Source organism: Streptomyces sp. DvalAA-43, from assembly GCF_900091725.1.
In the GTDB taxonomy this organism is placed as follows: Bacteria; Actinomycetota; Actinomycetes; order Streptomycetales; family Streptomycetaceae; genus Streptomyces; species Streptomyces pulveraceus.
In genome coordinates this window covers 227989-343331 of record NZ_FMBW01000040.1, presented here as the reverse complement: position 1 = coordinate 343331, position 115343 = coordinate 227989, and the positions used below count along the sequence as shown (strand labels likewise).

The following is a 115343-nucleotide window of genomic DNA, read 5'->3' as shown; positions in this document are numbered from 1 at the left end:
GCACCGCCACACCTGGGTGCCCCGGCTGATGTCGCCCGTGTACGGCTTCAGCCCGAACGCCCTGCGGTACCTGGAGTACACGCTCAGCTGTCTGGACGGGGTCGACGCGCGGTTCGGCGAGAAGATGGAACTGATCGCGATGGTCAACGGTGTGATCACCACCTATGTGGCCAACGAGATCGCCACGGCGGAGCGAAGCCGGTCACTGCCCTGGTCCGAGGAACAGGAGCATGCGGCCCGCACCGGCTATCTGATCAGCCAGATCGCGACCGGGAAGTATCCCCGGATGGCGGCGGGGTTCGCCGAGGACCCCAGTCCGATCGATCTGGAAGGGGTCTTCGACCGGGCGCTCCACCGGGTGATGGACTCCTTCGACCGGTAGCGGGCGGGCCCGGCCGTTCCGTCACAGCAGTGCGAACTGCCCGTCCGGGCCCTCCTCCTGATGGCCGAGCACCGACGCGGGCCGCCGGGCCGTGGCCGGAACGGGCAGGACGCCCGCCGCGCGGAGATCGGCGGCCGTGATCCACGGACCGTCGGCCGGCGCCTCCTGCCGGGGCCGGACCCCGTCCAGCAGAGCGAGCAGAGTGATCAGTTCCAGCAGCTCCGAGGTCCACTCCTGGGGCCAGCTCCGGGGCCGGACCGCCTCCAGACCGTCCAGGCCCTCCGCACCGGCCGTCGACCGCCGCGCGAACCAGAGCTCCAGCATCCGCACCCCGCCCACCCGGAAATCCCACGCCCCGGCCGGAACCGGTGAGATCCGGCCCGTCCCCAGCATGAGCGTCTCGTCGTCCGGGTCGTACGCCAGACCGTCCGGCACGGGCGGAACCGCGGCCCGCACATAGGGCCGCCGCCCGCCGGGCAGCCGTGGACGCTCCCCGCCGCGGGCGCCCCGCAGCTGCAGCCGCAGCAGCTCCTGCCCCAGCTCCACCCCGGCCGACCAGCGCCCGGTGTCGGCGGGCAGCGGGACCACGCATCCTGCGGGGGAGCGGCGGGCCGCCGCCAGCACCCAGGCCAGCACCGAACGGGCGGTCACCGACTCCCCGTGGCGGGCGCGCAGCAGGGCGAGCAGCCCGGGGGCCAGATTGGGCTCGTGGCCCCCGGGGCGCCGGAACAGCGGCCGGATCCGGCCGGGCCGGCCCGCGGGGGAGTGGCCGTCCGGCAGCAGTGCCGTCACGGACAGGGCGGGCCCGGTGTCCTGGGGCACGTACCCGTGCTCCACGGCGAAGAGCTGGTGCCCGTCGGCGACCCGCCACAGCTCGGGGCGGGCGGCGTCGATCAGCCGGTGGTCGGGGAGCAGCCACTGTTCGTCGAACGGGCCGTGCGCGATCCGTACCGGCTCGGGGCAGGGACCCTCCTCGCGGGCGAACCGGCCGGTGCCGGTGGCCTGTCCGGGCAGCGCCGCCACCGGGGTCCGCGGGGTACGGGCCCGGGTCGACCGGAACAGCCGCTCGCGTTCGTCGGCCGGGGCCCGCACCAGCCGGTCCCAACGGGCCCTGAGCGAGGCGGCGTCCGGGGCGATCACCCAGGGGCGGCCGGTGCGCAGCGGCCGTACGGACCAGGGCATCAGGTCGTCGAGGAGCGGGGCGCCCGCGTCCTGGCCGTCACCGGAGCCGCCCGCCGCCCGTGCTGCCACCGTGTCGTCCTCCCCGTCGCCACGTCCGCCCGCCTTCCCGGGCATCGTAGCCGCGCCCGTACGGCGGACGGCAGTGCGTCATGTGCCCTGCCCGGGGCGGTCAGTGAGCCTCCACGGTGACCGAGAAGGAGAACCGGTCGCCCCGGTAGCGGATCTGCGCCACGTCGACCACCTGGCCGCTCTCGTCGTACGTGACACCCGTGTAGAAGAGGATCGGGCTCAGCAGCGGGACCTGGAGGAGCCCGGCGGTGGCCGGGTCGGCCAGGCGCGCCTCGACCGTGTCGGTGATGCGCGCGATACGGACCCCGACCCGGTCGCGCAGCACCTTGGTCATCGGCCAGCGTTCGAGATCGGCGACGTCGAGACGGGCCGCGATCTCGGGACGCACCACGTTCTCCGCCCAGTTGGTGGGCTCGTCGCTGTCCCCGTCGCGGCGCAGCCTGCGGTAGCTGACCACGTCCGCGCAGTCGGGGAAGTGCTCGGTGAGATCCCCCGGTACGGCGACCGGACCGTGGCCGAGCACCGAGGTCCGCTCGCCCGACTGCTGGGCCACGATCGCGTCGATCGAACCCAGCAGCCGGACCGGTGACACCCGGCGGGCGCGCGGCTCGATGAAGGTGCCGCGCCGCCGGTGCCTGCTGATCAGCCCCTCGCTCTCCAGCTCCTTGAGCGCCTGGCGCATCGTCAGGACGCTGACGCCGTAGTGCGCGGCGAGCTGCTCCTCGGTCGGCAGCCGCGCCGAGGCGTCCTTGGCGCGGCCCAGTATCGAGGCGCGCAACGACTGCGAGACCTGGTACCACAGCGGCAGCTTGCGGTTCAGGACCAGCGAGTCGGGGGCGAAGGCGGGCCCCGGGGAGATCTTGGACGTCTGAGGCACCTGGGGCCTTTCGTTCGGACCGGGCCGGGGAGGGGGCGTCGTCGCCTACGGCCTGAAGTTGCGGCTCAGACCCTGCCACACGTCGTCGTAGCCGCGCTGCAGATGGCCGGCGGACGCCGCCTGCCCCGTCGCCGTCACCGGCCAGCGGGTCTCGAACATGAAGGCGAGGCCGTCGTCGATCTTCTGCGGCCTCAGCTCCGCCTCGCTCGCCCGGTCGAAGGTCTCCCGGTCCGGGCCGTGCGCCGACATCATGTTGTGCAGCGAACCGCCGCCCGGGACGAACCCGCCCTTCCCGGCCGTCTTCGCGTCGTACGCGCCCTCGATCAGGCCCATGTACTCGCTCATCACATTGCGGTGGAAGTACGGCGGCCGGAAGGTGTCCTCGCCGACCAGCCAACGCGGTGCGAAGACGACGAAGTCGACCCCGGCCAGACCGGGGGTGTCGGACGGGGACGTCAGCACCGTGAAGATCGACGGGTCGGGGTGGTCGTAGCTGATCGAGCCGATCACGTTGAAGCGGTGCAGGTCGTAGACGTACGGGGTGTGGTTGCCGTGCCAGGCGACCACATCGAGCGGCGAGTGGTCGTAGGTCGCCGACCAGAGGTTCCCGCAGAACTTGTTGACCACCTCCACCGGGCGGTCGTCGTCCTCGTACGCGGCGACGGGGGCGAGGAAGTCCCGGGCGTTCGCCAGGCCGTTGGCGCCGATCGGGCCGAGGTCGGGCAGGGCGAACGGCTGGCCGTAGTTCTCGCAGACATAGCCGCGGGCGGTGGCGTCCAGCAGCTCCACCCGGAAACGGACGCCGCGCGGGATCAGCGCGATGTGCCCCGGCTCGGCGCGCAGCAGGCCCAGTTCGGTACGGAGCAGCAGGCCGCCGCGCTCCGGGACGATCAGCAGCTCGCCGTCCGAGTCGCTGAACACCCGGTCCGTCATGGACGCGTCGGCGTGGTAGAGGTGCACGGCCATGCCGGTGCGCTGCGTCGCGTCGCCGTTGCCGCCGAGGGTCCACAGGCCCGCCAGGAAGTCCGTCCCGGGCGCGGGTTCGGGAAGCGGATCCCAGCGCAGCCGGTTGGGATCGGGCACGGATTCGGTGAACGGGGCGGTCCGGATCGCCCCGTTGTCGATCCGGACGAACGGCGGATGGGCGGCCGAGGGACGGATCCGGTAGAGCCAGGAGCGGCGGTTGTGGGCGCGCGGTTCGGTGAAGGCCGAGCCGCTCAGCTGCTCCGCGTAGAGCCCGAGAGGGGCGCGCTGGGGGGAGTTGCGGCCGTGCGGCAAGGCCCCCGAAACCGCCTCCGAGCTGTGCTGATTGCCGAAACCGGCGGAATGCTCCAGCGCTTCCGCCGTCTTCCTCGCCTGCTCGATGCCGCCCATGTGCGCTCCCGGTGCCGAAGGAATCCTATGGGTAACCGTAGGAATCGGATCGAGGTGAGTCAACGGCATTCGTGACGCAGGCGAGTTCCCCGGGGTTCCCGGGGTTGAATCCGGGTGATGCGTGGAGGGTTCCACCTGGGTGGTGCACGGGGGGTTCAAAAAGTTGAACAATGCTCTACTCTCCCGGACATGTCGTGGACACGAAGACTTCTGGTGGTTCTGGCGGCGCTCGTCGCCGCACTGCTCGCGGCCCCGGCCGCCCAGGCGCACGAGGAACGTCCGGTCACCCTGCCCGACGGAACCGGCAGCGTCCCCGTGTACCGCACCGGCGAACCCGACCTCCTGGTCTGCAAGAGCGACCGGGCGGACTTCGAGCGCCGGGTCTCCGGCTTCCCGGAGGGGCTGCGGACCCGGAACCTGAAGTTGTTCGACCGGTGCCGGAAGTCCGGCTACCGCCATCTGCAACAGGCCGTCGACGCGGTGGACCGGCCCGGCATGAACATCGCCGTCCTGCCCGGCCTGTACGAGGAGGAACCCTCGCTGCCCAAGCCGACGGGGGAGTGCGCCCGGCTCAAGGCTCCCAACTCCCAGCTCGGCTACCAGATCCTGTCGTACGCGCAGCAGGCACGGTGCCCGCACAACCAGAACCTGGTGGCGATCCTCGGCAAGAAGGACCTCCAGATCGAGGGCACCGGCGCCGAGCGCACCGATGTGGTCGTCGACGCCAAGTACCAGAAGCTCAACGCGATCCGCGCGGACGGCTCCGACGGCATCTACTTCCGGAACTTCACCGCCCAGCGCACCACCTTCAACTCCCTGTACGTCCTGGCCCAGGACGGCTTCGTCATCGACTCCGTCCTCACCCGGTGGAACGACGAGTACGGCTTCCTGACCTTCGCGAGCGACCACGGGCTGTACAAGAACTGCGAGTCGTACGGGAACGGCGACTCCGGCATCTACCCCGGCAGCGCGTCGAACATCAACGACACGTACGGCTACGACGTGCCGCGCTACTCCATCGAGATCACCGGCTGCCGCAGCCACCACAACATGGTCGGCTACTCCGGCACCGCGGGCGACTCCGTCTATGTCCACGACAACGAGTTCGACCACAACATGGGCGGCGCCTCGATGGACAGCGCCTTCCCCGGCCACCCCGGACTGCCGCAGAACCACGCCCGCTTCGAACGCAACCTGATCCACGACAACAACGCCGACTACTACCCCAACGTGGCCGACGGAACCTGCGCCAAGCCGCCCGTGGACCGAGGCTACGAGAAGGGCGTCGTCTGCCCGCAGATCTCCATGCCGCCCGGCTCCGGCATCATCACCGCGGGCGGCAACTGGAACCTGTACGAGAACAACTGGATCTACGGACAGCGGCGCGCCGCCTTCGTCCTGACCGCCGTCCCCGCCTTCATCCGGGGCGAGGGCGCACTGTCCAAGCAGGCCGACACCTCGCACCACAACCGGTACGCGGGCAACCACCTCGGCGAGGACAAGGCGGGCAACTCCCGGCCCAACCGCACCGATGTGTGGTGGGACGGCCAGGGCGAGGACAACTGCTGGCAGGCGGACGCCGGGCCGTCCTCCCCGCGCGCCCTGCCCACCTGCGGCGCCGAACGCGGCGCCGTGTCCGGACGCACCGACCGGCTCGTCGGCGAACCGGTCAAGCTGGCCCAGCTGCTGGTCTGCGCCGACTACAACGTGCAGGCGCGTCGGCTGCCGGCCGGCTGCGACTGGTACGGGGCGCGCGGCATCGAGCGCATCGAGGTGCAGGTGGCGCTGGCCGTGGCGGTGGTGCTCGTGCTGGTCGGCGGGGTGCTGTGGAGGCGCAGACTGCGCGGCAGCCGACTCGCCGCGGTGGCCACGGTGCTCGGTGTGATCGGCCTCGGTCTCGATGTGGCCGGATCGACCATGGGGCTGGCCGCCACCTATGTGCCCGCGCTGGCACTGCTGCTGACCGGGTTGTGGTGGACCGGAATCGGTCTGGTGCTCCGGAGGGAGCGGCCCCGGCTGGGCTGGACCACGGTGGTGCTGGGTGCGCTCACGCTCCTCGACGCCGTGGACAAGGCCGTGTTCATGATCCCGTGGATCCCGCTCAGTCCGGCCTGGGTACGTGGACTGCTCGGCGTGGTCTGGGTGGTGTGGGCCGTGATCGCCGCCGCCCGCCACGGCGAACGGGAAGCCCAGGCTTCGGACCCGGCCCCGGATTCCGTCCCGGCCTCCGCTCCCGCCCCCGTTCACGAAGGAGACGCATCGTGAAGCGTTCCCCCATGCGGCCGCGGGCCGCCCGGCCGCTGCGGACCAACCGGCCCCCGCGGGCCGCCCGGCCGGTCGCGGCCGTCGTCGCCGTGCTCACCGTCGGCGCCCTCGTCCTCGGCGCGAGCGCCTGCGGCGGACGGGCCACCACCCATCACAAGCCCGGTACCAGTCATGAGCAGGCCGGCGGCAGCGTCGGCCGGCTGCTCGCCGCCGACGACGGTGCGGGCAACCGGCTGCGCCAGGTCGACGCCGAGGGCGCCCCCGGGGTGACGGTCACCGTACGGCCGGACTCCGAGGACGGGTGGAACGTCCATCTCTCGGTCCGGAACTTCACGTTCACCCCGGACAGCGTGGGCGGCGCCGCCCTCCTCGGGCGCGGCCACGCCCGGCTGTTCCTCGACGGCCACCCCCTCGCCCGCGTCTACGGCTCTTGGTTCCACCTGCCCGCCTCCCTCGTCCGCACCGCGGGCGGCGGCACCGGCCTCACCGCACGGCTCTACGCCGACGACCACACCGCCTGGGCCGTGAACTCCGCACCCGTCCAGGCCACCGCCTCCCTCGCCGCTCCCTCCACGGCGGCCACCGCCCCCGGGGAGGCCCGGCCCGACACGACGGTCGAGATCGTCGTCTCCCACGGCAGGGTCAGCCCCGACCCCGGCCGCACCGAGATCAGGAAGGGCCGGACCGTCCGGCTCCGGGTCCGCAGCGACCGCGCCGACACCCTCCATGTCCACGGCTACGACAAGGAGGCCCGGCTGCCCGCAGGCAAGACCGTCACTCTCACCTTCACCGCCGACCGCAGCGGGCTCTTCGAGGTCGAGACCCATGAGTCCGACCTGCTCCTGACCCAACTCGTCGTACGGTGAACGTCCTCGCCCACGGCATCGGCGCCCAGCACGACCTGCCGCTGTCCCCGTTCTACGCCTTCGCCGGGGCCTTCACCGCGCTCTTCGTCTCCTTCCTCGCGCTCGGCCTGCTCTGGTCCACCTCGCGGTTCCGCGGCGACCGGGCGGGCCGCCCGGTCCCGTCCGCCCTCCAGCGCCTCGCCGACGCCCGCGCCACGCGTGTCGCGGCGCGCGCCCTCGGCCTCGCCGTCGCCCTCTACGTCACGCTCCAGCTCCTCCTCGGCCCGGACGACCCGGACCGCAACCCGGGGCCCGGTGCCGTCTACGTACTCCTCTGGGTCGGGCTCGTCCCCGCTTCGCTGCTCCTCGGCCCCGTCTGGCGGCTGCTCAACCCGCTGCGCACCGTCCACCTCCTCGTCTGCCGCGCGCTGGGTCGCGACCCCGCCGCGGGCCGCCCCCTGCCCGTACGGCTCGGTCTGTGGCCCGCCGCTGCCGGGCTCCTCGCCTTCACCTGGCTCGAACTCGTCGCCCCCGACCCCGCGTCGGCCACCGCCCTCCTGCTCTTCCTCGCCCTCTACACCGCCGTCCACCTCGCGGGCGCCGCCCGCCACGGCGCCGGGTGGTTCGACCGGGCGGACGCCTTCGAGGTCTACTCGGGGCTGCTCGCCCGGCTCTCCCCGCTCGGCCGCCGCCCCGCCGACCGCCGCCTCGTGCTCCGCTCCCCGTTCAACGGACTCGACGCCACCCCGCAGCTCACCGGACTCGTCGCCACCGTCTGCGTCATGCTCGGTTCCACCGCCTACGACGGCTTCTCCGACTCCCCGTCCTGGATCACCACCGTCCAGACCTCACCCCTGGGCCGCACCACCGCGGCCACCCTCGGACTGCTCGGCGCCGTCGCCCTCGTCGCCGCCCTCTACGCGCTCTGTGCCGGTGCCGTCCGGCTGATCTCCGGTCAACTGCGCCACCCCCTCACCGCCTTCGCCCACTCGCTCGTCCCGATCGCCCTCGGCTATCTGATCGCCCACTACTTCACGCTCTTCGTCACCGAAGGTCCACGCACGGTCATGGTGGCACTAGGCACCGACAATCCGGTCCCGCCCGAGCCGCTCCTGGGCCCCGGCGGTGTCGCGACGCTCCAGGTCGCCGCGATCGTCCTCGGCCACGTCCTCGGCGTCGTCGCCGCCCACGACCGGTCCGTGCGCCTCTTCCCGCCCGGCCGCGCCGTCGCGGGACAACTCCCGCTGCTGGTCCTCATGATCACGTACACCATCGGCGGGCTGTCGCTGCTCATCGCGTGAGAACCACGCGCCGGGGCCACCGGTTGCGTGAGAACCACGCGCCGGGCCACCGGCCGCCCGCCGCAGAGGAGACCCACGGCATCATGGATCCCGTGCCCCATGCGAACACGAACCTCCGCCGAGCCCCCGTGCAGCAGCGCAGCGCCGAGCGCCTCGCCCGGATACTCGACGCCTGCGCCGAACTCCTCGACGAGACCGGCTACGAGCAGTTGTCCACCCGGGCCGTGGCCCTCCGTGCCGAGGTCCCCATCGGCTCCGTCTACCGGTTCTTCTCCAACAAGCGCGCGCTGGCCGACGCGCTGGCCCGGCGCAATCTGGACAGCTACGCCGAACGCATCACCGCCCGCCTGGCCACCATCCCGACCGCGGACTGGCGCGGCGCCATCGATGCCGTTCTGGACGAATACCTGGCGATGAAACGCTCCGTCGCCGGATTCGCCCTCGTCGACTTCGGCGCTCCGGCCCCCGAGGACGACCCGGCCGGCGACGCCAACCAGCGGGTCGCCGGGAGGCTCGCCGAACTGCTCTCCGGGCATCTCGGCCGCACCCCCGACGAGGATCTGCTGCGCACCGTCCTGGTCTGCGTCGAGGCCGCCGACGCCCTCCTCCGACTCGCCTTCCGTACCGACCCGTCGGGCGACGGAGCCATCGTCGCCGAGACCCGCGTCCTGATCCGGGCCTACCTGGCGAGCGTCCTGGACTGACCACACGGCGGCGGACGGCGGCTCCGCCCGGCAATCGCGTCCCGGCAACACCTCCCCACCGTGCGTACCGGTCGGTATGCTCGCGGTGCTTGCCCACGTACGCGCGCCATCGCTGTCGCCGCCCCGGGGAGGGCCCATGTCGCACGACCCCAGCACCCCCCGTACCGCCCTGCGTATCTGCCCTCTCTGCGAGGCCACCTGCGGGCTCAGCCTCACCATCGAGGGGACCAGGGTCACCGGCGCCCGGGGCGACCGGGCGGACGTCTTCAGTCGTGGCTTCATCTGCCCCAAGGGCGCATCCATCGGCGGGCTCGACGCCGACCCCGACAGGCTGCGCACCCCGCTCGTCCGCAGGGACGGCGTCCTGACGGAGGCGACCTGGGACGAGGCGTTCGAGACGATCGTCCGCGCCCTGCCCGCTCTGACCGAGGCGCACGGTCCGCAGGCCGTCGGGGTCGTCCTCGGCAACCCGAACGTGCACACCGTCGCCGGCGCGCTCTACCCGTCCGCGCTGCTCGCCGCCCTGCGCACCCGGGCCCTGTTCACCGCGAGCACCCTCGACCAGATGCCCAAGCACGTCTCCAGCGGACTGCTCTTCGGCGACCCGAACGCCATCCCGGTGCCCGATCTCGACCGCACCGGCCATCTGCTGCTCCTGGGCGCCAACCCCCTCGAATCCAACGGCAGCCTCTGCACCGCCCCCGACTTCCCCGGCAGGCTCAAGGCGCTGCGCCGCCGAGGCGGCACCCTCACCGTCGTCGACCCGCGCCGCACCCGCACCGCCCGCCTCGCCGACCGGCACATCGCCATCCGCCCCGGCACCGACGCCCTTCTCCTCGCCGCGCTCGCCCACGTCCTGTTCGAGGAGAAGCTCACCGCCACCGGCGCGCTCGCCGCCCATCTCGACGGGCTCGACGAAGTGGCCGACGCCATGGCGGAGTTCACACCCGAGGCGGTCGCCGAGGTCTGCGACGTGGACGCCGCCACCATCCGTACGCTCGCCCGTGAACTGGCCGCCGCCCCCACCGCCGCCGTCTACGGACGCATCGGGAGCTGCACCGTCGAGCACGGCACCCTCGCCAGCTGGCTCATCGACGTCCTCAACGTCCTCACCGGCAATCTCGACCGTCCGGGCGGCGCGCTCTTCCCGCTCTCCGCCACGGCCCGCGCGCCCCGGCCCGCCGCACCCGGCAAGGGCTTCGCCCTCGGGCGCTGGACGAGCCGGGTCTCCGGCCACCCCGAGGTCAAGGGCGAACTGCCCGTCGCCGCGCTCGCCGAGGAGATCGAGACACCGGGCGCGGGCCGGATCCGCGCCCTGGTCGTCCTCGCCGCCAACCCCGTGCTCTCCGCGCCCGACGGCGACCGGCTCGACCGGGCGCTCGGCGGGCTCGACCTCATGATCAGCGTCGACCCGTACCTCAACGAGACCTCACGCCACGCGGACGTGGTGCTGCCCCCGCCGCCGCCCTCGCGCAGCGCCCACTTCGACTTCGCGTTCAACGCCCTCGCCGTGCGCAACCAGGCCCGCTACACCCGGCCCGCCGTCCCCCTGGAGGACGGACTGCCCGACGAGAGCGAGATCCTGGCCCGGCTCGTCCTCGCCGTCTCCGGGACGCACGGGGCCGACCCGGCCGCGGTGGACGCCCTGGCCATCGACCGGACGCTGGCCAGGGCCGTGGCCGACCCGCACTCGCCGGTGCACGGCCGGAACCCCGCCCCGCTCGCCGCCGCCCTCACCGGCCGCACCGGACCCGAACGCCGCCTCGACCTGATGCTCCGCCTCGGCCCGTACGGCGACGGCTTCGGCGCCGACCCCGGCGGCCTCACCCTGGAGCGGCTGCTCGACCATCCGCACGGCATCGACCTCGGCCCGCTCCGGCCCCGGCTCCCGGAGGTCCTGGCCACCCGCAGCGGGCGCATCGAACTCCTCCCCGCGCCGATCGCCGCCGATCTGCCGAGGCTCCGCCGCGCCCTGGCCGAGCGGGGCGGAGCCGACACCCTCGTCCTCGTCGGCCGTCGGCATCTGCGCTCCAACAACAGCTGGATGCACAACATCGCCGCACTGAACGGCGGCTCGAACGTCTGCACCGTGCAGGTGCACCCCATCGACGCGGCCCGGCTGGGACTGGTGGACGGCGGCCCGGCCACCGTCGCCTCGGACGGCGGCGCGGTGACCGCCCCGGTCGAGATCACCGACGAGGTACGGCCCGGCGTGGTGAGCCTCCCGCACGGGTGGGGCCACCACCGCCCCGGCACCCGGCTCTCCGTCGCGGCGGCCCGCCCCGGTGTCAACGTCAATCAACTGCTGGACGGCACCCGGCTCGACCCGCTCTCCGGCACCGCCGTGCTCAACGGATTCCCGGTGACGGTCGTGCCGGGCACGGAATCTCGGGCGCCGGTTGCGCCCACGCCGTGATCCCCGCGTTGACCTGGGGTTTTGCTCGTATTGCTCGCATGTCAACATCTTGTTAACGCTGGGAACCGCGTCCTAACGTCATCCGCACCGCCGAGTCCGGTGGGAGTTCAAGGGTGAGCGATAGGTATCCATATGCTGACAATCCTCGGCTTCGCCATGATCGCGACCTTCCTGGTCCTGATCATGCTGAAGAAGATGTCGCCGATCGCGGCGCTGGTCCTGATCCCCGCGCTGTTCTGCGTCGCCGTCGGGCAGGGCGCGAAGCTCGGCGACTACGTCATCGACGGTGTCGGCAACCTCGCCCCGACCGCCGCGATGCTGATGTTCGCCATCGTCTACTTCGGCGTGATGATCGACGTCGGCCTCTTCGACCCGATCGTGCGGGGCATCCTGCGCTTCTGCAAGGCCGACCCGATGCGGATCGTCGTCGGTACGGCCGTGCTCGCCGCCATCGTCTCCCTCGACGGTGACGGCTCCACCACCTTCATGATCACCGTCTCGGCGATGTATCCGCTCTACAAGCGCCTCAAGATGAGCCTGGTCGTGATGACCGGTGTCGCCGCCACGGCGAACGGCGTCATGAACACCCTTCCCTGGGGCGGTCCCACCGCCCGCGCCGCCACCGCGCTCAAGCTGGACGCGGGCGACATCTTCGTCCCGATGATCCCGGCGCTCGGCATCGGACTGGTCGCGGTCCTGCTCCTCGCGGTCGTCCTCGGCCGCCGTGAGCGCAAGCGACTCGGCGTGCTCACCCTGGACGAGGCGCTGGCCGCCAGGACGGCCACGGAGTCCGAGACCGTGCTCGTCCCGGCGGGCGGCGGCGACCGTACCCGCAAGAACTCCGGCGGAGCCGGTACGGGTACGGACGCGGGCACGCACAGCGGCGCCGAGGAGAACGCGGACGGGGATGCGGACGAGGACGGGGACGAGGGCTTCAAGGGTCTGGACCCGAACCGGGCCACCCTGCGCCCCAGGCTCTACTGGTTCAACGCGGGCCTCACCGTCGCCCTGCTCACCGCGATGATCATGGAACTGATGCCGATCCCGGTGCTCTTCCTGCTCGGCGCCGCCCTCGCCCTCACCGTCAACTTCCCCCACATGCCCGACCAGCGGGCCCGGATCGCCGCCCACGCCGACAACGTCCTCAACGTCTCCGGCATGGTCTTCGCGGCCGCCGTCTTCACCGGCGTCCTCTCCGGCACGGGCATGGTCCAGCACATGGCCGACTGGCTCGTCGGCGCGATCCCCGACGGCATGGGCCCGCACATGGCGATCGTCACCGGCATCCTCAGCATCCCGCTGACGTACTTCATGTCCAACGACGGCTTCTACTTCGGGGTCGTCCCGGTGCTCGCCGAGGCAGGTGCCGCCCACGGCGTCTCCCCGCTGGAGATCGCCCGCGCCTCCCTGGTCGGCCAGCCCCTGCACATGTCGTCCCCGCTGGTCCCGGCCGTCTACGTACTCGTCGGCATGGCGAAGGTCGAATTCGGCGACCACACCCGGTTCACCGTCAAATGGGCCGCGCTCACCTCGCTGGTGGTCCTGTGCGCCGGACTCCTGTTCGGCATCATCTGACCGTGCGCACCGTCCAAGAGCCCGGCAGGAGCTGGCTGCCGCGCCTCGTCATCGCCTTCGCCCTCGCGCAGGGGGCGGTGTCGATGGCCCGGCCCGCCGTCTCCTACCGGGCTCTCGCGCTCGGTGCGGACGCGCGCGCCATCGGTGTGATCGCCGGGGTGTACGCGCTCCTCCCGCTCTTCGCCGCCGTCCCGCTCGGGCGCAGGACCGACCACGGCCGCTGCGCGCCCCTGCTGCTCCTCGGCGTCGTCCTGATCGCGGGCGGCTGCGCCTTCAGCGGCCGGGCGGGCACGCTGACGGCGATGGCGGCCTGGAGCGGTGTGATGGGGCTCGGCCACCTCTGCTTCGTCATCGGCGCCCAGTCGATCGTCGCCCGCCAGTCCTCCCCGGCCGAACAGGACCGCGACTTCGGGCACTTCACCATCGGCGCCTCCCTCGGCCAGCTCATCGGCCCGATCGCCGCGGGGTATCTGATCTCCGAGCGTGACGGTGCGATGGCCCGTACGAGCGCACTCGCCCTGCTCGTCTCGGCGGCCGTCGCCGCCGTCTCCCTCGGCTCGCTCCGGCGCATCGAGCACCGGTCCGCGCCCGCCGCCCACCGGGCGGACCAGGCCGCGAAGGTCCCCGTCGGCCGCATCCTGCGCGCCCGCGGCGTCCCCGCCGGGATCTTCATCAGCCTCGCCGTGCTCTCCGCCACCGACATCCTCACCGCGTACCTGCCCGTCGTCGGCGAACACCGGGGCATCGCCCCCGCCACCATCGGACTGCTGCTCAGCCTGCGCGCCGCCGCCACCATCGCCTGCCGTCTGGTGATGACCCCGATGCTCCGGGTGCTCGGCCGCACGGCGCTCCTCACCACCACCTGCCTGCTGGCCGGGGTGCTCTGCGCGGGCATCGCCCTGCCCGTCCCGGTGGCCGTGCTGGCCGTGCTGCTCGCCGCGCTCGGCTTCTGCCTCGGCGTCGGGCAGCCGCTCTCGATGACCACCGTCGTCCAGGCCGCCCCGCCGGAGGCCCGGTCCACCGCGCTCGCCCTCCGGCTGACCGGCAACCGCCTGGGGCAGGTCGCCGCCCCCGCGTCCGCCGGTCTGATCGCCGGAGTGGCGGGCACCGCCGCGCCGTTCGTCATGCTCGGTGCCCTGCTGCTCGCGGCGGCGGGGCTGGGCCTACGCGGCGGGCGGAAGGTCCAAGCCGGTACCGCCCCGGACGTACCGGAGCCCCGGCCCGGCCGGCGCGCCGCCGACCGCGACCGTACCTGACCTCCACGCCGGACGGCGGCCGTTGACCTCAAGTCCACTGGAGGTCGTACGTTCCTCGCATGAGCATGGAAACCACGGCGTGGACGCAGCTCCACAACGTCATGAACGCGCAAGCGGACCGACGCCCCTTCGACCGGACCACCCTGCGGCGCATCGCCGCGTTCGCCCGCCCGCACCGGCGCCGGGTCGCGCTGTTCCTGGTCCTGAGCGTGGCGACGGCGCTGCTCGCGGTCGCCACCCCCGTACTCGCAGGCCGGGTCGTGAACGCGATCGTCTCCGGCAAGGAGTCGGACACCGTCACCCGGCTGTCCCTCCTCATCGCCGTGATCGCCGTCGCGGAGGCCGCACTCGGCCTGGTCAGCCGCTGGCTCTCGGCCAATCTCGGCGAGGGCCTGATCCTCGATCTGCGCACCGCCGTCTTCGACCATGTGCAGCGCATGCCGGTCGCGTTCTTCACCCGGACCCGCACCGGTGCGCTCGTCAGCCGCCTCAACAACGACGTCATCGGAGCCCAGCGCGCCTTCAGCAACACCCTGTCCGGCGTCGTCAGCAATCTCGTGACGCTGCTGCTCACCCTCGGTGTCATGCTCTCCATCTCCTGGCAGATCACCGTGCTCGCGCTGGTGCTGCTGCCGGTGTTCGTGCTGCCGGCCCGGCGGATGGGCACCCGGATGGCCAGGCTCCAGCGGGAGGCCGCCGCCCACAACGCCGCGATGGGGACCCGGATGACCGAGCGCTTCTCCGCACCCGGCGCCACCCTGATCAAGCTCTTCGGCCGCCCCGCCGACGAGTCCGCCGAGTTCGCCGTCAGGGCCGGGCGGGTGCGCGACATCGGCGTCCGCACGGCCATGGCCCAGTCCGCCTTCATCACCGCCCTCACCCTCGTCTCCGCGCTGGCCCTCGCCCTGGTCTACGGGCTCGGCGGCCACTACGCGCTGCGCGGACAGCTCGACGCGGGCGCGGTGGTCGCCCTCGCCCTCCTGCTGACCCGGCTGTACGCACCGCTCACCGCACTCGCCGGGGCACGCGTCGAGGTGATGAGCGCGCTGGTCAGCTTCGAACGGGTCTTCGAGGTCCTCGACCTCAAGCCGCTCATCGACCAGAAGCCGGACGCGCGGGCGGTCCCGGAGGGCCCGGTGTCCGTCGAGTTCGACCGGGTGCGGTTCGGCTATCCGTCCGCCGACAAGGTCTCGCTCGCCTCGCTGGAGGACGTCGCGAGCCTCGACACCCGAGGCGGCGACGAGGTACTGCGCGGGATCTCCTTCCGCGCCGAGCCCGGACAGACGGTGGCGCTCGTCGGCTCGTCCGGCGCGGGCAAGTCGACCATCGCCCAACTGCTGCCCCGGCTCTACGACACGGACGAGGGCGCGGTCCGCATCGGCGGCGTCGACGTACGCGATCTGACCGCCGACACCCTGCGCGACACCCTCGGCATGGTCACCCAGGACGGCCACCTCTTCCACGAGTCGGTGCGCGCCAATCTGCTGCTCGCCCGCCCCGGAGCCACCGAGGAGGACCTCTGGGACGCGCTGCGCCGGGCACGGCTGGAGGGCCTCGTCGCCTCACTGCCCGACGGGCTCGACACCGTCGTCGGCGAACGCGGTTACCGGCTCTCCGGCGGCGAACGCCAGCGGCTGACCATCGCCCGCCTGCTGCTGGCGCGCCAGCGCGTCGTCATCCTCGACGAGGCCACCGCCCACCTCGACAACACCTCCGAGGCGGCCGTCCAGGAGGCCCTCGCCGAGGCGCTCGCCGGACGCACCGCGGTCGTGATCGCCCACCGGCTCTCCACGGTCCGGACGGCCGACCTCATCCTGGTGGTGGAGGACGGGCGGATCGTGCAGCGCGGCACGCACGACGAACTGCTCGCGGCGGGCGGCCGGTACGAGGAGCTGTACCGCACCCAGTTCGAGAACCCGGGGGCGGAGCACGGGGAACTCGACCGGCAGCCCCTGGCGTGACGGGCGTCTCTGGCGCCCGAAAACTAACAGCGCTAGTTTGGGTTGCGGACGACCCCGTCCGCAACGGTGACCGGGAGGAACAGCGATGAAGGCCCACGACGGCATGTACATCGACGGGGCCTGGCGGCCCGCCGCGGGACGGGACACGATCGCGGTGGTGAACCCGGTGGACGAGCAGGTCATCGCCCAGGTCCCGGCGGGCACCGCCGAGGACGTCGACGCCGCGGTACGGGCCGCCCGCGCCGCGCTCCCCGGCTGGGCGGCCACCGCGCCCGCCGAGCGCGCCGCGCGGATCGCCGCCCTGCGCGATGTGCTCGTCGCCCGCAAGGACGAGATCGCCGCGACCGTCACCGCCGAACTCGGCGCACCGCTGCCCTTCTCGCAGCTGGTCCACGCGGGCGTCCCGGTCCTGGTGGCCGGTTCGTACGCCGAGCTCGCCGCCTCGTACGCCTTCGAGGAGAAGGTCGGCAACTCCACCGTGTACGCCGAGCCGGTCGGCGTCGTCGGGGCGATCACCCCGTGGAACTACCCGCTGCACCAGATCGTCGCCAAGGTCGCCCCCGCGCTCGCGGCGGGCTGCACGGTCGTCCTCAAGCCCGCCGAGGACACCCCGCTGACCGCCCAGCTCTTCGCCGAGGCCGTCGACGAAGCGGGCGTCCCCGCGGGCGTGTTCAACCTGGTCACCGGCCTCGGCCCGGTCGCTGGTCAGGCCCTGGCCGAGCACGACGGCGTCGACCTGGTCTCGTTCACCGGCTCCACCGCCGTCGGCCGGCGGATCGGCGCCACGGCCGGTGCGGCCGTCAAGCGCGTCGCCCTCGAACTGGGCGGCAAGTCCGCCAACGTCATCCTGCCGAGCGCCGACCTCGCCAAGGCGGTCGGCGTCGGCGTCGCGAACGTGATGGGCAACTCCGGCCAGACGTGCAGCGCCTGGACCAGGATGCTGGTGCACACCTCGCGGTACGACGAGGCGGTCGCGCTCGCCGCGGAGGCGGCCGCCAAGTACGGCGACCGCATCGGGCCGCTCGTCAACGCCAAGCAGCACGCGCGGGTGCGCGGCTACATCGAGAAGGGTGTGGCGGAGGGCGCCCGCCTGGTCGCGGGCGGCGCCGAAGCCCCGCGCGAGCAGGGTTACTTCGTCAGCCCCACGGTCTTCGCCGACGTCACCCCGGAGATGACCATCGCCCAGGAGGAGATCTTCGGCCCGGTCGTCTCGCTCATCCGGTACGAGGACGAGGACGACGCCCTGCGCATCGCCAACGGCACCGTGTACGGCCTGGCGGGCGCGGTCTGGGCGGGTGACGACGCGGAGGCGGTGGCGTTCGCCCGGCGGATGGACACCGGTCAGGTCGACATCAACGGCGGCCGGTTCAACCCGCTCGCCCCGTTCGGCGGCTACAAGCAGTCCGGCGTCGGCCGCGAACTCGGCTCCCACGGGCTCGCGGAATACCTCCAGACCAAGTCCCTCCAGTTCTGACCGCCCTTCCGGTCTCCAGTTCCGAGCGTCCCTCCAACTCCCCTTTGCCGACCGTCAAGGAGCCTGTTCGTGGTCCGCGCCGCCGTACTGCCCGCCGTCGGAGCTCCCCTGGAGATCACCGGCATCGAACTCCCGGAGCCCGGCCCCGGCCGGGTGAGGGTCGCCCTCGCCGCCGCCGGGGTCTGCCACTCCGACCTCTCGCTCTCCGACGGCACCATGCGGGTGCCCGTCCCCGCCGTCCTCGGCCACGAGGGCGCGGGCACCGTCGTCGCGGTCGGCGAGGGCGTCACCCATGTGGCGCCGGGCGATGGCGTCGTGCTCAACTGGGCACCCTCCTGCGGCAGTTGTCATGCCTGCGTGCGGGGCGAGGTCTGGCTCTGCGTCAACGCGCTGAACGGCGCGGGCGAGGTGCACGCCCGGCGCGCGGACGATGGCAGCGAACTGCACCCCGGTCTCAACGTCGCCGCGTTCGCCGAGGAGACGGTGGTCCCCGCGGGCTGCGTCCTGCCCGCCCCGGCCGGTGTCCCGCTCACCGACGCGGCCCTCCTGGGCTGCGCGGTCCTCACCGGATACGGCGCCGTGCACCACGCGGCGCGGGTGCGCGAGGGCGAGAGCGTGGCCGTGTTCGGTGCCGGGGGAGTGGGGCTGGCCGCGCTCCAGGCCGCCCGGATCGCCGGTGCCTCGCGCATCGTCGCGGTCGACGTCTCCCCACGCAAGGAGGAGCTGGCCCGCCGGGCGGGCGCCACCGACTACGTGGTGGCCTCGGAGAACACCGCCCGCGAGATCAGGGCCCTCACGGACAAGCAGGGGGTGGACGTCGCCATCGAGTGCGTGGGCCGCGCCACCACCATCCGTACCGCCTGGGAGTCGACCCGCCGCGGCGGCCGGACCACGGTCGTCGGCATCGGCGGCAAGGACCAGCAGGTCACCTTCAACGCCCTGGAGCTCTTCCACTGGGGACGCACCCTCTCCGGCTGCGTCTACGGGAACTCCGACCCCGCGCGGGACCTGCCCGTGCTGGCCGCCCATGTCCGCGAGGGGCGGCTCGACCTGGGCGCCCTGGTGACCGAGCGCATCACCCTGGACGGCATCCCGGCCGCGTTCGACAACGTGATCGCCGGCAGGGGCGGACGAGCCCTGGTGGTGTTCTAGCCCGCATCCGGCGAGGACCCCGGGGCGAGGGCCCCGTGCGGGGTGAGCAGCCGGGTGTCCATCTCGCCCTGCTCGAAGAGCCGGGAGGCCGGACCCACGATCAGGGGGTCCGGCTCATGGGCCACCGACGTGTCCTTGCCCGGATAGTCGAAGCGGTGCAGCACGTGCCGCATCGCCTCCAGCCTGGCCCGCTTCTTGTCGTTGCTCTTCACCACGGTCCAGGGCGCGTCCGCGGTGTCCGTGTGGAACAGCATCAGCTCCTTGGCCTCCGTGTACGCGTCCCACTTGTCCAGCGAGGCGAGATCGACCGGGCTCAGCTTCCACCGCCGTACCGGATCGATCTGCCGGATCATGAACCGGTTGCGCTGCTCGTTGCGGGAGACGGAGAACCAGAACTTCACCAGGTGGATGCCGTCCCGGGCGAGCATCCGCTCGAAGCCCGGTGCCTGGTGCATGAATTCGAGGTACTCCCGGGTCGTGCAGAACCCCATCACCCGCTCCACACCAGCCCGGTTGTACCAGGACCGGTCGAAGAGCACGATCTCCCCGGCGCTCGGCAGATGGGCCGTGTACCGCTGGAAGTACCACTGGGTGCGTTCGCGTTCGGTGGGCTTCTCCAGCGCCACGACCCGTGCGCCGCGGGGGTTGAGGTGCTCGGTGAAGCGGTTGATCGTGCCGCCCTTGCCGGCCGCGTCCCGCCCCTCGAAGAGGATGACGAGGCGCTCGTCGCGCTCCTTCACCCAGTGCTGGAGCTTGAGCAGTTCGATCTGCAGGGCACGCTTGGACTTCTCGTACGCCTTCCGGCCGAGCTTGTGGTCGTACGGGTAGTCCTCGCGCCAGGCGTCCCGGGCTCGGCCCTCCGGCGTCACCAGGACCGGATCGTCGTCACCGCTCTCCGCCACCCGGAAGCCGTCGAGGCCGGGGCCCCCGTAGCGGGCCGCCTCGGTGAGCGTGTCCAGCATGGCTTCCCGGGCCCCGGCCGAGTCCTTCTTCCGCTTCCGCTTCCCCGTCCGCTCAGCGGCGGCCGCTTTCCCGGTGCTCCGCGTCATGTCGGCGTCCCTCCACCGGCCGTGCCGGATTCTTCCGCGTCAGGCCAGTCTGCGGACGCATCCGGGAGACCGCCACCCCGGCCAGGCAGAGCAGCCCGCCGACGACGGCGAGCGGCGCGGGCACCTCGTCCAGCAGCAGCCAGGACATCAGCACCACCAGCGCCGGTACCGCGTACGTGGTGGCGCCCATCCGTCCGGCCGTGGTCCTGGCGAGCGCGTAGGCCCAGGTCGTGAAGGCCAGCGCGGTCGGGAAGAGGCCGAGATAGACCATGTTCAGGGTGGCGGACAGCGGCGCGTCGGCGGCCTCGGAGACCAGCGCACCGGAGAACGGCAGACAGGCGACGGTGCCGACCAGACAGCCGAAGGTGGTGATCTGGAGCGCGGAGCCGTGCCGGAGGGCGGGCTTCTGGCGCACCACCCCGGTCGCGTACGCCACGGCGGCCAGCAGACACAGCAGCACGCCGAGCACCGACGCGCCACCCTGCCCCGACATCGAGAGCCCCACCACCGCGGCGCCCGCGAACGAGACGGCCATGCCCGCCAGCAGTCTGCGCGGCAGCCCCTCGCCCAGCATGCGGGCGCCGAGCAGCGCGATCAGCAGGGGGCCGATGTTCACCACCATCGCGGCCGTGCCCGCGTCCACCTGCTGCTCGCCCCAGTTGAGGACCACCATGTACAGGCCGAACCAGAGCAGCCCGGACCAGACGATCCCCGGCCAGGCGGCCCGCGGCGGCAGCCCCTCGCGCCGCACCAGCAGCAGCGTGCCCAGCGCCAGGGAGCCCGCGAGCAGCCGGCCGAGGGCGAGCGCGCCGGGCGAGTAGGCGTCACCGGCGCTGCGGATCGAGACGAAGGCGGAGGCCCACAGCAGCACGGTGGTGGTGGCCGCGGCGGTGGCCCGCCAGTCGCGCGGCGGGGCGGGGGAGGAGAGCGGGGATGTCGTCATGGCCACGACCGTACGGCCGTGACCGTTCGGCCCCTACCGAAGAGTCGCCGCCTCGATGCCGAGGTGCTCGTACAGCGCCCGCTCCCCGTCCGGGGTGGCCTTCACCGCCCGCCCGGACCCGATCCGTACGCACCACCCGGTGTCCAGCGCGTGGCGGCAGAGCGCGGCGCCCGCGACCCCGGCCAGGTGCGGCCTGCGCTCCGTCCAGTCCAGACAGCTCCGTACGAGGGGGCGCCGCGAAGCCGTCTCCAGGCCGATGCCCAGCCCGCCGAACCAGCGCAGGCCCTCGCCGGTGAGTGCGAAGCCGGTGTCCTGCTCCAGCAGTCCGCGTACGGTCATGGCGTCGGCGATCGCGATGCCGATCCGCCCCGCGAGATGGTCGTAGCAGGTGCGCCCGCGGGCCAGTGCGCTGCCCGCGCTCACCGCGCCCAGGGTGCGTGGCCGCTCGGGTACGGAGCCGGGGACGACCTGGGCCGCGAGGTCCTCGACGAGATGCGCGGTCCGTTCGTCGGCCAGCCGCAGATAGCGGTGGCGGCCCTGCCGCTCCTCGGCCAGCAGCCCGCCCGCGACGAGCTTCCCGAGGTGTTCGCTGGCGGTCGACGGTGCCACGGAGGCGTGCCGGGCCAGCTCGCCGGCGGTCCAGGCGCGGCCGTCGAGCAGGGCCAGGCAGAAGGCCGCGCGGGTCTCGTCGGCGAGGAGCGCGGCCAGGGCGGCGAGCCGGGGCGCGGCCGGGTCGGAGTGTGCCTTGCGTGCCATGGTTCCAGGATGCGTCAGGAACGCTTCGGTGGCTGCCGAACCGTGCCGGCCGGGGCCAGCAGTGCGTACTGGACCGAGAGGCCGTCGACCAGGGCCCGCAGCCCGGTCTCGAAGGCGCCCTCGTCGACCTTCTGGCGGTGCTCGGCCAGCAGGTGGGCCTGGCCGAGATGCGGGTAGTCGGCGGGGTCGTACGCCGTCTCGTCGTCGACGAAGCCGCGGGCGAAGGAGCCGAGGGCCGAGCCGGTGATGAAGTAGCGCATCAGGGCCCCGATGTACGTCGCCTGGGCGGGTGGCCAGCCCGCCCTGACCATCGCGCCGAACACCGCGTCGGCGACCCGGAGACCGGCCGGCCGGCGGCCCGGCCCCTGGGCGAGCACCGGGACGATGTGCGGGTGCTCGGTGAGCGCCGCACGGTAGGAGACGGCCCAGTCGTGCAGGGCCGCCCGCCAGTCGCGGGTGTCCGACGCGTCGAACATCGACAGATCGACCTGTGCGGAGACGGTGTCCGCGACCGCGTCGAGGATCTCGTCCTTGTTGCGGAAGTGGTTGTAGAGCGAGGGCCCGCTGACCCCGAGTTCGGCCGCGAGCCGCCGGGTGGACACGGCGTCGAGCCCCTCGGAGTCCACGAGTGCGCCCGCCGCCTCGACGATGCGGTCTCTGCTGAGGAGGGGCTTGCGCGGTCGGGCCATGCGGCACATAGTAGGGCCTGCGCCCATAAAACTAGCAGTGCTAATTGAGAGCGTCCGGAAGCGGAGGGTCGAAGGATGAACCTGGAGCTCAGCGAGGAGCAGGAAGACGTCCGTCGGCTCGCCGAGGACTTCGTCGCCCGGGAGGTCGCCCCGCACGTCGTGGCGTGGGACCGGGCCGAGAACGTCGACAGGTCGATCGTGAAGAAGCTGGGCTCCGTCGGCTTCCTCGGGCTGACCGTCCCCGAGGAGTACGGCGGTTCGGGCGGTGACCACCTCACGTACTGCCTGGTCACCGAGGAGCTGGGCCGCGGCGACTCCTCGGTCCGCGGCATCGTCTCCGTCTCCCTCGGCCTCGTCGCCAAGACCATCGCCGCCTGGGGCGACGAGGCGCAGAAGCGGCACTGGCTGCCCGGCCTCACCGCGGGCGAGGCGATCGGCTGCTTCGGCCTCACCGAGCCCGGCACCGGCTCGGACGCCGGGAACCTCGCGACGAAGGCGGTCCGCGACGGCGGGGACTACGTCATCAACGGCAGCAAGATGTTCATCACCAACGGCACCTGGGCGGACGTGGTGCTGCTCTTCGCCCGCACCAATGACACCCCGGGCCACAAGGGCATATCCGCCTTTCTGGTCCCCACCGACGCCCCCGGCCTCGGCCGCCGCACCATCCACGGCAAGCTCGGCCTGCGCGGCCAGGCCACCGCCGAAGTGGTCCTGGAGGATGTCCGGGTGCCCGCGTCGGCGCTCATGGGCCCGGAGGGCAAGGGCTTCTCCATCGCCATGTCCGCCCTGGCCAAGGGGCGGATGTCGGTCGCGGCCGGCTGCGTCGGCATCGCACAGGCCGCCCTCGACGCCGCCGTGGGCTACGCGGGCGAGCGCGAGCAGTTCGGCAGGCCCATCGCGGGCCATCAGCTCGTCCAGGAGCTCATCAGCGACATCGCCGTGGACGTCGACGCCGCCCGGCTGCTGACCTGGCGGGTGGCGGATCTCGTCGACCGCCGCGAGGAGTTCGCCACCGCCGCCTCCAAGGCCAAGCTCTTCGCCTCCGAGGCCGCCGTCCGCGCCGCCAACAACGCGCTCCAGGTCTTCGGCGGCTACGGCTACATCGACGAGTACCCGGTCGGCAAGCTGCTGCGCGACGCCCGGGTGATGACGCTCTACGAGGGCACCAGCCAGATCCAGAAGCTGATCATCGGCCGCGCGTTGACGGGCGTCTCCGCCTTCTGACCCCGCCCTCCGACCCCGCACCGTCGCTCGAACGGACGTCTGAGTACCGGCTGAGTACCCGAACGGATGTGGCGCACGCCACGTCGGCCGATGCTGGGCCCCATGAGTGAGACAGCATCGGTCAAGCAGCAGAGCACCGCGGCCTTCTACGGCCAGGCCGTCGCCTCCTTCGGGGTGGCGATCGCCGCGGTGGCTCTCGGCATCTACTTCCTGGACGCCGACGCCTGGGTCCGCGGATTCCTCGCGATCGGCGTCCTCTACCTCGTCACCTCCTGCTTCACCCTGGCCAAGGTCATCCGGGACCGCCAGGAGGCGGGGCAGCTCGTCAGCCGGGTCGACCAGGCCAGGCTGGAGAAGATCCTCGCCGAGCACGACCCCTTCCAGAAGCTCTGACGATCGCACCGGACGGACCCTAAGCGCTTGCTCAGGTTCGGGGTATGGTGTTCGTCCTGGTGACGAGAGGGGCGAGTGACGATGAGCACGGCGGAGGAGACCGACGGCGACAGCGCGCCGTGGGCCGAGGTGACGCCCGAGGCGGCCAGGCGGCTGCTCGTCGCCGCCGTCGACGCCTTCGCCGAGCGCGGGTACCACGCCACCACCACCCGCGACATCGCGGGCCGGGCGGGGATGAGTCCCGCCGCGCTCTACATCCACTACAAGACGAAGGAAGAGCTGCTCCACCGGATCAGCAGGATCGGCCACGACCGCGCCCTGTTCGTTCTGGAGGCCGCCGCCGACGGCGGGGGCACGGCGGCCGAGCGGCTGGCCGAAGCCGTACGGTCCTTCGTCCGCTGGCACGCCGAGCGGCACACCACCGCCCGCGTGGTCCAGTACGAGCTCGACGCCCTCGGGGAGGAGCACCGCACCGAGATCGTCGAGCTGCGCCGCAGGAGCGACGCGGTGGTGCGCCGGATCATCAGCGAGGGCGTGCGGGCGGGGGAGTTCGACGTCCCCGACATCCCGGGGACCACGCTCGCGGTGCTCTCGCTCTGCATCGACGTGGCGCGCTGGTTCAACGCGCAGGGCAGCCGGACGCCGGACGAGGTCGGCGAGCTCTACGCCGACCTCGTGCTGCGCATGGTCGCGGCGGAACGCCAGAAGTAGCAGCGGCCCCGGGGAGCGGCGGCGGCCCCGGAGGCGGGGCGCGGCTCAGAAGTAGTAGCGCGACACCGACTCGGCCACGCACACCGGCTTGTCGCCGCCCTCGCGCTCGACCGTGACGACGGCGGTGACCTGCACCCCGCCCCCGGCCTCCTCGACGCTCCTCAGGACGGCCGAGGCGCGCAGCCGCGAGCCCACGGGCACGGTGGACGGGAAACGGACCTTGTTCGTCCCGTAGTTGATGCCCATCTTCATGCCCTCGACCCGCATGATCTGCGGTACGAGCGTCGGCAGCAGCGAGAGCGTGAGATAGCCGTGCGCGATGGTCGTGCCGAACGGCCCCGTGGCAGCCCGCTCCGGATCCACATGGATCCACTGGTGGTCACCGGTGGCGTCGGCGAAGAGGTCGATCCGCTTCTGTTCGATCTCCAGCCAGTCGCTGTGTCCCAGCTGCTCGCCCACTCCGTCGCGCAGCTCCTGCGCGGACGTGAAGATCCTCGGCTCTGCCATGTCCCTGGTCCCTGCCCTTCCCGCTCCGGTTCGTTCCCCAGCGCACTGTCTAAGCGCTTGCTCAGCATGGTTGGCGGGTGCGTTCCTGTCAACGACGGACCGGCCGGGGTCGGCCACGTAGGGTTGGAGGGGTGCCCCAGATCCCACAGACGCTCCATGAACTCACGGTCGGACAGCTCTCCGCGCGCAGCGGCGCCGCGGTTTCGGCCCTGCACTTCTACGAGGCCAAGGGCCTGATCAGCAGTCGCCGCACCAGCGGCAACCAGCGCCGCTACAGCAGGGACGCGCTGCGCAGGGTCGCGTTCGTCCGCGCGGCCCAGCGGGTCGGCATCCCGCTCGCCACCATCCGGGACGCGCTCGCCGAGCTGCCCGAGGAGCGCACCCCGAACCGCGAGGACTGGGCGCGGCTCTCCGCCGCCTGGCGCTCCGAACTGGACGAGCGCATCGAGCAGTTGGGGCGGCTGCGGGACCATCTCACCGACTGCATCGGCTGCGGCTGCCTGTCGCTGGAGAACTGCGTGCTCTCCAACCCGAACGATGTCTCCGGTCAGCGGATCAGCGGCTCGCGTCTGATGCCGGAGCGCCCGTCGGCCGGGTGCGGCTAGCCGAAGCGCGGCCGTGACGGCCCCTGTGCTGCTCGGGCAGGGGGTCGAGGAGGCGGCGTCGGTACGGACGCACGGCGGGAGGCCCCGCGTACGCCCGGGGCCGCCACCGCTCAGGCCACCGACGCGAGATCCCGCCGCCGTGTGCCCCGGGCCTTCGCCAGCGCCCCCGGGGTGAGCACCGGCTGGGGCACCACGATCCCGCACCCCGTGCAGACCGGCCCCGACCACGGCGCGCACTCCAGATCCTGCCGCCAGCGGATCTCGGCTCCCGCGCACACCGGGCAGACCGTGCCGGGCTCCGCCTCCAGCGCCGTGATCAGCCGGCGCAGGACCTCGGCGAGCGGCTCCGACGGATGCACCGCCGGGTCCTCGCACCGCGCGACCCCGTGGCCGCCCCAGGTGCGCCGGTGCCAGTCGTCGAACGTGCCGGGCCGCCGCAGCCCGTCGTACTTCTCCCGTCGGCGGCGTTCGGCGAACCCCGCCTCGTAACCGAGCCAGACCGCCCGCGCCGCCTCCAGCTCGTCCAGCGCGCGCATCAGCCGCGCCGGATCGGGGGACCGGTCCTCCGGCCCGATACCGTGCCGGACGCACAGATGGTCCCAGGTCGCCCGATGTCCATAAGGGGCGAACCTCTCCAGGCACTTGCGCAGCGAATACCGCCGCAGTGCCAGGTCGCTCCGCGGATCGCGCACCTGTCTCGCAAGACTCCGGAATCCCGCCACCGCTCCGTCACCTCCGTCGCTCGTACTTCGGCGTCAGGGAATGGACGTACGGCTGCCCGTTCCGGATCCCTCCAAGCGTGACGTTGTCCGGAATTCGACAGGCCCCGGGGCCGCGACGCACCGGCGCGGACGGCCGCATGTGACGATTCGGAAAAGGTGACGGTTGCTCACCTTACCGGCGAGTCATACCGCCAGTAACCTCCGGCGCATCGGCCTCTCGGAGGAGCACGCATGCCCCCACGCACCGTCACGTTCAGAGCCGCCACCGCCGCGGCGGTCATCGCGCTCGGCGCCACCCTGCTGGCGGCCTCGCCGCAGGCCGGCGCCGCGGCGGCGGAACCCGCGCCCGTCACCGACTACTGCCAGGGCCAGTGCGACGACATCCTGCCGCCCGGCGAGAACGGCAACGCCACCCTCGTCGAGATCCTCGGCAACAAGGCGTTCGGTACGCACCCCGCCCACAGCGACGACCAACTCGACCGTTACAACGGCCTGGTGGCCGGACACACGGGTCTCACCGACCAGAAGCTGACCGAATTCTTCAACGACGCCTCGTTCGGTGTGCCCAAGGACCAGGTGGAGTCCGTCACCTCGCCGCGCGACGACGTCACCATCACCCGTGACAAGGCGTCCGGCGTCCCGCACATCAAGGGCACCACCCGCTACGGCACCGAGTTCGGCGCGGGCTTCGCCGCCGGCCAGGACCGGCTCTGGCTGATGGACCTCTTCCGGCACATCGGACGCGGCGAACTGACCTCGTTCGCCGGGGGCGCGCTGGCCAACCAGGGCCTGGAGCAGCAGTTCTGGCCGCAGGCCCCGTACACCGAGGCGGATCTCGAAGCCCAGGTCGAGTACATCAGGACCCATGAGGGCGCCCGCGGCGAGCAGGCCATGGCGGACGCGCAGGCGTATGTCGACGGCATCAACGCCTACCGCGACAAGTCCAAGAACGGCCGCTACTTCCCGGGCGAGTACGTCCTCACCGGCAAGATCGACGCCATCACCAACGTCGGCGAGATACAGCCGTTCAAGCTGACCGACCTGATCTCCATCGCCTCGGTCGTCGGCGGCCAGTTCGGCGGCGGCGGTGGCGGCGAGGTGACGGCGGCGCTCTCGCTGCTGGCCGCCCAGCAGAAGTACGGCGTCGCCGAGGGCACCAAGGTCTGGGAGTCGTTCCGCCAGCGCGAGGACCCCGAGGCCGTGCTGACGGTCCACGACGGCACCTCGTTCCCGTACGCGGGCAAGCCCGACAAGGCCCGCGGCACCGCGCTGCCCGACAGCGGCTCCGTCACGGCCGAACCCCTCATCCACGACCGCACCGGCTCCGCGGGCACCGACCGGAAGACCCCCGTCAAGGCCCCGGCCGCGCTCAAGAAGGCCCAGGGCATTTACGACGACGGCGTCATCCCCGAGGGATCGCTGCCCGGCTCCGGCTCCGGCGCCCAGAGGCGCGGCATGTCCAACGCCCTGCTGGTCTCCGGCGAGCACACCGCGAGCGGCAACCCCATCGCCGTGTTCGGGCCGCAGACCGGCTACTTCGCCCCGCAGCTGATGATGCTCCAGGAACTCCAGGGGCCGGGCATCAGCGCCCGCGGTGTCTCCTTCGCCGGTGTCGGGATGTACATCCAGATGGGCCGCGGCCAGGACTACGCCTGGAGCGCCACCTCGGCAGCCCAGGACATCACCGACACCTACGCCGTCGACCTGTGCGAGCCCGACGGCTCCACGCCCACCAAGGACTCCACGCACTACCTCTACCGCGGCACCTGCACCGCCATGGAGACACTGGAGCGCACCAACTCCTGGACGCCGACCGTCGCCGACTCCACGGCGAAGGGCTCCTACCGGATGCAGGTCCGGCGCACCAACTACGGCATCGTCACCCACCGTGCCACCGTGGGCGGCAAGCCCGTCGCGTACACCTCGCTGCGCTCCACCTACCGCCACGAGGCCGACTCCATCATCGGCTTCCAGATGCTCAACGATCCTTCGTACGTCACGGACGCCGCCTCCTTCCAGCAGGCGGCGAGCCATATCGACTACGCCTTCAACTGGTTCTACGCCGACTCCCGCACCGCCGCCTTCTACAACAGCGGCATGAACCCGGTGCGCGCGGCGGACGTCGACCCGGCACTGCCGGTGCGGGCCGAGCGGGCCTACGAGTGGCAGGGGTACGACCCGGCCGCCAACACCGCCGCGTACACCCCGTTCGCCGAGCACCCGCACTCCAGCGGGCAGGACTACTACATCTCCTGGAACAACAAGCAGGCCAAGGGGTACGCCGCCGCGGGCTTCGGTCTCAGCGCCGTGCACCGGGGCGATCTGCTGGACCAGCGGGTGTCGAAGCTGGTCGAGCAGGGCGGCGTGACCCGGGCGTCCCTCACCCGGGCCATGGCCGAGGCCGCGGTCACCGATCTGCGCGGCGAGCAGCTGCTTCCCGAACTGCTGAAGGTGATCCGCTCCCGGCCGGTGACCGACCCCGAACTGAACGCCGCAGTCCAGCAGTTGGAGTCCTGGCGGGCGGCGGGCTCGCAGCGCAGGGAGAGCAGCCCCGGTTCGCACGCGTACACCCATGCCGACGCGGTGCGGATCATGGACGCGTGGTGGCCGAAGCTGGTCGAGGCCGAGTTCCGGCCGGGGCTCGGTGACGATCTGTACGGAGCGCTGACCGCGGGCCTCGCCACCGACGAGTCCCCGGCGGCCAGTCACGGGCCGAGCGGGGCGCACAGCGGATCCGCGTTCCAGTACGGCTGGTGGGGTTTCGTGGACAAGGACCTGCGCCAGGTCCTGGGCCGGCCGGTCAAGGGGCCGCTGGCCAGGACGTACTGCGGCGGCGGCGATGCGAGCGGCTGCCGTGACGCACTGCTCGCGTCCCTGAAGCAGGCCGTGGCCGAGCCGGCGACGGCGGTCTACCCCGGGGACGACAACTGCAAGGCGGGCGAGCAGTGGTGCACCGACTCGATCATCCACCGGCCGCTGGGCGGGATCGCCCAGAAGGCCATCCACTGGCAGAACCGTCCGACGTACCAGCAGGTGGTGGAGTTCCCCGCCCACCGGTAGGGGCTCCCGTCCCCTGAGGGCGCGCATGAGCCGTCTGCCGGGCGGACCCGGATCCCCCGGGTCCGCCCGGCACCTCTCACCGGTGTCTCACCGGTACTGGAGATACCGTTTGCGCACCGCCCGGAAGGCGGCGAGCTCCTTCGACCAGGCCCCCACCACCTCGTCCGTGTCCGCCCCCGCGTCGATCATGGTGCGGACCCGGGTGTTGCCGGTGAGCTTGTCGATCCAGTTGTCCGAGCGCCACTCGAACCCGCTCCAGGTCCGCTTCGCCGTCACCAGCAGCGCGATGCCGGTGCGTACCGGATCGAAGACCTCGCGGTCGTGGACGTGCAGTTGCACACCGCCGACCGTCTTCCCCTGGAACTTGGAGAACGTCGGCGCGAAATACGCCTCGCGGAAGGCGACCCCGGGCAGCCCGAGTGCGTTGACGGCCGCCGCCCAGCGGTGGTCGATGCCCTCCGCGCCCAGCAGCTCGAACGGCCGGGTGGTGCCGCGCCCCTCGGAGAGGTTGGTGCCCTCGAACAGGCAGGTCCCCGAGTAGACCAGGGCCGTGTCGGGCGTCGGCATGTTGGGGCTCGGCGGCACCCACGGCAGCCCGGTCGCGTCGAAGAAGTCCGAGCGCTTCCACCCGGACATCTTCACGATGCGCAGGTCCACCGGCCGCTCGGCCAGGAAGCGGGCGTTGAACAGGAGCGCCAGCTCGGTGACCGTCATGCCGTGCGCCTGCGAGATCTCCCGGCGGCCCACGAACGTGGAGAACGCAGGGTCGAGCACCGGGCCGAGCGCCGCCCGCCCGGTCACCGGGTTCGGGCGGTCCAGGACGACGAACCGCTTGCCCGCGAGGGCCGCCGCCTCCATGCAGTCGTAGAGCGTCCAGATGTACGTGTAGAAGCGGGCGCCCGCGTCCTGGATGTCGAAGACGACCGTGTCCACACCGGACGCGGTGAAGACATCGGCGAGCGCCTGCCCGCTCTTCAGGTACGTGTCGTAGACGGGGAGTCCGGTCGCCGGGTCGTCGTAGCGCCCCTCCGAGCCGCCCGCCTGCGCGGTGCCGCGGAAGCCGTGCTCCGGGCCGAAGACGGCGATCAGGTCAACCCGCTCGTCCGGGTGCATCACATCGACGATGTGACGCACGTCGGAGGTGATCCCGGTGGGGTTGGTGACGATCCCGACCCTCTCGCCCTTCAGCAGCGCGTAGCCGTCCGCCGCCAGCCGGTCGAAGCCGGTGCGGACCCGGCCGGGCCCCTTGCCCCGGGCGGGGGCGGCGGTCGCGGACCCGGCCCCGGCGGCCGTCGCCGCGAGGGCCCCCACCGCACCGCCGGCGGTCAGCAAACCACGTCTGGACAGGCTCATTCGGGTACCTCCATGATCGCGACGCATGTCATGGTCACGCACGCTAGCGCGCGTTCAGGCCCTACGGAACGAGCCGGACGGGACGGGTGTGACAGGAGCGCTTCCCGGGCGGTGTCCGCCTCTTCCGCTCCGGCATACCGACTGGTTAGTCTGCCAGTGCAGTCGGCCGAGAGCCTCTCGGAGATCACCCGACAGGCTCCGAGAGAGGCGGGACCCGATGAGTGCGGTGCAGGGCGCGGGCGTGGTGGTCACAGGGGCCGGAGGCGGCATCGGAGCCGCGCTGGCCCGCCGGTTCGCCGCGGAGGGCGCGCGGGTCGTGGTCAACGACCTCGACGAGGCGCGGATCAAGCCGCTCGCCGAGGAGATCGGCGGCACCGCCGTCGCCGGGGACGCCTCGCTGATCGTGGACGCCGCCCGGGACGCGCTCGACGGCACCGTCGATGTCTACTGCGCCAACGCGGGCCTCGCCTCGCCCGGCGACGCCTTCGCGGACGAGGAGGTCTGGGCCGCGGCCTGGGACGTCAATGTGATGGCCCATGTCCGCGCTGCCAGGGCGCTGCTGCCCGACTGGCTGGAGCGCGGCAGCGGCCGCTTCGTCTCGACCGCCTCCGCCGCCGGACTGCTGACGATGATCGGCGCCGCGCCGTACAGCGTCACCAAGCACGGCGTCGTCGCCTTCGCCGAATGGCTCTCGCTCACCTACCGCCACCGCGGCATCAAGGTTCACGCGATCTGCCCGCAGGGCGTGCGTACGGACATGCTCACCGCCGCCGGATCGGCCGGGGAGCTGGTCCTCGCCCCCAGCGCCATCGAGCCCGAGGCGGTCGCCGACGCGCTCTTCGACGCCATGGCCGAGGACCGCTTCCTGGTCCTGCCGCACCCCGAGGTCGGCGGCTACTACCGGGCCCGAGCCCAGGACACCGACCACTGGCTCGGCAGCATGAACCACCTCCAGCGGAAGTGGGAGGAGACCGGCGCATGACCGAGTCGATCTACGCGGCCAGGCCATGGGTCTCCCTGCTCAGCGACGCCCAGCGGGCCCCCGTCAGCCCCGCCGCCACGCTCGTCCACGCCTTCCGGGAGTCCGCCGCCCGCAGCCCCGGACACCCCGCGCTCGCCTACTTCGACGGACGCCTGAGCTACCGCGAGACCGACGCGCTCTCCGACTCGGTGGCCGGCCATCTCGCCGCCGCGGGCCTGGAGCGCGGCGACCGGGTCGCGATCATGCTGCAGAACACCCCGCAGTTCGTCCTCGCGCTGCTCGGCGCCTGGAAGGCCGGCGCCACGGTCGTCCCGCTCAACCCGATGTACAAGTCCGGTGAGGTCGGCCATGTACTGAAGGACGCCGAGGTCACCGCGCTGATCTGCGCGGACCGGGCCTGGGAGGCGTATCTGCGGGACACCGCGGCCGGTGCCCCGACGGTACGGATCGCCCTGACCACCAGCGAGCTCGACCTCCAGACGCGGAACGACGAGCGGGTGCTGGGCTTCGACCGGCTGCCCGTGCCCGAGGACGCCGAGGATCTGGTCGCCGTCGCCCGGCGGGGCATCAAGGCCCCCGAGGGGCGCGAACCCGCCTCCGCCGACGTGGCGTTGATCAGCTACACCTCCGGGACCAGCGGCACTCCCAAGGGCGCCATGAACTCCCACGCCAACATCATGGTCAACGCCGAGCGCCAGCGGACCGGGCACCCCGTCGCCGAGGGCTCCTCCTACTTCGCGCTCGCCCCGCTCTTCCACATCACCGGCATGGTGTGCCAGCTGGCCGCCTGCCTCACCAACGCGGGCACCCTCGTCCTCGCCTACCGCTTCCACCCGGCCGTCGTCCTGGAAGCCTTCGCCGCACACCGCCCCGCCTACACCGTGGGCCCGTCCACCGCCTTCATGGCGCTGGCCGCCCACCCCGACGCCACCCCCGATCACTTCGCCTCCTTCCGGGTGATCTCCTCGGGCGGGGCACCGCTGCCGCCCGCACTGGTCGAGAAGTTCCGCGCGGGCTTCGGCCCGTACATCCGCAACGGCTACGGCCTCACCGAGTGCACCGCCCCCTGCGCCTCCGTACCGCCGGAGCGCGAAGCCCCCGTCGACCCGGTCTCCGGGACCCTCTCCGTCGGCGTCCCCGGCCCCGACACGGTGGTCAGGATCCTGGACGAGAACGGCGCGGAGGTGCCCTTCGGGGAGCAGGGCGAGATCGCGGTCCGCGGCCCGCAGGTCGTCTCCGGCTACTGGCGGCTCCCCGAGGCCACCGCCGCCGCCTTCCCGGACGGCGAGCTGCGCACCGGTGACATCGGCTTCATGGACGGCGCGGGCTGGCTCTATGTCGTCGACCGCAAGAAGGACATGATCAGCGCCTCCGGCTTCAAGGTCTGGCCGCGCGAGGTGGAGGACGTCCTCTACACCCACCCGGCGGTCCGGGAGGCGGCCGTCGTCGGTGTCCCCGACGCCTACCGCGGCGAGACCGTCCGTGCCTACGTCAGCCTCCGGCCCGGCGCCTCCGCCGAGCCCGGAGAGCTGAGCGCGTACTGCGAGGAGCGGCTCGCCGCGTACAAGTACCCGCGCGAGGTCGAGATCCTGGCCGAACTGCCGAAGACGGCGAGTGGGAAGATCCTCAGGCGGGAACTGCGTTCCCCCCGATGACGGACTCACGCGGAAGGAAGGTGGCGGCAATGGCCAAGGCGACGGACGGGGACACGGCTCCCGTCCCTCAGCGGCTGCTGGCCGCCGCCACCCGGCTCTTCGCCGAGCAGGGCTACGACCGCACCTCGGTCCAGGAGATCGTCGAGGCCGCAGGCGTCACCAAGGGCGCGCTCTACCACTACTTCGGCTCCAAGGAGGACCTCCTCCAAGAGGTCTACGCCCGGGTCCTCCGCCTCCAGCAGGAACGCCTCGACGCCTTCGCCGACGCCGACGCCCCCGTCGAACAGCGGCTGCGCGACGCCGCGGCGGACGTGGTCGTCACGACGATCGAGAACCTCGACGACGCCTCGATCTTCTTCCGCTCCATGCACCACCTGAGCCCGGAGAAGAACAAGCAGGTCCGGGTGGAGCGGCGCCGCTACCACGAGCGCTTCCGGGCCCTGGTGGAGGAGGGCCAGCGCAGCGGGGTGTTCTCCACGGCCACCCCGGCCGACCTGATCGTCGACTACCACTTCGGTTCGGTCCACCACCTGTCCACCTGGTACCGGCCCGACGGCCCGCTCAGCCAGCAGGAGGTCGCCGACCACCTGGCCGACCTGCTGCTGCGCGCGCTGCGCCCCTAGGCCGTGCCTGCCCTTCCTGAGGTTCCCGCCGGATCCGCCGTACCTCCGGTCAGCCGGTCGAGGAGGGCCTCCGCCGCCGGGTTGCGGGGCCGGGGCGCCCGGCCGGCGAGGACCACGGTGCGGCCGGGTTCCGGCTGGCGGATGCTCACGCACGGCAGCCCCGCGTCCTGACCGATCCGGCGCGGCACGATCGCCACGCCGATCCCGGCCCGTACGAGATCGACGAGCAGCCGGATCTGGGTGACGTCGCAGGTGATCCGGCGCTCCAGACCGCAGTGCGCGGCCAGCCTCCGCACCGCGGTCTCCAGGCCGGTGCCCGCGCGGAAGTCCACGAACGGCTCGTCGGCGAGATCCTTGAGCAGGGCGCTCCCGGCACTCGCCAGCCGATGGCCCGGCGCGGTGATCAGCACCAGGTCCTCGTGCCAGGTCGCGAACCCCACGATGCCGTCGGGGAGTTCGGCGGCGTCCGGTGCGAGATAGGCGAGGTCCAGCTCACCGGCCCGCAGCCCCGATACCAGCTCCGGCGTCGTCGCCTCGCGCAGCGAGATCTGCACCCCCGGCCACAACCGGTGGTACGAGGCCAGCTCGGCCGCCAGGTCCACGCAGGTCAGCGTCTGGATCGTGCCGACCCTGACCCGGCCGGTGACCAGCCCCGTCACGGCCGCCACCGCGTGCCGCGCCGCCTCCGTCCCGGCGAGCACCGACCGGGCCGACGGCAGCAGCGCCCGGCCCGCCTCGGTGAGGGCCACCCGCCGTCCGGTCCGGTCGAACAGCTCGGCGCCCAGCTCGCGTTCGAGGTTGCGCACGGAGGTGCTCAGCGCTGACTGCACGATCAACTCGGCACGGGCGGCGGCGGTGAAACCGCCGTGCGTGACCACTGCCATGAAGTGGCGGAGCTGGCGTAGTTCCATCCATCCACGCTATCGATCGCAGCCAGCTGAACCATCTGTTGGACCGATCACGGATGCGGGTCGAAGCTGGATGTATGACTCACATCCAGCCGTCCGCGCGTGTTCCCGCACTCTGGACGGCGGCCTACGGCCCGCACCACGCACCGGCCGTACGCTTCGCCGCCCGGTGCCTGCTGCGGGTGCGGGCCTTCGCCCGTGACCTGGCACTGGCCGATCACGTGGGATCCGGCGGCTACTGAGCGACGGACGGGCGGGGCCGAAACCGTTGGTGGCGCCGGAGCACACCCGGTTAGCATCCGACGATGCGGACGGCGGCCGAAGAAGAGTTCCACGAGGTCACGGGGAGGGCCACGACGGCCCGGCCCGACGGGCTCCCGGACGCACGGGACTGCTCACCGCAGGACCTGGGGCGGCTGATCCGGCAGGAGGACCCCGGGCTGTGCCATCTGGGCCTGGTCCTGCTCACCGAGCGCGTCACCCGGTGCCCCCCGTCCGACGACCGGGAGGTGGCCGAACTCGCCGGGCTGCTGCCCGCATCGCTGACGGGACTCCCGGAGCCGGATCTCCTCCTGGCCGGGCTCTACGAGCGACTCGGCCACCGTCTGAGGGGCCGCCCCCGGCCGCCGTGGCGCACGGCCCGGCAGCTGCCGACGGCCGTACGGATCGCCTGGCTGCGGGCCGATCTGCTCCACGATCCCGCCATGCTCCGCGAGGAGGAACCGGGCGAGCTCCTCTACCAGGCGGTGCGGGGGGCGGACATCACCGGAACGCACCGGCCGGCGCGGCTCGTGGACGAGTTGGTGGCCAGCGGCGATCCGGTGCTCCAGGCCGAGGCGGTACGGCTGGCCCGGCAGGGGCTGCACAGCGGACTGCTGGCCCCGGCGCTGGTCCGGGAGGACCTGATCGGGCTGCTGGGAGCCGACAGCGCCCGGGTCGTAGCCGGTGCGCTGGGCGAACTCGCCGAGCCGTGGGCGGCGACGGACCCGCTGCCGCCCGGCCTCCTCGTACGGTTCCTCTCGGGCGGTCCTGCCGTCTCTGCTCCGTCCGGTCCCGCCGCTTGTGATGTGCCCTCCGTTCCCGCCGTCCCGGTGCGGGAGTGGCCCGAGGTGGCCGACGCCGCCCTCGCGGCCGCCGCGCGCCACGGCCACCGGGACCTGCTGCGCGGGGCCGTCGAGGACCCCGGCCTCCCGCCGGGGCTTCGCAGGCGCGGGCTGGAACTCCTCGGTGATCTGGCGGACCGCGACGACATCGGCGCGCTGACGGCCGCCGCCGCGCGCGACCCCCTGCTGCTCGGCGGCCCGGCCGTGGCCTGCCTGCGCGGTCTCCACCGGCGCGGGCATTTCCCGGACGGCCCGGACGTCCCCGCCGTCATCGGCCTGGCCCTGTCCGACCACTCGATTCCGCCCCGCGACGTGGCGACGATCCTCTTCACCTCCCGCAGGGAGACGCTCCGGGTACTCGCCGACGCACCGGCCGACGATCCCGGCTGGCCACGACGGCTCGCCCTGCTGGTCGCCCTGGCCGGACAGGGGCCCGGCGACCTCCCGATCGGGGACGCGATCGCACGGCTGCTTCCTTCCGCCCCCGCACCCGGGCCGTTCCTCGAAGCGATCCGCGAACTGCGCCACGAGGACGCCGAAGAGGCCGTGATCGCCCTGCTGCCCTCGGCACCGGCCGAGGCCCTGGACACCCTGGAGGCGATCGGCGGCGAACGGACGGTACGGGCCCTGCGCGAAGGGCTGGGCCTCACCACCGGACCGGGCGCCACCACGGAGGGGACGGCGCCCCATCTGCGCGCCGTACGGCACCGCGCCCTCGAACTGCTCTGGCAGCTGAACCGCGATCCGGAGCAGCGCCGCGCCCTTCTCGTACGGCTCGACCCCGTCGACCTGCCGCCGCGCATCGCGGCCGACCTCGGCGGCCCGGACGAGCGGGAACTGGCCCTGCTCCGTTCCCATCTGGACCCGGACGAGCCGGTGGCGGCGCTGTGCCGGCTGGCGGCCCACGGCAACGCCGGCACCCTCCCGGCCATCGCCGATCTGCTGCTGCGCGTCGTGGCCGGGCAGGCCGCGCCGAGGGAGCCGGGCGCGGCCCCCCGGACGGGGGAGCACGGACAGCCGACCGGCGAACCCGTGGTGCCGCAGGAGGTCCTGGACGCCGTGGCCGCCCTGGGCCGCCGGCTCCACGCGCGGGGCGCGATACGGCCGGTCTGCCTGCTCGGCACCGGGGACGCCGGGGAGGCCGGGCACGCGCTGGTCGCGACCCTGGCACTGGATCTGCTGGACCGCCCGGGGCTGTCCGACGACGAGCAGGTGATCCTGCTCGAACTGCTGCTCAGGGCCCCCTGGGCGGGCACCCGTGCGCGGGTGCACCGGCTGCTGCGCCACCGGAACCGGCACGTACGCAAGCACGCCATCGCCCTGCTCGCCCGCGATGCCACGGGCGAGGACGCCCAGGCGCTGTCGGCGACGCTGATCACGCTGACCCGGGCGCAGGACGTCCAGACCGTCCGGCAGGCACTGCTGGCACTGGGCCATGCCCGCGCCCACTGGGCGAGTGCCGCGATCGCCGCATGCCTCGGCCATCCGAACATGAACATCAAGAAGACGGCCGCCGATGCGCTGGCCCGCGCGGGCACCCCGGCCGCGCTCCCCGCGCTCCTCCTCCGGCTCGGACAGGACGGCAACCCGGCTCTCCGCGAGAAGATCGGCACGGCCCTGCGCGCCGTCCTCGGCGACGCCTACGCGGCCACCCTCGTCGCCGCCGCCGAGCACAGCCGGGACGAGGACACCCGCATACGGCTGCTCCTGGGCCTCCACGGGGTCCTCGCCGCACGCTCGGTCCTGGCGCTGGACGAACAGGCGTCACCGGTGGCGGCCACCCTGCTCTCGCTGGTGGCTTCCGGCCTGGTCAAACCGGCCTCCGGCGACGTGGCCGATCTGGCGGTTCCCCTGGCCAGGCACGGGATCACCGCACGGGCCGCCGGAGAGCCGTCGTCGACGGCGGGCGAGGCGGACCGCGACATCGAGGCTCTGGTGGCCCGGGGGTGGAACCCCGAGGTCGCGCTGCGGGTCGTCGAACGGGACGAGCCGCTCGGCCCCGGCCGGGCGGAACAGCTGCGCCCGATGCTGGCCGACTGGCTCCGCCTCGCCGACACCGGTCCGGCGACCCGCGACAAGGCACTCCGCGACAAGGCACTCCGCGACAAGGTGCCCCGCGACACGGCATTCCGTCGCAAGGTGGTGCGGTTCGCGCTACGGATCTGCCCCGGGCCCCGGGACGACGCGGAGCTCACGGCATTCGCCCGGTCCGCCCCGCTCCTGCTGGACGCGCTCGGCGACGCCCGGGACAACGACCGGCACGATCTGATCGCCGTACTCGAAGCCGTCGCACCGTTGCTGACGGCCACCGCGCGACCGGCCGCCGTCGCGGCCGTACGGGCGCTGCGCCCCGCACCGGCCACGCCGAGCCGGTCCACGCTGACGCTGCTCCGCCGCCTCGGCGCGGTCCTGGTCCGCGCCGACCTCGACCGGGCCCTCGCGGGCGCCCGGCTCGGCGCCGACCCCTGGCGGGCCGAGACCGCCGTGCTCCGGGAGGCCTTCGCCGTGCCGGAGAACGCCGCCGCCCCCGTTTCCGCCGGGACCCGGGCCTGGCGGGCCGCGCTGGACGACACGGTCCGCGCACCGGGCACCTGGGAGGAGTTCCGCGCACGGGACGACGGATGGATATCGATGCCCTCGCGGGACCGGCTGGCCGCGCTGATCGAGGCCCACCGCGGCGCCGACCCCCGGGTCCGGCCCGCGCTGCTCGACCGGATGACGCTGCTCCAGCCCCTCGACGCGCCGCCCTGGACCGTCGCCGAGACCGCCCACGCGACGACGGCGCCACCACGGCAGGTACGCGACGACGATCTCGACCAGCCCCGTTCGGCGGCCCTGCGGGAGCGGCTGCTGACCATGCTGGGGTCGGCCGCCGAGGACCGCAGGCGGACCGCCGCCCCGGTGCTGGCGCGCTGGCCCGAACCGGAGACCCGGCAGGCGGTGCTGCGCGCGTACCTGCGCGGCCGGGTCGACCTGCGCGTCGACGCCGATCTGGCCCGCGCACTGGGCGCGTTCGACGAGGCGGAGCTGCGAGGCGACGGCATCCTGCGTGACAGGGTCGCGCTGGTGGCCGGTCGGCTCGACCCGGGGGCGCTGCGACGGCTGGTCCCTTTGCTGCTGGAGTGGTGGGAACACGCCTCTCCGGCCGTGGGCCCGGCGATCCGTGACGCGCTGCGCGCGTACCCCGCCGACGCGCTGGCCGGGGCCCTGGGCGACCGCCTCGACGCCGGAGCCTGGGGCTTCCTTGACCTGCTCGTCGGCCGCCCGCTCCTGCGTACCCCCGCGCTGACGCGGAGCTGCCGACGCCTGCGGGCGGAAGGGCACGACGGACTCGCGGACCGGCTCCTGCTCGTCGAGGGCCCGCTGCGCGGCCCGGACGCCGTACGGCAGGACGAGCGGGCGCTGGCAGCGCTCCGCGAGCGCGGGGCGGCCGTACCCGCCGGGACCGGGCACCGCCCGACCCGGCGGGACCTGCTGGAGCCGGCCAGGACCGGCACACCGGAGCAGATCTGCCGGGCACTCACGGAACTGGCCGGCGCACACACCGGCCCGGAACCGGATCGCGATCCACAACTCCGCGGCCTGCTGCGCGAGTTGCTCGCCCACCCCCGGGCCAAGGTCCGCCTGAGCGCCCACCGCACCTCACGCACGATGCTCGACCGCCGGACCCATCTGAGCCATACCGAACTCCTGCTGGACGACCCCCGGCCGGACGTGGTGCGCATGGCGGTCCACACGCTCTGCCGGGCGGGCTGGCAGCCCGCGATCCCCGCCGTGACCGGGCTGCTCGGGCACCCGCACGCCGTCGTGCGCGAGGCGGCCGCCGAGGGGCTCGTCACCCTGGCCGGGGTGGCGGTCCCCGCCCTCCGCAACGCCGCCGCCCACGCCCGCCCCGACCGGCGCTCCCGGTACACGGACGTACTGGACCGGATCAGGGCCGGTGAGGACAGGGCGTGTACCGGAGAAGGCTGATCCCCGGAACTCCCGGCCACCGGACCGTGGGGCGTCATCGGCAGGTCCAAAGCCCTCATGACGGCAGACCTGTTCGCGTCTCTCCCCGCGGAAAAGCACGGGCGCGCGTCGGCGGCAGGCGGGATCATGAGGCATGAGTCCGGATGACTGGCACCTCACCGAAGACCTCGACGACTTTCTCACTCGCGCCGGAGACTTCCTGCACTCGCGTCCCGCCCTCACACCGTCCCGCTGACGGTGACCGAGGCGCTGCGTACGCGTGGGGCGGACGCGTACGGCGTCGGCGCCCCCGTCTTCGGCCTGCTGGAGCGGGCGGGCGAGGTCCGCGCGGCCTTCTTCCGTACCCCGCCCCGCCGTCTGGCCCCGACCGCCCTCACCCCCGAAGAGGCCGACAGCCTCGCCGCCCGGCTGGCCGGCCTCGGCCACATCCTCCCCGGCGTCAACGCGGACCATGACACCGCCACCTCCTTCGCCGAGGCCTGGCGGCGGCACACGGGCGCGGTACCGACACCGCGCGAGCGGGAGCGCCTGTACCGCCTGGGCACCCTCACACCACCGGAGCCGTTCCCCGAGGGCCGGGGGCGAGTCGTGGGTGAGGAGGACCGTGAACGGCTCATGCTCTGGCATCGCGAGTTCGTCACCGACATCGGAGGAACCCCCGCCGCGGACAACAGCGCATGGGCGGACACACGCATCGCCCACGGACACGTCACGCTCTGGGAAACCCCGGACGGCGCCCCCGTCTCCATGGCGGGCAGGACCCCCGTGGTCGCGGGCCAGAGCCGGGTGACTCCTGTCTACACCCCGGCCCACCTGCGCGGGCGCGGCTACGCGGGCGCCGCGACAGTCGAGGTGAGCCGGGCCGCGCCGGCCGCGGGCGCGGCGGAGGTCCTGCTGTTCGCGGACCTCGCCAACCCCACCAGCAACGGCCTCTACCAGCGGATCGGGTACCGCCCGATGGCCGACTTCGCGGTGTACGACTTCGGTGCCGTGTCAGGCAACGTCCGTCCCCTCCACGACGGCGCGTAGGCGCCGGCCGTCGGTCGTCGGCGTGGGGGCCCGTCCGATGGGGTGGCCACGGATCATGCTTCCCGGGCGCGCCGCCGCGCCGAGCTCCTCCACAGGTACCGCACGTTCGCAGGAGCCGCCCGCCCACCGGTACCGCTCGTCTACAGGTACTGCTTGATCTCCCGCCGCGCCAGCGACCGCTGGTGCACCTCGTCCGGGCCGTCCGCCAGTCGCAACGTCCTTGCCGCCGCCCACAGTTCGGCCAGCGGGAAGTCCTGGCCGACGCCGCCCGCGCCGTGCAGCTGCACCGCCTGGTCGAGGATGCCGACCACCGCGCGCGGGGTGGCGATCTTGATGGACTGGATCTCCGTGTGCGCCCCCCGGTTGCCCACCGTGTCCATCAGCCACGCCGTCTTCAGCACCAGCAGCCGCAGTTGCTCCACCGTGACCCGGGCGTCCGCGATCCAGTTCTGCACGACGCCCTGCTGGGCGAGCGGCTTGCCGAAGGCCGTACGGGACACCGCCCGCCTGCACATCAGCTCGATCGCCCGCTCGGCCATGCCGATCAGCCGCATGCAGTGGTGGATCCGGCCCGGCCCCAGCCGTGCCTGGGCGATGGCGAAGCCGCCGCCCTCCTCGCCGATCAGATTCTCGGCCGGCACCCGCACATCGGTGAGCACCACCTCCGCGTGACCGCCGTGGTAGTGGTCCTCGTACCCGTACACCCGCATGGCGCGGCGCACTTCGAGGCCGGGGGTGTCGCGGGGGACCAGGATCATCGACTGCTGGCGGCGGATGTCCGTGCCGTCGGGGTCGGTCTTGCCCATCACGATGAAGACCTCGCAGTCCGGGTTCATCGCCCCGGAGATGTACCACTTGCGGCCGTTGATGACGTAGTCACCGCCGTCACGCACGATCCGCGTCTCGATGTTCGTCGCGTCCGACGAGGCCACGTCGGGTTCCGTCATCGCGAAGGCCGAGCGGATCGTACCGGCGAGCAGCGGCTCCAGCCACCGCTTCTTCTGCTCGTCGGTGCCGAACTGGTGCAGCACCTCCATGTTCCCGGTGTCCGGGGCCGCGCAGTTGAGTGCGGTCGGGGCCAACTGCGGGGAACGGCCGGTGATCTCGGCGAGCGGGGCGTACTGGAGGTTGGTCAGCCCGGCCCCGTACTCCGCATCGGGCAGGAAGAGATTCCACAGGCCCTGCCTGCGCGCCTCCGCCTTCAGGTCCTCGACGATCCCCGGGGTGTCCCACGGGGAGGCCAGCAGCGCGCGCTGCTCGTCCGCGATCCTCTCGGCCGGGTGGACGTGCTCGTCCATGAAGGCGAGCAGCTTGGCGCGCAGCTCCTCGGTGCGGGCGTCGAATGCGAAGTCCATGGGGGTGATCAGCCTTCCTGGAGGGTGGTGAGGCCGTGCTCGATGAAGACGGGGACGAGATCGCCGATGCGGTCGAAGCCGGCGCCGACGGTCTGGCCCAGGGTGTAGCGGTAGTGGATGCCCTCCAGGATCACGGCGAGCTTGAACCAGGCGAACGCCGTGTACCAGGAGAGGGCGGAGGTGTCCCGGCCCGAGCGGGCGGCGTAGCGCTCGATCAGTTCGGCGGGGGAGGGGTGGCCCGCAGCGCCGCTGGTGGTGGAGACCGGCGAATCGGCCAGGCCGAGGTCGGAGCTGTACATCACCAGCAGGCCGAGGTCGGTCAGCGGATCGCCGAGCGTCGACATCTCCCAGTCGAGGACGGCCTTGATCCGGTCGTCGGTGCCGATCAGGACGTTGTCCAGCCGGTAGTCGCCGTGCACCACGGTGGGCGCGGGCGAGACGGGCAGCTCCCGCCCGAGTGCGGCGTGCAGTGCGTCGATGCCGGGCAGTTCGCGGTTGCGCGACGCGTCCAGCTGCTTGCCCCAACGGCGCAGCTGCCGGTCGAGGAAGCCCTCGGGGTGCCCGAAGTCGCCGAGCCCGACGGCCGCCGGATCCACGGCGTGCAGGGCGACGAGGGTGTCGACGAGCCCGAGGACCGCCTCCCGGGTGCGCTCGGCGCCCAGCGGGGTGAGCTGTTCGGCGGTGCGGTACGGGGTGCCCTCGACGTACTCCATGACGTAGAAGGACGAGCCGATCACCGAGTCGTCCTCGCAGAGCAGCACCGGTTCGGGCACCGGAACGGCCGTCGGGTGCAGGGCGCTGATCACCCGGTGCTCGCGCCCCATGTCGTGCGCGGTGGCCAGCACATGGCCCAGCGGCGGCCTGCGGACCACCCAGCGGCCGGCGCCGTCCGTGACGATGTACGTCAGGTTCGACCGGCCGCCCTCGATCAGCCGGGCTTCGAGCGGTCCGCTCACCAGCCCCGGCCGCTCGCGGTCGAGGTGCCCGCGCAGCCGGTCGAGGTCAAGGCCTGGCGGGGGGACGGGGCTCATCGTGCGCACCTCCGGGGGTGACGTGAGAGACGGTCGGGAACCATCATGCCGACCAGTCGGTATGTCGTCCAGTACGTGTCCCGGATCCATCGGGTGGGCGCGGGGCCGGATTCTTCGGGCGGGCTCGGCCGGGGATCGCCCCGGACTCGCCTGTCGACCCGTCTGTCGAGTCGTCTGTCGAGTCACCTCGGACTCACCTTCGAGTTGGCCCGGAGTCTGGCATTCAGTCGTATCCCTGAATAGGGTTCACGTATGAATACAGAGCTGCTGATCGACGAAGTCCGGTTGACCCCGATCCTGATAGCCGACCCGCCCCTGCTCAACACCCAGGGCGTCCACCAGCCCTACACCCCCCGGCTGATCGTGGAGGTCGTCACCCGGGGTGGAGTCACCGGAATCGGCGAGACGTACGGGGACGGCAAGTACCTCGAACTCGCCCGGCAGCTCGCCACCGCACTCATCGGACGCCCGGTCAGCGATCTGAACGGCCTGTTCACCCTGGCCGACGAGGTGTGCGGTGATTCACGCGCGGCCGACGACCGGGTCGACGCGGGCGGACTGCGCGGCGTCCAGACCGCCGACAAGCTCCGGCTCTCCGTCGTCTCCGGCTTCGAGGTCGCCTGCCTGGACGCGCTGGGCAAGGCCCTCGGCCTCCCCGTGCACGCCCTGCTGGGCGGCAAGGTCCGCGACAGCGTCGAGTACAGCGCCTACCTCTTCTACCGTTGGGCCGCCCACCCCGAGGGTGGCGAGCAGGACGACTGGGACGCCGCTCTCGACCCGGCCGGCGTCGTCGCCCAGGCGCGCCGCTTCGCCCGCGCGTACGGCTTCTCCTCCTTCAAGCTCAAGGGCGGCGTCTTCGAGCCCGACCGGGAGATCGCCGCGATCCGCGCCCTGGCCGAGGAGTTCCCCGGACAGCCCCTGCGCCTGGACCCCAACGGGGCCTGGTCCGTCGAGACCTCGCTGTACGTCGCCGAGCAGCTGAAGGACGTACTCGAATACCTGGAGGACCCGGCGAGCGGCACGGACCTGATGGCCTCCGTCGCCGCGGGCACCGATGTGCCGCTGGCCACCAACATGTGCGTGACCACCCTCGCCGAGGTGCCGGAGGCCTTCGCCCGCGGCGCCGTGCAGGTCGTCCTCTCCGACCACCACTACTGGGGCGGACTGCACCGCACCCGTGAGCTGGCCGGGATCTGCCGCACCTTCGGTGTCGGGCTCTCCATGCACTCCAACACCCACCTCGGCATCAGCCTCGCCGCGATGACCCATGTGGCGGCCACCGTTCCCAACCTCGACTACGCCTGCGACAGCCACTACCCCTGGCAGACCGAGGACGTCATCACCGCCCGCCATGTCTTCGAGGACGGCCGGCTCGCCGTCTCCGACGCACCCGGGCTCGGTGTCGAACTCGACCGCGAGCGCCTGGCCGCGCTGCACCGGCGCTGGCTCGACGACGACGGCACCATGCGCGAGCGCGACGACGCGGCCGCGATGCGCAAGGCCGAGCCGGGGTGGGAGACGCCGACGATCCCGCGCTGGTGACGGGCCCGCCGCCCGGGACGCACCGGCCTGAGTTGCGGGGACCCGGACCCGCACAGATGGTCGGTGCATGAAGGCGATCAGTTACAGCGCGTACGGCGGGGCCGACGTCCTGGAGTACGGCGAGCGGCCCGACCCCAAGGTCGGCCCGGACACCGTCCTGGTGAAGGTGCGGGCGGCGGCCGTCAACCCGGTCGACTGGAAGGCCCGCGAGGGCTACCTCGACGCCGCCCTGGACGCCGTGTTCCCGGTGATCCCCGGCTGGGACGTGTCCGGAGTCGTCGTGCAGCCCGGCGCGGCCGTCGACGAGTTCGCGGTCGGGGACGAGGTCATCGGCTACGTACGGGAGGACTTCCTCAGCCGCGGCACCTTCGCCGAGTACGTCGCCGCACCCGTGCGCACCCTCGCCCGCAAGCCGCTGAGCCTGAGCTTCGAGGAGGCGGCGGGCCTCCCGCTGGCCGGTCTCACCGCCTACCAGGTCCTGCACCGCACCCTGAGGATCCGCGAGGGCGAGACGGTCCTCGTCCACGCGGCGGCCGGCGGGGTGGGCTCGTTCGCCGTCCAGCTCGCCCGGCACACCGGCGCCCGCGTCATCGGCACCGCGAGCGAGCACAACCACGACCATGTCCGGCAGCTCGGCGGGGAACCGGTGGCCTACGGGGACGGCCTCGCCGACCGGCTGCGGGCCCTGGCCCCGGACGGCTTCGACGCCGCGTTCGACACCGTCGGCGGGGAGGCGCTCCGGGTCTCCGCCGACGTGCTGAAGCCCGGGGGCCGCCTGGCCTCCATCGCGGACGGCGAGGTCCTCGCGTACGGCGGCCACTACGCCTATGTACGCCCGGACGCGACCGACCTCACCCGGCTGGCCGAACTGGCCGAGCAGGGCATCGTCTCGGTCCATGTGGAAGAGGTCTTCCCGCTGGAGCGGGCGGCGGACGCCTACCGGCTGAACGAGCAGGGGCGCACCCGCGGAAAGATCGTCGTCACCGTCCCGTGGGAGGTCCCGGACGTCCGGACGGATCTCTGACGCCCCGCAACCCGCCCTGATACCGGATCGGATCGGGGCGGCCCGGAAGGGCCCGCCCGACGACCCGGAGCCGCGCGAGCTGCTCGCGAACGGCACGGCGAACGGCTCGGTCCGAACAGCTCCGATCCGCTCGGTCCGAACAGCGCGGCACGGCTCAGAACAGCATGGCCGCGGCGCACACCGCGAGCGCGACCGTGCACGCCGCCGCGGTCAGCGCGCCGCGCGGAGACAGCGGCTGCGGCCGCGCGGTCCCCACCCCGAGCATCCGCAGATGCGCCACCCGCAGAAAGCCGAGCCAGGCCAGCGCGCTCAGCGACGCCGCCACGATCGCGGCCGGGCCCGCCCCGCCGTACAGCGCCTGCCGCACCGCCAGCAGCGCCACCACCGTGCACGACAGCGTCGTACGCCGCCAGGCCAGCCGGGTCCGCTCGGGCTGCAGCCCGGGGTCGCGCTCCGTGGTGGTCACCGGCCCTCCCAGCCGAAGAGGACCACCACCACCATCGCCACGGCGACGACCCCGACGGCCAGACCGAGCAGCGTCGGGAACCGCGAGACCGGCAGATCCTCGCCGCGCCGCATCGCCCGTTCGCACCGCACCCAGTGGTTGACCGCCCGCAGCGCGCACAGCACACCGGCCGCAAGCAGCGCGAGCGCCAGCCCGGCCCGGATGCCCCAGGCCAGCTCCGGCAGGAACTGGTCGACCGCGAAGCCGCCGCCGATCAGCGCCAGGGCCGTCCGGATCCAGGCGAGGAAGGTGCGCTCGTTGGCGAGCGAGAACCGGTAGTCGGGGGTGTCGCCCTCGTCGCGGATGCGCTGCGGCGCGAACCACAGCCGCAGGCTCTGTACGAATTCGTTCACGTGTGAACCTTATCTTCGGCTTCGCGGGTGACCGCCGTCCGGACTCAGGAGGCCGTTCCGGCCGCCCGGAAGGCCCGCAGCCGGTGGTACGCCTCCAGGCCGTCCGGCACCCACTCCCACTCGCCGATCCGCTGGGCCAGCTCGTCATCGGTGAGGAAGGTGTGCCAGGCGACCTCCTCCACCTGCGGGTTCACCGGCAGCTCGCACCGTACCTGGTAGACGTACGACCACCAGGAGTGCCCGGCGTTCTCGTAGAGGAACTTGAAGAGCGGTTCCGGCCGGGGGAGCCCGGACACCCCGAGCTCCTCCCCGGCCTCCCGCAGCGCCGCCTCGTCGTACGACTCACCGGCGCCGACCACCCCGCCGACGAACATGTCGTAGTGGGACGGGAAGACCAGCTTGCCCGGGGTCCTGCGGTGCACGAAGAGCCGCCCCTCCGCATCCCGGACCTCGATGAAGGCACAGCGATGGCGAAGGCCCCGCGCGGTCGCCTCACCGCGCGGGGCCTGCCCCACGACCACGTCGTTCTCGTCGACGATGTCCAGGATCTCGTCAGAAGGAGTCATGCTCCTCATCCAACATCAGACCATCACGGGACGATCACCGACCCAGGACGGTGACGTGACGTGGACGGTCACTGCTCCAAGACGGATACGTGACGTGGACGGTCACTGACCCATGACGTACTTGACGGTCGGGCCCGTGGTCCAGCCGCCGTCCACGGCCAGCTCGGCACCGGTGATGTACGAGGCGGCGTCCGAGAGCAGGAAGGCGACCGCCTCCGCGATCTCCGGGGCCTCGCCGACCCGGCCCATCGGGGTGTTCGGGTAGTTGCCCTCGCCCTGCTGGATGCCGACGGACGCGGTCATCGGCGTGTAGACCATGCCCGGGTGCACCGAGTTCACCCGGATCCTCGCCGTGCCGAGCTCCACCGCGCCGACCTTGGTCAGCCCGCGTACGCCCCACTTCGAGGCGCCGTAGCTGGAGGTCAGGGCGAGGCCCATCAGACCGGCGGCCGAGGAGATGTTGACGATCGAACCGCCGCCGTTCTCCTTCATCACCGGGATCACCGTCTTCATGCCGATGAAGACGGCTGTCAGGTTGATGTCGATGACCTTGCGGAAGTGCTCGACCGTCTCGGTCTCCAGCGGCTGACCGGTCGACACCCCGGCGTTGTTGACCAGCCCGTCTATCCGTCCGAACTCGGCGAGGGCGAACTCCGCGACGCGCTGCCAGTCCTCCTCGGAGGTCACGTCGTGGTGCACGAAGCGGGCGTTGGCCCCCAGCTCCGCGGCGGTGGCGGCGCCCTCCTCGTCGAGCACGTCGGTGATCACCACACGGGCGCCGCCCGCCACCGCGAGGCGGGCGGCCTCGGCGCCCAGGCCCCGGGCGCCGCCGGTGATGATGACGGTCTTGTCGCTGAGGTTGCTCTTGTCGGTCATGTCGCTTCCTTCATGTGGTGCAGGTGGCAAGTGGTGCCGGTGGTGAATGGTGCGAGTGGTGCGATGGCCGGGGGGACGCGCGTGGTCACGCGCCGCCCGGCACGGGGGCGTGCAGGAACGCGGTGGTGGTCTCGACGAGATCGGCGAGGAAGAGCTCGTCGCCGGTCAGCGGTTCGGTGCCGTCGAGACGCTGGCGGGCGCGGTCGGCCAGCGCCGCGCCGATCAGGGTGAGCGCCAGGTCCAGGCGCTCCAGGCGCACCGGACCGGGCAGGCCGCCCAGGCAGTCGCCGACCCGGGCGATCAGGCGCCCGTAGTGGGTACCGTCCAGGACCGGGTGCAGCCGGCCGGTGCGCAGCCCGGTCTCATGGCTGAGCCTGGCCGAGATCCGCAGACAGCGGCGGCCGCGGTCGTCGGCGAGCAGGCTCGCCTCGGCCGTCACCAGCGCGGTGAGCAGCTCCCGTACGCCGCAGTCCGCGCCCAGCGCGTCGAGCAGGGGGGCTATCACCCGTTCCGTACGGGCCTGGCGGCCCGCCATCACGGCGTCGAGCAGCCCGGCCCGGGAGCCGAAGTGGTACTGGACCGCGGAGGGGTTGCTCTGCCCGGCCAGCCGGACGATGTCGCGCAGCTGGGCGCCGTCCGGGCCCTGCGCGGCGAAGACCTCCTCGGCCGCGCGGATCAGCTTGTCCCTGGTTTCCTGTCCGGACGTTCGCGCCATGGGGCCACTGTAATGCTGGCCATTATTAAAAACCAGTGCGGGCGGCCTCCCCGCAACCAGTGCGGGCGGCCTCCCCGGACCGGACGGCCCGCTCAGTTCGGCTGGAGGCTCTTCTCGCGGCGCCCGCCCACCGGCCCCTCCGGCATCGCCGGATGCAGCCCGAGCAGCACGATCCCGATGACGATCGCCGCGAGACCGGCGGCCTGCCAGGCCAGCGCGCCGGTGTCGGTGCGCAGCCGGTCGCCGAGGAAGCCGACGCCGCAGGCGATCCCGGCCAGTGGCTGGGAGGCGGTCAGCGGGGGCAGCGAGACCCGGAGCGGGCCCGTCTCGAAAGCGCTCTGCACCAGCAGCAGCCCCGTCACCCCCAGCACCACCACCGCGTACGGCTGCCACCCCGTCACCAGCGCCGTCCACCCGCCGCCGGACAGCCGCTGGCCGCTGACCCGGGTGAGCGCGTCCTGGAGTCCGTACAGCAGCCCGGCCGCCACCGCGAGCAGCGCGGGGGCGGCCGTCGAACGGGAGCGTTTGGCGACGGCGGTCAGCAGCAGTGCGGTGCCCACGACCACGCCGATCACCAGCCAGTGCCGCAGCGGACTGGTCACCGCCGCGCCGCCCTGCGGCTGGCCCGCCAGCAGAAAGGCGGCGACCCCGCCGGCCAGCAGCCAGAGCCCGGCCCAGCCCTGACGGCCGAGCCGCTGGCCGGTGCGATGGCGTGACAGGGCCATCGCGAAGAGCAGATTGGTCGCGAGGAGGGGTTCGACGACGGACACCTCGCCCTTGCCCAGGGCCAGGGCGCCCAGCACCATGCCGCAGACCATCAGCCCGATCCCGGCCAGCCAGCTCGGCACCCGCATCAGGTCCAGCAGCAGCCGGGGCGAGAGATAGTCGCTCCTCGGGGCGTGCGAGGCGGCGGCCTGCTGCAGGACGAAACCGAAGCCCAGGCAGCAGGCGGCACTCACGGCGAGCACGAGGACCAGCACCGACACGCTTCTACCTCAAGTCAGGCCAGAAGTGGGTGATTTGTATCGACGATAGCGCCTGTGTCCCACGGGTGCGGCCGGAGCGCGGCCGACCGGGCGGTTGACGCCGCAGCGGCCGGTGCAGAAGATCTGACGCACGAGTAACTTCCGGCTCCGGGGACGTCTCCGGGGACGTCTCCGGCACAGCGCCGGAGAGGGACCGCGGCCGTGACCGGATCGCCCCGACAAGGATGGAACCCATGGCGTACGACGCTGATGTGATCGTGATCGGGGCCGGGCTCGCCGGTCTGGTGGCCACCGCCGAGCTGGTGGACGCGGGCCGCTCGGTGATCCTGCTCGACCAGGAGCCCGAGCAGTCCCTCGGCGGCCAGGCGCACTGGTCCTTCGGCGGCCTCTTCCTCGTCGACTCGCCCGAGCAGCGCCGCATGCGGGTGAAGGACAGCCATGAGCTGGCCCTCCAGGACTGGCTCGGCACGGCGGGCTTCGACCGCGAGGAGGACCACTGGCCGCGGAAGTGGGCCGAGGCGTACGTCGACTTCGCGGCCGGTGAGAAGCGCTCCTGGCTGCACGCCCAGGGGGTGCGGATCTTCCCCGTCGTCGGCTGGGCCGAGCGCGGCGGCTACGACGCGACCGGCCACGGCAACTCCGTACCCCGCTTCCACATCACCTGGGGCACCGGCCCCGGCATCGTCGCCCCCTTCGAGCGCCGGGTCCGCGCGGGCGTCGCCAAGGGGCTCGTGACGTTCGCGTTCCGCCACCGGGTCACCGGCCTGGGCCGCACCGCGGGCGTCGTCGACACGGTCACCGGCGAGGTGCTGGAACCGAGCGCCGCCGCCCGGGGCACCGCGAGCAGCCGCCGGGCGACCGGCACCTTCGAGCTGAGGGCCCAGGCGGTGATCGTCACCTCCGGCGGCATCGGCGGCAACCACGACCTGGTGCGCAAGCAGTGGCCCGCCCGGCTCGGCACCCCGCCCGCGAAGATGCTCTCCGGCGTACCCGCCCATGTCGACGGGCTCATGCTCGGCATCGCCGAGGAGGCGGGCGCCCACCACATCAACCGCGACCGGATGTGGCACTACACCGAGGGCATCGAGAACTGGAACCCGATCTGGGCCAAGCACGGCATCCGGATCCTGCCCGGACCGTCCTCGCTCTGGTTCGACGCCCGCGGCAAGCGGCTGCCGGTCCCGCTCTTCCCGGGCTTCGACACCCTCGGCACCCTCGAACACATCATGAGGTCCGGCCACGACCACACCTGGTTCGTCCTCGACCGGAGGATCATCGGCAAGGAGTTCGCGCTCTCCGGCTCCGAGCAGAACCCGGATCTGACCGGAAAGTCGATCCGCGACGTGATCGGCCGGGCGCGGGCCGACGTACCGGCCCCGGTGAAGGCGTTCATGGACAACGGAGTGGACTTCGTCGTCGAGAAGGACCTCGCCGCGCTCGTCCGGGGCATGAACGCGCTCACCGGGGAGGCGCTGATCGACGAGGCCGAACTGCGCCGCGAGATCACCGCACGCGACCGCGAGATCGCCAACCCGTTCACCAAGGACCTCCAGATCACCGCGATCCACGGGGCCCGCGCCTACCTCGGCGACAAGCTGATCCGCACGGCCGCGCCGCACCGCATCCTCGACCCCAAGGCCGGCCCGCTGATCGCCGTACGGCTGAACATCCTGACCCGCAAGTCGCTCGGCGGGCTGGAGACCGACCTGTCCTCCCGGGTACTGACCGCGGACGGCACCCCCCTGGCCGGTGTGTACGCGGCGGGGGAGGCGGCCGGGTTCGGCGGCGGCGGGGTGCACGGCTACCGCTCGCTGGAAGGGACCTTCCTCGGCGGCTGCATATTCTCCGGCCGCGCGGCGGGGCGGGCGGCGGCGAAGGCGGTCGGATAGGACGGTCGGCCGGGGCGGGCAGAACGGGCACCGGTACCGGCCCGCCGCCCGTCCATGGGCACTGGTACAGGCCCGCCGCCCGTCCATGGGCACTGGTACCGGCCCGCCGCCCGTCGACGGGCAGCGCGATACGGGCCCGCTGCCCGTTCCGTACGGTCCAGGGTCGCCCGCCCCGTCCCCGGCGGACGTGGATAGGGTCGTGACGTGAAGATCCCGCGTCTCCTCGACGGCCGGCTGAAGCTCCGCCACCTGGTCCTCGTCGACGCGCTCTCCCGGCAGGGAAGTGTCGTCGGCGCCGCCGCGGAGCTCCATGTGACCCAGCCCGCCGCCACCCGCAGTCTGCACGAGCTGGAGGACATCCTCGGCGTCCCGCTCTACGAACGCGGACCCCGGGGCGTCACCGCCACCGTGTTCGGAGAGGCCTTCACCGAGCACGCCCGGTCCGTGCTCGCCCAGCTCGCGCAGGCGGGCCGCCATGTGGTGGAGCTGGCCGACGCCGACCGCGGCACGGTCATCGTCGGCACCCATCTGGCCGGTTCCAATGTGCTCCTGCCGCGGGCCATCGCCGACATCAAGAAGAAGCGCCCCTATCTGACGGTGATCGTCCGGGAGGCGTCGCCGGAGGCTCTGCTCCTGGAGCTGGAGGCCGGCCGGATCGACTTCGTCGTCGGCCGGCTCACCGTCCCCTCCGACGAGCGGACGGTACGCCGCAAGCTCTACGACGAGTCGGTCGAACTCGTGGTCAGGGCCTCGCACCCGCTGGCCGGGCAGAGCGCGGTGGAGCTCGCGGACCTGCCGGACTATCCCTGGATCCTGCCGGGCGCGGAGACCGCGTTGCGACGGGAGATCGAGGAGTTCTTCGCCCGGCACGGCATGCCGCTGCCGATGAACCGGGTCGAGACGACCTCATTCCTGACGGTCCGTCAACTCCTTTTGGAGACCGACGTCGTGGCGGCGCTGCCCAGCCTGATCACCCGGGATGACACCCGGATCGTCAGGCTGGCGGTACCGCTGGACCCGATCGGCCACAGCGTCGGGCTGACCCTGTCGGCCGCCCGCGCGCTGGGCCCCTCCGCGCAGGCGCTGATCCGGAGCCTGGAGGACATCGCCGCCGGAATGGCCCCGCAGGGCACGGACGGCGACGACTCCCTCCCGCGCTGACGGACCGGGCGGCCACTGCGTTTTGGCCCCCCGCACATTCCCTGCACCGAGCAGGACTGCCGGTGCCTCGGGGCGGGCATGTACCGCCCTTTCCATGATCTCAATCGTGTTGATCATCACGCCGTGCTCACCGAACGTATGAGCTAGCGTTCCGAAGCGTGATCAACACCTCTCTCCCCTCTGACCAGGCGACTTCAACCGTTGCCGCGCTGACGCGGGCGCTCTTCGGCGAACAACTGGCGCAGCTCCACGAGCCCTGGCGCAAGCTGTTCAGCACCGAGCCGTTCCGCTTCCGGGAAGGGCTGTCACCCGATGAACGCGCCGCGCTGTCCTACGAGCGTTTACACCTGATCAACGAGGCGCTCGAAGAACCGGAGGACTTCGTGGCCGACGTGGAACGACTCGCGGCACTCCACGAATGGGTCGGCCCGGTGGACGCGGGCCTGGGAACCGTGGCGAGCATCCACTACAACCTCTTCCTCGGCAGCCTCGTCGACCACGCATCGGGTCCGAAGCGCGACCTGGGGGAGTTCGCCCGTCTGCGGCGTACGGGAACGTTCCTGTGCACGGAGGCCGGGCACGGCAACAGCGCCTCGCAGCTGGAGACCACCGCCACGTACGACCGCACCACGGGCGAGTTCGTGCTGCACACTCCCCGTGCGGCCGCGGCCAAGTTCATGCCGAACACCAGCTCCACCGGCGGTCCCAAGTCCGCTGTCGTCGCCGCCCGGCTGATCACGGACGGCAAGGACCGGGGCGTCTTCCTGTTCCTCACCCGGCTCAGCGACGACGCCGGGCTCCCCATGCCCGGAGTCGGGATACGCAGGCTGCCGCAGACGGCCACCGCCCCTGTCGACCACTCCGTCACCTCCTTCGACCACGTCCGGCTGCCGTACGACGCACTCCTGCAGTCCGACCACGGGCGCCTCACGCCGGAAGGCGACTTCACCAGCTCGATCGGCAGCCCCCGCAAGCGTTTTCTGCACTCCATCGGCCGCGTCACCGCCGGCAAGCTCTGCATGAGCGGCTACAGCCTCGGTGTCATGCGCCACGCGCTCGCCGTGGCCGTACGGCATGCCCATACACGGCAGACCTCCGGTGTGTCGGCCCGCGGCAGCGTCCCGTTGTTCGCTCACCGCAGCCACCACGCCCCGCTCGTCGACGCCCTCGCCACCGGCTACGCCGCGACCCTTCTGCACCGGGCCGCGGTACGGCGGTGGGCGCAGGCACCGGAGTCGGAGCGGGAGAGCGGCGAGCGGTTCGCCGCCATAGCCAAGGGCTGGATCACCTGGCGGGCCCGCGCCGTCATGACCGAGTGCCGCGAACGCTGCGGCGCGCAGGGGCTCTTTCTGGCCAACGGAATCGCGGGCCAGCTGGCAGCCAACGAGGGGACCATCACGGCGGAAGGCGACAACCTTGTCATCTGGGTCAAGGCCGCCGGCGAGATGCTCCTCGGACACTTCACCCCGAAGGAGCCCCATGAGGCGGCGCCCGGGGACCGCGACCTCGGCGACCCGGACTTCCTCCAGGACCTGTTGGCGGGCATCGAGCGCATCTGGCACCAGCGCGCACGTACCCGCCTGCGCAGCGGAAAGGCCGGCGATCCCCTCAACCGATGGAACGCCACCGTCACACCGGCTCTGGAACTGGTCGACGCCTACGCCCACGCCCAGGCCGCCCAAGCTCTTCTGGACGCGGCCGCCCAGGCTCCGGACCCCGAGGCGCGGCGCCAGTTGCTTCTGCTGCACCGCCTGTTCGCCCTGCGCCGTGTCGCGGCGCACAGCGGAGACCTGCTCGCGGAGGGATATCTGACCAATGATCAGGTGAGGCGGCTTCCCGACGCGGCCGAGAGCGCCGTCGAGGACCTCGCACCCCACGCCATGACCCTCACGAACGGATTCGCCATCGCGGACGAGGTTCTCCTCGACCATCCCATCAACCGCCCCGGGGGCTTCGACGACGCCCTGCTGCCCGGGTGAGCCCCCGGGCAGGGAGGAACGGGCCGCACCCGGGGGACGGGTGCGGCCCGCTCCACGCCGTGGACGCGGACACGGCGCATGGGACGAGAACCGCGCACAAGAGGTGCGGAGGAGAAGAGGTGCGCGCGAGAACGGCCGCCGACACCTCGAACGCCGCGTCGGCCGCATGAACACGATTCCCGGCCCGGAACAGCCTCAGGCCGTGTCCGCCCCCGTCAGCCCCAGGAAGCGTTCCGCGTTGCCGTGCGTGATCAGCTCCCGGCTGCGGTCGTCGAGGAAGGCGCTCTTGCGGACCACCTGGCCGACCGGCCGTTCCCCCAGCGGGTACGGATAGTCGCTGCCCACCATCACCCGGTCCGCACCGACCGTGTCGACCAGCAGCCGCAGGGCCCGGTCGTCGAAGACGACCGAATCGACGTAGAACCGGCCCAGATAGTGCGAGGGCGGGCGCTCCGAGGTGCCGATGACATCGTTCCTGCCGTGCCAGGCGTTCTCCATCCGGCCGAGCCAGAACGCGAACGAGCCGCCGCCGTGCGCGAAACAGATCTTCAGCCGGTCGTCGATCCGGTCGAAGACCCCGCCCAGGATCAGCGCGAGGATCGACAGGTGGGTCTCGGCGGGCATGGCCGTGAGCCACTGCGCCATCCACCGGTCCAGTCGCGGCGAACTCGCCATGTCCCAGGGGTGCACGAACACCGGCACATCGAGCGAGGCGCAGTGCTGGAGGAAGGTGACGACCCCTTCGCTGTCCAGGTCGCGATCCCCGACATGGTTGCCGATCTCCACCCCCCGGTGCCCGTTGGCGATGCTCCGCTCCAGCTCGCGGCAGGCCGCGTCGGGATCCTGCAACGGCACCTGGCAGAACGGGATCAGCCGGTCCGGTGCCGGAGCGGTGATCTCCAGCGCGAGATCGTTGAAGATCCGCGAGACCTTGGCGGCCTCGGCCCCGCTGCGCCCGTAGGTGAAGAACGCCGGTGTGGGGGAGACCACTTGACGGTGCACTCCGTCCGCGTCCATGTCCCGCAGCCGGGTCCCGGCGTCCCAGGCATCGGCCTGGATCCGCCGGAACTCCTTGGAACCCATCATGATCATGGCGTCGGACTCGGACTCGATCCGCAGCCAGGGAGCGTCCGGACCGGCCTCCGCCGTCAGATCCGGCCAGCCGCGCGGAACGTAATGCGTGTGTACGTCGATCGTGCGGTCCACGCTCAGCCCTTCCCGGGATGCAGAGCACCGCACTCGGGGCACGTGCGCGCCGTCTCGTCGCCGTAGAACTCGGCGAAGACCGGCGGCAGATCCGCGACGATGTCCCGCACCTGGAGTTCGACCTCATGGATCTTCGTGGCGCACTCGGGGCAGTACCACTGGAACTTCTCCAGGGTGCCCTCCTCCCGGACCCGCTCGATGACCAGCCCGATCGAACCGGCGTCCGGCCGCTGCGGGGAGTGCGGCACATTGCCGGGCAGCAGCCAGACCTCGCCCTGCCGGATGTGTACGGTCCGCGGTCCGTCCTCGGTCATGAGGTTGACGTGCATATCGCCCTTGACCTGGTAGAACCACTCCTCGTACGGGTCGAGGTGGAAATCGGTCCGCTGGTTGGGCCCGCCGACGACCTGGACGATGAAGTCCTGGCCCAGGGACATGGTGCGGTTGTTCACCGGCGGCTTGAGCAGGTGCTCGTGCTCGGTGATCCAGCCCTGGAAATCGATGACCGGGGGAATGGCGGTCATGACGGCACCTCCGTGCTGTGGTCTGTGTGTGACGGGCGGGGCCGCGGCAGATGGGCGACGGCCTGGATCTCGATCAGCAGATGGGGATGCGGCAGCTGGTGCACCGCGACGGTCGTCCGGGTCGGTCCCCGCTCGTCGAAGAACTCGCCGTAGACCTCGTTGTATCCGCCGAAGTCGTTCATGGACACCAGATAGGTGGTGATCTGGGCGATGTCGGAGAGCTCGGCGCCCACCTCGGCGAGGATGTCCCGGATGTTCTCGATCACCGCCCGGGTCTGGGCCCGGATGTCCAGCTCCGTGGTGCCGAACTCATCGGCCTCGACCCCCACGAACGTGTTGTCGGGCCGGCGCGAACTGGTCCCGGAGACGAACACCAGGTCCCCGACGACCTTCACATGGGGGAAGCGCCCGCGCGGAGTGGCCTTGCCCTCGATCACCCGTGAGCCGCTCATCAGAACCCCTTCACTGCGACGGATCCCAGCCCCGCCACCTCGCACTCGGTGACGCCGGGCACCAGCCGCACGGCCGCCGTGGCCGCCCCCGCGAGTACCACCTGACCGGCCTTCAGCGGAATGCGGCGGCGTCGGCACATGTCCAGCAGCGCGTGGAGCGCGCGCACCGGGTCGCCGAGGATCGCGGCGGTCGAACCGACCGAGTCCGCCGTCGCGGTACGCAGCCGGACCGCCCGGTTGGCGACGCTCTCCAGGGGCCGCCACGGGCCGATCGCGTAACCGGCCGCGGAGGTGTTGTCCGCGACGACATCGGTGTACGTGAACCGGAAGTCCCGGTAACGCGAGTCGATGATCTCGATGGCCGGGGCCACCGCGTCCACACAGGACTCGATGCTCGTCAGCGGATCGTCCAGGTCCACGTCCCGGCCGAGCCGGTACGCGACCTCAGGCTCGGCCTTCGGGTGGATGAAGCGCGACAGATCGACCTCATCGCCGTCCGCGATCCTCATCGCGTCCGTCAGCCGGCCCACGATCACGTCGGAGACACCCATCTGGGCCATCTTCGCCTTGCTGGTGAACCCCAGCTTCACGCCCACGATCCGCTCGCCGCGCGCCACCCGCAGCGCCAGCAGCGCCGCCTGCACGGCGTACGCGTCGTCGATGTCGAACTCATGGCTGTCGGCGAGGCTCGGGGTGTCCCTGCGGGACGTCTGCGCCGTGTCGAGCCGTTGAGCCAATATGCCGGTCAGTTCCGCCGGAATCACTTGCTGCTCCCTTCCTTCAGGGCCTCGCGCCGCGCGGCCAGGTCCAGTGCGATGTCCACGATCAGGTCCTCCTGGCCGCCCACCATCTGCCTCCGTCCGACCTCCAGGAGGATCTCCCGGGTGTCGACCCCGTAGCGCCGCCCCGCACGTTCGGCGTGCAGCAGGAAGCTGGAGTAGACACCGGCGTAGCCGAGCGTCAGGGTCTCCCGGTCCACCTGGACCGGCCGGTCGCGCAGCGGGCGGATGATGTCGTCGGCGGCGTCCTGGAGCGCGAACAGATCGCAACCGTGCTCCCAGCCCAGCAGGTCCGCGACGGCGACGAACGGCTCCGCCGGGCAGTTCCCGGCCCCGGCGCCCTGCCCGGCCAGTGCCACGTCGACGCGGTACGCGCCGTGCTCCACGGCGGTCACGCTGTTCGCGACCGACAGCGAGAGGTTCTCGTGGGCATGGATACCGATCTCGGTCGCCTCGTCGAGCACCTCGCGGTACGCGTCGACCCGGTCGGCGACCTCACGCATCGTCAGACGCCCGCCGGAGTCGGTGACATAGACGCAGTGCGCGCCGTACGACTCCATCAGCGCGGCCTGACGGGCCAGGCCCCCGGGGGAGTTGAGATGGCTCATCATCAGGAACCCGGACACATCCATCCCGTTCTCCCGGGCCCAGGAGATGTGCTGCGCGCTGACGTCGGCCTCGGTGCAGTGCGTCGCGACGCGCACGCTGCGCACCCCGAGCGCGTGGGCCCGGCGCAGATGGTCGATCGTGCCGATGCCGGGCAGCAGCAGGGTGGTCAGCTTCGCGTGTTCGAGGACGTCCGCCGCGGCTTCGATCCACTCCTCGTCGCTGTGCGCGCCGAACCCGTAGTTCGCGCTCGAACCGCCGAGACCGTCACCGTGCGCGACCTCGATGGCCGCGACCCCGGACCGGTCGAGCGCGGCGACGATCCGGCGCACCTGGTCGACGGTGTACATGTGCCCCATGGCGTGCATGCCGTCGCGCAGGGTCACGTCCTGGACGTACAGCTTCATGAGGTCACCCATCCTCGGAGTGCGGCGATCTTCTCCGCGGTGCGGACCGCGGCGGAGGTCATGATGTCGAGATTGCCCGCGTAGTCGGGCAGGTAGTGGCCGGCGCCCAGCACCTCCAGGAACACCGAGACCCTGACCCCGGTGACCCGTCGGCCCAGGGCCGGGACGACGGTGTCCTCGACCGCGTCGAACTGGACGTCCTGCTTGAGCCGGTAGCCGGGCACGTACTCCCGTACCGACTGCGCCATCTGCTCGACGGAGGCCACGATCCGGTCCCGGTCGGCGTCGGACAGCTCGCCCTCGACGAGGCAGAAGACCGTGTCGCGCATGGCGAGCGGGGGCTCGGCCGGGTTGAGCACGATGATGGCCTTGCCCACCTCGGCGCCGCCGACCAGGCGGATCGCCGCACCGGTGGTCTCGGTGAACTCGTCGATATTGGCCCGGGTCCCGGGACCGGCCGACTTCGAGGCGATGGAGGCGACGATCTCCCCGTACGCGACCGGCGCGATCCGGGAGATCGCGGCGACGACCGGAATGGTCGCCTGACCGCCGCAGGTGACCATGTTGACGTCCCCGGCGGCGAGGTGCTCGTCGAGATTGACCGACGGCACCACGAACGGCCCGAGGGCCGCCGGAGTGAGGTCGATCATCAGCTTCCCGTGCTCCGCGGCGATCCGGGCGTTGCGCACATGGGCCTTGGCCGAGGTGGCGTCGAAGATGACCTTGATGTCGGCGAAGCCGGGCAGCTCCACCAGCCCGTCGATACCGCGGTGCGTGGTGGCCACCTTGAGCCGGGCGGCGCGGGCCAGGCCGTCGGAGTCAGGGTCGATGCCCACCATCGCGCCCATGCGCAGCGTCTTCGAGAGCCGCAGCACCTTGATCATGAGGTCGGTTCCGATGTTGCCGGACCCGATGACGGCGACCGGGACGGTGCCGGAAGCATGGCCGGCCGCTGTGCCGCCCGCGTGGGAACTCACTTGGTCTCCTCCTCGATGACTGCCTCGACCTCGCCGAGCCCGTCCAGTGCCAGCCGGTACCGGCCGGGACCGCCGATCGGCACCATCGGGCCCAGCGCCCCCGACATGACGACGTCTCCGGCGCGCAACGGCTGCTCTCGGGCGGCCAGTTCGCGTGCCAGCCAGGCCACGGCGACGACCGGGGAGCCCAGGCAGGCGTGTCCCGCGCCGAAGGAGACCGGCTCGCCGTCCCGCTGGAGCACCATGCCGACCCGGGACAGGTCGAGCCCGCTCAGCGGATACGGAGTGGTGCCGAGCACGAACGCCCCGCTGGAGGCGTTGTCGGCGACCGTGTCGGTGATGGCCAGGTCCCAGCCGGTGATCCGGGAATCGACGATCTCGATGGCGGGCAGCACGAACTCGGTGGCTCGCAGCACATCGGCGACGCCCGCCCCGGGCCGGTCGATGTCCTGGCCGAGCACGAAAGCGATCTCGCCCTCCGCACGCGGCTGGAGGAAGCGGTTCAGCGGCAGCGGTTCGGTGTGGGCGTACATCATGTCGTCGAAGAGCACCCCGAAGTCGGGGCGGAACACACCGAACTGCTGCTGTACGGAAGGCGCGGTGAGGCCGATCTTGGCGCCCACCACCCGGGCTCCGGCGGCGATCCGGCCGGCCGCGACCCGGCGTTGCACCTCATAGGCGGCGTCGATGTCCGCGCGGCCCAGGAACTCCCGGACGGGAGCGCACGGGGTGCGCGAGCCGGCGGCGGCGGTCAGCCGTGCCGCGGCCGACTCGATCCGTGCGGGCAGATCGGGGGAGTCGTGATCGGTCACAGCTGTACGCACACATTCGTCGGCTCGGTGTAGAAGTGCAGGGAGGACTCGCCGCCCTCGCGGCCGATGCCGGAGAGCCCGACACCGCCGAAGGGGGAGCGCAGATCGCGCAGGAACCAGGTGTTGACCCAGGCCATGCCGACGTTCATGGACTGCGCCACCCGGTGGCCGCGGCGCAGGTCGTTGGTCCACACGGAAGCCGCGAGACCGTACTCGGTGTCATTGGCCAGGGCGATGGCCTCCGCCTCGGTGTCGAAGGGGATCAGGGCGGCCACCGGGCCGAAGATCTCCTCGCGCACGGGCCGGTCGGCGTTGGTCAGGCCCGTCCACAGCGTCGGCTCGATCCACGAGCCGCCCGCGAGGCCGGGGCCGAGCTGCGGCACCCCGCCGCCGGTGAGCACCTTCGCCCCGGCCCGCTCGGCCAGGTCGAAGTAGCTCAGCACCTTGTCCCGGTGGGTCGGGGAGATCAGCGGTCCGGTGGTGGTCCGCTCGTCCAGTGGGTCGCCCAGCCGCAGGCTCCGGGCCCGCTCGGCGAGCCCCTCGGCGATATCGGCGAAGACCGAGCGCTGTACGTAGACCCGCTCGGTGCACAGGCAGACCTGGCCGGTGTTGGTGAAGACGGACTTGGTCAGCCCGGTCAGCGCCTCGTCGAGGTCGACGTCGTCGAAGACGACGGCGGCGTTCTTGCCGCCGAGTTCGAAGGAGACCGGACGGACGCGGGGCGCGACGGTCTTCATGACGTGCGAGCCGGTGGCCGACGAGCCGGTGAAGGTCACCCCGTCGATCCCCGGGTGCGAGGTCACGTACTCACCGGCGGAGTCGCCGCCGAAGCCGTGGACGACGTTGTACACCCCGGCGGGCAGCCCGACCTCGGCGAGTACCTCGGCCAGCAGCGTGGCGGTGGCCGGGGTCTCCTCACTGGGCTTGACGACCAGGGCGTTGCCGCAGGCCAGTGCGGGGGCGACCTTCCAGGTCAGCAGCAGGAGGGGCAGATTCCAGGGGACGACGACCGCGACGACGCCGAGCGGCTTGCGCACCGCGTAGTTGAGCGCCTGCCGGCCGCCCGCGAGGTCGGTGAGGAAGGACTCCTGGCCGGCGGCGGCCACCACGTCGGCGAAGGTGCGGAAGTTCGCCAGCGCGCGTGCGACATCCAGCTCCCGGGCCTGGGTGACCGGCTTGCCGGTGTCGGCGACCTCCGCCGCGACGAACTCCTCGAAGCGCTCCTCGATCCGGTCCGCGGCCCGGCGCAGCAGCGCGGCCCGCTCCCGTACCGGTGTCGTCGCCCACCCGTCGTGCAGGGCGCGCCGGGCCGCGTTCACCGCGCGGTCCACCAGCTCCCTGTCCGCCTCGTGCACCCGGGCGAACACCCGGCCGGTGGCGGGGTCGGTCTTGTCGAAGCTGCGGTTCTCGTCGGGCTCCACGAACTGCCCGGCCACGAAGTTGCGGATCCACCGCCCAGTCTCTGCCGTCATGCGTCCCACTGTGATCGGCACAGCCATGCCGGACAAATGCGATTCTCGTGCGGAGCCATAACTGAAATGGCATACCCAGGGTCCCGCGCATTGCGGATATCAGGTCTCCGCTATACCCGAACGGGTATGACTGGTCCCCGATTCGGCATTTGTGTGTCATGTCTCAGGGCATCAGGATCCACGGTTGACGACGGGTGAAGCCCGGCCGTCGTAGCGGCTGTCCGGGGCGAACCGCCCACAGCCCGCCATCCAAGTGATAGGTCACCCCGTGAACACTTCACCTCACGAAGAACACTCGGGCGGCGCCCGAGCCACTGCCGGCAGAACCGCCCTGGCCACGCTCGCGGGCACCACGCTGGAGTGGTACGACTTCTTCCTCTACGGAACAGCCGCGGCGCTCATCTTCAACCAGCAGTTCTTCCCCTCGCTCAGCCCCGCCGCCGGCACCCTGGCCGCCTTCAGCACCTTCGCCGTCGGCTTCATCGCCCGCCCCCTCGGCGGCCTGGTCTTCGGCCACTACGGCGACCGCATCGGCCGCAAGGCGACGCTGGTGGTCTCCCTCGTCCTGATGGGGATCGGCTCCACCCTCATCGGCGCCATCCCGAGCTACGACACCATCGGATTCTGGGCACCCGTCCTCCTGGTCACGCTGCGCGTCATCCAGGGCATCGGACTCGGCGGCGAGGGCGCCGGAGCGACCCTCATGTCGATGGAACACGCGCCACCGGGCAAGAAGAACCTCTACGCGGGCTTCCCGCAGATGGGCACACCGGGCGGCCTGGTGCTGGCCAATGTGATCTTCCTGGTCACCAACGCGGTCATGGGCGACCACGCGTTCACCTCGTGGGGCTGGCGCATCCCGTTCCTGCTCAGTTTCGTCCTGGTGGCCGTGGGGCTGGTGATCCGGCTACGGGTGACCGAGTCACCGTCCTTCGACCGCGTCCGGGCCCAGGACCAAGTGGTCAGGTTCCCGCTGGCCGAATCGATGAAGGTCGGCTTCCCCCGGCTCGCGCTGACCCTGCTCGCCGTCGTGGCCAACTCGGCCGTCGCCTATGTGTTCATGGTCTTCACGCTGTCCTACGGCTCCCAGCACCTCGGCTACGACAAGCAGTTCCTCATCGTGAGCGTCACGGTCGCTGCGGCCCTGTGGTTCGTGACCATTCCGGTGTGGACGAAGATCGCCGACCGGCACGGCCGCCGGACCATGTTCATCGCCGGATCCGCCGCCATCCTTCTCTGGTGCGTCGCCTTCTTCCCACTGCTCGATACCGGCAACTCCGCCCTCGCGGTCGTCGCGCTGCTCGGCATGGGACTCATCATCCCGGTCACCCACTGCGTGCAGGGCAGCATCATCGTCGACACCTTCCCCGTCAACGTCCGCTACTCGGGCTCCTCGGTGATCCTTCAGGGCGGCGCCATCCTCGGCGGTGGTCTGGCCCCCATGATCTCCACGGCGCTGCTCAACTCCGGCGGGTCGTCGACCGGGGTGACGTGGTACCTCGTCGGGATCTGCGGCGTCAGCCTCGCCGGGGCCGTCGCGCTGTTCCGCCTGGTGCCCGAGGGCGCGCCCGAGCCGGTCCCGGCGCCGATGGAATCGCTCTCCGGAGGCACCGCGTGACCGGCCCCGCCGTGGTCCGGTCCGGCCCGGTCCGTTACGCCGTCGCCGAGCGCTTCGCGCGGCCCCGCCCGGTGCGTGACGGCGACCGCCCGCCCACCGGCGAGATCTGTCCGCAACTGCCGTCCAGGCTTGACGCGGTGATGGGACCTCCGCTCGACCGGCACCCGCAGGGCGAGGACTGTCTGAACCTGACCGTCACCACACCCGGCCGCGACAGCGCGGCGCGGCCGGTGATGGTCTGGTTCCACGGCGGCGGGTACAGCAGCGGCGCGGGCCTCATGGACTGGTACGACGGCGGGGCACTCGCCACCGAGGGCGATGTCGTCGTGGTGGCCGTCAACTACCGCGTCGGCGCACTCGGATACCTCTGCCTCGACGGGGTGTCCGAGGGCAATCTCGGCCTGTACGACCAGCTCGAAGCGCTCCGCTGGGTGCGGAGGCACATCGCCGCGTACGGCGGCGACCCCGCCGATGTCACGGTCTTCGGGCAGTCCGCCGGGGCGCTCTCCATCCGGCTGCTGATGGAGCTGCCCGAGGCCCGGGGGCTGTTCCGCCGCGCGATCCTGCAGAGCGCGCCGCTGGCGATCGCCACCCGGCCCCGGGCCGATGCCGAAGCCCTCGGCCGGATCTTCGGCGAGCGGCTCGCGGTGCACGCCCCCGGCGACGGCCCGCGTACCGCCGGCCAGGCAGCCGTGCTCGCGGCGCAACGGGACACCGGGCTCGCCCACCGGGAACGTTCCGGCTCCACCCTGGAGCCGCCGTTCGGCCCCGTCGGCACGGCCGTCGCCGCCCCCGGACCGCACGTCCGCGGCCTGGACATCATGTACGGCTGGAACGCGGACGACATGTCGGCCTTCCCCGGAGAGAAGAGCGGGAACGGCGACCCGGCGGAGCCGACCCGGCGGATGTACGCCGAACCGCTGACCGCCCTCGGGCAACAGCTCGTCCGGGCCGGGGCCCGGGTGCACGCCTACCGGCTGGACTGGCGCCCGGCCGGATCGGAGTACGGCGCCACCCACTGCGTGGAACTGCCGCTGCTCCTCGGCTCCCGGGCCGCCTGGCGGGACTCCCCGATGCTGGGCGACACCACCTGGGAGGAGGTGGACGAGCTGGGCAGGGCCGTGCGCGCCACCTGGATCGCCTTTGTCCGCACCGGCCGTCCCGGTGCCGTCGCGCCCCCGCTGACCTGCCGGGAGATCCTCGCCCCACGGCCGTAGCGCCGCGTGGCCCGCCCGGTCTACTGGCTGTCCGCCCCCTCGCTGTCCGCCCCCTCGACGGGGGTCAGCAGCTCGACGACCCGGAACCGCTCGACGACGACCATGGTGTCGTCGTCCACGGTGAATTCCGGGTCGCCGAGCGCCTCCCGCATCTCCTCGCTGTGCCAGAACCTCTCGTGGTCCGCGCGCCACTCGGCGACCGAGGCGTGACCCTCGCCCTCGTCGATCGCGTGCTGGAGGTCCACATCGCCGAGGCGCAGCACCCGCACCTCCGTCACCTCCAGCACCGCGGTCTCCCGGCCGTCCGAGTCGATCAGCGCGGACCGTTCGCCCACCGGAGGCAGCTCCTCCTTCTCCGCCTCGTACTCCGCGAGCAGCCCGGTCGTCGACACCTTCGTACCGGCGAGCACCGCCCCCACCAACCGGTCGCGCACGGGTCCGGGGAAGGCGAGCAGAAAGGCCTTGAGGGGTTCATGGTTCGACATGGCGCCAAGTCTGACATGCCCGCCGGGGCGCGGAGCCGGGCCGAAAGCCCGGCCGGTGTCGTCAACTGGGCTGCGGGTCAGCGGCGTTGGCGGCGGTGCTCGCCGCGGGGATCGCGACGGCCGGGCATATGGCGAGGGCGCCCGCCGACCCGGGGGCATGCCGTGGCATGCGCTCCGGGGCGGTCGGGCGCCCTCGGGCACGGTCACAGCATCGCGCTGTGGGGGGAGGACCGTGCGGGCGGCCGGTCGTCGGGACAGGCCCTAGACGACCAGCGAAAGCAGCAGGATGAAGGCCAGCGAGACCACGGAGATGATGGTCTCCATCACCGACCAGGTCTTGATCGTCTGACCGACGTTCATGCCGAAGTACTCCTTCACCAGCCAGAACCCGGCGTCGTTGACATGGCTGAAGAAGAGCGAGCCCGCGCCGACGGCGAGGACCAGCAGGGCGGCGTGGGACGTCGACATGTCGGCGGCCAGCGGGGCGACCAGACCGGCCGCCGAGATGGTGGCCACGGTCGCCGAACCGGTCGCGAGCCGGATCGCCACGGCGATCAGCCAGCCCAGCAGCAGCGCCGGGATCGACCAGTCCTTGGAGAAGTCCAGGATCATCTGGCCCACACCGGCGTCGATGAGGGTCTGCTTGAAACCGCCGCCCGCGCCCACGATCAGCAGCACACCGGCGATCGGGGCAAGGGACTTCTCGACGGTGGTGGAGAGCCGGCCCTTGGAGAAACCGGCGGCCCGGCCCAGCGTGAACATGCCGACTATCACGGCCGCGAGGAGCGCGATCAGCGGCGAGCCGATCACATCGGTGACCTTCTGGAGGCTCTGCTCAGGATCGTCCACGACGATGTCGACCAGCGCCTTGATCAGCATCAGCACGACCGGCAGCAGAATCGTCGCCAGAGTGGCGCCGAAGCTGGGGCGGCGGTCGAGGTCCTCCGAGGGACGCTGCGGAATCATCTTCTCCGGAGCCTTGATGTCCACCCAGCGCGCGGCGTAGCGGGAGAAGACCGGCCCCGCGATGATCACGGTCGGGATCGCGACCAGCACACCCAGAGCCAGCGTGACACCGAGGTTGGCGCCGAGGGCGTCGATCGCCACCAGCGGGCCGGGGTGCGGCGGGATCAGACCGTGCATCACGGAGAGACCGGCCAGCGCCGGGATTCCGATCCGCATCAGCGAGAAGTTGCCACGCTTGGCGACCAGCAGCACCACCGGGATCAGCAGCACGATGCCGACCTCGAAGAAGAGCGGCAGACCGATGATCGAGGCGATCAGGACCATCGCCCACGGCATCGAGCGCCTGCTCGCCTTCGCGAGGATGGTGTCGACGATCTGGTCCGCGCCACCGGAGTCGGCGAGCAGCTTGCCCAGGATCGCGCCGAGCGCGATGAGCACGCCGACACCCGCGACGGTCGAGCCGAGGCCGGCGGTGAAGCTGGCGATCGTCTTGGCCGGGGCGGCGCCCGCGAACGAGCCGAGCGCCAGCGAGCCGATGGTCAGCGCGAGGAACGCGTGCATCTTGAACTTGGTGATGAGCAGAACGATGACGGCGATGCCCGCCAGAACGGCGATACCCAACTGCGCGTTGCCTGCCGAAGTGATCGGTTCGACGGCGTCCGCTGCCAACATCTCGACGCTGAGACTGGTCACGGTGGTGATCCTTAGTTTCCGAGCCGGCGCAACGCGGCGACGGCTCGCTGGGTGATTTCTTCGGGGGTGCCGGACACGTCGACCGAGACACCGGCCTCGTCCTCCTGCAGCGGCTGCAGGGTGGCGAACTGCGAGTCGAGCAGCGCGGTGGGCATGAAGTGCCCCTTGCGCTCCGCCATGCGCGTCTCGATCAACGCCCGGTCGCCGGTCAGATGGAGGAAGACCGCGCCGGGTGCCTCGGCGCGCAGCCGGTCCCGGTAGACCCGCTTGAGCGCAGAGCTGCTCACCACTCCGCCGAGCCCCGCCCGGCCGTGCGCCCACTGGCCGATCGCGTCGAGCCAGGGCCACCGGTCGGAGTCGTCCAGCGGGGTACCGGCCGACATCTTGGCGATGTTCGCCGCGGGATGGAAGTCATCGCCCTCTGCGTACGGAACGCCGAGTCCGGCGGCGAGCAGGGGGCCGATCGTGGTCTTGCCGGTCCCTGCTACGCCCATCACCACGACGACGTGGGGGGTGCTCATTGGTGGTGCCTCGCAGTCTTCTTCGATGTCTTCCTCGACATCGGTCCGTCGCGCTACTGAAACCTATACGTACGACTTATTCAAGATGCTGTGACATAAACGTCGTACTTTTTGTTCCTGAAGGGTGCCCCGTAGGCTGTGCTCATGACCACACAGGGCCCTGGGCTGCATACACATGTGCTGGACACCCTGGGTCTGGAGATCGCCGCCGGGGAGCACCCGCCGGGGCAGGTCCTGCGCACCGATGAGCTGGCCCAGCGCTTCGACGTCTCGCGCACCGTCGTACGCGAAGTGATCCGCGTCCTGGAATCCATGCACCTGGTCGAGTCCCGGCGCCGGGTCGGTGTGACCGTCCGGCCCACCGAGGCGTGGAACGTCTACGACCCGCAGGTCATCCGCTGGCGGCTGGCCGGCGCCGACCGACCGCGCCAGCTGCGCTCCCTGACCGTGCTGCGTTCGGCGATCGAGCCCGTCGCGGCCGGACTCGCCGCCCGCAACGCCACCCCGGAGCAGTGCGCCGCCCTCACCGAATGCGCGCTCGGCATGGTCGCCACCTCGCGCGGCCAGCAGCTGGAGGGCTATCTGGAGCACGACATCGCGTTCCACCGGATCGTGCTCAACGCCTCCGGCAACGAGATGTTCGCGCGGCTCGGCGATGTCGTCGCCGAGGTCCTGGCGGGCCGCACCCACCACCAGGTGATGTTCGAGGACCCGGACCCGGCCGCGGTCACCCTCCACGTCCGGCTCGCCGAGGCGGTCCGCGAGGGCGACGCCGTGGAGGCGGAGCGGCTGACGAAGGAGATCGCGGTGGGCGCCCTGCACGAGCTGGACGTCCTCGCACCCTGAGCCCGTACCGCCGCGCAGTCCGGCGCAAGCCCGGTGTACGCCCCGGCCGCGCAGTCCGGCGTACGCCCCCGCCGCACCGCCCGCGTCGCTATGGCGCAGTCGTGCGCACGTGCCCCAACCGCGCCGCTGCCGCCGCCAGCACCATCTCCAGCGCCGCCGGATACCCGCTGCGGTCCATCTCCGCGACCAGCGCCCCCGCCGTCGCCGCGATGTTCGGATGGGTCCCGGCCGGGAGCCGGGCGTAGGTGTCCGGCCAGGTCCGCACCTCCTGGGTGCGGGCCCGCTCCGTCAGCACCAGCGTGGACGCGTCCAGCGCCGCGAACGACAGCGTCTGGTCGACGAAGACGTGGTAGATCCGCACCGCCTCGGCATCCGGGAACCCCGCCCCGCGCAGCACCCCGAGGATCGCCTCCACCGACCGGATCTCATGGGTCCGCCCGGTCACCCGGGCACAGGTCAGCGTCGCCGCCTGGGGGTGCGCCAGATAGTCCGCGTGCATCCGCAGGCCGAGGGTGCGCAGATCGGCCCGCCAGTCGCCCGTCGGCCGCCAGCCGCGCATCGTTCGGCCGATCAGCTCGTCGGCCACCGCGAGCAACAGCTCGTCCGTGTCCCGGAAGTACCGGTACAGCGCGCTCGGATCGCAGCCCAGCGCCGCGCCGAGCCGACGCACGGTGAGCGCGGCCGCCCCGTGCTCACCGATCAGCCGCAGTGTCGTCTCCACGATCAGCTGCTCGGACAGCACCGTGCCCTGCTTGGTGGGGCGCCTGCGGCGCCGCGCGCCCTCCGGTACCACCCGCTCGCTCGCGCTCATGGGCGCACCTTATGACAACGCCGTTGACGTGTGAACCCGTCGAAGAGTTCGATGTGCCGCCACCGGGGCCGAAGAGCGCCCCTCGGCGAAGGAGCCTCCGTGATGGACTCACCCACCCCCTACGGCAGCGACCCACCGGCACCGGCGACGCTGAAGAGGAGCCTCGGTGTCGTGGACGGCGTCGTCATCGCCGCGTCCTCCACGGCCGCCACCTCCAGCATCGGCATCGGGCTCGGCGTGACCGCGGGCGCCGTCGGCCTGCATCTGCCGATCATCATGCTGCTCGCGTTCCTGCCGATCCTCGGCATCGCCGGGGCGTACTCCCGGCTCAACAGGGTCGAGCCGAACATGGGCAGCGGCTATGTGTGGGTCGGCCGCTCCCTCAGCCCCTGGCTGGGCTTCCTCGTCGGCTGGATCGGCATCGTCTCCACGGTGGTCTTCCTCTCCTACACCACGACCGTCACGGGCTCCGCCCTGCTCCAGCTCGCCGGCGAGGGAGGGCTGCGCACCCTCGCCGGACTCCACCTCGACCCGGACTCCACCGCCCAGTCGACCGCGCTCGGCATCGTCGTCCTGATCGCCGTCACCCTCACCGCGGTCACCGGCCTCCGGTCCGCCGCCAACCTCCAGAAGTACCTCCTCGTCTTCGAGTACGTCGTCCTGCTCGGCTTCTGCGGCTACGGGCTGTTCATGGGCCCGCACCCCTTCAGCCTCGACTGGATCAACCCGTTCACCATCCCGTCCGGGCAGCAGCTCGCCCAGGGACTGCTGCTCTCCGTCTTCTGCTACTGGGGCTTCGAGTCGACGTTCAGCGTCACCGAGGAGATCCGCGACCCCAGGGACGCCTCCCGGGCCGGTCTGATCACCCTGTTCACCATGCTCGGCCTCTTCCTGCTCGGCTCCTTCGCCTTCCAACGCGTCCTCTCCCTCGACGAGTTGACCGGCCACGGCGCACAGGGCCTCACCTACCTCGGCGACCGGCTCGCCGATCAGCCGCTCGCCGCACTCCCGCTGATCGCCCTCACGTTCTCCGCCGTCGCCTCGCTCCAGTCCGGCGTGATCCCCACCGTGCGCGGCATGTTCGCGATGGGCCGCGACCGCACGCTCGGCCCGTTCTGGACCAGGATCAGCCCGCGCTACGGGACCCCGGCGGCCGGAACCGTCGCGGTCGGCTGCATCGCCGCCGCCCTCGCCGTCGTCTCGCTCGTCATCCCGAAGGTCGGCGACCTCATCCTGGCCTCCGTCAACGCGATCGGCGTCGTCGTCTCGCTCTACTACGCGCTCACCGCGCTGGCCGCCGCCGTCCGCTTCCGCGACGCGCTGCACCACGGCCCGTCCGAGGCGCTGCGCGCCGTGGTGCTCCCCGTGGTGAGCGCCCTCGTCCTGCTGGGGCTCGGCGGCTACCTCTGCTGGACCTTCTACACCTCCGCCGACCACTTCGAGGCCGGCCCCGACAACGGCTGGTTCATGCTCTTCTGTCCGGCCGTCATGCTGCTGTCCGGGGTGGCGGCGGCCGCCTGGGCCAAGTGGGCCAGGAAGTCCCCCTACTTCGTCACCGGCGTCTCCACCGCCCCCGAACCCGCGGACACGACCGCCCCCGAGCCGGTGCCCGACCCGGTCTGACCGCACCCGGCACCTCCAACGAACGGAACCACCCATGCACCGCACCCCCGCCGACCTCGTCCTCACCGGCGGCCCCGTCCTCACCATGGACGCGGCCCGCAGCCGCGCCACCACCGTCGCCGTCACCGACGGCCGCATCACCGCGGTCGGCCACGACGAGGTACGCGAACTGACCGGACCGCGTACCGAAGTCGTCGACCTCGCGGGCCGACTGCTCCTCCCCGGCTTCCAGGACGCCCACATCCACCCGGTCACCGCCGGTCTGGAACTCGCCCGGTGCAACCTCACCGACATCCACACGGCGACGGAGACCGTCGCCGCCGTCCGGGCCTACGCCGACACCCACCCCGACCAGGAGTGGATCACCGGCGGCGGCTGGTCCATGGACGCCTTCGAGGGCGGCGCCCCCACCAGGGAGCAGCTCGACACCGCCGTACCCGACCGCCCCGCCTACCTGGTCAACCGCGACCACCACGGCGCCTGGGCCAACACCCGCGCCCTGACCCTCGCCGGTATCACCCGGGACACCCCCGACCCGGCCGACGGCCGCATCGAACGCGACGAGCGCGGCGAGCCCACCGGCCTCCTCCAGGAGGGCGCCATGGACCTGGTCGCCCGCCACACCCCGCGCTCCACCCCCGCCGACCGGCTGGCCGCCCTGCTCCGCGCCCAACGCCTGCTGCACGCCCACGGGATCACCGCCTGGCAGGACGCCATCCTCGGCGGCTTCGGCTCCATGGACGACCCGGCCGACGCCTATCTGAGCGCCGCCCGGGACGGCTCGCTGACCGCACGCGTCGTCGGCGCCCTGTGGTGGGACCGCGAGCGCGGCGCCGAACAGATCCCCGGACTCGTCGCCAGGCGCGAGGAGCTGAACGCCGGACGCTTCCGGGCCGGCTCGGTGAAGATCATGCAGGACGGCGTCGCCGAGACCGGCACCGCCGCCCTGCTCGCCCCCTACCTCGACGGCTGCGGCTGCGCCACCACCAACCGCGGCACCAGCTTCGTCGACCCCGCCGAACTGCGCCGCCACGTCACCGAGCTGGACGCCCTCGGCTTCCAGGTGCACTTCCACGCGCTCGGCGACCGGGCGGTGCGCGAGGCGCTCGACGCCGTGCAGGCCGCCCGCGCCGCCAACGGCCGTACCGACACCCGGCCTCACCTCGCCCATCTCCAGATCGTCCACCCCGACGACATCCCCCGGTTCCGTGAGCTCGGCGCCACGGCCAACATCCAGCCGCTCTGGGCCGCCCACGAGCCGCAGATGGACGAGCTGACCATCCCCTTCCTCGGCGCCGGACGCGCCGCGCTCCAGTACCCGTTCGGCGCCCTGCTGCGCTCCGGCGCGACCGTCGCGGCGGGCAGCGACTGGCCGGTCAGCAGCCCCGATCCGCTGCACGGCATCCACACCGCGGTCAACCGCATCACCCCCGGCGGCGAGGGACCGGCCTTCCTGCCGGAGCAGCGCATCTCGCTGACCGCCGCCATCGCCGCGTACACGGCGGGCTCCGCCTACGTGAACCACCTGGACGACACCGGATCCATCCGCACCGGCGCCCTCGCCGACCTGGTGGTCCTCGACCGGGACCCGTACGCGGGCCCGCCCGAGGAGATCGGCGCGACCCGCGTCCTGCGGACCTACGTGGGCGGCCGGCTGGTCCACGAGGCCTGAGCCGCGCGGCGGCCCCCGCGGAACGATCCCGCGGGGGCCGCCGGTCCGGGCCGGCGACCGTCAGCCGCCGTGCCCGTGGTGGCCGCCGTGCCCGGCGCCGTGGTCGAACTCCATCGCCTCGGGCGGCATCACGACGAACGGCCGCATCATGCCCATGTCCTCGTGCTCCAGCAGATGGCAGTGGTACATGAACCGCCCGTACGCCCCGTCGAACCTCCCGAGCACCTTCACCATCTGCCCCGCGGGCACCCGGAAGACGTCCTTCCAGCCCTGCTCGTTGGGTGCCGTGGCGATCGTGGTGCCGTGGTCGAACGCCACGGGGGAGCGGGTCCCGCCCACCGCCGGGTCGAAGCCGTCGAGCTCGTACGCCTCCCGGCCCATCACCTGGAAGTCCGCGAGATGGATGTGCATCGGATGCGTCGGACCGCCCAGGTTGAGGAACGACCACTGCTCGAAGGCGCCTTCGCCCACCGTGAAGCCCAGACCGTCGTTGAAGGTCCGCGCGATCCTGCGGTACGTGCGCACCGTGCCGTCCTCGCCCCGGACCTGGACGACACCGTCCGAGGGCACCTGGACGCCGGTGGCGTCCTCGACCTCCGCCATCTCCCAGATCTCCGGGTGACCGCCGCCGCCGACCGTGCCCGGCACCGTCAGCACCACCAGCCGGTGCCCGTGCTCCACCCGGCCGTGCTCGTACCGCCGGAAGGAACCGGACAGCACCTCGGGCAGCTCGAAACCGTCCGGCCGTCCCGTCTCCCGTACCCGGAACTCCATCACCTGCGGGAACGGCACACTCGACGCCGGGTCCGGCACCCCCGGCGCGAGCGTGCCGCGGTTGACCAGCCGGACCCGGCGGCCGGCCAGCGCCGAGAAGTCGATCAGCAGGTCCATCCGCTCGGCCGGGGCGATCGTCAGCCCCGGCAGCACCGCGTCGAAGTCGACCGGCACCGGGCGCGGCAGCAGCCCGCCGTCACTGCCGATCTGCCGGATCACACCCGGCACCGGGTTGTTCTCGTCGTCGACCAGCACCAGATCGTAGATCCGCGCGTTGGACGCGTTGACCAGCCGGAAGCGGTACCAGACGTCGTCCACGTCCAGGTACGGCCAGATGCGCCCGTTGACCGTGGTGTACGGGCCGAGGAACGGCAGCGACACCGGCTTCCCGGTCTCCGGGTCGGCCTCGGTGACCACCGTCGTCTTGTGCAGCAGCCGCCCGTTGAGCCGGCCGTCCGCGTCGGTGTCCAGGTTGCGGTCGGCGAGGATCAGCGGCAGCTCCCGGTCGCCGGACGGCAGACCGAGCGCGTCCTCCTCGTCGTCCCTGATCAGATAGGTGCCGACGAGCCCGGCGTACACATTCCACCGGGTGATGTTCATGGCGTGGTCGTGGTACCACCACTGGGTGGCCTGGTGGTCGTTCGGGTACTCCGACAGCTGCGCGTCGCCGAAGCCGACCGCGTTGTCGGCCCAGCCGTCGTTGCCGCCACCGGTCTGCGCGCCGTGCAGATGCGTCACCGTCCAGGCGGGCAGCGCGGCGACGTCCGCGTTCGGCTCGACGCCGTCGCGCCCGGGACTGTTGTGCGGTGCCGGCTCGTCCGGCTTGACCGGGCCGACCTCCACCGCCGTGACCGGGTACTCGCTGCCCCTGGGGATGCGGTTGGTCCAGGCGATCCTGATCCGCTCCCCGCGCCGCACCTCGATGGTCGGGCCCGGCACCGTGCCGTCGTACCCCCACATCAGGGTCGGCGGCAGCTGCGCGTGCAGGCGCACCCAGGCGGGTGACAGGGTGATCTCGGTCTCGCGGAGCACGTCAACGCTCTGCGGGCGGAGCACCGGCGGGACGGGCAACGCGTCGGTGTACGGCACGAGTCCGCCGACCGGCGCGCCGAGCGCGGCCGCTGCGGGAGCCGGTCCCGGCTCGTCGGTCCGCCGGCCGGTCTTCTCCGTGGTTTCGGTGATCTCGGTCAAGGCTTTTCCCCCATGATCCGTCATTCCACTGCTGGTGGACCACGCGACCCCTGCCCCCGCAGGTACTGATTCGGCGGCCCCTGCGTATCAAAGGACCGCCTGGAAACCGCCGGAGTTCAGCGATACGCCCCATCTGACCGAAAGCGGTACATCCCACCGGGTGTACCGCAGCCGTTTCCCGCCAACGCGGCGCGCCGCCGTGACACCCTCACGGGGCGTACGGTTGTTCGCGTTCGATCTTCGCGAAAAGACGGAAACAGGGAGACCACGGTATGTCGCAGCAGGTGCAAGGGGTCATCGCACCGGGGAAGAACGAGCCGGTACGGATCGAGACGATCGTGATCCCCGACCCGGGCCCCGGCGAGGCCGTGGTGAAGATCCAGGCGTGCGGCGTCTGCCACACCGACCTCCACTACAAGCAGGGCGGGATCAACGACGAGTTCCCCTTCCTGCTCGGCCACGAGGCCTCGGGCGTGGTGGAGTCCGTCGGCGAGGGCGTCACGGACGTCGCGCCCGGTGACTTCGTCATCCTCAACTGGCGTGCCGTGTGCGGGCAGTGCCGCGCGTGTCTGCGTGGCCGCCCCTGGTACTGCTTCGACACCCACAACGCCAAGCAGAAGATGACCCTGCTCGACGGCACGGAGCTGTCGCCGGCCCTCGGCATCGGCGCGTTCGCCGAGAAGACCCTGGTCGCCGCCGGTCAGTGCACCAAGGTCGACCCCGAGGTCTCCCCGGCCGTCGCCGGGCTGCTCGGCTGCGGAGTGATGGCGGGCATCGGAGCCGCCATCAACACCGGGCAGGTCGGCCGCGGCGACTCGGTCGCCGTGATCGGCTGCGGCGGTGTCGGCGACGCGGCGATCGCCGGGGCCCGGCTGGCCGGCGCGGCGAAGATCATCGCCGTGGACATCGACGACCGCAAGCTGGAGACGGCGAAGACGATGGGCGCCACGCACACCGTCAACTCCCGCTCCACCGACCCGGTCGAGGCGATCCGCTCCCTGACCGACGGCAACGGCGCCGACGTCGTCATCGACGCGGTCGGCCGCCCGGAGACATACCAGCAGGCCTTCTACGCCCGCGACCTCGCCGGCACCGTCGTCCTGGTCGGCGTCCCCACCCCCGAGATGCGGCTGGAGCTGCCGCTCATCGACGTCTTCGGGCGCGGCGGCTCGCTCAAGTCCTCCTGGTACGGCGACTGCCTGCCCTCGCGCGACTTCCCGATGCTGATCGACCTGCACCAGCAGGGCCGGATCGACCTCGCCGCGTTCGTCACCGAGACCATCGGACTCGGCGACGTCGAGCAGGCCTTCGCCCGGATGCACGACGGCGACGTGCTGCGCTCGGTGGTGGTCCTCTGATGGCCCGCGTCGACCACCTCGTCACCTCCGGCACCTTCGCCCTCGACGGCGGGGAGTGGGACGTCGACAACAACGTCTGGATCATCGGCGACGGCACCGAGGCGATCGTCATCGACGCCGCCCACGACGCCGACGCCATCGAGGCCGCGCTGAACGGCCGTACGCTGCGCGCCATCGTCTGCACGCACGCGCACAACGACCACATCGACGCGGCCCCGGCCCTGGCCGACGCCACCGGCGCGCCGATCCTGCTGCACCGGGACGACCTGCCGCTGTGGAAGCAGACCCACCCGGACCGCACCCCGGACGGCGAACTGACCGACGGTCAGGAGCTGACGGTCGCCGGAACGACCCTCACGGTCCTGCACACCCCCGGCCACGCCCCGGGCGCCGTCTGCCTGTACGCCCCCGGGCTGTCCACCGTCTTCACCGGGGACACGCTCTTCCAGGGCGGCCCCGGCGCCACCGGACGGTCCTTCTCCCACTTCCCGACCATCGTCGCCTCGATCAGGGACCGACTCCTCGCGCTCCCGCCGGAGACCACCGTCCGCACCGGACACGGCGACTCCACCACCATCGGCGCGGAGGCCCCCCACCTGGACGAGTGGATCGCCCGCGGCCACTGACCACCGCGGGCGCTCACCGGTCCGGCCACGCGGAGAGCCGCAGCCCGCTCTCGAAGCGGCGCGGCTCGCCCGTGACCGGATCGGTGAACTCCAGCACCCGGGCCAGGAGCTGGAGCGGGCGGGAGAAGTCGTCCGGCGCCCCCTCCGCCTCGACCACCGGATAGACCGGGTCGTGGACGAGCGGCAGCCCCAGCCCGTTCATATGGACCCGCAGCTGATGGGTCCGCCCGGTGGCGGGCAGCAGCCGGTAGCGGCCGTGCCCCGCCCGGTGCGCCAGCAGCTCGATCCGGCTCTCGCTGTTCGGCTCGCCCGGCTCCTCACGGGCGGCGATCACCCCGCGCTCCTTCACGATCCGGCTGCGCACGGTCCGGGGCAGGACCAGCGCCGGATCGTACGGCGCCACCGCCTCGTACTCCTTGCGCACCAGGCGGTCCCGGAACATCGTCTGGTACGCGCCCCGCTCCCCGGGCCGTACGACGAACAGGACGAGGCCCGCGGTCAGCCGGTCCAGCCGGTGCGCCGGCTGCAACGCCGACAGGCCCAGCTCGCGGCGGAGCCGGGCCACCGCGGTCTCGGTGACATGCCGGCCGCGCGGCGTCGTCGCCAGGAAGTGCGGCTTGTCGGCGACGACGAGATGCTCGTCGCGGTGGACGACCCCGACCGGGAACGGCACCGGCTCCTCCGGCGCGAAATCCCGGTGGAACCAGATGTACCGGCCCGCGGCGTACGGCTCGTCGGCGCAGACCGGTCCCCGTACGGAGACGAACCGGCCCTCGGCGACCATGGCGTCCACCCGCCCCGCCCCGATCGCGCCCGCGAACCGCGCCAGCAGATGGTCGCGCACCGTCGGCCACGCCCCGTCCGGATCCTCGGGGAGCCGCACCCGGACCGGATCGATCCCGTCCCGCTGCGGCAGCGGCGCCGACGGCGGCTTCGCACGCCCCCTCACCGGGGGACGCCGACCAGTACGGCGGTGCTCATGGTGCCGGCTCCTCGCTCCGTGGCCCGGGATGTCCGCACATTATCGCCGGTCACCGGGGAGCGGTCCGCACGCGCCCGGCAGCGTCAGCGTCCCCGGACCGCGGCCGATGCGCCCGGCCTCGGCGGCGACATGACCGGGCAGCAGTTCCCGGAAGAGGCCGAAGCCGCGGCCGCCCATCGGTGCGGGCTGCTCCACCACGAAGATCACCGGACCGGTCCGGCAGGACGCCCGGTAGAGCGCGGGGACCCCGCCCCCGCCGCTCAGCCCAACGGCGTGAACACGAAGGAGAACTCCGCCGCTCGCGCGTCGAGCCGGTACTCCGGCAGCACGCCCGGCCCGCAGGACCGGGAGCCGATGCCCTGCACCGCGTGATCCAGATTGACCCAGACGGTCCCGCCGGCCCGCAGCCCCGGCCGGTGCTCCGCCGCGTCCAACTGCTCGCTCGTCCACCGCCGGGCGGTGAACCAGAACGGCTCACCCCCCTCGGCCCGCAGCCCCGCACCGCCGCCGTCCGTCAGCTCCGCCCACCGGACATCGGCCCGTGCGCCATTCTCCTGGGGCCGCACGTACGGCGTCTGCATCGCGTCCACGGACATCCGCCACCGGCCGAGCACCGAGGCGGCCCGGGTGTCCGGGTACGCCTCACCGGGCCCGCCGCCGAACCACCGCGCCCCGCCGTACGCGGCGGGCAGCCCGAAGCGGATGCCCAGCCGGGGCAGCGGCACCGTCCACTCGCCCTCCGGCGCCACGGACACCGTCAGCGCCAGCCGCTCCCCGTCGGCCGTCCACCGGTACGCGGTGCGCAGCCCCAGGCCGACCCCGGCCGGCGCCACCCTGGTCCGTACGACCACGGTGTCCTCGCCGACCTCGACCGCGTCGACCCGGTGCCGCATCCGGTGCAGCCCCGACTCCCGCCACAGCGCCCCGTACCGTTCGTCCGGCAGCCACGCCGCACCGTTGTCGTTGTCGGTGGGCGCCCGCCACACATCCAGCCGCAACCCCTCCACCGGCACCGCACCCAGCCGCACCGGCGCCCCGGTCACCGCGTCGAAGACCCCCGGCCCCAGGGTGATCAGCCCTTCACTCCGCTCCGGCCGCGCACCCACCGCGGTGGCGGGGACGACGGCCGTGCCCGTCTCCGCCTGCCCCCACGCCACCACATGCCCGCGCGCGCCCCAGGCGGTGTCCCGGGCCAGCACCGCCCGTACGGTCCACACCCCGGCCCCGTCCATCGGCAGCGGCACCTCGGCCGACGCACCGGGAGCCAGCTCCGGCACGGTGAGCGCGCCGGACGCGACGGGCACTCCGTCCACCTCGTGCGCCCACACGAACTCCAGGTGCGCCGACCCCGCGAAGTCGTACCCGTTGGTGATCCGGACCGAGCCCGCGCCGGACACGGGCTCGATCCGCACCGGTTCGACGACCTTCTTGTACTCGATCAGCCCGGGAGAGGGCGTCCGGTCGGGGAAGAGGAGCCCGTCGCAGACGAAGTTGGCGTCGTGCAGCTCCTCGCCGAAGTCCCCGCCGTACGCGAAGCCGTGCTCGGGGTGGGCGAGACCGTGATCGATCCACTCCCAGACGAAGCCGCCCTGGCAGCGCTCGTACCGCTCGAACAGCCGCTGGTACGCGGAGAGCCCGCCCGGACCGTTCCCCATCGCGTGCGCGTACTCGCACAGCACGAACGGCATCGCCCGCCGCCGCGTGTCCGACTCCGCGTCGCCCCACGGTTCCTCCGCCCGGCGGCCGATCAGCTCGACCTCGGCGTGCGTCGGATACATCCGCGAGTACAGGTCGACGTCCCGGCAGGAGAGGTCGCCCTCGTAGTGCAGCAGCCGCCCCGGATCCCGGCGCCGGATCCACGCGGCCATCGCGCTCAGCCCGCGCCCCGTCCCGCACTCGTTGCCGAGCGACCAGATGATCACCGACGCGTGGTTCTTGTCGCGCTCCACCATCCGCGCCGCCCGGTCCAGCAGCGCCGGCGTCCACCGCTCGTCGTCCACCGGGTTGCCGCGCCACTCCAGGCCGGAGAAGCCGTGCGTCTCCAGATCGCACTCGTCGATCACCCAGAGCCCCAGCTCGTCGCAGAGGTCGAGGAAAGCGGGATGCGGCGGATAGTGGCTGGTCCGCACGGCGTTGATGTTGTGCTGCTTCATCAGCACCAGATCGCGCCGCATGGTCGCCGCGTCCACGGTCCGCCCGGTCTCCGGATGGAACTCGTGCCGGTTCACCCCGCGGAAGAGCACCCGCCGCCCGTTGACCTTGATCAGCCCGTCCTCGACCACGACGGTGCGGAACCCCACCCGCAGCCCGATCCGTTCACCGGACGTCACCAGCTCCCCGTCGTACAGCCGGGGCGTCTCGGCCGTCCAGGGCTCGACCGCGACGGTCACCGCCTCGCCCGTGGCGACATCGACACCCAGCTCGGGCACCAGGACCCGCCCCTCGGCCCCCGCGCACTCCACCCGCAGGGTCCCGGACCCGTCGCGGTGGTCGTACCCGGCATGCACGAAGAAGTCCCGGGGCGCACCCCGCGGCCGCTCCAGCAGGGTCACGTCCCGGAAGATCCCGGGCAGCCACCACTGGTCCTGGTCCTCCAGATAGCTCCCCGACGACCACTGGTGCACCCGCACGGCCAGCACATTGCCCTCGGCCCGCAGCAGCGCGCCGACGGAGAACTCGTGCGGCAGCCGTGACCCCTTGAAGTCGCCCAGCTCCCGGCCGTTGAGCCAGACCCGGGCACAGGACTCCACCCCGTCGAACCGGAGCACCACATCACCGTCCCCCATCCACCCGGCGGGCAGATCGAAGGTCCGCAGATGGTCCCCGGTCGGATTCGCGGTCGGCATCCTCGGCGGATCGACGGGAAAGGGGTACACCACGTTGGTGTACGCGGGCGCCCCGCCAGCCCCCTGGAGCACCCAGTGCCCGGGAACCCGGACCGTCGCCCACTCCGAGGCGTCGAACCCGGGGCGCGCGAACGACTCGTCCCGGGAGGCGGCGCCCGGCGAGAGCCGGAAGCGCCACTCCCCGTTCAGCGACATCCGCCCGGCGTCCGATTCCCCGTACCAGGCCCGTGGCTCCAGCCCACCCGATCCGGGACCCATGTCCTCGTACCAGGGCGGGGCGGGCGGCTGTGTGCGGTTCATGGAGCTCCTCGCTCGGCAAAACCCTCCGTGCTGCTGGCGCCCTGGACGCTAGCGAGGGGTGAACCGATTCAACAAGAGTGCCGGACCGTGCGGACCCCACGCGGGGGCAACGCGAAATGCCGACCAGGATCTCTCCTGATCGGCATTTGCTCTGTGTCCGAGGGGGGACTTGAACCCCCACGCCCGATAAAGGGCACTAGCACCTCAAGCTAGCGCGTCTGCCATTCCGCCACCCGGACAAGGTGTCTGTCTCGCGGGCTCCGGCCCGTTCCGACGTGGAAAACAATAGCAAACATCCGGGGGTGCTCGATCACGCCCCGGACTGCGTGAAGGGCGCATGACGAGGGGTGGGTGCCCTTGGGTGTGCGGGCCCGGCGCGGGAGGATGAGGGGGAGCACCACAGCGACAGTGGAAGGAAGCAGCGTGAGCGAGACCAACACGGCTCCGGCCGGCTCCGGCGAGGACGAGGTCGTGGACCTCTGTCGTGAGCTGATCCGGATCGACACCAGCAACTACGGGGACCATTCGGGACCGGGGGAGCGGGGCGCGGCCGAGTACGTCGCGGAGAAGCTCGCCGAGGTCGGGCTGGAGCCGCAGATCTTCGAGTCCCACAAGGGCCGTGCCTCGACCGTGGCGCGGATCGAGGGCGAGGACCCGTCCCGGCCCGCGCTGCTCATCCACGGCCACACCGACGTGGTTCCGGCCAACGCCCACGACTGGACGCACCACCCGTTCTCGGGCGAGGTCGCGGACGGCTGCGTCTGGGGCCGCGGCGCGGTCGACATGAAGGACATGGACGCGATGACCCTCGCGGTCGTCCGCGACCGGATGCGCAGCGGCCGCAAGCCCCCGCGCGACATCGTGCTGGCCTTCCTCGCGGACGAGGAGGCGGGCGGCACGTACGGCGCGCGGTACCTCGTGGACAAGCACCCCGGCCTCTTCGAGGGGGTCACCGAGGCGATCGGCGAGGTCGGCGGCTTCTCCTTCACGGTGAACGAGAAGCTGCGGCTCTACCTCGTCGAGACGGCCCAGAAGGGCATGCACTGGATGCGGCTCACCGTGGACGGCACCGCCGGCCACGGCTCGATGACCAACGACGACAACGCGATCACCGAGCTCTGCGAGGCGGTCGGACGGCTCGGGCGGCACAAGTGGCCGGTCCGGGTGACCAAGACCGTACGGTCCTTCCTGGACGAGCTGTCCGACGCGCTCGGCACCCCGCTCGACCCGGAGGACATGGAGGCCACGCTCGCCAAGCTGGGCGGCATCGCCAAGATGGTCGGTGCCACGCTCCGCAACTCCGCCGCTCCCACCATGCTCGGCGCCGGCTACAAGGTGAACGTCATTCCCGGCCAGGCCATCGCCCATGTCGACGGCCGTTTCCTGCCCGGCTTCGAGGACGAGTTCCTGGCCGATCTGGACCGGATCCTCGGCCCGCGCGTGAAGCGCGAGGACGTGCACGGCGACAAGGCGCTGGAGACCAGCTTCGACGGCTCGCTCGTCGACGCGATGCAGGTCGCCCTGAAGGCGGAGGACCCGATCGCCCGCGCCGTGCCCTACATGCTCTCCGGGGGCACCGACGCCAAGTCCTTCGACGACCTCGGCATCCGCTGCTTCGGATTCGCCCCGCTGAAGCTGCCGCCGGAGCTCGACTTCGCGGGGATGTTCCACGGTGTGGACGAGCGGGTGCCGGTGGACGGTCTGAAGTTCGGCGTGCGGGTGCTCGACCGTTTCATCGACAACTGCTGACTCCTTGCCGGATTTCCGCCGACTTTCCGCACCAACAATCGCCAGCGTGTGCGTATTTGACCGGAACGAGTGAAAGGGTCCATACGCTCGTAGCCCGATTACCTCTTCCTCGTTACAAGTGATGCGGTCCGCGGCTGGGACCGCATTGCCAACTAGGAGGAATCATGATCAAGAAGGTCGTCGCTGCTGCGGCTGTCACTGGTGGCCTGGTGCTCGCGGGTGCGGGCATGGCCGTCGCGGACTCCGGTGCCCAGGGCGCCGCTGTCGGCAGCCCCGGTGTGATCTCGGGCAACGTCATCCAGGTCCCCGTGCACGTTCCGGTGAACGTGTGCGGCAACACGATCTCCGTGATCGGGCTGCTGAACCCCGCCTTCGGCAACACCTGCATCAACGCCTGACGTTGTGCGTCAACCCGTAAGGGTTTGAGCCCGGTCGGCCCCGGAGCGCATGCCATGCGCTCCGGGGCTGCTGGGCACTTTGCCCCCGCACGGTCAAGTCCGGGGGTTTTCCGGAAGGTCAAAAGGCAGGAAACACCTATGCGACAGGTCACGCGCAAAGGCCTGATCACCATGGCGGCCGCGGGCGGCGTACTCGCGCTGAGCGGCGGCTACGCGCACGCGGACGCGGGAGCGTCCGGCGAGGCGGCGAATTCCCCGGGGGTGCTGTCAGGGAATTCGGTACAGATCCCGGTCCATGTACCGGTCAACGTGTGCGGCAATTCCGTGGACGTCGTGGCGCTGCTCAACCCGGCGTTCGGAAACACTTGCGGAAACGGTTCGCAGGACGACTCCCAGGGCAAGCACGCCTCCGGCAGTCACGTCTCCGGCGACCTCACCCAGGCGAGCCGGCCCGGCAAGGGCAAGCACCGGGCCCCGATCGGTGGCGGGGCGACGGCCCAGGGCGGCGGGGCGACGGCCCAGGGCGTCGCGACGGGTTCGCCGGGGCTGCTCTCCGGCAACACCATCCAGGCGCCCATCGACATCCCCGTGAACGTCTGCGGGAACAGCGTCTCCGTCGTCGGTCTGCTCAACCCCACCTTCGGCAACGACTGCCGGAACAGCGCGGACGTCGTCACGCCGCCGCCGGTCACTCCGGTGACCCCGGTCACCGAGCACAAGCCCCCGGCGCCGGAGAAGCCGACCGTGCCCAATGTGCCCGAGGCGCAGAACGTCCCGCAGCTCGCACACACCGGAGCGGGCGGGCTCGACCTGCTGATCCCGGCGAGCGCGGGCCTTCTCCTGGCGGGAGCGGGCACGGCGCTCTACCGTCGAGCCCGGATGTCCGCATAGCGGACCGGGACGGCGACACCAGCACGACGAAGGGGGCGGGTCCCGCGGCTGCGGGGCCCGCCCCATCTCACCAGGTGGCCCGGAGCTGGCGGATGATCCGTCGGCGCAGGCGCACCCTGCGGCTGCCGTCGCGACGCAGTGTCAACCGGTCCAACTCCCAGTGACCGTACTCGGCATGGTCGGTCAGCAGGCGGGCCGTCTCCTTCCGGGACACCCCGCGCGGCACGTACACATCGACAAATTCGTATTCCGGCATCGCATCTATTGTGCGGGCAGAGCCCGTGTACGGATAGCGTCTGCACTATGTCTGATGCTGCGCAGCCCACCGCTGCCGAGGTACGCGCCGCCGCCGAGGCGGTCAAAACCGCGCTCGACCACCACCTCGCGGCCGTCGAACGCCGGACCGGGGACGACGACGCGGCCGTCTATGACGCGTTCAACGCACTGGCCGCTGCCGCCGAGTTCTACGACGAACTGCTCTACGACCGATACGACGAGGTCACTCCCTTCGAGATCCCGGGTGCGTCGGATTCGCTGCCGCCGTACACCGGCCCCGAGGAGCCGAACGCACTCAGTGTGCTGATCCGGCGCGACTACGCGGTGGTGGAGCCGCCGAGGCTGCTCGCACAGGCCCAGCGGATCGCCGATCTCGACCAGGACGACCGCGGTGGAAGCGCCGCGGTGGTCGGCTCCAGCGTCCACGCGGCGCTCGGGGTGCTCTTCGGGGAGTACGAACCGGACGAGATCGCCTCCCGGCACGCGGAGTTCGGCCTGGAGGAGGGCGACTCCACACTCTGGGTCACGGCCGCCGAGGAGCTCCCCGAGGCGGGGGAGTGGCTCGGCGCACCGTTCGACGACGCGGATCCGCAACTGGTGGTCTGCCGCTTCGACGTCAGCGCCGTCTTCGACGAGGACGAACCGGACGAGGAACCGGCCCGCCTGGACCCCGTCTGATCCGGCCCACGCCGCCCGGCGGCAGCTGATCCACCCCGGCCGGACGGGCTCGCGACCGAGCCCGTCCGGCCGGGGTGGTGTCGTCGACAGGCTCCGGTCAGCGGGCCGGGGTCTCCAGCAGGGTGCGCAGCCGCGTCGTGCGGTCCTGGGCCGGGGGCTGGGCGACCGCGCGCGGGAGCGCCTGGTCCACCCCGTGCACCACGGAGAGATGGCGCTCCCCGCGGCCGAAGGCGGTGTACACCCAGGAGCGGCTCAGCCCCTGCGCCGCGTCGCCCGGCAGCACGACGACCACCGCGGGCCATCGCATCCCGGCCGCCTGGTGGGCGCTGAGGGCCCAGCCGTGGCGCACGGAGGACTCCACCCGCTCCTGGGCCACGACGATCTCCGTGCCCGCGCAGTCGAGCCGCAGGCCCTCGGCGTCGGCCGAGACGACCACCGCGGGCACGACCCTGCCGGGCGCCGGGACGTGGACGACGCGGTCGCCCGGGTCGAAGCCACCGAACCGGCCGGGGCCGGGGTTGAGCCGCTGCTTCAGCGCCGCGTTCAGCGCCCGGGTGCCCGCCGAACCGCCGTGGCCGACCGTGATCACCTGGGTGTCGGACGACGGTACGCCGATGGCGCGCGGCACCGAGTCGGCCACCAGTTGCACGGTGCGGTGCACCGCCTCGCCCGCGTCGCGTACCGGGACGATCACCACCTCCTTGCCGGGCGCCTCGACCTGGTTCAGCTCACCGATGCCGATGCCGGAGACCAGCTCGCCGATCGGTCCCGGATCCGGTGTACGGGAGACGACCTGGGGGCACGCACGGGCCGCGAGCACATCCGCGAACACCCTTCCCGCACCCGCCGAACCCAGCACGCCGGGATCGCCGCTGAGCACCAGGCGGGTGCCGTCGGCCAGCGACTCGACCAGCATCGCGGCGGTCTCGACGTCCAGCTGCGGGGCATCCATCACGACGAGCAGGTCGACGGCGATCGCGCCCTCCTCGTCCCGCCCCGGGCCCTGCGCGCCCGAGAGCAGGCCGGCGAGGGTGACGGCCGTCTCCGGATCACCGGTCGCCCCGGCCAGCCGGCGCCTGCCGTCGACGCTGTGCACGGCGCCCAGGGCGCGCAGCCCGAGGCTGCGGGCCGCGGTGATCAGGGCGGCGGGCTCGGCCCTGGCGGCCTCGCCCCCGGTGTGCGCCACGAGGCCGTGGGCCGCGACCGCGCGGATCAGCTCGGCGGCCGAGGGCGAGCTCGCGGCCGAGGCCGCCTCCGTCCAGTCGGCGTCCTTCTCACAGGCGTTGACCAGCCGGGCCAGGCCGTCGGCGAGGCTCTCCTCGGCGAGTGCGTAGCGGTCGAGGCCGAGCAGCACCTGTACCGGTTCCTGCCCTGCGGGCTCGGTGCCCTCCGTGGATTCCGCCGGTGCTCCGGACTCCTGGTCTTCCAGGTCCTCCTGGCCGTCCGGGCCGTCCTGGAAGACCAGGACGACTCCCTCGGCGACGGCGTGCTGCACGGCCGCCTCGGGGTCGGTCACCGAACGTTCGGCGAGCGCCGCCCGCACCTCCGAAGCGTCCAGCGCAGTGTGGCCGCGGAGCGCGGCCCGCTCCAGCAGCCAGCCCACCAGGGCGTCGGTCCGCCGCTCGTCGTCCGGGCCGCACTCGGCGCCGAGCAGGGCCCGCGCGAATCCGTCCGCCTGCTCCGGTCCGACCCCCGGCACGGCCAGCAGCTGCCAGGGGTCCGCGCGCAGGGCCTCGGCGGCCTGCGCCCCGAGGGTCTCGGCCGCCGGTCCGGCCAGCGCCGCCGGAGCCCCGCCCTCGGCCAGCACGGCGGCGGTCGCGGCGACGGCCTCCGGAGGTGCGCCCTGCGGCGCTCGCGCCGGTTCGGGGGCGCGCGGGCGGGCCGGAGCGGGCGTGGGCGCGGTACGGCGGGGGGCGGCGGGTGCGGGCGAGTCGAAGAACGAGGTGGCGGACTGTTCGCCGCTCTCCACCGCACGCACGGCCGCCAGCAGGTCGGCCGCCTTGCCGCTCAGCTTCGCCCCGGCGGCGATGGGGCCCTCCTTCTCGGCCTTGCGCTTCTCGATCCGCTCCCGGAGCTCGCGCTGGGCGGCGAGCTCGGCCTCGGCCTCGGAGAGCGGTGCGGGAGTGGTGTCCGCTCCGGTCTCGGAGGTGTCCTCCTCCGCGTCTCTGGACTCGTCCTCGTCCTCGGCGGCGCCGGAGGCGTCCGTGCCGTCGTCCGTCGCGGTGTCCTGGCCGTCCGTCTCCGCCCCGTCCCCGGTGTCATCGGCCGTCGGTGAGCCCTCGTCCACGGCGTGCGGCTCGTCCCCGGTGGACGGGGCGGGCACGGCAGCGGAGGGGGTCGCGACGACGCCGTCGTCGTCGGCGGCCGGGGAACCGGGGGTTTCCCCCCGGGGAAGCGCAGTCACAGCGTGCTCCAGTCCTGGTCGGGATAGCGGTGCACGGGCGCCGACACGTCGTCGAGCGCCTGGCAGATCTCGTCAGGAAGACTAAGCGCCTCCACTGACAACGCCTCCGCGAGCTGGTGCGCGTTGCGCGCGCCGACGATCGGGGCCACCACCCCGGGCCGGTCCCGCACCCAGGCGAGCGCCACCTGGAGCGGCGTCGTGGCCAGACCGTCCGCCGCCGTCGCCACCGCGTCCACCACGCGGCTCGCGGGCTCGTCGAGATACGGCTCCACGAACGGAGCCAGCAGGTCCGAGGCGCCGCGCGAGTCCGCCGGAGTGCCCGAGCGGTACTTCCCGGTGAGGACTCCACGGCCCAGCGGCGAGGAGGGCAGCAGCCCGATGCCGAGATCGAGGGCGGCGGGCAGCACCTCGCGTTCCACGCCCCGCTGCAACAGCGAATACTCCATCTGGGTGCTCGCCAGCCGGGTGCGCACCCCGGGCGAGGCGAGCTGCCAGGTCGCCGCCTTGGCCAGCTGCCAGCCGCAGAAGTTCGACACCCCCGCGTACCGGGCGCGCCCGCTGGACACCGCCAGATCCAGCGCCTGAAGGGTCTCGTCCAGCGGAGTCACCGGGTCGAAGGCGTGGATCTGCCACAGATCCACGTGATCCGTGCCGAGCCGTTCCAGGGAGGCGTCCAGCGCGGCCAGCAGATGTCCGCGCGAACCGTCGAACCGGCGATACGGGTCGGCCACGCTGCCGGCCTTCGTCGCGATGACCAGATCCTGCCGCGGCACCAGGCCGTCGATGAGCTGCCCCAGCAGGTATTCGGCTTCCCCGCCGCCGTACACATCGGCGGTGTCGACCAGCGTGCCGCCCGCCTCCCAGAAGGCTTTCAGCTGTTCGGCAGCGTCGTGCTCATCGGTGTCCCGGCCCCAGGTGAGGGTGCCGAGCCCGATCCGGGACACTCGAAGGCCGGTGCGGCCGAGATGCCTCTGCTCCATGGGGGCTGAGATTACTGGCCAGAACCCCACCCGGCGGAAGCCTGTGGACAACCCGGCGTCAAGTCGCCCCTGCCGGATCCCGTCGCCGCGCGCTAGAGTCCGGGAGCCAGGGACGTTACTGATCGGTAAGGGGAGCGGCTATGCGGCTCGGCATCAATCTCGGTTACTGGGGCGCGGGAATGGACGGCGACAATCTCGCCGTCGCGCAGGAGGCCGACAAGCTCGGCTACGACGTCTGCTGGGTGGCCGAGGCCTACGGCTCCGACGCGCCGACGGTGCTCTCCTGGGTCGCCGCCCGGACCGAGTCCATCGACGTCGGCTCCGCGATCATGCAGATCCCGGCCCGGCAGCCCGCCATGACGGCGATGACCGCCGCCACCCTCGACTCGCTCTCCGGCGGCCGGTTCCGCCTCGGCCTCGGCGTGTCGGGACCTCAGGTCTCCGAAGGCTGGTACGGCGTCAAGTTCGACAAGCCGCTGTCCCGCACCCGGGAGTACGTCGAGATCGTCCGCAGGGCGATGTCCCGCGAGCGGCTCTCGTACGAGGGACAGCACTGGACGCTGCCGCTGCCGGACGGTCCGGGCAAGCCCATCAAGCTGACCGTCCACCCGCAGCGCGAGCACATCCCGCTGTACATCGCCGCGATCGGCCCGAAGAACCTGGAGCAGACCGGCGAGATCGCCGACGGCGCTCTGCTGATCTTCCCCTCCGCCGAACACCTGGAGGACACCGCGATGAAGTACCTGCGGGCGGGCCGTGAGAAGGCCGGGCTGACCATGGAGGGATTCGACGTCTGTCCGACCCTGCCGCTCGCCGTCGGCGACGACGTCAACGGTCTCGCGGACATGTTCCGTCCGTACACCGCCCTGTACGTGGGCGGCATGGGCAGCCGCAAGCAGAACTTCTACAACCAGCTCGCGCAGCGCATGGGCTATGAGAAGGAAGCGGCCGAGATCCAGGACAAGTACTTGTCCGGGGACAAGAACGGCGCCGCCGCGGCGGTGCCGCACCAGCTGATCGACCAGACCGCGCTGCTCGGCCCGGTCGAGCGGATCGCCGAGCGGATGCAGGCCTACGCCGCCGCGGGCGTCACGACCCTGACCCTCGCACCGGCCGGGTTCACGCTCGAAGAGCGGCTCACGGCCCTGCGGGCCGGCACGGACGCGCTGGAGCGTTCCGGGCTCGCCTAGAAGGGAGCGCTGTCCAGGGCTCCCGAGAGCCCGGGACAGCGACCGTGGCGGGGAGGCCCCGAGCCCCCGCCACGGCCGCCACGCGGGCCGACGCGCGTACGGCCGCGGCGCGCACGGGCCGGTGGATGTGCCCCGGACGGACGGGAACGCGGGTGCCCCATGCGGCGTAGCCGGGGCTCGTTCCTGTTGCCCGGGTGGGTGTGCCGCACTTGACTGTCGCTCGTCGGACGCGGCACGGAGGTGGCAGTGATGCTCTCGGCAAGGAACCTGTTCCAGGAGATTCTCGACGACGACGAGTCCTTCCGGCTGTTCTGTTCCATCGCGGCCGGCGGAGAGGCCCAGGGCGGCTGGGAGAACGGCCGTATCGCGGCCCTGGTGCCCGAGAGCCAGCGCGCCCTGGCGCCCAAGATCGCACGGCACGGCGCCGACGAGGACAAGCACGGCAGGATCTTCAACGCACTGCTGCGCAAGCGTGGCCTCCAGCCCGCGGCGGTTCCGTACGAGACCGACTACACGATGCTGCTGGAGAAGTACGGCATCGGCCTCGCCCATGAGCAGTTGCGGGGCGAGGAACGGCTCTCCGAGCGCGACATCATCACCTACCTCGCCCACAGCCGGGTCACCGAGCAGCGCGCCTCCGAGCAGATGGCCCTGCTGTGCAGGTACTTCGCCGACCACCCCGACCTCGGCCGCGCCGTCACCATGATCTCGAACGACGAGGACAACCACCTGGCGTACTGCCACGAGGAGCTGCTCCGCTTCGCCCGTGCCGGGCACGGCCGCACCATCCAGCACATCCTGCGCGAGTGCGCGCTCGCCGAGATCCGGGTGTACCGCGACGTCAGCCTCGCCGTGATGGACCACATGGGCCGCATCCTGGGCTGGTCCCGGGCCCGATCGGCGGTGCTGGCCGCCGGGATCCGCGGTGTCCACGCGTACGAACGGCTCGTCGGGTGGCGGCGCATGGTGAGCCTGGTGCCGCCCGCACGGCGCGACGCGCTGGGCGGCCCCGCGGCGCCGGAGCCCGGGATCGCCTGAGCCGGGCCGGGCGACGGCCCGCCCCTCAGAGCCAGCCGCGGCGCTTGAACTGCCGGTACAGCGCGAAGACCACCACCGCCATCAGCGCGATCACCGCCGGATAGGCCCACACCCAGCGGAGCTCCGGCATGTGGTCGAAGTTCATCCCGTAGATGCCCGCCACCATCGTCGGCACGGCGGCCATCGCCGCCCAGGCCGAGATCTTGCGCATGTCGTCGTTCTGCCGCACCCCCACCTGGGCCAGATGGGCCGAGAGGATGTCGGAGAGCAGCCGGTCCAGCCCCTCCACGTACTCGTTGGCGCGCGTCAGATGGTCACCGACGTCACGGAAGAACGGCTGCGAGTGTTCATGGACGAACGGCACGTCCGCACCCGCCAGCCGGGCCATGGGGGCGCTCAGCGGCCCGGTGGCCCGACGGAACTCCAGGATCTGCCGCTTGAAGGTGTAGATGCGGGCCGCGGTGCTCTTGGTGTCGCCGACACCGGTCGGCGCGAACACCTCGGCCTCCAGCTCCTCCAGGTCGACCTGGAGCTCGCCCGCGACCTCGATGTAGTGGTCGACGACCGCGTCGCTGATCGCGTACAGCACAGCGGTCGGCCCGTGCTTCAGTACCTCCGGCTCGGCCTCCAGCCGGCGGCGTACCGCGGCGAGCGGAGCGCCCTCCCCGTGCCGGACGGTCACGACGAACGAATCGCCTATGAAGGCCATCAGCTCGTCGGTGGTGACCGTGTCGCTCGTCTGCTCGTACACCACCGGTTTGATGACGGCGAAGAGCGAGTCGTCGTACACCTCCAGCTTGGGGCGCTGGTGCGCGCTCAGCGCGTCCTCCACCGCCAGCGGATGCAGCCCGAACTCGCTGCTGACGAGTGCGAACTCCTTCTCCGTCGGCTCGTGCAGCCCGATCCAGAGGAACGCGTCCCCGGTGGCCCGTGCCTCATCGAGGGCATCGGAGAAGTCGGCGGGGCCCTCGGTGCGGCGCCCGTCGCGGTAGATGGCACAGTCCACAATCACGGCGCGCATTCTTCCCTGCCGCGCTCCCCGGCGCACCTCACCGCCGACGGCGGCCTACGCTGGCCCGTATGCCCACCCTGATCCTCGTACGCCATGGACGCTCCACCGCCAACACGGCCGGGGTGCTCGCGGGCCGCACCCCCGGTGTCGCGCTCGACGAGCGCGGTGCCGCACAGGCCGCGGCCCTGCCCGGACGGCTCGCCGGACTGCCTCTGGCCGCCGCCGTCAGCAGCCCGCTGCAGCGCTGCCGGGAGACCCTGCGGCCGCTGCTCGCCGCCCGGCCCGGTCTCGGACTGCACACCGAGGAGCGGATCAGCGAGTGCGACTACGGCGACTGGTCGGGGCGCAAGCTCGCCGAGCTCGCCGACGAACCGCTGATGGGCGTCGTGCAGCAGCATCCGTCGGCCGCGGCGTTTCCCGGCGGTGAGTCGATGCGCGGCATGCAGGCCCGCGCGGTCGACGCGGTACGGGACTGGAACGCCCGCGTCGAGGCCGGGCACGGCGAGGACGCCGTGTACGTGATGTGCTCGCACGGCGACATCATCAAGGCCCTCGTCGCCGACGCGCTCGGCATGCATCTCGACCTCTTCCAGCGGATCCACGCCGATCCCTGCTCGGTCACCGCGATCCGCTACACCCGGCTGCGGCCCTTCCTGCTGCGGCTCGGCGACACCGGGGACCTCGCGGCGCTGGCACCGCGCGAGCACCCCGGCGCGGCGGAACCGGGCGCGCGCCCGGCGGCGGACGCGGACGCGGCTGTCGGGGGCGGCGCTGGGGCGCCGTGATCGCTTCGCGCAGTAGGGTGGACGCTCCGTAGGCGCCCTGCCCCGGGAGAACTCCCGCGGTCCGGGCCGCCCCCTCATCCACCGTCGATCTCAAGGGAGACAGGACGTGTCCCGTCAGGTGTTCCTCTACGACCCCCCGGACCGTTTCGTGGCCGGTACGGTCGGGTTGCCTGGACGCCGTACGTTCTTCCTGCAGGCATCCTCAGGCGGACGTGTCACCAGCGTGGCCCTGGAGAAGACCCAGGTCGCCGCACTCGCCGAGCGGATCGACGAACTGCTCGACGAGGTGGTGCGGCGGACCGGCGGAAACTCCCCGGTGCCCGCCGTGGCGCCGATGGACGTCACCGACTCCGCCCCCCTGGACGTCCCCGTCGAGGAGGAGTTCCGCGTCGGCACGATGGCGCTCGCCTGGGACGGCGAGGACCAGCGCATGATCGTCGAGGCGCAGGCGCTGGTCGAGCTGGACGTGGACTCCGACGAGGATCTCGCCGAGGCCGAGGAGCGGCTGCTCCAGGACGAGGAGAACGGTCCGCCGATGCTCCGGGTCCGCCTCAGCGGCGCACAGGCGCGGGCCTTCGCCAAGCGCGCCCTGGACGTCGTGAACGCCGGACGCCCGCCGTGCCCGCTGTGCAGCCTGCCGCTCGATCCGGAAGGACACGTATGCCCGCGCCAGAACGGATACCGTCGCGGAGCCTGACCGGCACCGACCTGGTCGCCCTGCTGACCGAGGGGGAGCTCACCGTCCTCGGACAGATCCGCGGGGCGTCCAACGCGGTGCTGTACTGCACCGTCGCCCGCGACGGCGAGGAGGCGGCCTGCGTCTACAAGCCGGTGGCCGGCGAACAGCCCCTGTGGGACTTCCCGGACGGCAACCTCGCCCGGCGCGAGGTGGCCGCGTACGAGATCTCCGAGGCGACCGGATGGGGCCTCGTGCCGCCCACCGTGCTGCGCGACGGCCCGTACGGCGAGGGCATGTGCCAGCTGTGGATAGACGCGGCCCCCGAGGACGACGAGGCCGATGAGACGGGCGGGGAGGGCGAGCCCCCGCTCCTCGCGCTCGTCGAGGACGAGGAGCCCGGGGAGGGCTGGAAGGCCGTCGCCCGAGCCGAGGTCGGCGAGGGGCGAACCGCCCTGCTGGTCCACGCGGACGACGCGCGGCTGCGGCGGCTGGCCGTCCTTGACGCCGTGATCAACAACGGGGACCGCAAGGGCGGCCATCTGCTGCCCGCACCCGGCGGCCGGCTCTACGGCATCGACCACGGTGTGACCTTCAACGCGGACGACAAGCTGCGCACGCTGCTGTGGGGGTGGGCGGGGGAGCCGCTGACGGCCGAGGCCGCCGAGGTCGTCGAACGGCTGGAGGCGGAACTCGCGCCGGGAACCCCGCTCGTCACCCGGCTGGGCGAGCTGATCACGGAGGTCGAGATCGAGGCGTTGCGGGGCCGGGTCGCGGGGCTGCGGACGACGGGCCGGCACCCGGAGCCGAGCGGGGAATGGCCCTCGATCCCCTGGCCGCCGGTCTGAGCGGAGCAGGGGATACGCGGTGCCCGAGGGGATGCGGGCCGGGGCTCCGGGACCGCACCCCAGCAGACGGGGCCACGCGGCGCAAGACCGCCTCTTCGGCCAAGATCCGGCATCCGGTTCGTATCCGGAACATGCATCCGGTTACGCTCGTGGCATGCATGCCTGGCCCGCTTCTGAGGTCCCCGCCCTGCCTGGCAAGGGCCGCGACCTTCGGATCCACGACACCGCGACCGGCGGACGGATCACCCTTGACCCCGGTCCCGTCGCCCGCATCTATGTCTGCGGCATCACGCCGTACGACGCGACCCACATGGGTCATGCGGCGACCTACAACGCGTTCGACCTCGTTCAGCGCGTGTGGCTCGACACCAAGCGGCAGGTTCACTATGTCCAGAACGTGACCGACGTGGACGACCCGCTCCTGGAGCGGGCCGTTCGCGACGGTCAGGACTGGACCGAGCTCGCCGAGCGCGAGACGGCCCTGTTCCGCGAGGACATGACTGCCCTGCGCATGCTTCCGCCGAAGCACTACATCGGTGCCGTGGAGGCGATACCCGGCATCGTCCCGCTCGTGGAACGGCTCCGCGACGCGGGCGCCGCCTACGAGCTCGACGGCGACGTCTACTTCTCCGTCGAGACCGACCCGCACTTCGGCGGGGTCTCCCACCTCGACGCCGAGGCGATGCGGCTGCTCTCCGCCGAGCGCGGCGGCGACCCGGAACGCCCCGGCAAGAAGAACCCCCTCGACCCGATGCTCTGGATGGCCGCCCGCGAGGGCGAGCCGAGCTGGGACGGGGGCTCGCTGGGCCCCGGCCGCCCCGGCTGGCACATCGAGTGCGTCGCCATCGCCCTGGACCACCTGGGCATGGGCTTCGACGTCCAGGGAGGCGGGTCCGATCTCGCCTTCCCGCACCATGAGATGGGCGCCTCGCACGCCCAGGTGCTGACCGGCGAGCACCCCTTCGCCCAGGCCTATGTGCACGCCGGAATGGTCGGCCTGGACGGCGAGAAGATGTCGAAGTCCCGGGGCAACCTGGTCTTCGTCTCGACGCTGCGCCGCGACGGCGTGGACCCGGCGGCGATCCGGCTGGCCCTGCTCTCGCACCACTACCGGGCCGACTGGGAGTGGACGGACCAGGTGCTCGCCGACGCGGTGGAGCGGCTCGCACGGTGGCGGTCCGCCGTCTCCCGGCCCGACGGGCTGCCCGCCGAGGCCCTGGTCGAGGAGGTCCGCGAGGCCCTCGCCGACGATCTGGACGCACCGGCCGCACTGGCCGCCGTGGACCGCTGGGCCGAGCGCCAGAACGCGGAGGGCGGTACGGACGAGGGCGCACCCGGCCTCGTCTCGCGCACCGTCGACGCGTTGCTGGGAGTCGCCCTGTAGCGCAGCAGGGGGTGACAACCCGCTGATTCCCACCGGGTGTTCCCCAGGAGCCGGCCTTGGACTTCTCGACGAAGTTCAGGGCCGGTTCCGTTTTGTCCATGGTCAAGTGCTCGGTGTTGCGCTAAAAGCGCTCTATGCAATCATCAACGCGCATCAGAACGGCGGCAGTTGCAGCCTTGCTGGGGTTGCTCGCCGTCTTCTCGGGCCCCGGCGCCACCCAGGCCGGCGCCGCCGAACCGGACACCACGGTCGGCGATCTCACCGGTTTCTCCGCAGACGGGGCCGTCTACCACTTGAAGGCCGGCGCCGCCGAGGCGCGGGTCAGCTTCGTCTCCGCCGAGACCTTCCGCATCGAACTCGCCCCGGACGGCTCGTTCTCGGACCCGGCCGGCGACGACATCGTCCTGCCGCAGGGCAAGCCGCCGCACACCCGGTGGAAGGAGCGCGGCGACCGCTACGAGCTCTCCACCGCCGATGTCACCCTGCGCGCCTACAAGTCGCCCCTGCGCTTCGCGCTGTACCGGGCGGACGGCACCCGGGTCTGGTCCGAGACCAAGGGGCTGAGCTGGAACGGCGAGCGGACCACCCAGACCCTGGCCCGCGGCGCCAACGAGCAGTTCTACGGCGCCGGCATGCAGAACGGCCGGGGCAACACCTCGCACCGCGACAAGACCGTCGAGGTCGGCGTCGACTACAACTGGGACGACGGCGGCCACCCCAACTCGGTGCCGTTCTACCTCTCCTCGGCCGGCTACGGCGTCTACCGCAACACCTTCGCACCCAACACCTACGCCTTCACCGACCCGGTGACCACCAGCGTGAAGGAGAACCGCTTCGACGCCTACTACTTCGCGGGCGACAGCGCCAAGGAGGTCATCGGCCAGTACACGAAGCTCACCGGCAAGCCCTTCCTGCCGCCCGTGTACGGCATGGAGATCGGCGACGCCGACTGCTACCTGCACAACGCCAACCGTGGTGAACGCCGCACCCTGGACGCCCTGAAGGTCGCCGACGGCTACGTCGAGAACGACATGCCGAACGGCTGGATGCTCGTCAACGACGGCTATGGCTGCGGATACGAGGACCTCGCGGAGACCGCCAAGGGCCTCCAGGACCGCGGCATGCAGCTCGGCCTGTGGACCGAGGACGGCATCGACAAGATCGGCGACCAGGTCAAGGCCGGCCAGCGGGTCGCCAAGCTGGACGTGGCCTGGGTCGGCGCCGGCTACAAGTTCGCCCTGGACGGCTGCAAGGACGCGTACCGGGGCATCGAGGACAACAGCGACGCCCGCGGCTTCACCTACGCCCCCGAGAGCTGGTCGGGCGCGCAGCGCTGCGGAGTGCAGTGGTCCGGCGACCAGTACGGCACCTGGGACTACATCCGCTGGCAGATCCCGACCTACGCGGGCGCCACGATGTCCGGTCTCGCCTACACCACCGGCGACGTCGACGGCATCTTCGGCGGCAGCGCCAAGACCTACACCCGTGACCTCCAGTGGAAGATGTTCCTGGGGACCACGATGACGATGGACGGCTGGGCGGCCAGCGACAAGCAGCCCTACCGGTACGGGGAGCCGTACACCACCATCAACCGCGACTACCTCAAGCTCAAGGAGTCGCTGCTGCCCTACCAGTACTCCTACGCGCACGAGGCGACGAAGACCGGCGTCGGCATGGTCCGCCCGCTCGTCCTCGAATACCCGGACGACCCCAAGGCGGCGACGGACGCGGCGAAGTACGAGTTCATGTCAGGCGAGGACTTCCTCGTCGCGCCGGTCTACCAGGACAGCACCGAGCGCGACGGCATCTATCTGCCGAAGGGCACCTGGACCGACTACTGGAGCGGGCGCACCTACCAGGGCCCGGTCACCCTCGACGACTACAGCGCCCCGCTCGACACCCTGCCGCTGTTCGTCAAGGGCGGTGCCAGTGTGCCGATGTGGCCCGGTATCCGCTCGTACCAGGACCGCACCGCAGCCTCCCCGCTCGCCTGGGACATCTACCCGCAGGGCAGGTCGTCCTTCACGCTGTACGAGGACGACGGCGTCACCCGGCAGCACCGCGACGGCAAGTACGCCACCCAGCGCGCCGACGTGACCGCACCGGTCCGGGGCGCGGGCGACGTGACCGTGCGGATCGGCGCGAGCGAGGGGAAGTTCACCGGCAAGCAGAGCAGCCGCCCGTACGAGTTCACCGTGCACACCGGCTCCGCCCCGAGCGCGGTCGAGCTGGGCGGGAAGCTGCCCCGGCTGGGCTCCGCCGCCGCGTTCAAGGCCGCGAAGCAGGGCTGGTGGTACGACCGGGACGACCGCGGCGGTGTCGTGAAGATCAAGACCGCGCCGCTGTCCACCGGCAAGAAGTTCTCCGTGAAGCTGAAGAACACCAGCGCGGTCGGCGGGCGGAACGCCGGGGCGGACGCCGTGGTCTCCGTCCCGTCCGGGCAGGAGGTCGGCGCCGGGGCCGGAAGCACCGTCGCCGTCGAGGTCACCGCGGGCCGGACCGATGTGACCGACGCCGAGGTCGGCCTGGACGTTCCCGAGGGCTGGCAGGTCGCACGGACCGCGAAGGTGGCCCGGATCCCGGCGGGCACCACGCGCCGGGTCGAAGTGTCCGTCACCCCCGCGAAGGACGCCGAGGCGGGCGAGGCACGGATCACCGCACTCGTCCGCTACCGCTCGGCCGGCGAGTCCCGGACCGCCACCCAGCGGTTCGCCGCCGGAGTCATGCCGCCGCCGCCCACCGGCGAGGCCTGGGCCAGCGATCTGGCGTGGCTGACGTCCACCAACGGCTACGGACCCGCCGAACGGGACCGCAGCAACGGCGAGTCGGGCGCGGCCGACGGACATCCGCTGACCCTCGCCGGGAAGACGTACGAGAAGGGGATAGGCACCCATGCCGACTCCGACATCGAGGTCTATCTCGGCGGGCGCTGCACCGCGTTCACGGCCGACGCGGGGATCGACGACGAGATCAACGGCTACGGCGAAGTGGCCTTCTCCGTCGAGGCGGACGGCAAGGTGCTCTGGACCTCGCCGAAGGTGACCGGGGCCTCGGCGACCGTGCCGGTCGACGTGAAGCTCGACGGCGCGCGCCATGTGCACCTGAAGGTCACGGACACCAACGGCTCCAAGACCGGTGACCACGGGGACTGGGCCGCGGCCCGGTTCAGCTGTTCCTGAATGTCCCGGACAGCAGGGGAGCGCCGGGCGGTGACGTATCCGCCCGGCGCTCCACCGGTCCCGTCAGTTCTCCGGGGAGTCCTCCGACGAATCCTCGGGGCCGTCGCCGTCCCGGCCGTCGTCGGCCCCGCCGTCGTCCTCCCGGTCGGCCGGTGGCTGCCCGTCGGGTCCGCCCGCGGACGGCGTGCCGCTCCCGGTCTCGGGGCGGACCGGCTTCGGCGGACGGGCGCGGCCGCCGGAGGTGTCGCGCAGATAGGAGGCGTCGCCGCTCTCGGTCGCGTGCCCGCCCGGCGTCTGACCCGGACCGATGTCCCGGCGGCGCAGATAGCGTTCGAACTCCCGGGCGATGGCCTCGCCGCTCGCCTCGGGGAGCTCGGCGGTGTCCCGGGCCTCCTCCAGCGTCTGCACGTATTCGGCCACCTCGCTGTCCTCGGCGGCCAGTTGGTCGACGCCGACCTGCCAGGCGCGGGCGTCCTCGGGCAGTTCGCCCAGCGGGATGCGCAGACCGATGAGGTCCTCCAGGCGGTTCAGCAGCGCGAGTGTGGCCTTCGGGTTGGGCGGCTGCGACACATAGTGCGGCACCGCCGCCCACAGGCTCACCGCGGGCACGCCCGCGTGCGTACAGGCCTCCTGGAGGATGCCGACGATGCCCGTCGGTCCCTCGTACCTGGTCTCCTCCAGGTCCATGGTCCGTGCCAGATCAGGATCGGAGGTGACTCCGCTGACCGGCACCGGGCGGGTGTGCGGGGTGTCGCCGAGCAGGGCGCCCAGGACCACCACCATCTCCACCCCCAGCTCATGGGCGAAGCCCAGGATCTCGTTGCAGAACGAGCGCCAGCGCATGGATGGTTCGATACCGCGGACCAGGACGAGGTCGCGGGGCTTGTCCCCGCCGACGCGGACCACGGAGAGTCTGGTGGTCGGCCAGGTGATCTTGCGTACCCCGTCGTCCAGCCAGAGCGTCGGCCGGTTGACCTGGAAGTCGTAGTAGTCCTCGGCGTCCAGCGCCGCGAAGACCTCGCCCTTCCACTCCCGGTCCAGGTGCGCGACCGCCGTGGAGGCGGCGTCCCCTGCGTCGTTCCAACCCTCGAACGCGGCCACCATGACCGGGTCGATCAGCTCGGGAACCCCCTCGAGCTCGATCACCCAGGCCTCCTTCCGAAGTTCCCTTGTGTACCCATCAACCTTACGGCTTCCGGCCACGTGTGCCGCAGCCTCCGCACACAGTCGGGTGAACCTGTTCCGCGAGGGTGCATCACCGGTCGAATCAGGGCATCGAACTCCGTATACATCCGAGCTGTGTCCGGTCGATTTCCATCAAACCCTGGACGGTGGCGCCTCGATGGCGCTATACATCGGATGACCAGAACAGAGGTCCGATGTTATTCCCCTGGGGGCGCACATGAGTCAGACCGTCACGGATTTCGAGGTCCACGACATCCGTTTCCCGACCTCGGAACAACTGGACGGCTCGGACGCCATGAACCCCGATCCCGACTATTCGGCTGCCTACGTCGTCCTGCGTACCGATGTCCCCGACCGCACGGACGGACCGGAGAGCGGCAGTGGCGGCGTCGAGGGACATGGCTTCTGCTTCACCATCGGGCGCGGCAACGAGGTGATGGCCGCCGCCATCGAGGCCCTGCGCCCCTACCTGGTGGGGCGCCCGGCGCCCCGTACCGCGGCCGATCTCGCCGTACTGCACCGTGAACTCACCCACGACTCGCAACTGCGCTGGCTCGGCCCGGAGAAGGGCGTGATGCACATGGCGGCCGGCGCGGTCGTCAACGCCGCCTGGGACCTGGCGGCCAAGCTCGCGGGCAGGCCCGTCTGGGAGTTCCTCGCCGGGATGACGCCGGAGGAGCTCGTCTCCCTCGTCGACTTCCGCTACCTCAGCGACGCCCTCACCCCCGACGAGGCGCTGGAGATCCTGCGGGCCGCCGAACCGGGCCGGGCCGAGCGCGCCGCACGGCTGCGCGCCGAGGGGTACCCGGCGTACACCACCTCGCCCGGCTGGCTGGGCTACAGCGACGACAAGCTGGTCAGGCTGGCCAAGGAGGCCGTCGCCGACGGCTTCACCCAGATCAAGCTGAAGGTCGGCGGCAGCCTCCCGGACGACGTCCGCAGAATGGCCCTGGCCCGCGACGCCGTCGGACCCGACATCCGGATCGCCGTCGACGCCAACCAGCGCTGGGACGTCCCGGACGCGGTCGAGTGGATGACCGCGCTCGCGCCGTACGACCCGCACTGGATCGAGGAGCCCACCAGCCCCGACGACATCCTCGGCCACGCCGCCGTCCGGGCCGGTCAGCCGGTCAAGGTCGCCACCGGCGAACACGTCGCCAACCGGGTCGTGTTCAAGCAGCTGCTCCAGGCCGGGGCCGTCGACTTCGTCCAGATCGACGCGGCCCGGGTCGCGGGCGTCAACGAGAACCTGGCGATCCTGCTGCTCGCCGCGAAGTACGGCGTACCGGTCTGCCCGCACGCGGGCGGGGTAGGACTCTGCGAGCTGGTGCAGCACCTCTCGATGTTCGACTACGTGGCGGTCTCCGGCAGCTGGGACAACCGAGTGATCGAGTACGTCGACCATCTCCACGAGCACTTCGCCGACCCCACCGTGATCGAGGCCGGCCGCTACACCGCGCCGGGCTCCCCGGGCTTCTCCGCCCGGATGCTCCCCGCGTCGATCGCCGCACACCGCTATCCGGAGGGCGCCGTATGGCAGGCCCGCCGCACCGAGGAGGCCAACCGATGACCACAACGAGCGACTTCGAGGGGATGGGCGCCCTGGTCACGGGCGGTGCCTCCGGCATCGGTGCCGCCGTCGCGACCATGCTGCTGGCGCGCGGCGCGCGGGTGGCGGTACTGGACCGGGAGACCGCGGGCGCCCCCGAGGGCGTCCTGGCCGTCAAGGCGGACGTCACCGACGACGACGCCGTGCGCGAGGCGGTCGACCGGGCCGCCGCCGAACTGGGCACGCTCCACACCGTCGTGTCCAACGCCGGCATCGGCTCCATCGGCACGGTCGAGGACAACGCCGACGAGGAGTGGACCCGGGTCCTGGACATCAACGTCCTCGGCATGGTCCGCACCGCCCGGCACGCCCTGCCCCATCTGCGCCGCGCGGCGGCCGCCCGCCCCGGCGCCGTGTCGATCACCCAGACCTGCTCGATCGCGGCGACCGCCGGGCTGCCGCAGCGCGCCCTGTACAGCGCGAGCAAGGGCGCGGTCCTCTCGCTGACCCTGGCGATGGCCGCCGACCACGTCCGCGAGGGCATCCGCGTCAACTGCGTCAACCCGGGCACCGCGGACACCCCGTGGATCGGCCGGCTCCTCGGCCAGGCCGACGACCCGGCCGCCGAGCGGGCCGCGCTCAACGCCCGTCAGCCGCTGGGACGACTGGTCTCGGCCGACGAGGTGGCCGCCGCGATCGTCTACCTCGCGAGCCCCGCAGCCGCCTCCGTCACCGGAACGGCACTGGCCGTGGACGGCGGCATGCAGGGGCTGCGCCTGCGCCCCGCCGAGAGCTGACCGCGCCAGGGCGGCCCGAGCCGCGTCACCGGTCCGCCCGCCCCCGCACCTCCGCTTTGCCGACAGAGCTCCGAGCCGGTACTCACCAAGGACGGGACACCCATGAGAGTGCGTACGACGAGTGCGGCGGCCTGCGCCGTACTGCTGGCAGTGACCGCCCTCGCGGGCTGCAACCGCGAGTCCACCGCGGACGGCGCGGGCGGCGGGAAGGTCGGGATCGACCTGCCGCGCAGCGACAGCGACTTCTGGAACTCGTACCAGAACTACGTGGAGAAGGGCGTCAAGGCGGGCGAGGTCAGCGCGCTGCCGCTGACCAACTCGCAGAACGACATCGGCAAGCTGGTCGCCAATGTCCAGACCTTCACCGACCAGGGCGCCAAGGCCGTCGTGATGGCGCCGCAGGACACCGGTGCGATCGCCGAGTCGCTCAACACGCTGAACGAGAAGAAGATCCCGGTCATCAGCGTCGACACCCGCCCCGACAAGGGCGACATCTACATGGTGGTGCGCGCCGACAACAAGGCGTACGGGGCCAACGCCTGCAAGTACCTCGGCGAGCAGCTGGGGGGCAAGGGCAAGGTCGTCGAGTTCCAGGGCGATCTCTCCTCGATCAACGGCCGTGACCGGTCCGAGGCGTTCAAGGCCTGCATGGACAAGGACTTCCCCGGCATCAAGGTCTTCGAGCTGGCCACCGACTGGAAGGGCGACGTCGCCTCCGCCAAGCTCCAGTCCACCCTGGCCGCCAACCCCGACATCAACGGCATCTACATGCAGGCCGGCGGCGTCTTCCTGCAGCCCACCCTCGCCCTGCTGGAGCAGAAGAAGCTGCTGAAGCCGGCCGGTGCGCCGGGGCACATCACGATCATCTCCAACGACGGCATCCCGGAGGAGTTCGACGCCATCAAGGCCGGGAAGATCGACGCGACGATCTCCCAGCCCGCCGACCTGTACGCGAAGTACGCGCTGTACTACGCCAAGGCGGCCCTGGACGGCAAGACCTTCAGGACAGGCCCCACCGACCACGACTCCACCATCATCAAGATCCCGAACGGCTACGAGGACCAGCTCCCCGCGCCGCTGGTGACCAAGGACAACGTCGACGACCCGAAGCTGTGGGCCAACCAGCTGGAGAAGAAGAGCTAGCCATGGACCAGGCACCCCCTGCCGTACAGGCGGAAGGCGTTGTCAAACGCTTCGGGCCCACCGTGGCGCTCGACGGGGTCCGGCTCACCGTGCAGCCGGGCGAGTCCCACGCCCTGGTCGGGCGCAACGGCGCGGGCAAATCGACGCTGGTCAGCGTACTGACCGGACTCCACAGGGCGGACGCGGGCACGGTCACGTTCGGCGGCGAGCCCGCGCCCGCCTTCGGGGACACCACGGCCTGGCAGTCCAAGGTCGCCTGTGTCTACCAGAAGTCCATGGTCGTCCCGGACCTGACCGTCGCGGAGAACCTCTTCCTCAACCGCTTCGACGACCACGCCCGCTGGATCAGCTGGGGCAGGCTCCGCAGACGGGCCGAGCGGCTGCTCGCCGACTACGGCGTCCAGGTCGACCCCACCACCCGGGCCCGCGATCTCGCCGTCGAGCAGCGGCAGTTCGTCGAGATCGCCAGGGCGCTGTCCTTCGGCGCCCGGCTGATCATCCTGGACGAGCCGACCGCCCAGCTCGACGCCCGGGGCATCGGCCGGCTCTTCGACAAGCTGCGCGAACTACAGGCCCAGGGAGTGGCGTTCCTCTTCATCTCCCACCATTTGCAGGAGGTGTACGAGCTGTGCACGGCGGTCACCGTCTACCGCGACGCCCGCCATGTGCTGACCGCCCCCGTCGCCGACATCGCCAAGGCGGAACTGGTGGCGGCGATGACCGGCGAGCAGTCCGCCGGAGCCACCGCCTGGCACGCTGACGGTGCCGGCGCGGCGGCGGCCGCGTCGGCCGCCCCCGTGCTCCGTACCGAAGGGCTCACCGTCCAGGGCCAGTTCGAACCCCTGGACCTGGAGGTCCGCCCCGGCGAGGTGCTCGGCCTGGCCGGCTCGGCGGCCAGCGGCAACACGGCGCTGGGGGAGACTCTGGCCGGCATGCGGAAGGCGGGCGGCGGCACGGTCCGGGTGCACGGCAGGGCCGTCCGCTCCGGCAGCGTGCCGCACGCGCTGGACGCCGGGATCGGGTACATCCCCGAGGACCGGCACGACCAGGGCCTGGTCCTGGAACGCAGCGTCGCAGAGAACGCCACGCTCACGGTCACCGACCAGCTCGGCCCCTGGGGGACCGTACTGCCCTCCCGCACCAGGGAGTTCGCACGGTCGATGATCGCCTCGCTGGACATCAAGACGCAGGGGCCCGAGCAGCCCGTCTCCGGGCTCTCCGGCGGCAACCAGCAGAAGGTGGTGGTCGCCCGCGCGCTCGCCCGCGAACCCAGCGTACTGGTGGCGGTCCGGCCCACCGCGGGGGTGGACATCAAGTCCAAGGACTCGCTGCTCGGAGTGGTGCGACGGGTCGCCGACGAAGGGAACGCCGCGGTGATCATCTCGGACGAGCTGGACGATCTGCGGGTCTGCGACCGGGTGCTCGCCCTGTTCCACGGCCGCGTGGTCGCGACATTCGCAAGCGGGTGGAACGACGGGGAGCTCGTCGCCGCCATGGAAGGTGTGGGGGAGAGGGAATGACCGGTACGGTACGGCCCCTGGCGGCCGACGGCATCGACGCGGGGCCGAAGGGCCCCTCGACCGGCGAGCGGCCGCTGGACCGGCTGAAACTGATCAGATGGAGCGACTTCTCCCTCGTACCGGTGATCCTGGTGCTGATGGTGATCGGGTTCATCGTCTCTCCGGTGTTCCTGACCTCCGAGAACCTGATCAGCGTCGTCCAGCAGTCCTCCGAGCTGAGCCTCCTGGTGCTGGGGCAGGCGCTGATCCTGATCTGCGGGCGGATGGACCTGTCCCTGGAGTCGACGATCGGTATCGCGCCGGTCGTCGCGATGTGGCTGGTCCTGCCCGCCGAGGGCGGCCGCTTCGCGGGCCTGGGCCTGCTGCCCACCTGGTCGGCGATCCCGCTCTGCCTGCTGGTGGGCCTCGCCATCGGCGCCGTCAACGGCTTCCTGATGCTGAAGCTGAGGGTCAACGGTTTCATCGCCACGCTCGGCATGCTCACCATGCTGCGCGGCCTCCACATCGGGATCACCGAGGGCAAGTCCATCACCGACGTCCCGGAGTCCTTCCGCTACCTCGGCAAGAGCGAGTGGCTGGGCGCACCGGCCGCCGTCTGGATCTGCCTGGCCCTGTTCGCCGTCGGCGGCGCCGCACTCGCCTGGCTGCGCCACGGACGCTCGCTGTACGCCATCGGCGGCAACCCGGAAGCGGCGCGCGCCGCGGGCATCCGGGTGGACCGGGTCACCTGGATCGTGCTGGCCGTCGGCGGACTGCTGGCCGCCTTCGCGGGCATCCTCTACACCGGCCACTACGGTTCGGTCGCGGCGACCCAGGGCAACGGCTGGATCTTCCAGGTGTTCGCCGCCGCGGTCATCGGCGGCATCAGCCTCAAGGGCGGCCGCGGCACCCTGTTCGGCGCGCTGACCGGTGTGCTGACGCTCCAGCTGGTGGTCAATGTGATGACCCTCGGCGGTGTACCGGCGCTGTGGAACCAGTTCCTCAACGGCGCGATCATCATCGTCGCGCTGGTCATCTCCCGCTTCGCGAGCGGCGAGAAGCAGGACTGAGGCGCGCTTCCCGGAAGGGGGCGCGCTTCCCGGAAAGGGGCGGGGACGGGGCGGTCGGCCCCTCCCGCCCCCTTCGGCGCTACAAAGTCGAACGCAGCCACTGTTCCACGCTCGCCACGTGCACCGTCGCCCAGGCCCGCGCGGCCTCCGCGTCCCGGTCCCGCAGCGCCGACACGATCGCCCGGTGCTCGTGGAGCGTACGGCTGACCGCGTCCTCCTGCGTCAGCCCGCGCCAGACCCGCGCCCGGGTCGTCGGCCCCGACAGCCCGTCGAGCAGCGAGCAGAGCACCGAGTTCCCGGACGACTGCACGATGCCGCGGTGGAACTCCAGATCGCAGGCGACCAGCTCCTCCACCGAGGGCTGCGCCCCCAGCGCGTCCAACTGCGAGCTGAGCACGTCGAGCTGGGCCTCGCTGATCCGGGTGGCGGCCATCGCCGTCGCGGCGGGTTCCAGGATCCTGCGGACCGCGAGGAACTCCAGCACCGTGTCGTCGCGGTGGAAGTCCACCACGAAGCTCAGCGCCTCCAGCAGCAACTGCGGGTCGAGGCTGGTCACATACGTGCCGTCGCCCTGGCGCACATCGAGGATGCGGATCAGCGAAAGGGCCCGCACCGCCTCCCGGAGCGAGTTGCGCGAGAGCCCGAGCTCCGCCGCGAGTTCGCTCTCCTTGGGGAGCCGGTCGCCGGGGCGCAGCGCACCCGAGACGATCATTCCCTTGATCTTCTCGATCGCCTCGTCGGTGACAGCCATGACGGTCCTCCTGGATCCGGACTGGAATCAGACATCCGATGTATCTCTTCATTATGCGGGTCGGAAGAGGCGGATGAACCAGGTCTGCCGCAGGTCGTCCCGGGTGCGGGGCCGCCGGGGCCCGCCGGACTCAGTCCCAGAGCGCGGAGGGCGCCTCGCGCCGCACCACCGGGGCGATCTCCTCCGCGAACCGCTGGAGCGTCTCGGTCTGCTCGTCCCGGCCCAGCCCGAAGCCGTCCACGCTGACCGACTGGAGGTCGTGCCCGTACACCTCGTGCCATCCGAGGATCTTGTCGATGATCTGCTGCGGGCTGCCGATCAGCTGGGGCCCGTCCGCGATGGCCTCCTCGATCGTCCGGAACGGTGTGTTGTACCCGGCCCGTCCCTCCAGATGCGGCCGGAAGGACTGCGCCACCTTCGCCTCGTACAGCTCCTTGTACCGCTCCACGGCCTGCTGCGAGCTGTCGGCGATCAGCAGCCCGCCCGACCCCGCGGCCACATGGGCACGGGCCGGATCGTGGCCGTACGCCTCGAACCGCTCCCGGTAGTGGCCGATCAGCCGGGCGTACGCCGCACGGGGCTGGATGGCGTTGGCGGTGAAGAGCGGATCGCCGTGGCGCGCCGCCAGTTCGGGGGAGTCGAGACTGGTCGCCGAGCCGTGCCAGACGCGCGGCGGCCCCGCGTACGGGCGCGGCAGCGTCGTCGTGTTCTTCAGCGCGGGCCGGAACTCGCCCTCCCAGTCGACACCCTCCTCGCTCCAGAGCCGCCGCAGCAGCTCGTACTTCTCCCGCTGGAGGTCCCACTGCCGCTCCTCGTCGAGCCCGAAGAGGTCGAAGTGGCCGGCCTCCGCGCCCTTGCCGACGACGAGCTCGATGCGCCCCCTGGAGATCTGGTCGAGCGTCGCGAAGTCCTCGGCCACCCGCACGGGATCGAGGATCGCGACGACCGTGACGCCGGTCAGCAGCCGGATGGTGGAGGTACGGGCGGCCAGCGCGCCGAGCACCACGCTCGGGCTGGAGGAGAGGAAGGGACCGGCGTGCCGTTCGCCGATCGCGTACGCGTCGAATCCCAGCCGTTCCGCGGCGACGCCGGTGTCGATCACCTCCTCGAACCGCTCGGCGGCGGAGGGGAGCCGGTGGTCGAGGGGGTGCGGGGCGTGGCCGATGAGGGAGAGCACGGAGAACTTCATGGCTCAACTGTCCCCGCGCCGTATTGCACCCGTATGGCGGCCGTGTGGCGCGTTCACCGGAGCGAGGCGCCCCGGAGACATGCGCCGAGGGGCGGCTCCCGCGCGGGAGCCGCCCCTCGGCGCTGTCGTCCGACTGCCGTCCGGTGACAGCGCTTTGCCGTACGTCGGGACCGGTCAGCCCCGGTCGCCGAGCATGGACTCGACGCCGGCCCGGATCTCGTCCGTCGCCAGGCCCCGGATCGTCAGGGTGGTGCGGCGGCGCAGCACGTCGTCCGCCGTCTCGGCCCACTCGTGGTCCCGGGCGTAGGCGACCTGCGCCCAGATCTCCGGCGCGTCCGGGTGGATGCGCTCGGCCAGCGCCGGGTTCTCGTTCGCCATCCGTGCGATGTCGAAGGAGAGCGAGCCGTAGTGCGTGGCGAGGTGCCGGGCGGTGTCGGCCGCCATCCGCGGGCCGGGCGTGCCGCCGTCGATCAGCAGCCGGTGCGCCACCGCGTTCGGGTTGGCGATACCGGGCAGCGGAAGCTTCTTCGGCAGGTGCGCGATCGGCTCCATGTCCTCCGCGAGCGGGTGCCCGGGGAGTGCGGCCAGCTTGTTCATCACCGTGCGGCCGATGTGGCGGAACGTCGTCCACTTGCCGCCCGCGACGGACAGCATCCCGCCGCGGCCCTCGGTCACGACCGTCTCGCGCTTGGCCTTGGACGTGTCGCCGGGGCCGCCGGGCAGCACCCGCAGACCGGCGAAGGAGTAGGTGATCAGATCGCGCGACAGCTGCTGGTCCCTGATCGAGAACGCGGCCTCGTCGAGGATCTGCGCGGTGTCCTTCTCGTTGACCGCGACGTCCGCGGGATCGCCCTCGTACTCCTCGTCCGTGGTGCCGAGCAGCAGCATGTCCTCCCACGGCAGGGCGAAGGTGATGCGGTACTTGTCGATCGGGGTGGCCAGCGCGGCCTTCCACGGGCGGGTGCGCTTCAGCACCAGGTGCGCGCCCTTGGACAGGCGTATGGAGGGCGCCGCGTTCGGGTCCTCCATCTTCCGCAGGTGGTCGACCCACGGCCCGGTGGCGTTCAGCACCAGACGGGCGTTGACGCCGAACTCCGTGCCGTCCGTGCGGTCCTCCAGGTCGGCGCCGGTCACCCGGCCCTTGGTGAACCGCAGCCCGGTCACCGCCGCGTGGTTGAGGACGACCGCACCCGCGTCCACGGCCGCGCGGACGGTCATCAGCGCCATCCGGGCATCGTTCATCTGGTCGTCGCCGTAGACCGCGACGGCCTTCAGGTTGTCCGTGCGCAGCTCCGGCACGTCCCGCCGGGCCCGCGCCGGGCTGATGACATGACCGACCCCGTCACCGAACGCGGAGAGCGCCGAGTACGCGAACACGCCCGCGCCGAGCTTGGCCGCGCCGTGCGGCCCGCCCTTGTAGACCGGCAGGTAGAAGGTGAGCGGATTGGCGAGGTGCGGGGCGACCTCGCGGGACACCGCGCGCCGCTCGAAGTGGTTCTCCGCGACCAGCTTCACCGCGCCGGTCTGCAGGTAGCGCAGACCGCCGTGGAGCAGCTTGGAGGAGGCGGAGGAGGTGGCGCCGGCGAAGTCGCCGGCGTCCACCAGGGCCACCCGCAGCCCGGACTGCGCGGCGTGCCAGGCGGTGGAGATGCCCAGGATGCCGCCACCGATCACCAGGAGGTCGTACGTCGCCTTGGAGAGCTGCTCCCGAGTCTCGGCGCGGCTCGGAAGGGAGCCGGAGGCCGGGTGCGTCCCGAGGGCCGGGACGCTCTGCAGGGTGGTCATGTCGATTACTCCTCGGCAGTGTTGTCGTCGAGCCAGCCCATGGAACGCTCTACGGCCTTGAGCCAGCTCTTGTACTCGCGGTCGCGGGTGTCCGCGTCCATGCGGGGGGTCCACTCGGCGGCCCGGCGCCAGTTGGCGCGCAGGGCGTCGGTGTCCGGCCAGAAGCCGACGGCGAGACCGGCGGCGTAGGCGGCGCCGAGGCAGGTCGTCTCGGCGACCATCGGCCGCACCACGGGTGCGTCCAGGAAGTCGGCGAGCGTCTGCATCAGCAGGTTGTTGGAGGTCATGCCGCCGTCGACCTTGAGGGCGGTCAGCTCGACCCCCGAGTCCTTGGTCATGGCGTCGGTGATCTCGCGGGTCTGCCAGGCGGTGGCCTCCAGGACGGCACGGGCGATGTGCGCCTTGGTGACGTACCTGGTCAGACCGGCGATGACGCCGCGGGCGTCGGAGCGCCAGTACGGGGCGAACAGACCGGAGAACGCGGGCACGAAGTACGCGCCGCCGTTGTCCTCGACCGACAGGGCCAGGGTCTCGATCTCGGCCGCCGACTTGATCAGGCCCATCTGGTCGCGCATCCACTGCACCAGCGAACCGGTGACGGCGATGGAGCCCTCCAGGGCGTAGACCGGCTTCTGGTCGCCGATCCGGTACCCGACGGTCGTCAGCAGTCCGTTGTACGAGTTGACGGGCGTCTCACCGGTGTTCATCAGCATGAAGGTGCCGGTGCCGTACGTGGACTTGGCCTCGCCCTTGGAGAAGCAGGTCTGGCCGAAGAGGGCCGCCTGCTGGTCGCCGAGCGCGGACGCCACGGGAACCCCGTCGAGCACGCCGCCCTTGGCGCTCCCGTACACCTCGGCGGAGGAACGGATCTCCGGGAGCACCGCGGCCGGGATCTCCATCGACTGGAGGATCCGCTCGTCCCACCGCATCTCGTGCAGGTTCATCAGGAGCGTGCGCGAGGCGTTGGTGACGTCGGTGACATGGACGCCGCCGTCGGTGCCGCCGGTCAGGTTCCAGATGACCCAGGAGTCCATGGTGCCGAAGAGGATGTCGCCGCGCTCGGCGCGCTCGCGCAGCCCCTCGACGTTGTCGAGCAGCCAGCGGACCTTGGGTCCGGCGAAGTACGAGGCGAGCGGCAGACCGGTCTCGCGGCGGAAGCGGTCCTGGCCGACGTTGCGGCCGAGCTCCTTGCAGAGCCCGTCCGTCCGGGTGTCCTGCCAGACGAGGGCGTTGTGGACGGGCTCGCCGGTGTTCTTGTCCCAGAGCAGCGTGGTCTCGCGCTGGTTGGTGATGCCGATCGCCTTCACGTCGGCGGCCGTGATGCCCGCCTTGACGATGGCGCCGGCCACGACCTCCTGGACGTTCTCCCAGATCTCGCTCGCGTTGTGCTCGACCCAGCCCGGCTTCGGGAAGATCTGTTCGTGCTCCTTCTGGTCGACGGAGACGATCCGGCCGTCCTTGTCGAAGACGATGCAGCGGCTGGAGGTGGTGCCCTGGTCGATGGCCGCGATGAACGGGCCGGTGGTGTGTGCGTCGGTCACGGTGTGCTCCCGGAAGTCTGTGTGGTCGTGGGGGTTACGGCTCTGGGCGTCACGGCTCAGGCGAAGGCGACGTTGTACAGCCCGCCCGCGATCGCGCCGCCGATGAGCGGTCCGGCGACCGGGATCCACGCGTAGCCCCAGTCGGAACCGCCCTTGTTCGGCAACGGCAGCAGCGCGTGCACGATACGCGGGCCGAGGTCGCGAACCGGGTTGATCGCGTAGCCGGTCGGGCCGCCGAGCGAGAGACCGATCCCGACCACCACCAGAGCGGTGACCAGCGCGCCGAGCGTGCCCAGGCCGTTGCCTTCGTTGTTGAGGCCCTGGGTGAGGATCGCCAGGACCAGTACGACGGTGGCGATGATCTCCGTGACCAGGTTCTGCACGGCGTGGCGGATCTCGGGGCCGGTGGAGAAGATGCCCAGGACCGGACCGGCCTTCGGCGCGGAGGCCTGGTCGACCATGCCGTCCTCACCCGAGTGGGCGCCCACGATCTCCGGGTCCGTGAGATGCGCCCGGAACTGCCCGTAGTACGTCAGCCAGACCAGCACCGCGCCGATCATCGCGCCGAACAGCTGGGAGCCGAGGTAGAGCGGAACGTCGCTCCACTTGGTGCCGCCCTCGATCGCGAGGCCGATCGTGACCGCCGGGTTGAGATGCGCGCCGGACACGCCACCGGCCAGATACGCGCCGGTCAGCACGGCGAAGCCCCACCCGAAGGTGATGGCGAGCCAGCCGGCGTTCTGCGCCTTGGAGCGCTTGAGCGTGACGGCGGCACAGACACCGCCGCCGAGCAGGATGAGTACGGCGGTACCTATGGTCTCGCCGATGAAGATGTCGGAGCTGGACACCCGCGACTCCTTTGTCCTTCGTCCAGGGAAGCCGAACCCCGGGTCCCTCCGGTGGTCCGCGCCCTCACGTGAGGGCGTTTTCCGGCCCTTGGCGCAGTCACACCCTAACGCCAGTTTCCGTTAGGTGTTCGACAATGCCGACCGATGAACGGCAATGCTTCCCCCAGGTGAATCAGCCGTCAAGGGTTGTGTGGCCTATAACTCGATCGTTACGCCGCGGCTCCGCGCCACGGCGGTCAGAACCGCCCGGCGCCCAGATCCCGGGAGACCGCCCGCGCACAGTCCCGCACCGCGGCGATCAGCTCCGGGCGCAGCTCCCCGTCCGCGCAGACCCGCTCCACGGCACCGGTCACGGCCACCGCGCCGACCGGCATCCGCCGTCGGTCGTGGATCGGGGCGGCCACCGCGGCCACACCCTCCCAGGTCTCCTCCACATCGGCCGCCCAGCCGCGCGCCCGGATCAGGTCGAGCATCGCCTCGAACTCCTCCGCGTCGGTGACGGTGCGCGGGGTGAAGGGCTGCCGCTCGGCCTCCAGGGCCTCGGTGTGCGCCACCGGGTCGTACGCCGAGAGCACCTTGCCCAGGGCTGTGGAGTGCAGCGGCTGCATGGCCCCGACCTCCAGGACCTGTCGGCTGTCGTCGGGGCGGAACACGTGGTGGACGATGAGGACGCCCTGCTGGTGCAGCACGCCCAGATGGGTGCTCTCGCCGCTGGAGCGGGCCAGGTCGTCCGTCCATACCAGTGCGCGGGCCCGCAGCTCGTGGACGTCCAGATAGCTGTTGCCCAGGCGCAGCAGCTCGGCGCCCAGCTGATAGCGGCCGGACGCCGCGTCCTGCTCGACGAAGCCCTCGTGCTGGAGCGTGCGCAGGATGCCGTGCGCGGTGCCCTTGGCCAGGCCCAGTGACGAGGCGATGTCGGACAGCCCCAGCCGCCGCTCGCCGCCTGCCAGCAGACGCAGCATCGCCGCCGCCCGCTCCAGTGACTGGATGTTCTTGGCCATCGCGCCGTACTCCTCCACCTCGGTTCGACAATGCTGAACACTATCGGTCGATGCCGACCCTTGCTCGACCGTGCGGTAAAACCGCGACGCCGCTGCGAACCGGACATCCCCCGCACAGCATGCAGTCCGTTCCGTGGGACGGAATGACGGCCCCGGGCGCCGCCCGGCTAGGCTGGCCTGGTGCGCCTTCCACCGAAGACGCAAAGCCGACAGCCGTCGCATCCCAGGGAGTACATCCATGGCCTCGTCGCCGACCCCTTCCGCCGACAGCCGGAACCGAGCCGCAGCCCTCCGTGAGGCGCTCGCCACCCGCGTGGTGGTGGCCGACGGTGCCATGGGCACCATGCTCCAGGCACAGGACCCGTCCCTCGACGACTTCCAGGACCTGGAGGGCTGCAACGAGATCCTGAACGTCACCCGCCCCGACATCGTGCGCTCGGTGCACGAGGAGTACTTCGCCGTCGGTGTGGACTGCGTGGAGACGAACACCTTCGGCGCCAACCTGGCGGCCCTGGGCGAGTACGACATTCCCGAGCGGGTCTTCGAGCTCTCCGAATCCGGCGCGCGCATCGCCCGTGAGGTCGCCGACGAGTTCACCGCCGCCACCGGACAGCAGCGCTGGGTGCTCGGCTCGATGGGCCCGGGTACGAAGCTGCCCACACTGGGCCACGCCCCGTACACCAAGCTCCGCGACGCCTATCAGAGCAACGCCGAGGGCATGATCGCCGGTGGCGCCGACGCCCTGCTGATCGAGACCACCCAGGACCTGCTCCAGACCAAGGCTTCCATCATCGGCGCCCGCCGCGCCCTGGAGGCCACCGGGGCCGACCTCCCGGTGATCTGCTCCGTCACCGTCGAGACGACCGGCACCATGCTGCTCGGCTCCGAGATCGGCGCGGCGCTCACCGCCCTGGAACCGCTCGGCATCGACCTCATCGGTCTGAACTGCGCCACCGGCCCCGCCGAGATGAGCGAGCACCTGCGCTACCTCGCCCGGCACTCCCGCGTCCCGCTCTCCTGCATGCCCAACGCCGGCCTCCCCGTGCTCGGCAAGGACGGCGCGCACTACCCCCTCTCCCCGGCCGAGCTGGCCGACGCGCAGGAGACCTTCGTCCGGGAGTACGGCCTCTCGCTGGTCGGCGGCTGCTGCGGTACGACCCCGGAGCACCTGCGCCAGGTCGTCGAGCGGGTCCGCGGTACGGCCGTCACGCCCCGCACCCCGCATCCCGAGCCGGGTGCCGCCTCGCTGTACCAGACCGTCCCGTTCCGCCAGGACACCTCGTACATGGCGATCGGCGAGCGCACGAACGCCAACGGATCGAAGAAGTTCCGCGAGGCCATGCTCGAAGCCCGCTGGGACGACTGCGTGGAGATGGCCCGTGACCAGATCCGCGAGGGCGCGCACATGCTCGACCTCTGCGTCGACTACGTGGGCCGTGACGGTGTCGCGGACATGGAGGAGCTGGCGGGGCGGTTCGCCACCGCGTCCACGCTCCCGATCGTGCTGGACTCCACGGAGCTGCCCGTACTGCGGGCCGGTCTGGAGAAGCTGGGCGGGCGTGCCGTCCTGAACTCGGTCAACTACGAGGACGGCGACGGCCCCGAATCCCGTTTCGCCAAGGTCACCGCGCTGGCCGTGGAGCACGGCGCCGCGCTGATCGCGCTGACCATCGACGAGGAGGGCCAGGCCCGCACCGTCGAGCACAAGGTCGCCGTCGCCGAGCGGCTGATCGCCGACCTGACCGGCAACTGGGGCGTCCAGGAGTCGGACATCCTCATCGACACCCTGACCTTCACCATCTGCACCGGCCAGGAGGAGTCCCGCGGCGACGGCATCGCCACCATCGAGGCGATCCGCGAGCTGAAGAAGCGCCACCCCGATGTGCAGACCACGCTGGGCCTGTCCAACATCTCCTTCGGCCTCAACCCGGCCGCCCGTGTCGTGCTGAACTCCGTCTTCCTCGACGAGTGCGTCAAGGCCGGACTCGACTCCGCGATCGTGCACGCCTCCAAGATCCTGCCGATCGCCCGCCTGGACGAGGAGCAGGTCAAGGTCGCCCTCGACCTCGTGTACGACCGCCGCGCCGAGGGCTACGACCCCCTCCAGAAGCTCATGGAGCTCTTCGAGGGCGTCAGCACGAAGTCGATGAAGGCGGGCAAGGCCGAGGAGCTGCTGGCCCTGCCGCTCGACGAGCGGCTCCAGCGCCGCATCATCGACGGCGAGAAGAACGGCCTGGAGAGCGACCTCGACGAGGCCCTGCTGACACGCCCGGCGCTCGACATCGTCAACGACACCCTCCTGGCGGGCATGAAGGTCGTCGGCGAGCTCTTCGGCTCCGGCCAGATGCAGCTGCCCTTCGTCCTGCAGTCCGCCGAGGTCATGAAGACCGCGGTGGCGCACCTCGAACCGCACATGGAGAAGTCCGACGCCGAGGGCAAGGGCACCATCGTCCTGGCCACCGTCCGCGGCGACGTCCACGACATCGGCAAGAACCTCGTCGACATCATCCTGTCCAACAACGGCTACAACGTCGTCAACCTCGGCATCAAGCAGCCCGTCTCCGCGATCCTGGAAGCCGCCGAGGAACACCGGGCCGACGTCATCGGCATGTCCGGCCTCCTGGTGAAGTC

Annotated in this window: 96 protein-coding genes, 1 tRNA gene and 1 pseudogene (2 of these 98 only partly in view); 51 read left to right on the top strand and 47 right to left on the bottom strand. The window is 71.9% G+C overall.

Annotation, left to right across the window (positions count from 1 at the left end; genetic code table 11):
• Window positions 1-382: the 3' portion of a TetR/AcrR family transcriptional regulator gene (locus tag GA0115234_RS14135; RefSeq protein WP_093541455.1), read on the top strand. It extends 326 nt beyond the left edge of the window; only the last 382 of its 708 coding nucleotides appear in the window; the start codon falls outside the window, past its left edge; its stop codon occupies window positions 380-382.
• 21 nt (window positions 383-403) lie between these two features.
• Here the strand turns inward: GA0115234_RS14135 and GA0115234_RS14130 are convergent, their stop codons facing one another.
• From GA0115234_RS14130 to hmgA, 3 genes are all read right to left on the bottom strand, one after another.
• Entirely contained in the window at window positions 404-1633 is a 1230-nt protein-coding gene (locus GA0115234_RS14130; protein ID WP_093541639.1) for a type ISP restriction/modification enzyme, read from the bottom strand.
• A 100-nt stretch (window positions 1634-1733) separates the two neighbouring features.
• Window positions 1734-2510 carry a GntR family transcriptional regulator gene (locus tag GA0115234_RS14125; protein ID WP_093541453.1) on the bottom strand — a complete coding sequence of 259 codons (777 nt, stop codon included), beginning with the start codon at window positions 2508-2510 and terminating at the stop codon, window positions 1734-1736.
• 45 nt (window positions 2511-2555) lie between these two features.
• Complete coding sequence (gene hmgA / locus GA0115234_RS14120) at window positions 2556-3884, bottom strand: homogentisate 1,2-dioxygenase (RefSeq protein ID WP_093541451.1); 1329 nt, start codon at window positions 3882-3884, stop codon at window positions 2556-2558.
• A gap of 189 nt (window positions 3885-4073) precedes the next feature.
• On the opposite strand from hmgA, the gene GA0115234_RS14115 reads away from it, so the two are divergent.
• From GA0115234_RS14115 to GA0115234_RS14070, 10 genes are all read left to right on the top strand, one after another.
• Window positions 4074-6149, top strand: a complete 2076-nt coding sequence (locus GA0115234_RS14115) for a right-handed parallel beta-helix repeat-containing protein (RefSeq protein WP_093541449.1) — start codon at window positions 4074-4076, stop codon at window positions 6147-6149.
• Between the two features lie 11 nt (window positions 6150-6160).
• Complete coding sequence (locus tag GA0115234_RS14110; RefSeq protein ID WP_093541637.1) at window positions 6161-7015, top strand: hypothetical protein; 855 nt, start codon at window positions 6161-6163, stop codon at window positions 7013-7015.
• Window positions 7012-8295 carry a hypothetical protein gene (locus GA0115234_RS14105; RefSeq protein WP_093541447.1) on the top strand — a complete coding sequence of 428 codons (1284 nt, stop codon included), beginning with the start codon at window positions 7012-7014 and terminating at the stop codon, window positions 8293-8295. Before GA0115234_RS14110 ends, GA0115234_RS14105 begins: the two co-directional genes overlap by 4 nt.
• A gap of 83 nt (window positions 8296-8378) precedes the next feature.
• A complete protein-coding gene (locus GA0115234_RS14100) occupies window positions 8379-8999 on the top strand; it encodes a TetR/AcrR family transcriptional regulator (RefSeq protein ID WP_093541445.1) in 621 nt (206 codons plus the stop codon).
• 136 nt (window positions 9000-9135) lie between these two features.
• Complete coding sequence (locus GA0115234_RS14095; protein ID WP_093541443.1) at window positions 9136-11415, top strand: molybdopterin-dependent oxidoreductase; 2280 nt, start codon at window positions 9136-9138, stop codon at window positions 11413-11415.
• Window positions 11416-11547: 132 nt separating this feature from the next.
• Complete coding sequence (locus GA0115234_RS14090) at window positions 11548-12990, top strand: CitMHS family transporter (RefSeq protein ID WP_093541441.1); 1443 nt, start codon at window positions 11548-11550, stop codon at window positions 12988-12990.
• A complete protein-coding gene (locus GA0115234_RS14085) occupies window positions 12987-14246 on the top strand; it encodes an MFS transporter (protein ID WP_237541365.1) in 1260 nt (419 codons plus the stop codon). Before GA0115234_RS14090 ends, GA0115234_RS14085 begins: the two co-directional genes overlap by 4 nt.
• Window positions 14247-14305: 59 nt before the next feature.
• Complete coding sequence (locus GA0115234_RS14080; RefSeq protein ID WP_093541438.1) at window positions 14306-16207, top strand: ABC transporter ATP-binding protein; 1902 nt, start codon at window positions 14306-14308, stop codon at window positions 16205-16207.
• 85 nt (window positions 16208-16292) lie between these two features.
• A complete protein-coding gene (locus GA0115234_RS14075) occupies window positions 16293-17681 on the top strand; it encodes an aldehyde dehydrogenase family protein (RefSeq protein WP_093541436.1) in 1389 nt (462 codons plus the stop codon).
• 69 nt (window positions 17682-17750) lie between these two features.
• Window positions 17751-18833, top strand: a complete 1083-nt coding sequence (locus tag GA0115234_RS14070; protein WP_093541434.1) for a Zn-dependent alcohol dehydrogenase — start codon at window positions 17751-17753, stop codon at window positions 18831-18833.
• Here GA0115234_RS14070 and ppk2 read toward each other — a convergent pair.
• Genes ppk2 through GA0115234_RS14050 form a run of 4 tightly spaced genes read right to left on the bottom strand, consistent with a single transcriptional unit; the run spans window position 18830 to window position 22270 of the window.
• Window positions 18830-19882, bottom strand: a complete 1053-nt coding sequence (ppk2, locus tag GA0115234_RS14065; protein WP_237541323.1) for a polyphosphate kinase 2 — start codon at window positions 19880-19882, stop codon at window positions 18830-18832. The two genes, GA0115234_RS14070 and ppk2, sit on opposite strands and share 4 nt — an antisense overlap.
• Window positions 19848-20825: a DMT family transporter gene (locus GA0115234_RS14060; RefSeq protein ID WP_093541432.1), complete on the bottom strand. Its 978-nt coding sequence runs from the start codon at window positions 20823-20825 to the stop codon at window positions 19848-19850. Before GA0115234_RS14060 ends, ppk2 begins: the two co-directional genes overlap by 35 nt.
• A 33-nt stretch (window positions 20826-20858) precedes the next feature.
• The gene (locus tag GA0115234_RS14055; RefSeq protein ID WP_093541430.1) at window positions 20859-21581 is read right to left on the bottom strand and encodes an ArsR/SmtB family transcription factor; all 723 of its coding nucleotides are present in this window, start codon (window positions 21579-21581) and stop codon (window positions 20859-20861) included.
• A gap of 14 nt (window positions 21582-21595) precedes the next feature.
• The gene (locus GA0115234_RS14050) at window positions 21596-22270 is read right to left on the bottom strand and encodes a TetR/AcrR family transcriptional regulator (protein WP_093541428.1); all 675 of its coding nucleotides are present in this window, start codon (window positions 22268-22270) and stop codon (window positions 21596-21598) included.
• Between the two features lie 75 nt (window positions 22271-22345).
• Here GA0115234_RS14050 and GA0115234_RS14045 point away from each other — a divergent pair, with 75 nt between their 5' ends.
• The 3 genes from GA0115234_RS14045 (at window position 22346) to GA0115234_RS14035 (ending at window position 24601) form a co-directional block, all read left to right on the top strand.
• Entirely contained in the window at window positions 22346-23497 is a 1152-nt protein-coding gene (locus GA0115234_RS14045) for an acyl-CoA dehydrogenase family protein (RefSeq protein ID WP_093541426.1), read from the top strand.
• Between the two features lie 102 nt (window positions 23498-23599).
• The gene (locus GA0115234_RS14040; protein WP_176729156.1) at window positions 23600-23890 is read left to right on the top strand and encodes a YiaA/YiaB family inner membrane protein; all 291 of its coding nucleotides are present in this window, start codon (window positions 23600-23602) and stop codon (window positions 23888-23890) included.
• An 81-nt stretch (window positions 23891-23971) separates the two neighbouring features.
• A complete protein-coding gene (locus tag GA0115234_RS14035) occupies window positions 23972-24601 on the top strand; it encodes a TetR/AcrR family transcriptional regulator (RefSeq protein WP_093541633.1) in 630 nt (209 codons plus the stop codon).
• Between the two features lie 45 nt (window positions 24602-24646).
• On the opposite strand, the gene GA0115234_RS14030 is transcribed toward GA0115234_RS14035, so the two are convergent.
• A complete protein-coding gene (locus GA0115234_RS14030; protein ID WP_093541422.1) occupies window positions 24647-25108 on the bottom strand; it encodes a MaoC family dehydratase in 462 nt (153 codons plus the stop codon).
• Between the two features lie 131 nt (window positions 25109-25239).
• Between GA0115234_RS14030 and soxR the strand changes: the two genes are divergently transcribed.
• Window positions 25240-25713, top strand: coding sequence for a redox-sensitive transcriptional activator SoxR (gene soxR / locus GA0115234_RS14025; RefSeq protein ID WP_093541420.1), 474 nt, complete (start codon window positions 25240-25242; stop codon window positions 25711-25713).
• A gap of 110 nt (window positions 25714-25823) precedes the next feature.
• Here soxR and GA0115234_RS14020 read toward each other — a convergent pair whose 3' ends face one another.
• Window positions 25824-26435 (bottom strand): hypothetical protein, encoded by a 612-nt coding sequence (locus GA0115234_RS14020; RefSeq protein WP_093541418.1) that lies wholly within the window; start codon window positions 26433-26435, stop codon window positions 25824-25826.
• A gap of 231 nt (window positions 26436-26666) precedes the next feature.
• Between GA0115234_RS14020 and GA0115234_RS14015 the strand changes: the two genes are divergently transcribed.
• Entirely contained in the window at window positions 26667-29495 is a 2829-nt protein-coding gene (locus GA0115234_RS14015) for a penicillin acylase family protein (RefSeq protein WP_093541416.1), read from the top strand.
• An 87-nt stretch (window positions 29496-29582) separates the two neighbouring features.
• Here GA0115234_RS14015 and GA0115234_RS14010 read toward each other — a convergent pair whose 3' ends face one another.
• Window positions 29583-30848: an exo-beta-N-acetylmuramidase NamZ family protein gene (locus GA0115234_RS14010; protein ID WP_093541414.1), complete on the bottom strand. Its 1266-nt coding sequence runs from the start codon at window positions 30846-30848 to the stop codon at window positions 29583-29585.
• Window positions 30849-31065: 217 nt separating this feature from the next.
• Here GA0115234_RS14010 and GA0115234_RS14005 point away from each other — a divergent pair, with 217 nt between their 5' ends.
• The 3 genes from GA0115234_RS14005 to GA0115234_RS13995 are packed head-to-tail and all read left to right on the top strand — an operon-like array spanning window position 31066 to window position 34108.
• Complete coding sequence (locus GA0115234_RS14005; RefSeq protein WP_093541412.1) at window positions 31066-31830, top strand: SDR family oxidoreductase; 765 nt, start codon at window positions 31066-31068, stop codon at window positions 31828-31830.
• A complete protein-coding gene (locus GA0115234_RS14000; protein WP_093541410.1) occupies window positions 31827-33485 on the top strand; it encodes an AMP-binding protein in 1659 nt (552 codons plus the stop codon). Before GA0115234_RS14005 ends, GA0115234_RS14000 begins: the two co-directional genes overlap by 4 nt.
• Window positions 33486-33514: 29 nt before the next feature.
• Window positions 33515-34108 (top strand): TetR/AcrR family transcriptional regulator, encoded by a 594-nt coding sequence (locus GA0115234_RS13995; protein ID WP_093541408.1) that lies wholly within the window; start codon window positions 33515-33517, stop codon window positions 34106-34108.
• Here the strand turns inward: GA0115234_RS13995 and GA0115234_RS13990 are convergent.
• A complete protein-coding gene (locus GA0115234_RS13990) occupies window positions 34105-35019 on the bottom strand; it encodes a LysR family transcriptional regulator (protein WP_093541406.1) in 915 nt (304 codons plus the stop codon). The genes GA0115234_RS13995 and GA0115234_RS13990 overlap by 4 nt on opposite strands.
• A gap of 74 nt (window positions 35020-35093) precedes the next feature.
• On the opposite strand from GA0115234_RS13990, the gene GA0115234_RS42315 reads away from it, so the two are divergent.
• The 3 genes and pseudogenes from GA0115234_RS42315 to GA0115234_RS13980 all read left to right on the top strand — a co-directional run bounded on the left by GA0115234_RS42315 (window position 35094) and on the right by GA0115234_RS13980 (window position 41120).
• Window positions 35094-35258 carry a hypothetical protein gene (locus GA0115234_RS42315; RefSeq protein ID WP_176729155.1) on the top strand — a complete coding sequence of 55 codons (165 nt, stop codon included), beginning with the start codon at window positions 35094-35096 and terminating at the stop codon, window positions 35256-35258.
• A gap of 63 nt (window positions 35259-35321) precedes the next feature.
• Window positions 35322-40091 (top strand): HEAT repeat domain-containing protein, encoded by a 4770-nt coding sequence (locus GA0115234_RS44125; RefSeq protein ID WP_093541404.1) that lies wholly within the window; start codon window positions 35322-35324, stop codon window positions 40089-40091.
• Window positions 40092-40224: 133 nt separating this feature from the next.
• Window positions 40225-41120 (top strand): annotated as a pseudogene (locus tag GA0115234_RS13980) (GNAT family N-acetyltransferase).
• 140 nt (window positions 41121-41260) lie between these two features.
• Here the strand turns inward: GA0115234_RS13980 and GA0115234_RS13975 are convergent.
• Window positions 41261-42475, bottom strand: coding sequence for an acyl-CoA dehydrogenase family protein (locus tag GA0115234_RS13975; RefSeq protein WP_093541402.1), 1215 nt, complete (start codon window positions 42473-42475; stop codon window positions 41261-41263).
• Between the two features lie 8 nt (window positions 42476-42483).
• A complete protein-coding gene (locus GA0115234_RS13970) occupies window positions 42484-43506 on the bottom strand; it encodes a phosphotransferase family protein (protein WP_093541400.1) in 1023 nt (340 codons plus the stop codon).
• A 252-nt stretch (window positions 43507-43758) separates the two neighbouring features.
• On the opposite strand from GA0115234_RS13970, the gene GA0115234_RS13965 reads away from it, so the two are divergent.
• Both GA0115234_RS13965 and GA0115234_RS13960 read left to right on the top strand, forming a co-directional pair.
• Window positions 43759-45048 carry a glucarate dehydratase family protein gene (locus GA0115234_RS13965; protein ID WP_093541398.1) on the top strand — a complete coding sequence of 430 codons (1290 nt, stop codon included), beginning with the start codon at window positions 43759-43761 and terminating at the stop codon, window positions 45046-45048.
• Window positions 45049-45115: 67 nt separating this feature from the next.
• The gene (locus GA0115234_RS13960; protein ID WP_093541396.1) at window positions 45116-46072 is read left to right on the top strand and encodes an NADP-dependent oxidoreductase; all 957 of its coding nucleotides are present in this window, start codon (window positions 45116-45118) and stop codon (window positions 46070-46072) included.
• A gap of 154 nt (window positions 46073-46226) precedes the next feature.
• On the opposite strand, the gene GA0115234_RS13955 is transcribed toward GA0115234_RS13960, so the two are convergent.
• The 6 genes from GA0115234_RS13955 to GA0115234_RS13930 all read right to left on the bottom strand — a co-directional run bounded on the left by GA0115234_RS13955 (window position 46227) and on the right by GA0115234_RS13930 (window position 50073).
• The gene (locus tag GA0115234_RS13955) at window positions 46227-46538 is read right to left on the bottom strand and encodes a DUF202 domain-containing protein (RefSeq protein WP_093541394.1); all 312 of its coding nucleotides are present in this window, start codon (window positions 46536-46538) and stop codon (window positions 46227-46229) included.
• Window positions 46535-46930: a YidH family protein gene (locus tag GA0115234_RS13950; RefSeq protein WP_093541392.1), complete on the bottom strand. Its 396-nt coding sequence runs from the start codon at window positions 46928-46930 to the stop codon at window positions 46535-46537. The genes GA0115234_RS13955 and GA0115234_RS13950 overlap by 4 nt, the downstream gene beginning before the upstream one ends.
• Window positions 46931-46974: 44 nt before the next feature.
• The gene (locus GA0115234_RS13945; RefSeq protein ID WP_093541390.1) at window positions 46975-47496 is read right to left on the bottom strand and encodes an NUDIX hydrolase; all 522 of its coding nucleotides are present in this window, start codon (window positions 47494-47496) and stop codon (window positions 46975-46977) included.
• Window positions 47497-47598: 102 nt separating this feature from the next.
• On the bottom strand, window positions 47599-48372 hold the full coding sequence (locus GA0115234_RS13940) for a glucose 1-dehydrogenase (protein WP_093541389.1): 774 nt from the start codon (window positions 48370-48372) through the stop codon (window positions 47599-47601).
• 85 nt (window positions 48373-48457) lie between these two features.
• A complete protein-coding gene (locus GA0115234_RS13935) occupies window positions 48458-49087 on the bottom strand; it encodes a TetR/AcrR family transcriptional regulator (RefSeq protein ID WP_093541387.1) in 630 nt (209 codons plus the stop codon).
• A 92-nt stretch (window positions 49088-49179) separates the two neighbouring features.
• Entirely contained in the window at window positions 49180-50073 is an 894-nt protein-coding gene (locus GA0115234_RS13930; RefSeq protein WP_093541385.1) for a DMT family transporter, read from the bottom strand.
• Window positions 50074-50306: 233 nt separating this feature from the next.
• Between GA0115234_RS13930 and GA0115234_RS13925 the strand changes: the two genes are divergently transcribed.
• The 3 genes from GA0115234_RS13925 to GA0115234_RS13915 all read left to right on the top strand — a co-directional run bounded on the left by GA0115234_RS13925 (window position 50307) and on the right by GA0115234_RS13915 (window position 55102).
• Window positions 50307-51962 carry an FAD-binding dehydrogenase gene (locus GA0115234_RS13925; RefSeq protein WP_093541383.1) on the top strand — a complete coding sequence of 552 codons (1656 nt, stop codon included), beginning with the start codon at window positions 50307-50309 and terminating at the stop codon, window positions 51960-51962.
• A gap of 204 nt (window positions 51963-52166) precedes the next feature.
• A complete protein-coding gene (locus GA0115234_RS13920) occupies window positions 52167-53123 on the top strand; it encodes a LysR substrate-binding domain-containing protein (protein ID WP_093541381.1) in 957 nt (318 codons plus the stop codon).
• 158 nt (window positions 53124-53281) lie between these two features.
• Complete coding sequence (locus GA0115234_RS13915) at window positions 53282-55102, top strand: acyl-CoA dehydrogenase family protein (protein WP_093541380.1); 1821 nt, start codon at window positions 53282-53284, stop codon at window positions 55100-55102.
• A 195-nt stretch (window positions 55103-55297) separates the two neighbouring features.
• Here GA0115234_RS13915 and GA0115234_RS13910 read toward each other — a convergent pair whose 3' ends face one another.
• From GA0115234_RS13910 to GA0115234_RS13875, 8 genes are read right to left on the bottom strand one after another with little or no spacing between them, the layout of a single operon-like run.
• The gene (locus GA0115234_RS13910; protein ID WP_093541378.1) at window positions 55298-56308 is read right to left on the bottom strand and encodes an amidohydrolase family protein; all 1011 of its coding nucleotides are present in this window, start codon (window positions 56306-56308) and stop codon (window positions 55298-55300) included.
• 2 nt (window positions 56309-56310) lie between these two features.
• Window positions 56311-56832: a 3-hydroxyanthranilate 3,4-dioxygenase gene (locus GA0115234_RS13905; RefSeq protein WP_093541376.1), complete on the bottom strand. Its 522-nt coding sequence runs from the start codon at window positions 56830-56832 to the stop codon at window positions 56311-56313.
• Window positions 56829-57284, bottom strand: a complete 456-nt coding sequence (locus GA0115234_RS13900) for a RidA family protein (protein ID WP_093541374.1) — start codon at window positions 57282-57284, stop codon at window positions 56829-56831. The genes GA0115234_RS13905 and GA0115234_RS13900 overlap by 4 nt, the downstream gene beginning before the upstream one ends.
• Window positions 57284-58048: a 2-keto-4-pentenoate hydratase gene (locus tag GA0115234_RS13895; protein WP_093541372.1), complete on the bottom strand. Its 765-nt coding sequence runs from the start codon at window positions 58046-58048 to the stop codon at window positions 57284-57286. The genes GA0115234_RS13900 and GA0115234_RS13895 overlap by 1 nt, the downstream gene beginning before the upstream one ends.
• Entirely contained in the window at window positions 58045-59076 is a 1032-nt protein-coding gene (gene dmpG / locus GA0115234_RS13890) for a 4-hydroxy-2-oxovalerate aldolase (protein ID WP_093541370.1), read from the bottom strand. Before dmpG ends, GA0115234_RS13895 begins: the two co-directional genes overlap by 4 nt.
• Window positions 59073-60053: an acetaldehyde dehydrogenase (acetylating) gene (locus tag GA0115234_RS13885; RefSeq protein ID WP_093541368.1), complete on the bottom strand. Its 981-nt coding sequence runs from the start codon at window positions 60051-60053 to the stop codon at window positions 59073-59075. Before GA0115234_RS13885 ends, dmpG begins: the two co-directional genes overlap by 4 nt.
• Window positions 60050-60865 carry a 2-keto-4-pentenoate hydratase gene (locus GA0115234_RS13880; RefSeq protein WP_256088714.1) on the bottom strand — a complete coding sequence of 272 codons (816 nt, stop codon included), beginning with the start codon at window positions 60863-60865 and terminating at the stop codon, window positions 60050-60052. Before GA0115234_RS13880 ends, GA0115234_RS13885 begins: the two co-directional genes overlap by 4 nt.
• Window positions 60862-62337, bottom strand: coding sequence for a 2-hydroxymuconic semialdehyde dehydrogenase (locus tag GA0115234_RS13875; RefSeq protein ID WP_093541631.1), 1476 nt, complete (start codon window positions 62335-62337; stop codon window positions 60862-60864). Before GA0115234_RS13875 ends, GA0115234_RS13880 begins: the two co-directional genes overlap by 4 nt.
• Window positions 62338-62668: 331 nt before the next feature.
• On the opposite strand from GA0115234_RS13875, the gene GA0115234_RS13870 reads away from it, so the two are divergent.
• Complete coding sequence (locus tag GA0115234_RS13870; RefSeq protein ID WP_176729164.1) at window positions 62669-63955, top strand: MFS transporter; 1287 nt, start codon at window positions 62669-62671, stop codon at window positions 63953-63955.
• Window positions 63952-65172 (top strand): carboxylesterase family protein, encoded by a 1221-nt coding sequence (locus tag GA0115234_RS13865; protein ID WP_093541362.1) that lies wholly within the window; start codon window positions 63952-63954, stop codon window positions 65170-65172. The genes GA0115234_RS13870 and GA0115234_RS13865 overlap by 4 nt, the downstream gene beginning before the upstream one ends.
• Window positions 65173-65192: 20 nt before the next feature.
• Here the strand turns inward: GA0115234_RS13865 and GA0115234_RS13860 are convergent, their stop codons facing one another.
• The 3 genes from GA0115234_RS13860 to GA0115234_RS13850 all read right to left on the bottom strand — a co-directional run bounded on the left by GA0115234_RS13860 (window position 65193) and on the right by GA0115234_RS13850 (window position 67837).
• Entirely contained in the window at window positions 65193-65657 is a 465-nt protein-coding gene (locus GA0115234_RS13860) for an ASCH domain-containing protein (protein ID WP_093541360.1), read from the bottom strand.
• Window positions 65658-65918: 261 nt separating this feature from the next.
• Window positions 65919-67316 carry a GntP family permease gene (locus GA0115234_RS13855; protein ID WP_093541358.1) on the bottom strand — a complete coding sequence of 466 codons (1398 nt, stop codon included), beginning with the start codon at window positions 67314-67316 and terminating at the stop codon, window positions 65919-65921.
• An 11-nt stretch (window positions 67317-67327) separates the two neighbouring features.
• The gene (locus GA0115234_RS13850) at window positions 67328-67837 is read right to left on the bottom strand and encodes a gluconokinase (RefSeq protein ID WP_093541357.1); all 510 of its coding nucleotides are present in this window, start codon (window positions 67835-67837) and stop codon (window positions 67328-67330) included.
• A 144-nt stretch (window positions 67838-67981) separates the two neighbouring features.
• Between GA0115234_RS13850 and GA0115234_RS13845 the strand changes: the two genes are divergently transcribed.
• On the top strand, window positions 67982-68683 hold the full coding sequence (locus GA0115234_RS13845; RefSeq protein ID WP_093541355.1) for a FadR/GntR family transcriptional regulator: 702 nt from the start codon (window positions 67982-67984) through the stop codon (window positions 68681-68683).
• An 88-nt stretch (window positions 68684-68771) separates the two neighbouring features.
• Here GA0115234_RS13845 and GA0115234_RS13840 read toward each other — a convergent pair whose 3' ends face one another.
• Window positions 68772-69494 (bottom strand): TetR/AcrR family transcriptional regulator, encoded by a 723-nt coding sequence (locus GA0115234_RS13840; RefSeq protein ID WP_093541353.1) that lies wholly within the window; start codon window positions 69492-69494, stop codon window positions 68772-68774.
• Between the two features lie 102 nt (window positions 69495-69596).
• On the opposite strand from GA0115234_RS13840, the gene GA0115234_RS13835 reads away from it, so the two are divergent.
• Window positions 69597-71117, top strand: coding sequence for an APC family permease (locus tag GA0115234_RS13835; RefSeq protein ID WP_093541352.1), 1521 nt, complete (start codon window positions 69597-69599; stop codon window positions 71115-71117).
• A 34-nt stretch (window positions 71118-71151) separates the two neighbouring features.
• Window positions 71152-72789 carry an amidohydrolase gene (locus GA0115234_RS13830; protein ID WP_093541350.1) on the top strand — a complete coding sequence of 546 codons (1638 nt, stop codon included), beginning with the start codon at window positions 71152-71154 and terminating at the stop codon, window positions 72787-72789.
• Between the two features lie 60 nt (window positions 72790-72849).
• Here the strand turns inward: GA0115234_RS13830 and phsA are convergent, their stop codons facing one another.
• Entirely contained in the window at window positions 72850-74745 is a 1896-nt protein-coding gene (gene phsA / locus GA0115234_RS13825; protein ID WP_093541629.1) for an O-aminophenol oxidase PhsA, read from the bottom strand.
• 281 nt (window positions 74746-75026) lie between these two features.
• On the opposite strand from phsA, the gene GA0115234_RS13820 reads away from it, so the two are divergent.
• On the top strand, window positions 75027-76112 hold the full coding sequence (locus GA0115234_RS13820) for an S-(hydroxymethyl)mycothiol dehydrogenase (RefSeq protein ID WP_093541348.1): 1086 nt from the start codon (window positions 75027-75029) through the stop codon (window positions 76110-76112).
• A complete protein-coding gene (locus tag GA0115234_RS13815; protein ID WP_093541628.1) occupies window positions 76109-76738 on the top strand; it encodes an MBL fold metallo-hydrolase in 630 nt (209 codons plus the stop codon). The genes GA0115234_RS13820 and GA0115234_RS13815 overlap by 4 nt, the downstream gene beginning before the upstream one ends.
• A 13-nt stretch (window positions 76739-76751) precedes the next feature.
• Here the strand turns inward: GA0115234_RS13815 and GA0115234_RS13810 are convergent, their stop codons facing one another.
• The 4 genes from GA0115234_RS13810 to GA0115234_RS13800 form a co-directional block, all read right to left on the bottom strand.
• On the bottom strand, window positions 76752-77687 hold the full coding sequence (locus GA0115234_RS13810) for a pseudouridine synthase (RefSeq protein WP_093541346.1): 936 nt from the start codon (window positions 77685-77687) through the stop codon (window positions 76752-76754).
• 72 nt (window positions 77688-77759) lie between these two features.
• Window positions 77760-77927 carry a hypothetical protein gene (locus GA0115234_RS42310; RefSeq protein WP_161275596.1) on the bottom strand — a complete coding sequence of 56 codons (168 nt, stop codon included), beginning with the start codon at window positions 77925-77927 and terminating at the stop codon, window positions 77760-77762.
• Window positions 77928-77980: 53 nt separating this feature from the next.
• Window positions 77981-80866: a glycoside hydrolase family 2 TIM barrel-domain containing protein gene (locus tag GA0115234_RS13805; protein WP_093541344.1), complete on the bottom strand. Its 2886-nt coding sequence runs from the start codon at window positions 80864-80866 to the stop codon at window positions 77981-77983.
• Between the two features lie 154 nt (window positions 80867-81020).
• Window positions 81021-81105 (bottom strand) — tRNA-Leu (locus GA0115234_RS13800).
• Window positions 81106-81289: 184 nt separating this feature from the next.
• Here GA0115234_RS13800 and GA0115234_RS13795 point away from each other — a divergent pair.
• The 3 genes from GA0115234_RS13795 (at window position 81290) to GA0115234_RS44120 (ending at window position 83904) form a co-directional block, all read left to right on the top strand.
• A complete protein-coding gene (locus tag GA0115234_RS13795; protein WP_093541342.1) occupies window positions 81290-82615 on the top strand; it encodes a M20/M25/M40 family metallo-hydrolase in 1326 nt (441 codons plus the stop codon).
• A 164-nt stretch (window positions 82616-82779) separates the two neighbouring features.
• Entirely contained in the window at window positions 82780-83013 is a 234-nt protein-coding gene (gene chpH, locus GA0115234_RS13790; protein WP_093541340.1) for a chaplin ChpH, read from the top strand.
• A 138-nt stretch (window positions 83014-83151) separates the two neighbouring features.
• Window positions 83152-83904 (top strand): chaplin, encoded by a 753-nt coding sequence (locus GA0115234_RS44120; RefSeq protein ID WP_093541338.1) that lies wholly within the window; start codon window positions 83152-83154, stop codon window positions 83902-83904.
• A gap of 67 nt (window positions 83905-83971) precedes the next feature.
• On the opposite strand, the gene GA0115234_RS13780 is transcribed toward GA0115234_RS44120, so the two are convergent.
• Entirely contained in the window at window positions 83972-84160 is a 189-nt protein-coding gene (locus GA0115234_RS13780; protein ID WP_030918345.1) for a DUF5703 family protein, read from the bottom strand.
• Between the two features lie 47 nt (window positions 84161-84207).
• Between GA0115234_RS13780 and GA0115234_RS13775 the strand changes: the two genes are divergently transcribed.
• Window positions 84208-84858 (top strand): hypothetical protein, encoded by a 651-nt coding sequence (locus tag GA0115234_RS13775; RefSeq protein ID WP_093541336.1) that lies wholly within the window; start codon window positions 84208-84210, stop codon window positions 84856-84858.
• A gap of 97 nt (window positions 84859-84955) precedes the next feature.
• Here GA0115234_RS13775 and GA0115234_RS13770 read toward each other — a convergent pair whose 3' ends face one another.
• Together GA0115234_RS13770 and GA0115234_RS13765 are read right to left on the bottom strand one after the other, a co-directional pair.
• Window positions 84956-87262, bottom strand: coding sequence for a helix-hairpin-helix domain-containing protein (locus GA0115234_RS13770; RefSeq protein ID WP_093541334.1), 2307 nt, complete (start codon window positions 87260-87262; stop codon window positions 84956-84958).
• Window positions 87259-88242 (bottom strand): aldo/keto reductase, encoded by a 984-nt coding sequence (locus tag GA0115234_RS13765; protein WP_093541332.1) that lies wholly within the window; start codon window positions 88240-88242, stop codon window positions 87259-87261. Before GA0115234_RS13765 ends, GA0115234_RS13770 begins: the two co-directional genes overlap by 4 nt.
• Before the next feature lie 140 nt (window positions 88243-88382).
• Between GA0115234_RS13765 and GA0115234_RS13760 the strand changes: the two genes are divergently transcribed.
• Window positions 88383-89432, top strand: a complete 1050-nt coding sequence (locus tag GA0115234_RS13760) for an LLM class F420-dependent oxidoreductase (RefSeq protein ID WP_093541330.1) — start codon at window positions 88383-88385, stop codon at window positions 89430-89432.
• A gap of 249 nt (window positions 89433-89681) precedes the next feature.
• Window positions 89682-90470 carry a hypothetical protein gene (locus tag GA0115234_RS13755; protein ID WP_093541328.1) on the top strand — a complete coding sequence of 263 codons (789 nt, stop codon included), beginning with the start codon at window positions 89682-89684 and terminating at the stop codon, window positions 90468-90470.
• 25 nt (window positions 90471-90495) lie between these two features.
• On the opposite strand, the gene corA is transcribed toward GA0115234_RS13755, so the two are convergent.
• Window positions 90496-91491, bottom strand: a complete 996-nt coding sequence (corA, locus tag GA0115234_RS13750; RefSeq protein ID WP_093541326.1) for a magnesium/cobalt transporter CorA — start codon at window positions 91489-91491, stop codon at window positions 90496-90498.
• 59 nt (window positions 91492-91550) lie between these two features.
• Between corA and GA0115234_RS13745 the strand changes: the two genes are divergently transcribed.
• The 5 genes from GA0115234_RS13745 (at window position 91551) to GA0115234_RS13725 (ending at window position 98354) form a co-directional block, all read left to right on the top strand.
• On the top strand, window positions 91551-92267 hold the full coding sequence (locus GA0115234_RS13745; protein ID WP_093541324.1) for a histidine phosphatase family protein: 717 nt from the start codon (window positions 91551-91553) through the stop codon (window positions 92265-92267).
• Between the two features lie 106 nt (window positions 92268-92373).
• Entirely contained in the window at window positions 92374-92964 is a 591-nt protein-coding gene (locus GA0115234_RS13740) for a DUF3090 domain-containing protein (RefSeq protein ID WP_093541322.1), read from the top strand.
• Complete coding sequence (locus GA0115234_RS13735; RefSeq protein ID WP_093541320.1) at window positions 92928-93791, top strand: SCO1664 family protein; 864 nt, start codon at window positions 92928-92930, stop codon at window positions 93789-93791. Before GA0115234_RS13740 ends, GA0115234_RS13735 begins: the two co-directional genes overlap by 37 nt.
• Before the next feature lie 154 nt (window positions 93792-93945).
• A complete protein-coding gene (mshC, locus tag GA0115234_RS13730) occupies window positions 93946-95175 on the top strand; it encodes a cysteine--1-D-myo-inosityl 2-amino-2-deoxy-alpha-D-glucopyranoside ligase (protein ID WP_093541318.1) in 1230 nt (409 codons plus the stop codon).
• A gap of 134 nt (window positions 95176-95309) precedes the next feature.
• The gene (locus GA0115234_RS13725) at window positions 95310-98354 is read left to right on the top strand and encodes an NPCBM/NEW2 domain-containing protein (protein ID WP_093541316.1); all 3045 of its coding nucleotides are present in this window, start codon (window positions 95310-95312) and stop codon (window positions 98352-98354) included.
• A gap of 63 nt (window positions 98355-98417) precedes the next feature.
• Here GA0115234_RS13725 and GA0115234_RS13720 read toward each other — a convergent pair whose 3' ends face one another.
• Window positions 98418-99500, bottom strand: coding sequence for a PAC2 family protein (locus tag GA0115234_RS13720; protein ID WP_093541314.1), 1083 nt, complete (start codon window positions 99498-99500; stop codon window positions 98418-98420).
• A gap of 256 nt (window positions 99501-99756) precedes the next feature.
• Between GA0115234_RS13720 and GA0115234_RS13715 the strand changes: the two genes are divergently transcribed.
• The 5 genes from GA0115234_RS13715 to GA0115234_RS13695 all read left to right on the top strand — a co-directional run bounded on the left by GA0115234_RS13715 (window position 99757) and on the right by GA0115234_RS13695 (window position 105597).
• A complete protein-coding gene (locus tag GA0115234_RS13715; RefSeq protein ID WP_093541312.1) occupies window positions 99757-101109 on the top strand; it encodes an enolase C-terminal domain-like protein in 1353 nt (450 codons plus the stop codon).
• Window positions 101106-101885: an SDR family NAD(P)-dependent oxidoreductase gene (locus GA0115234_RS13710; protein ID WP_093541310.1), complete on the top strand. Its 780-nt coding sequence runs from the start codon at window positions 101106-101108 to the stop codon at window positions 101883-101885. The genes GA0115234_RS13715 and GA0115234_RS13710 overlap by 4 nt, the downstream gene beginning before the upstream one ends.
• Window positions 101886-101987: 102 nt before the next feature.
• Window positions 101988-103028, top strand: coding sequence for a sugar ABC transporter substrate-binding protein (locus GA0115234_RS13705; RefSeq protein WP_093541308.1), 1041 nt, complete (start codon window positions 101988-101990; stop codon window positions 103026-103028).
• A 2-nt stretch (window positions 103029-103030) separates the two neighbouring features.
• Complete coding sequence (locus GA0115234_RS13700) at window positions 103031-104548, top strand: sugar ABC transporter ATP-binding protein (RefSeq protein WP_093541306.1); 1518 nt, start codon at window positions 103031-103033, stop codon at window positions 104546-104548.
• A complete protein-coding gene (locus tag GA0115234_RS13695) occupies window positions 104545-105597 on the top strand; it encodes an ABC transporter permease (RefSeq protein WP_093541304.1) in 1053 nt (350 codons plus the stop codon). The genes GA0115234_RS13700 and GA0115234_RS13695 overlap by 4 nt, the downstream gene beginning before the upstream one ends.
• A gap of 79 nt (window positions 105598-105676) precedes the next feature.
• On the opposite strand, the gene GA0115234_RS13690 is transcribed toward GA0115234_RS13695, so the two are convergent.
• The 6 genes from GA0115234_RS13690 to GA0115234_RS13665 form a co-directional block, all read right to left on the bottom strand.
• A complete protein-coding gene (locus GA0115234_RS13690) occupies window positions 105677-106348 on the bottom strand; it encodes a FadR/GntR family transcriptional regulator (protein WP_037700470.1) in 672 nt (223 codons plus the stop codon).
• A 130-nt stretch (window positions 106349-106478) separates the two neighbouring features.
• Complete coding sequence (locus tag GA0115234_RS13685) at window positions 106479-107537, bottom strand: LLM class flavin-dependent oxidoreductase (RefSeq protein ID WP_093541302.1); 1059 nt, start codon at window positions 107535-107537, stop codon at window positions 106479-106481.
• 174 nt (window positions 107538-107711) lie between these two features.
• Window positions 107712-109322, bottom strand: a complete 1611-nt coding sequence (locus tag GA0115234_RS13680) for a glycerol-3-phosphate dehydrogenase/oxidase (RefSeq protein WP_093541300.1) — start codon at window positions 109320-109322, stop codon at window positions 107712-107714.
• Between the two features lie 5 nt (window positions 109323-109327).
• Window positions 109328-110863 (bottom strand): glycerol kinase GlpK, encoded by a 1536-nt coding sequence (gene glpK / locus GA0115234_RS13675; RefSeq protein WP_093541298.1) that lies wholly within the window; start codon window positions 110861-110863, stop codon window positions 109328-109330.
• 56 nt (window positions 110864-110919) lie between these two features.
• Window positions 110920-111711: an MIP/aquaporin family protein gene (locus GA0115234_RS13670; protein WP_093541296.1), complete on the bottom strand. Its 792-nt coding sequence runs from the start codon at window positions 111709-111711 to the stop codon at window positions 110920-110922.
• Between the two features lie 236 nt (window positions 111712-111947).
• Window positions 111948-112712: an IclR family transcriptional regulator gene (locus GA0115234_RS13665; protein ID WP_202553650.1), complete on the bottom strand. Its 765-nt coding sequence runs from the start codon at window positions 112710-112712 to the stop codon at window positions 111948-111950.
• A 238-nt stretch (window positions 112713-112950) separates the two neighbouring features.
• Between GA0115234_RS13665 and metH the strand changes: the two genes are divergently transcribed.
• A protein-coding gene (gene metH, locus GA0115234_RS13660) for a methionine synthase (protein WP_093541292.1) crosses the window boundary here: on the top strand, window positions 112951-115343 show its 5' portion. 1120 nt of this gene lie beyond the right edge of the window; only the first 2393 of its 3513 coding nucleotides appear in the window; the start codon lies at window positions 112951-112953; its stop codon lies off the right edge, out of view.

Coding starts and splice junctions, on each gene's coding strand:
- hmgA (WP_093541451.1), bottom strand. CDS start 3,884: ATGGGCGGCATCGAGCAGGCGAGGAAGACGGCGGAAGCGCTGGAGCAT.
- GA0115234_RS14115 (WP_093541449.1), top strand. CDS start 4,074: ATGTCGTGGACACGAAGACTTCTGGTGGTTCTGGCGGCGCTCGTCGCC.
- GA0115234_RS14110 (WP_093541637.1), top strand. CDS start 6,161: ATGCGGCCGCGGGCCGCCCGGCCGCTGCGGACCAACCGGCCCCCGCGG.
- GA0115234_RS14100 (WP_093541445.1), top strand. CDS start 8,379: ATGGATCCCGTGCCCCATGCGAACACGAACCTCCGCCGAGCCCCCGTG.
- GA0115234_RS14095 (WP_093541443.1), top strand. CDS start 9,136: ATGTCGCACGACCCCAGCACCCCCCGTACCGCCCTGCGTATCTGCCCT.
- GA0115234_RS14090 (WP_093541441.1), top strand. CDS start 11,548: ATGCTGACAATCCTCGGCTTCGCCATGATCGCGACCTTCCTGGTCCTG.
- GA0115234_RS14080 (WP_093541438.1), top strand. CDS start 14,306: ATGAGCATGGAAACCACGGCGTGGACGCAGCTCCACAACGTCATGAAC.
- GA0115234_RS14075 (WP_093541436.1), top strand. CDS start 16,293: ATGAAGGCCCACGACGGCATGTACATCGACGGGGCCTGGCGGCCCGCC.
- ppk2 (WP_237541323.1), bottom strand. CDS start 19,882: ATGACGCGGAGCACCGGGAAAGCGGCCGCCGCTGAGCGGACGGGGAAG.
- GA0115234_RS14060 (WP_093541432.1), bottom strand. CDS start 20,825: ATGACGACATCCCCGCTCTCCTCCCCCGCCCCGCCGCGCGACTGGCGG.
- GA0115234_RS14055 (WP_093541430.1), bottom strand. CDS start 21,581: ATGGCACGCAAGGCACACTCCGACCCGGCCGCGCCCCGGCTCGCCGCC.
- GA0115234_RS14050 (WP_093541428.1), bottom strand. CDS start 22,270: ATGGCCCGACCGCGCAAGCCCCTCCTCAGCAGAGACCGCATCGTCGAG.
- GA0115234_RS14045 (WP_093541426.1), top strand. CDS start 22,346: ATGAACCTGGAGCTCAGCGAGGAGCAGGAAGACGTCCGTCGGCTCGCC.
- GA0115234_RS14040 (WP_176729156.1), top strand. CDS start 23,600: ATGAGTGAGACAGCATCGGTCAAGCAGCAGAGCACCGCGGCCTTCTAC.
- GA0115234_RS14035 (WP_093541633.1), top strand. CDS start 23,972: ATGAGCACGGCGGAGGAGACCGACGGCGACAGCGCGCCGTGGGCCGAG.
- GA0115234_RS14030 (WP_093541422.1), bottom strand. CDS start 25,108: ATGGCAGAGCCGAGGATCTTCACGTCCGCGCAGGAGCTGCGCGACGGA.
- GA0115234_RS14015 (WP_093541416.1), top strand. CDS start 26,667: ATGCCCCCACGCACCGTCACGTTCAGAGCCGCCACCGCCGCGGCGGTC.
- GA0115234_RS14010 (WP_093541414.1), bottom strand. CDS start 30,848: ATGAGCCTGTCCAGACGTGGTTTGCTGACCGCCGGCGGTGCGGTGGGG.
- GA0115234_RS14005 (WP_093541412.1), top strand. CDS start 31,066: ATGAGTGCGGTGCAGGGCGCGGGCGTGGTGGTCACAGGGGCCGGAGGC.
- GA0115234_RS14000 (WP_093541410.1), top strand. CDS start 31,827: ATGACCGAGTCGATCTACGCGGCCAGGCCATGGGTCTCCCTGCTCAGC.
- GA0115234_RS13995 (WP_093541408.1), top strand. CDS start 33,515: ATGGCCAAGGCGACGGACGGGGACACGGCTCCCGTCCCTCAGCGGCTG.
- GA0115234_RS13990 (WP_093541406.1), bottom strand. CDS start 35,019: ATGGAACTACGCCAGCTCCGCCACTTCATGGCAGTGGTCACGCACGGC.
- GA0115234_RS42315 (WP_176729155.1), top strand. CDS start 35,094: ATGACTCACATCCAGCCGTCCGCGCGTGTTCCCGCACTCTGGACGGCG.
- GA0115234_RS44125 (WP_093541404.1), top strand. CDS start 35,322: ATGCGGACGGCGGCCGAAGAAGAGTTCCACGAGGTCACGGGGAGGGCC.
- GA0115234_RS13975 (WP_093541402.1), bottom strand. CDS start 42,475: ATGGACTTCGCATTCGACGCCCGCACCGAGGAGCTGCGCGCCAAGCTG.
- GA0115234_RS13970 (WP_093541400.1), bottom strand. CDS start 43,506: ATGAGCCCCGTCCCCCCGCCAGGCCTTGACCTCGACCGGCTGCGCGGG.
- GA0115234_RS13965 (WP_093541398.1), top strand. CDS start 43,759: ATGAATACAGAGCTGCTGATCGACGAAGTCCGGTTGACCCCGATCCTG.
- GA0115234_RS13960 (WP_093541396.1), top strand. CDS start 45,116: ATGAAGGCGATCAGTTACAGCGCGTACGGCGGGGCCGACGTCCTGGAG.
- GA0115234_RS13945 (WP_093541390.1), bottom strand. CDS start 47,496: ATGACTCCTTCTGACGAGATCCTGGACATCGTCGACGAGAACGACGTG.
- GA0115234_RS13940 (WP_093541389.1), bottom strand. CDS start 48,372: ATGACCGACAAGAGCAACCTCAGCGACAAGACCGTCATCATCACCGGC.
- GA0115234_RS13935 (WP_093541387.1), bottom strand. CDS start 49,087: ATGGCGCGAACGTCCGGACAGGAAACCAGGGACAAGCTGATCCGCGCG.
- GA0115234_RS13925 (WP_093541383.1), top strand. CDS start 50,307: ATGGCGTACGACGCTGATGTGATCGTGATCGGGGCCGGGCTCGCCGGT.
- GA0115234_RS13905 (WP_093541376.1), bottom strand. CDS start 56,832: ATGACCGCCATTCCCCCGGTCATCGATTTCCAGGGCTGGATCACCGAG.
- GA0115234_RS13900 (WP_093541374.1), bottom strand. CDS start 57,284: ATGAGCGGCTCACGGGTGATCGAGGGCAAGGCCACTCCGCGCGGGCGC.
- dmpG (WP_093541370.1), bottom strand. CDS start 59,076: ATGAAGCTGTACGTCCAGGACGTGACCCTGCGCGACGGCATGCACGCC.
- GA0115234_RS13875 (WP_093541631.1), bottom strand. CDS start 62,337: ATGACGGCAGAGACTGGGCGGTGGATCCGCAACTTCGTGGCCGGGCAG.
- GA0115234_RS13860 (WP_093541360.1), bottom strand. CDS start 65,657: ATGTCGAACCATGAACCCCTCAAGGCCTTTCTGCTCGCCTTCCCCGGA.
- GA0115234_RS13850 (WP_093541357.1), bottom strand. CDS start 67,837: ATGAGCACCCCCCACGTCGTCGTGGTGATGGGCGTAGCAGGGACCGGC.
- GA0115234_RS13845 (WP_093541355.1), top strand. CDS start 67,982: ATGACCACACAGGGCCCTGGGCTGCATACACATGTGCTGGACACCCTG.
- GA0115234_RS13840 (WP_093541353.1), bottom strand. CDS start 69,494: ATGAGCGCGAGCGAGCGGGTGGTACCGGAGGGCGCGCGGCGCCGCAGG.
- GA0115234_RS13835 (WP_093541352.1), top strand. CDS start 69,597: ATGGACTCACCCACCCCCTACGGCAGCGACCCACCGGCACCGGCGACG.
- GA0115234_RS13830 (WP_093541350.1), top strand. CDS start 71,152: ATGCACCGCACCCCCGCCGACCTCGTCCTCACCGGCGGCCCCGTCCTC.
- GA0115234_RS13820 (WP_093541348.1), top strand. CDS start 75,027: ATGTCGCAGCAGGTGCAAGGGGTCATCGCACCGGGGAAGAACGAGCCG.
- GA0115234_RS13805 (WP_093541344.1), bottom strand. CDS start 80,866: ATGAACCGCACACAGCCGCCCGCCCCGCCCTGGTACGAGGACATGGGT.
- chpH (WP_093541340.1), top strand. CDS start 82,780: ATGATCAAGAAGGTCGTCGCTGCTGCGGCTGTCACTGGTGGCCTGGTG.
- GA0115234_RS44120 (WP_093541338.1), top strand. CDS start 83,152: ATGCGACAGGTCACGCGCAAAGGCCTGATCACCATGGCGGCCGCGGGC.
- GA0115234_RS13780 (WP_030918345.1), bottom strand. CDS start 84,160: ATGCCGGAATACGAATTTGTCGATGTGTACGTGCCGCGCGGGGTGTCC.
- GA0115234_RS13775 (WP_093541336.1), top strand. CDS start 84,208: ATGTCTGATGCTGCGCAGCCCACCGCTGCCGAGGTACGCGCCGCCGCC.
- GA0115234_RS13765 (WP_093541332.1), bottom strand. CDS start 88,242: ATGGAGCAGAGGCATCTCGGCCGCACCGGCCTTCGAGTGTCCCGGATC.
- GA0115234_RS13760 (WP_093541330.1), top strand. CDS start 88,383: ATGCGGCTCGGCATCAATCTCGGTTACTGGGGCGCGGGAATGGACGGC.
- GA0115234_RS13755 (WP_093541328.1), top strand. CDS start 89,682: ATGCTCTCGGCAAGGAACCTGTTCCAGGAGATTCTCGACGACGACGAG.
- corA (WP_093541326.1), bottom strand. CDS start 91,491: ATGCGCGCCGTGATTGTGGACTGTGCCATCTACCGCGACGGGCGCCGC.
- GA0115234_RS13745 (WP_093541324.1), top strand. CDS start 91,551: ATGCCCACCCTGATCCTCGTACGCCATGGACGCTCCACCGCCAACACG.
- GA0115234_RS13735 (WP_093541320.1), top strand. CDS start 92,928: ATGCCCGCGCCAGAACGGATACCGTCGCGGAGCCTGACCGGCACCGAC.
- mshC (WP_093541318.1), top strand. CDS start 93,946: ATGCATGCCTGGCCCGCTTCTGAGGTCCCCGCCCTGCCTGGCAAGGGC.
- GA0115234_RS13725 (WP_093541316.1), top strand. CDS start 95,310: ATGCAATCATCAACGCGCATCAGAACGGCGGCAGTTGCAGCCTTGCTG.
- GA0115234_RS13715 (WP_093541312.1), top strand. CDS start 99,757: ATGAGTCAGACCGTCACGGATTTCGAGGTCCACGACATCCGTTTCCCG.
- GA0115234_RS13710 (WP_093541310.1), top strand. CDS start 101,106: ATGACCACAACGAGCGACTTCGAGGGGATGGGCGCCCTGGTCACGGGC.
- GA0115234_RS13705 (WP_093541308.1), top strand. CDS start 101,988: ATGAGAGTGCGTACGACGAGTGCGGCGGCCTGCGCCGTACTGCTGGCA.
- GA0115234_RS13700 (WP_093541306.1), top strand. CDS start 103,031: ATGGACCAGGCACCCCCTGCCGTACAGGCGGAAGGCGTTGTCAAACGC.
- GA0115234_RS13695 (WP_093541304.1), top strand. CDS start 104,545: ATGACCGGTACGGTACGGCCCCTGGCGGCCGACGGCATCGACGCGGGG.
- GA0115234_RS13690 (WP_037700470.1), bottom strand. CDS start 106,348: ATGGCTGTCACCGACGAGGCGATCGAGAAGATCAAGGGAATGATCGTC.
- GA0115234_RS13685 (WP_093541302.1), bottom strand. CDS start 107,537: ATGAAGTTCTCCGTGCTCTCCCTCATCGGCCACGCCCCGCACCCCCTC.
- GA0115234_RS13680 (WP_093541300.1), bottom strand. CDS start 109,322: ATGACCACCCTGCAGAGCGTCCCGGCCCTCGGGACGCACCCGGCCTCC.
- GA0115234_RS13665 (WP_202553650.1), bottom strand. CDS start 112,712: ATGGCCAAGAACATCCAGTCACTGGAGCGGGCGGCGGCGATGCTGCGT.